Annotated in this window: 106 protein-coding genes, 1 tRNA gene and 1 pseudogene (1 of these 108 running past the window's edge); 37 read left to right on the top strand and 71 right to left on the bottom strand. The window is 41.9% G+C overall.

Features of this window, described 5'->3' with window-relative positions:
• The 4 genes from BM232_RS09300 to BM232_RS09285 form a co-directional block, all read right to left on the bottom strand.
• Positions 1-1,834 carry the 5' portion of a molybdopterin-containing oxidoreductase family protein gene (locus BM232_RS09300; protein ID WP_091713839.1) on the bottom strand. It extends 200 nt beyond the left edge of the window, so 1,834 of the gene's 2,034 nt are visible here — the first part of the coding sequence; its start codon is at positions 1,832-1,834; its stop codon lies beyond the left edge, outside the window.
• A 161-nt stretch (positions 1,835-1,995) separates the two neighbouring features.
• Positions 1,996-2,190: a hypothetical protein gene (locus tag BM232_RS09295; protein WP_091713836.1), complete on the bottom strand. Its 195-nt coding sequence runs from the start codon at positions 2,188-2,190 to the stop codon at positions 1,996-1,998.
• Positions 2,191-2,332: 142 nt separating this feature from the next.
• A complete protein-coding gene (locus BM232_RS09290) occupies positions 2,333-3,361 on the bottom strand; it encodes an AraC family transcriptional regulator (RefSeq protein ID WP_091713834.1) in 1,029 nt (342 codons plus the stop codon).
• 3 nt (positions 3,362-3,364) lie between these two features.
• Complete coding sequence (locus BM232_RS09285) at positions 3,365-4,279, bottom strand: GGDEF domain-containing protein (protein WP_091713831.1); 915 nt, start codon at positions 4,277-4,279, stop codon at positions 3,365-3,367.
• A gap of 371 nt (positions 4,280-4,650) precedes the next feature.
• Between BM232_RS09285 and BM232_RS09280 the strand changes: the two genes are divergently transcribed.
• From BM232_RS09280 to BM232_RS09255, 6 genes are read left to right on the top strand one after another with little or no spacing between them, the layout of a single operon-like run.
• Positions 4,651-7,149 (top strand): TonB-dependent receptor, encoded by a 2,499-nt coding sequence (locus BM232_RS09280; RefSeq protein ID WP_091713829.1) that lies wholly within the window; start codon positions 4,651-4,653, stop codon positions 7,147-7,149.
• A gap of 28 nt (positions 7,150-7,177) precedes the next feature.
• The gene (locus BM232_RS09275; protein WP_091713827.1) at positions 7,178-9,100 is read left to right on the top strand and encodes a phytase; all 1,923 of its coding nucleotides are present in this window, start codon (positions 7,178-7,180) and stop codon (positions 9,098-9,100) included.
• Positions 9,101-9,110: 10 nt separating this feature from the next.
• Positions 9,111-9,812: a protein TolQ gene (tolQ, locus tag BM232_RS09270; protein WP_091713825.1), complete on the top strand. Its 702-nt coding sequence runs from the start codon at positions 9,111-9,113 to the stop codon at positions 9,810-9,812.
• Between the two features lie 7 nt (positions 9,813-9,819).
• Positions 9,820-10,269, top strand: a complete 450-nt coding sequence (locus BM232_RS09265) for an ExbD/TolR family protein (protein ID WP_091713822.1) — start codon at positions 9,820-9,822, stop codon at positions 10,267-10,269.
• Entirely contained in the window at positions 10,262-11,098 is an 837-nt protein-coding gene (locus tag BM232_RS09260) for an energy transducer TonB (protein ID WP_091713820.1), read from the top strand. Before BM232_RS09265 ends, BM232_RS09260 begins: the two co-directional genes overlap by 8 nt.
• A 16-nt stretch (positions 11,099-11,114) precedes the next feature.
• Entirely contained in the window at positions 11,115-13,091 is a 1,977-nt protein-coding gene (locus BM232_RS09255) for a PhoX family protein (RefSeq protein ID WP_091713818.1), read from the top strand.
• A 121-nt stretch (positions 13,092-13,212) separates the two neighbouring features.
• Here the strand turns inward: BM232_RS09255 and BM232_RS09250 are convergent, their stop codons facing one another.
• On the bottom strand, positions 13,213-14,088 hold the full coding sequence (locus tag BM232_RS09250) for an ADP-polyphosphate phosphotransferase (RefSeq protein ID WP_091713816.1): 876 nt from the start codon (positions 14,086-14,088) through the stop codon (positions 13,213-13,215).
• A gap of 545 nt (positions 14,089-14,633) precedes the next feature.
• Here BM232_RS09250 and BM232_RS09245 point away from each other — a divergent pair.
• Positions 14,634-15,680 (top strand): NAD(P)-dependent alcohol dehydrogenase, encoded by a 1,047-nt coding sequence (locus BM232_RS09245; protein WP_091713813.1) that lies wholly within the window; start codon positions 14,634-14,636, stop codon positions 15,678-15,680.
• Between the two features lie 53 nt (positions 15,681-15,733).
• Positions 15,734-16,618 (top strand): AraC family transcriptional regulator, encoded by an 885-nt coding sequence (locus BM232_RS09240; protein ID WP_091713810.1) that lies wholly within the window; start codon positions 15,734-15,736, stop codon positions 16,616-16,618.
• 300 nt (positions 16,619-16,918) lie between these two features.
• Here the strand turns inward: BM232_RS09240 and BM232_RS09235 are convergent, their stop codons facing one another.
• The 3 genes from BM232_RS09235 to BM232_RS09225 all read right to left on the bottom strand — a co-directional run bounded on the left by BM232_RS09235 (position 16,919) and on the right by BM232_RS09225 (position 21,030).
• On the bottom strand, positions 16,919-18,112 hold the full coding sequence (locus tag BM232_RS09235) for a YbfB/YjiJ family MFS transporter (protein ID WP_091713895.1): 1,194 nt from the start codon (positions 18,110-18,112) through the stop codon (positions 16,919-16,921).
• 134 nt (positions 18,113-18,246) lie between these two features.
• Positions 18,247-18,756 (bottom strand): SRPBCC family protein, encoded by a 510-nt coding sequence (locus BM232_RS09230; RefSeq protein WP_091713808.1) that lies wholly within the window; start codon positions 18,754-18,756, stop codon positions 18,247-18,249.
• A gap of 90 nt (positions 18,757-18,846) precedes the next feature.
• On the bottom strand, positions 18,847-21,030 hold the full coding sequence (locus BM232_RS09225) for a CHASE domain-containing protein (RefSeq protein ID WP_091713806.1): 2,184 nt from the start codon (positions 21,028-21,030) through the stop codon (positions 18,847-18,849).
• A 90-nt stretch (positions 21,031-21,120) separates the two neighbouring features.
• On the opposite strand from BM232_RS09225, the gene BM232_RS09220 reads away from it, so the two are divergent.
• Positions 21,121-21,744 carry a response regulator gene (locus tag BM232_RS09220; protein ID WP_091713803.1) on the top strand — a complete coding sequence of 208 codons (624 nt, stop codon included), beginning with the start codon at positions 21,121-21,123 and terminating at the stop codon, positions 21,742-21,744.
• Positions 21,745-21,855: 111 nt separating this feature from the next.
• Here BM232_RS09220 and ccoG read toward each other — a convergent pair whose 3' ends face one another.
• The 7 genes from ccoG to BM232_RS09185 all read right to left on the bottom strand — a co-directional run bounded on the left by ccoG (position 21,856) and on the right by BM232_RS09185 (position 31,118).
• On the bottom strand, positions 21,856-23,274 hold the full coding sequence (gene ccoG, locus BM232_RS09215; protein WP_091713801.1) for a cytochrome c oxidase accessory protein CcoG: 1,419 nt from the start codon (positions 23,272-23,274) through the stop codon (positions 21,856-21,858).
• A gap of 50 nt (positions 23,275-23,324) precedes the next feature.
• Entirely contained in the window at positions 23,325-24,722 is a 1,398-nt protein-coding gene (locus tag BM232_RS09210; RefSeq protein WP_091713799.1) for an aminotransferase-like domain-containing protein, read from the bottom strand.
• A gap of 181 nt (positions 24,723-24,903) precedes the next feature.
• Positions 24,904-25,206 (bottom strand): DUF1840 domain-containing protein, encoded by a 303-nt coding sequence (locus BM232_RS09205; protein ID WP_091713797.1) that lies wholly within the window; start codon positions 25,204-25,206, stop codon positions 24,904-24,906.
• Between the two features lie 104 nt (positions 25,207-25,310).
• The gene (locus BM232_RS09200) at positions 25,311-27,539 is read right to left on the bottom strand and encodes an EAL domain-containing protein (protein ID WP_091713794.1); all 2,229 of its coding nucleotides are present in this window, start codon (positions 27,537-27,539) and stop codon (positions 25,311-25,313) included.
• Positions 27,536-27,874 (bottom strand): type 2 periplasmic-binding domain-containing protein, encoded by a 339-nt coding sequence (locus tag BM232_RS09195; RefSeq protein ID WP_091713791.1) that lies wholly within the window; start codon positions 27,872-27,874, stop codon positions 27,536-27,538. The genes BM232_RS09200 and BM232_RS09195 overlap by 4 nt, the downstream gene beginning before the upstream one ends.
• Positions 27,875-28,279: 405 nt before the next feature.
• Positions 28,280-29,656 carry a Trk system potassium transporter TrkA gene (gene trkA, locus BM232_RS09190; RefSeq protein WP_091713789.1) on the bottom strand — a complete coding sequence of 459 codons (1,377 nt, stop codon included), beginning with the start codon at positions 29,654-29,656 and terminating at the stop codon, positions 28,280-28,282.
• 16 nt (positions 29,657-29,672) lie between these two features.
• Positions 29,673-31,118: a TrkH family potassium uptake protein gene (locus BM232_RS09185; RefSeq protein WP_091713786.1), complete on the bottom strand. Its 1,446-nt coding sequence runs from the start codon at positions 31,116-31,118 to the stop codon at positions 29,673-29,675.
• Positions 31,119-31,276: 158 nt separating this feature from the next.
• On the opposite strand from BM232_RS09185, the gene BM232_RS09180 reads away from it, so the two are divergent.
• The 5 genes from BM232_RS09180 (at position 31,277) to BM232_RS09160 (ending at position 37,185) form a co-directional block, all read left to right on the top strand.
• The gene (locus BM232_RS09180; RefSeq protein ID WP_091713783.1) at positions 31,277-32,758 is read left to right on the top strand and encodes a sensor histidine kinase; all 1,482 of its coding nucleotides are present in this window, start codon (positions 31,277-31,279) and stop codon (positions 32,756-32,758) included.
• On the top strand, positions 32,755-33,444 hold the full coding sequence (locus BM232_RS09175) for a response regulator (RefSeq protein WP_091713781.1): 690 nt from the start codon (positions 32,755-32,757) through the stop codon (positions 33,442-33,444). Before BM232_RS09180 ends, BM232_RS09175 begins: the two co-directional genes overlap by 4 nt.
• A gap of 82 nt (positions 33,445-33,526) precedes the next feature.
• Positions 33,527-34,933, top strand: a complete 1,407-nt coding sequence (gene dacB / locus BM232_RS09170) for a D-alanyl-D-alanine carboxypeptidase/D-alanyl-D-alanine endopeptidase (protein WP_091713779.1) — start codon at positions 33,527-33,529, stop codon at positions 34,931-34,933.
• Between the two features lie 81 nt (positions 34,934-35,014).
• Positions 35,015-36,673: an energy-dependent translational throttle protein EttA gene (ettA, locus tag BM232_RS09165; RefSeq protein WP_091713777.1), complete on the top strand. Its 1,659-nt coding sequence runs from the start codon at positions 35,015-35,017 to the stop codon at positions 36,671-36,673.
• 131 nt (positions 36,674-36,804) lie between these two features.
• The gene (locus tag BM232_RS09160) at positions 36,805-37,185 is read left to right on the top strand and encodes a hypothetical protein (protein ID WP_091713775.1); all 381 of its coding nucleotides are present in this window, start codon (positions 36,805-36,807) and stop codon (positions 37,183-37,185) included.
• On the opposite strand, the gene BM232_RS09155 is transcribed toward BM232_RS09160, so the two are convergent.
• Positions 37,182-37,487 carry a hypothetical protein gene (locus tag BM232_RS09155; protein WP_091713773.1) on the bottom strand — a complete coding sequence of 102 codons (306 nt, stop codon included), beginning with the start codon at positions 37,485-37,487 and terminating at the stop codon, positions 37,182-37,184. The two genes, BM232_RS09160 and BM232_RS09155, sit on opposite strands and share 4 nt — an antisense overlap.
• Positions 37,488-37,612: 125 nt before the next feature.
• Here BM232_RS09155 and BM232_RS09150 point away from each other — a divergent pair, with 125 nt between their 5' ends.
• Both BM232_RS09150 and BM232_RS09145 read left to right on the top strand, forming a co-directional pair.
• The gene (locus BM232_RS09150) at positions 37,613-37,978 is read left to right on the top strand and encodes a sirohydrochlorin chelatase (RefSeq protein ID WP_091713771.1); all 366 of its coding nucleotides are present in this window, start codon (positions 37,613-37,615) and stop codon (positions 37,976-37,978) included.
• A gap of 107 nt (positions 37,979-38,085) precedes the next feature.
• The gene (locus BM232_RS09145) at positions 38,086-38,451 is read left to right on the top strand and encodes an Hpt domain-containing protein (RefSeq protein ID WP_091713769.1); all 366 of its coding nucleotides are present in this window, start codon (positions 38,086-38,088) and stop codon (positions 38,449-38,451) included.
• 132 nt (positions 38,452-38,583) lie between these two features.
• On the opposite strand, the gene BM232_RS09140 is transcribed toward BM232_RS09145, so the two are convergent.
• The 28 genes from BM232_RS09140 to BM232_RS09005 form a co-directional block, all read right to left on the bottom strand.
• The gene (locus BM232_RS09140; protein ID WP_091713893.1) at positions 38,584-39,180 is read right to left on the bottom strand and encodes an arylesterase; all 597 of its coding nucleotides are present in this window, start codon (positions 39,178-39,180) and stop codon (positions 38,584-38,586) included.
• A 15-nt stretch (positions 39,181-39,195) separates the two neighbouring features.
• Positions 39,196-39,969, bottom strand: a complete 774-nt coding sequence (locus BM232_RS09135; RefSeq protein ID WP_091713766.1) for a TatD family hydrolase — start codon at positions 39,967-39,969, stop codon at positions 39,196-39,198.
• Positions 39,970-40,016: 47 nt separating this feature from the next.
• Positions 40,017-40,370, bottom strand: coding sequence for a PilZ domain-containing protein (locus BM232_RS09130; RefSeq protein ID WP_091713764.1), 354 nt, complete (start codon positions 40,368-40,370; stop codon positions 40,017-40,019).
• A gap of 12 nt (positions 40,371-40,382) precedes the next feature.
• On the bottom strand, positions 40,383-41,351 hold the full coding sequence (locus BM232_RS09125; protein WP_091713762.1) for a DNA replication protein: 969 nt from the start codon (positions 41,349-41,351) through the stop codon (positions 40,383-40,385).
• Complete coding sequence (gene tmk / locus BM232_RS09120) at positions 41,348-41,977, bottom strand: dTMP kinase (protein ID WP_091713760.1); 630 nt, start codon at positions 41,975-41,977, stop codon at positions 41,348-41,350. Before tmk ends, BM232_RS09125 begins: the two co-directional genes overlap by 4 nt.
• A complete protein-coding gene (gene mltG / locus BM232_RS09115) occupies positions 41,974-42,984 on the bottom strand; it encodes an endolytic transglycosylase MltG (protein ID WP_091713759.1) in 1,011 nt (336 codons plus the stop codon). The genes tmk and mltG overlap by 4 nt, the downstream gene beginning before the upstream one ends.
• 1 nt (position 42,985) lies before the next feature.
• A complete protein-coding gene (pabC, locus tag BM232_RS09110) occupies positions 42,986-43,804 on the bottom strand; it encodes an aminodeoxychorismate lyase (RefSeq protein WP_091713757.1) in 819 nt (272 codons plus the stop codon).
• A gap of 13 nt (positions 43,805-43,817) precedes the next feature.
• Positions 43,818-45,059, bottom strand: a complete 1,242-nt coding sequence (fabF, locus tag BM232_RS09105; protein WP_091713756.1) for a beta-ketoacyl-ACP synthase II — start codon at positions 45,057-45,059, stop codon at positions 43,818-43,820.
• Between the two features lie 93 nt (positions 45,060-45,152).
• On the bottom strand, positions 45,153-45,389 hold the full coding sequence (gene acpP / locus BM232_RS09100) for an acyl carrier protein (RefSeq protein ID WP_007145140.1): 237 nt from the start codon (positions 45,387-45,389) through the stop codon (positions 45,153-45,155).
• A gap of 141 nt (positions 45,390-45,530) precedes the next feature.
• Positions 45,531-46,274 (bottom strand): 3-oxoacyl-ACP reductase FabG, encoded by a 744-nt coding sequence (gene fabG, locus BM232_RS09095; protein ID WP_091713754.1) that lies wholly within the window; start codon positions 46,272-46,274, stop codon positions 45,531-45,533.
• Between the two features lies 1 nt (position 46,275).
• Positions 46,276-47,211 carry an ACP S-malonyltransferase gene (gene fabD, locus BM232_RS09090; protein ID WP_091713752.1) on the bottom strand — a complete coding sequence of 312 codons (936 nt, stop codon included), beginning with the start codon at positions 47,209-47,211 and terminating at the stop codon, positions 46,276-46,278.
• 18 nt (positions 47,212-47,229) lie between these two features.
• Entirely contained in the window at positions 47,230-48,189 is a 960-nt protein-coding gene (locus BM232_RS09085) for a beta-ketoacyl-ACP synthase III (protein ID WP_091713750.1), read from the bottom strand.
• Positions 48,186-49,205: a phosphate acyltransferase PlsX gene (gene plsX, locus BM232_RS09080; RefSeq protein WP_091713748.1), complete on the bottom strand. Its 1,020-nt coding sequence runs from the start codon at positions 49,203-49,205 to the stop codon at positions 48,186-48,188. The genes BM232_RS09085 and plsX overlap by 4 nt, the downstream gene beginning before the upstream one ends.
• Positions 49,206-49,218: 13 nt before the next feature.
• On the bottom strand, positions 49,219-49,398 hold the full coding sequence (rpmF, locus tag BM232_RS09075; RefSeq protein WP_007145145.1) for a 50S ribosomal protein L32: 180 nt from the start codon (positions 49,396-49,398) through the stop codon (positions 49,219-49,221).
• Positions 49,399-49,434: 36 nt separating this feature from the next.
• Positions 49,435-49,947: a YceD family protein gene (locus BM232_RS09070; RefSeq protein WP_245752867.1), complete on the bottom strand. Its 513-nt coding sequence runs from the start codon at positions 49,945-49,947 to the stop codon at positions 49,435-49,437.
• Between the two features lie 78 nt (positions 49,948-50,025).
• A complete protein-coding gene (gene purF, locus BM232_RS09065) occupies positions 50,026-51,531 on the bottom strand; it encodes an amidophosphoribosyltransferase (protein WP_091713743.1) in 1,506 nt (501 codons plus the stop codon).
• A gap of 19 nt (positions 51,532-51,550) precedes the next feature.
• Positions 51,551-52,042, bottom strand: a complete 492-nt coding sequence (locus tag BM232_RS09060; protein ID WP_091713741.1) for a CvpA family protein — start codon at positions 52,040-52,042, stop codon at positions 51,551-51,553.
• A gap of 108 nt (positions 52,043-52,150) precedes the next feature.
• Positions 52,151-52,780 (bottom strand): SPOR domain-containing protein, encoded by a 630-nt coding sequence (locus BM232_RS09055; protein ID WP_091713739.1) that lies wholly within the window; start codon positions 52,778-52,780, stop codon positions 52,151-52,153.
• A 15-nt stretch (positions 52,781-52,795) separates the two neighbouring features.
• Positions 52,796-55,216 carry an endopeptidase La gene (gene lon, locus BM232_RS09050; RefSeq protein WP_091713737.1) on the bottom strand — a complete coding sequence of 807 codons (2,421 nt, stop codon included), beginning with the start codon at positions 55,214-55,216 and terminating at the stop codon, positions 52,796-52,798.
• 138 nt (positions 55,217-55,354) lie between these two features.
• Positions 55,355-56,626 carry an ATP-dependent protease ATP-binding subunit ClpX gene (clpX, locus tag BM232_RS09045; protein ID WP_091713735.1) on the bottom strand — a complete coding sequence of 424 codons (1,272 nt, stop codon included), beginning with the start codon at positions 56,624-56,626 and terminating at the stop codon, positions 55,355-55,357.
• Between the two features lie 49 nt (positions 56,627-56,675).
• Positions 56,676-57,308, bottom strand: coding sequence for an ATP-dependent Clp endopeptidase proteolytic subunit ClpP (gene clpP, locus BM232_RS09040; RefSeq protein WP_177207301.1), 633 nt, complete (start codon positions 57,306-57,308; stop codon positions 56,676-56,678).
• Between the two features lie 88 nt (positions 57,309-57,396).
• Positions 57,397-58,698, bottom strand: coding sequence for a trigger factor (tig, locus tag BM232_RS09035; protein ID WP_091713733.1), 1,302 nt, complete (start codon positions 58,696-58,698; stop codon positions 57,397-57,399).
• Positions 58,699-58,760: 62 nt separating this feature from the next.
• Positions 58,761-58,845: transfer RNA gene (locus tag BM232_RS09030), tRNA-Leu, on the bottom strand.
• 200 nt (positions 58,846-59,045) lie between these two features.
• Complete coding sequence (locus tag BM232_RS09025) at positions 59,046-59,645, bottom strand: hypothetical protein (RefSeq protein WP_091713731.1); 600 nt, start codon at positions 59,643-59,645, stop codon at positions 59,046-59,048.
• Positions 59,646-60,347: an HDOD domain-containing protein gene (locus BM232_RS09020; RefSeq protein WP_091713728.1), complete on the bottom strand. Its 702-nt coding sequence runs from the start codon at positions 60,345-60,347 to the stop codon at positions 59,646-59,648.
• 6 nt (positions 60,348-60,353) lie between these two features.
• A complete protein-coding gene (locus BM232_RS09015; RefSeq protein ID WP_091713726.1) occupies positions 60,354-61,262 on the bottom strand; it encodes a 5'-nucleotidase in 909 nt (302 codons plus the stop codon).
• On the bottom strand, positions 61,262-61,786 hold the full coding sequence (locus BM232_RS09010; RefSeq protein ID WP_245752864.1) for a nuclease-related domain-containing protein: 525 nt from the start codon (positions 61,784-61,786) through the stop codon (positions 61,262-61,264). The genes BM232_RS09015 and BM232_RS09010 overlap by 1 nt, the downstream gene beginning before the upstream one ends.
• Positions 61,787-61,931: 145 nt before the next feature.
• Positions 61,932-62,825, bottom strand: coding sequence for a cation diffusion facilitator family transporter (locus BM232_RS09005; RefSeq protein WP_143092275.1), 894 nt, complete (start codon positions 62,823-62,825; stop codon positions 61,932-61,934).
• Between the two features lie 81 nt (positions 62,826-62,906).
• Here BM232_RS09005 and BM232_RS09000 point away from each other — a divergent pair, with 81 nt between their 5' ends.
• Complete coding sequence (locus tag BM232_RS09000; RefSeq protein WP_091713720.1) at positions 62,907-64,541, top strand: alpha-D-glucose phosphate-specific phosphoglucomutase; 1,635 nt, start codon at positions 62,907-62,909, stop codon at positions 64,539-64,541.
• A 21-nt stretch (positions 64,542-64,562) separates the two neighbouring features.
• The gene (locus tag BM232_RS08995; protein WP_091713718.1) at positions 64,563-65,153 is read left to right on the top strand and encodes a Maf family protein; all 591 of its coding nucleotides are present in this window, start codon (positions 64,563-64,565) and stop codon (positions 65,151-65,153) included.
• A 6-nt stretch (positions 65,154-65,159) separates the two neighbouring features.
• Here the strand turns inward: BM232_RS08995 and BM232_RS08990 are convergent, their stop codons facing one another.
• Entirely contained in the window at positions 65,160-65,570 is a 411-nt protein-coding gene (locus BM232_RS08990) for a hypothetical protein (RefSeq protein WP_091713716.1), read from the bottom strand.
• Positions 65,571-65,760: 190 nt separating this feature from the next.
• On the opposite strand from BM232_RS08990, the gene BM232_RS08985 reads away from it, so the two are divergent.
• Both BM232_RS08985 and murU read left to right on the top strand, forming a co-directional pair.
• Positions 65,761-66,753 (top strand): aminoglycoside phosphotransferase family protein, encoded by a 993-nt coding sequence (locus BM232_RS08985; protein ID WP_091713714.1) that lies wholly within the window; start codon positions 65,761-65,763, stop codon positions 66,751-66,753.
• Positions 66,750-67,421, top strand: a complete 672-nt coding sequence (gene murU / locus BM232_RS08980) for an N-acetylmuramate alpha-1-phosphate uridylyltransferase MurU (RefSeq protein ID WP_091713712.1) — start codon at positions 66,750-66,752, stop codon at positions 67,419-67,421. The genes BM232_RS08985 and murU overlap by 4 nt, the downstream gene beginning before the upstream one ends.
• A gap of 19 nt (positions 67,422-67,440) precedes the next feature.
• Here murU and argF read toward each other — a convergent pair whose 3' ends face one another.
• From argF to BM232_RS08930, 10 genes are all read right to left on the bottom strand, one after another.
• Complete coding sequence (argF, locus tag BM232_RS08975; RefSeq protein ID WP_091713710.1) at positions 67,441-68,337, bottom strand: ornithine carbamoyltransferase; 897 nt, start codon at positions 68,335-68,337, stop codon at positions 67,441-67,443.
• A gap of 1 nt (position 68,338) precedes the next feature.
• On the bottom strand, positions 68,339-69,538 hold the full coding sequence (locus BM232_RS08970) for an aspartate aminotransferase family protein (RefSeq protein WP_091713708.1): 1,200 nt from the start codon (positions 69,536-69,538) through the stop codon (positions 68,339-68,341).
• A 155-nt stretch (positions 69,539-69,693) separates the two neighbouring features.
• Entirely contained in the window at positions 69,694-70,275 is a 582-nt protein-coding gene (gene sodB / locus BM232_RS08965; protein ID WP_091713706.1) for a superoxide dismutase [Fe], read from the bottom strand.
• 99 nt (positions 70,276-70,374) lie between these two features.
• Positions 70,375-70,845, bottom strand: a complete 471-nt coding sequence (rimI, locus tag BM232_RS08960) for a ribosomal protein S18-alanine N-acetyltransferase (RefSeq protein WP_177207300.1) — start codon at positions 70,843-70,845, stop codon at positions 70,375-70,377.
• Between the two features lie 11 nt (positions 70,846-70,856).
• A complete protein-coding gene (locus tag BM232_RS08955) occupies positions 70,857-71,318 on the bottom strand; it encodes a DNA polymerase III subunit psi (protein WP_091713704.1) in 462 nt (153 codons plus the stop codon).
• Complete coding sequence (locus BM232_RS08950; RefSeq protein ID WP_091713703.1) at positions 71,318-72,850, bottom strand: 2-isopropylmalate synthase; 1,533 nt, start codon at positions 72,848-72,850, stop codon at positions 71,318-71,320. Before BM232_RS08950 ends, BM232_RS08955 begins: the two co-directional genes overlap by 1 nt.
• Positions 72,851-72,887: 37 nt before the next feature.
• Complete coding sequence (gene pssA / locus BM232_RS08945) at positions 72,888-73,637, bottom strand: CDP-diacylglycerol--serine O-phosphatidyltransferase (RefSeq protein WP_091713701.1); 750 nt, start codon at positions 73,635-73,637, stop codon at positions 72,888-72,890.
• Positions 73,638-73,749: 112 nt separating this feature from the next.
• On the bottom strand, positions 73,750-74,763 hold the full coding sequence (gene ilvC, locus BM232_RS08940) for a ketol-acid reductoisomerase (protein ID WP_091713886.1): 1,014 nt from the start codon (positions 74,761-74,763) through the stop codon (positions 73,750-73,752).
• 47 nt (positions 74,764-74,810) lie between these two features.
• The gene (gene ilvN, locus BM232_RS08935) at positions 74,811-75,305 is read right to left on the bottom strand and encodes an acetolactate synthase small subunit (protein WP_007145171.1); all 495 of its coding nucleotides are present in this window, start codon (positions 75,303-75,305) and stop codon (positions 74,811-74,813) included.
• 2 nt (positions 75,306-75,307) lie between these two features.
• Positions 75,308-77,050 carry an acetolactate synthase 3 large subunit gene (locus BM232_RS08930; RefSeq protein WP_091713699.1) on the bottom strand — a complete coding sequence of 581 codons (1,743 nt, stop codon included), beginning with the start codon at positions 77,048-77,050 and terminating at the stop codon, positions 75,308-75,310.
• Positions 77,051-77,214: 164 nt separating this feature from the next.
• Here BM232_RS08930 and pyrC point away from each other — a divergent pair, with 164 nt between their 5' ends.
• A complete protein-coding gene (gene pyrC, locus BM232_RS08925; protein WP_091713697.1) occupies positions 77,215-78,264 on the top strand; it encodes a dihydroorotase in 1,050 nt (349 codons plus the stop codon).
• A 1-nt stretch (position 78,265) separates the two neighbouring features.
• Here the strand turns inward: pyrC and BM232_RS08920 are convergent, their stop codons facing one another.
• From BM232_RS08920 to dapA, 5 genes are all read right to left on the bottom strand, one after another.
• Positions 78,266-79,222, bottom strand: coding sequence for a sensor domain-containing diguanylate cyclase (locus tag BM232_RS08920; protein WP_091713694.1), 957 nt, complete (start codon positions 79,220-79,222; stop codon positions 78,266-78,268).
• A gap of 159 nt (positions 79,223-79,381) precedes the next feature.
• Positions 79,382-80,092 carry a phosphoribosylaminoimidazolesuccinocarboxamide synthase gene (gene purC / locus BM232_RS08915; RefSeq protein WP_091713692.1) on the bottom strand — a complete coding sequence of 237 codons (711 nt, stop codon included), beginning with the start codon at positions 80,090-80,092 and terminating at the stop codon, positions 79,382-79,384.
• Between the two features lie 10 nt (positions 80,093-80,102).
• Complete coding sequence (locus tag BM232_RS08910) at positions 80,103-80,870, bottom strand: MBL fold metallo-hydrolase (RefSeq protein WP_091713689.1); 768 nt, start codon at positions 80,868-80,870, stop codon at positions 80,103-80,105.
• Positions 80,870-81,901, bottom strand: coding sequence for an outer membrane protein assembly factor BamC (bamC, locus tag BM232_RS08905; RefSeq protein WP_091713686.1), 1,032 nt, complete (start codon positions 81,899-81,901; stop codon positions 80,870-80,872). Before bamC ends, BM232_RS08910 begins: the two co-directional genes overlap by 1 nt.
• A gap of 24 nt (positions 81,902-81,925) precedes the next feature.
• On the bottom strand, positions 81,926-82,804 hold the full coding sequence (dapA, locus tag BM232_RS08900; protein WP_091713683.1) for a 4-hydroxy-tetrahydrodipicolinate synthase: 879 nt from the start codon (positions 82,802-82,804) through the stop codon (positions 81,926-81,928).
• Positions 82,805-82,923: 119 nt separating this feature from the next.
• Here dapA and bcp point away from each other — a divergent pair, with 119 nt between their 5' ends.
• From bcp to BM232_RS08865, 7 genes are all read left to right on the top strand, one after another.
• A complete protein-coding gene (gene bcp, locus BM232_RS08895) occupies positions 82,924-83,391 on the top strand; it encodes a thioredoxin-dependent thiol peroxidase (protein WP_091713681.1) in 468 nt (155 codons plus the stop codon).
• 179 nt (positions 83,392-83,570) lie between these two features.
• Positions 83,571-85,718, top strand: a complete 2,148-nt coding sequence (locus BM232_RS08890) for a methyl-accepting chemotaxis protein (RefSeq protein WP_091713678.1) — start codon at positions 83,571-83,573, stop codon at positions 85,716-85,718.
• A gap of 85 nt (positions 85,719-85,803) precedes the next feature.
• Positions 85,804-86,331, top strand: a complete 528-nt coding sequence (locus BM232_RS08885; protein ID WP_091713676.1) for a hypothetical protein — start codon at positions 85,804-85,806, stop codon at positions 86,329-86,331.
• Between the two features lie 351 nt (positions 86,332-86,682).
• Positions 86,683-89,586 (top strand): ribonucleoside-diphosphate reductase subunit alpha, encoded by a 2,904-nt coding sequence (locus BM232_RS08880; protein WP_091713884.1) that lies wholly within the window; start codon positions 86,683-86,685, stop codon positions 89,584-89,586.
• Positions 89,586-90,752 carry a ribonucleotide-diphosphate reductase subunit beta gene (locus BM232_RS08875; protein WP_091713673.1) on the top strand — a complete coding sequence of 389 codons (1,167 nt, stop codon included), beginning with the start codon at positions 89,586-89,588 and terminating at the stop codon, positions 90,750-90,752. Before BM232_RS08880 ends, BM232_RS08875 begins: the two co-directional genes overlap by 1 nt.
• 62 nt (positions 90,753-90,814) lie before the next feature.
• Positions 90,815-92,074: an nSTAND1 domain-containing NTPase gene (locus BM232_RS08870; protein WP_091713670.1), complete on the top strand. Its 1,260-nt coding sequence runs from the start codon at positions 90,815-90,817 to the stop codon at positions 92,072-92,074.
• A gap of 191 nt (positions 92,075-92,265) precedes the next feature.
• A complete protein-coding gene (locus tag BM232_RS08865) occupies positions 92,266-92,799 on the top strand; it encodes an REP-associated tyrosine transposase (protein WP_091713667.1) in 534 nt (177 codons plus the stop codon).
• Positions 92,800-93,109: 310 nt separating this feature from the next.
• On the opposite strand, the gene BM232_RS08860 is transcribed toward BM232_RS08865, so the two are convergent.
• The 5 genes from BM232_RS08860 to BM232_RS08840 all read right to left on the bottom strand — a co-directional run bounded on the left by BM232_RS08860 (position 93,110) and on the right by BM232_RS08840 (position 98,141).
• Positions 93,110-93,805, bottom strand: a complete 696-nt coding sequence (locus tag BM232_RS08860; RefSeq protein WP_091713664.1) for a hypothetical protein — start codon at positions 93,803-93,805, stop codon at positions 93,110-93,112.
• Between the two features lie 239 nt (positions 93,806-94,044).
• Positions 94,045-95,247, bottom strand: a complete 1,203-nt coding sequence (locus BM232_RS08855; RefSeq protein WP_218153323.1) for an MFS transporter — start codon at positions 95,245-95,247, stop codon at positions 94,045-94,047.
• A gap of 19 nt (positions 95,248-95,266) precedes the next feature.
• A complete protein-coding gene (locus tag BM232_RS08850; RefSeq protein ID WP_091713662.1) occupies positions 95,267-96,289 on the bottom strand; it encodes a zinc-binding dehydrogenase in 1,023 nt (340 codons plus the stop codon).
• A 50-nt stretch (positions 96,290-96,339) separates the two neighbouring features.
• Positions 96,340-97,470, bottom strand: a complete 1,131-nt coding sequence (locus tag BM232_RS08845) for a flavin monoamine oxidase family protein (RefSeq protein WP_091713660.1) — start codon at positions 97,468-97,470, stop codon at positions 96,340-96,342.
• Positions 97,471-97,490: 20 nt separating this feature from the next.
• Positions 97,491-98,141: a cupin domain-containing protein gene (locus tag BM232_RS08840; protein WP_091713656.1), complete on the bottom strand. Its 651-nt coding sequence runs from the start codon at positions 98,139-98,141 to the stop codon at positions 97,491-97,493.
• Positions 98,142-98,357: 216 nt separating this feature from the next.
• Here BM232_RS08840 and gcvA point away from each other — a divergent pair, with 216 nt between their 5' ends.
• On the top strand, positions 98,358-99,272 hold the full coding sequence (gene gcvA, locus BM232_RS08835) for a transcriptional regulator GcvA (protein ID WP_091713651.1): 915 nt from the start codon (positions 98,358-98,360) through the stop codon (positions 99,270-99,272).
• Positions 99,273-99,426: 154 nt separating this feature from the next.
• Here gcvA and BM232_RS08830 read toward each other — a convergent pair whose 3' ends face one another.
• From BM232_RS08830 to BM232_RS08815, 4 genes are all read right to left on the bottom strand, one after another.
• Positions 99,427-101,730: an FdhF/YdeP family oxidoreductase gene (locus BM232_RS08830; RefSeq protein ID WP_245752863.1), complete on the bottom strand. Its 2,304-nt coding sequence runs from the start codon at positions 101,728-101,730 to the stop codon at positions 99,427-99,429.
• 191 nt (positions 101,731-101,921) lie between these two features.
• Positions 101,922-102,653, bottom strand: coding sequence for an oxygen-insensitive NADPH nitroreductase (gene nfsA / locus BM232_RS08825; RefSeq protein WP_091713649.1), 732 nt, complete (start codon positions 102,651-102,653; stop codon positions 101,922-101,924).
• 193 nt (positions 102,654-102,846) lie between these two features.
• Positions 102,847-103,866, bottom strand: coding sequence for a class 1 fructose-bisphosphatase (locus tag BM232_RS08820; protein ID WP_091713646.1), 1,020 nt, complete (start codon positions 103,864-103,866; stop codon positions 102,847-102,849).
• 105 nt (positions 103,867-103,971) lie between these two features.
• A complete protein-coding gene (locus tag BM232_RS08815) occupies positions 103,972-104,955 on the bottom strand; it encodes a LacI family DNA-binding transcriptional regulator (protein ID WP_091713644.1) in 984 nt (327 codons plus the stop codon).
• Positions 104,956-105,153: 198 nt separating this feature from the next.
• On the opposite strand from BM232_RS08815, the gene BM232_RS15110 reads away from it, so the two are divergent.
• The 6 genes and pseudogenes from BM232_RS15110 to BM232_RS08790 all read left to right on the top strand — a co-directional run bounded on the left by BM232_RS15110 (position 105,154) and on the right by BM232_RS08790 (position 113,352).
• Positions 105,154-105,783 carry a PTS mannitol transporter subunit IIA gene (locus tag BM232_RS15110; RefSeq protein WP_245752862.1) on the top strand — a complete coding sequence of 210 codons (630 nt, stop codon included), beginning with the start codon at positions 105,154-105,156 and terminating at the stop codon, positions 105,781-105,783.
• Positions 105,708-107,663 (top strand): phosphoenolpyruvate--protein phosphotransferase, encoded by a 1,956-nt coding sequence (gene ptsP, locus BM232_RS08810; RefSeq protein ID WP_245752871.1) that lies wholly within the window; start codon positions 105,708-105,710, stop codon positions 107,661-107,663. Before BM232_RS15110 ends, ptsP begins: the two co-directional genes overlap by 76 nt.
• Positions 107,663-108,613: a 1-phosphofructokinase gene (gene pfkB, locus BM232_RS08805; protein ID WP_091713641.1), complete on the top strand. Its 951-nt coding sequence runs from the start codon at positions 107,663-107,665 to the stop codon at positions 108,611-108,613. Before ptsP ends, pfkB begins: the two co-directional genes overlap by 1 nt.
• A gap of 41 nt (positions 108,614-108,654) precedes the next feature.
• On the top strand, positions 108,655-110,355 hold the full coding sequence (locus BM232_RS15100) for a fructose-specific PTS transporter subunit EIIC (protein ID WP_091713639.1): 1,701 nt from the start codon (positions 108,655-108,657) through the stop codon (positions 110,353-110,355).
• Positions 110,356-110,386: 31 nt separating this feature from the next.
• Positions 110,387-111,670 (top strand): annotated as a pseudogene (locus BM232_RS08795) (carbohydrate porin).
• A 449-nt stretch (positions 111,671-112,119) separates the two neighbouring features.
• Positions 112,120-113,352, top strand: a complete 1,233-nt coding sequence (locus BM232_RS08790; protein WP_245752861.1) for a GGDEF domain-containing protein — start codon at positions 112,120-112,122, stop codon at positions 113,350-113,352.
• Between the two features lie 33 nt (positions 113,353-113,385).
• Here the strand turns inward: BM232_RS08790 and BM232_RS08785 are convergent, their stop codons facing one another.
• Positions 113,386-113,580 (bottom strand): hypothetical protein, encoded by a 195-nt coding sequence (locus BM232_RS08785; RefSeq protein ID WP_091713635.1) that lies wholly within the window; start codon positions 113,578-113,580, stop codon positions 113,386-113,388.
• A gap of 200 nt (positions 113,581-113,780) precedes the next feature.
• Between BM232_RS08785 and BM232_RS08780 the strand changes: the two genes are divergently transcribed.
• Both BM232_RS08780 and BM232_RS08775 read left to right on the top strand, forming a co-directional pair.
• The gene (locus BM232_RS08780) at positions 113,781-114,290 is read left to right on the top strand and encodes a YgjP-like metallopeptidase domain-containing protein (protein WP_218153322.1); all 510 of its coding nucleotides are present in this window, start codon (positions 113,781-113,783) and stop codon (positions 114,288-114,290) included.
• Between the two features lie 112 nt (positions 114,291-114,402).
• Positions 114,403-114,594 (top strand): AraC family transcriptional regulator, encoded by a 192-nt coding sequence (locus BM232_RS08775; protein WP_091713632.1) that lies wholly within the window; start codon positions 114,403-114,405, stop codon positions 114,592-114,594.
• A 452-nt stretch (positions 114,595-115,046) separates the two neighbouring features.
• On the opposite strand, the gene BM232_RS08770 is transcribed toward BM232_RS08775, so the two are convergent.
• Positions 115,047-115,343, bottom strand: a 297-nt coding sequence (locus BM232_RS08770; RefSeq protein ID WP_143092274.1) for an IS1595 family transposase, incomplete at its 5' end; no start/stop codon positions are given.

Genomic DNA, 115,343 nt, shown 5'->3' with positions numbered 1-115,343 from the left:
TCAGAGTGATTTTCTGGCCTGAAACGAGTTGTCTGTCTGCAAGTTCTTGTGGGTGAATGCTAACGGTGGCTTCACCAATTTTCATGGCAATCTTGTCATCATTGCCATAACTGAAATTCATCAGAAAAGGATCGGCTGGTGATAAAAGTCGTAGATAATGGGATTTTGGTGATTGATCTGCAATGGCTGTAGGGCTTCGGCTTAAACCAGCTGCCAGCCAGTTATCTGATGCGACGTCAATTTTGCTACTGGCTGTTGGGAAGACACCATCAGCATAGTGAATAAGCGGTTGTTCAGACCATGGCATACTGCCCTTCTCTCTCAGTTCATCAAAACTGATGGGCATATCAAGTTGTTCGAAGATCTGATCAATCAGGCTTTGGTCGGACTCAAATAATGCTGTATCGGTAAAGCCCATTGCTGCAGCTAAACGGCGAAATATTTCCTGATTAGGTAAGCTCTCAGCGATAGGTTCGATGACTTTATTAATAGCTGAGACGTCATAGTGAAAATAAGGCAACAAGACATCATCAAATTCAAGAAATGAAGATGCTGGCAGGATATAGTCAGCAAAAGCTGTGGTATCGGTATGAAACAGATCAATAGCAATATGGAATAAATCATCACGCCTTAGCGCCTGATGTAATGCTTTCTGCTGAGGGTTAGAGGCAGCAATATTATTATTCCAGGAAAACAAGGCCTTGCTCTTTTCTGGATCGGCCAATGTCTCAGCCAGATCCATATGGCTGATAGCCTCAGCGGGAGCAGCGTTCAAAGCCGCACCACTTAGCCAGTCAAGATTAATCTGACGAGACTCAGAACCATTAATATACAAAAATCCGCTACCGGGCTTGCCGATGTTACCTGTGCCGGCAATCAACAAACTGGCAGAACGCATGATATTTCCTGCGTGAGTTTGCCGCTGTAATGCTTGTCCTAACCACAACATTGACCGTCCGAAGCCAAACCATTCTGCAGCTGTTTCGATATCAGTGACTGACAGGCCAGTAATCGCAGCAGCGACTTCAGGTGTGGTTTTATGAATATCATCAACAATTTCATCCCAACCTAATACCGAGTTGGCAATAAAGTCCTGGTCCAAATTATCGTTACGCGCAAGAACATGCAATAAGGCAAACGCCAGTAGCGCGTCGGTTCCCGGTCTGAGTTGCAGATGTAAATCAGCGAAATCAGCCGTTTCATGGCGAATAGGATCAATCACAATGACTTTGGCATGTTGTTTAACATCCGGTAGCCAACGTTTGTGCACATGAGGTGCACTGGCAGAAGGATTGGCTCCCCAGATAATAAGGCAATCCGTATCCTTTGCTGTGCGGGGATCAAAGCCATTCATTGAGTCACCAAACATCAGGCTCAATGTTTCATGTCCGGCCTTATTACAGACCGTGTCGGGATCCACTTCTGTCGCCCCGAGACGATTAAAAAAACGTAAAGGAAAGTTACCAGCAATAAGCGAGCAGATCCCGGTGTAGTGGGTATGGAAAATTGATTGGACACCAGACTGTTCGATAATTGACTGAAGCCGTTGCGAAATATCACTTAAGGCCTCATCCCAACTCACTTCCTGATATGAATGTGTACCTTTAGGACCTGTACGCCGTAATGGATGGCTTAAGCGTTTTTGGGGATCAATCCAGACACCGTTATAGACAAAGGCACATTTGGCACAAAGTGCACCGTGGGTCATTTCATGATCACTGTCACCAAGAACTCGGTTAATTTTGCCGTCAATAACAATAGCTGAAATGCCACAACTGTCATAACAGTCTCGTGGGCAGGAAGTCTTGATGGTAGTTTTTTCAGAACGACGCATTATCTATTTCTCCGATCACTTGAGTCAGAATTGAAGACGTCGTTGTCGGTGTGCTGTTGAGATAATACAGTAGAAAAATGGATTGTTACTACAAGCCATAAAAAAAACTGTTACCGATGAGGAGTGGTATCGGTAACAGTTACAAGGTCATCATTAGCAAGTTATTTTTTGGTTAACTCTTGATACTTATTGATATCTGTTTGATTCTTCGTCTGTTGTTGGTCATCAACAAGGCTACTGGTAATGCTATCTGCTTTTTTGGATTCAAAGCCTTTGTTGTCGTCGGCAACAGCTACAGCGGCTGAACTGGCTAAACTTAAAGCACTGATTGAGAGAAAAGTATTTAATCTGTTCATAGGATGACTCCTTAAATTGACTGAGCTAATGCTTAGCTACAGTTCTGTTATAAACCTACGAAACTGAATTCTTGCTGAACGAGATTAAGCAAAGCTTAAGTAAGCAAGCAATAAAACAAAATGTGTTAACCACTTCGAATTATTATGCAAATAAATGATAAGGAGAGATACCAGTCCAACGTTTGAAAGCACGGCGAAAATTATTCATATCATTAAAACAAAGATATTCAGCAATTTGCTGACTATTCATTTGTTGCACTTCGTATAAATAAATAGCTGTGTGCTTTCTGACTAAATCCAGTTGTTGCTGAAAACTGGTGTGATGTTTTTTTAGCTTACGTTTCATTGATGCCGGACTGACTCCAAAAGCAAATGACACCTTATCCAGATTAAGCGGTTCATTGATATGCAGTTGAATATATTCATAAAGTTGGTCGAGAAAACTGTATTGACTATATTCCTCTGCTAACTGCTTATCGCTTTCTTTTAAAGCACCGTGAATGCCCAGTTTAAAGGCGTTAGGCCAGGGTTTATCCGGAAATTGTTTCGGTAAACGTAAACGGTTCATCTGCTGCTTAAAGCTAATGTTTTGCCCAAAGTTAACCCAATACTGTTCAATATATTCTGGCTCGTCGTAGCTGAATTCATACTGCCAGGGCATTTTTTCACCGGATAACCATGAGACCATGGAGACAAATGCCGACATAGTGGACTCAATAATAAAAGCATGTTGTTCATGACTACCCGTACTGTCAGTCCAATATAAAAATAGCTCCTCGCCATTTTCATAATATCGCGGCGTATAAAGTGGTGACAGAATAACGTGATAGTCACAAAGAATATCAATTGCCTGACGTAAATTAGTCACTTGTTGCAGCGCTTGACTCACCGCACCATAAAAGCCTGGTAACAAGCGTTGTCCATATAAAAAACTGATGTCATCAGCTTCGGTCAGTTTCTGACAGTTTCTGATTAAGCTGAGGTATTGATCTGGGCTAATCCGTTTATCAGCCGACTCAAAATCATCAAGCTTTAAACGTGTCCCCTTTAATAAGTGGTAGTCAGAAACATCGCGTGAAAGCGTCAACTCAACTAATACCGCAGGCTGATAATGCGGTACTAAGCATGGCGTATCAGTTTCATACCCCAATGTTTTAACAAGTTTTGCCATAATTTAACTAGCAGCAAGCGAACGTTGTTTAAGCTGACTCAACTGTAAATTTAAACGTTTGATAAGTGAATCAGAGTCATCGGTTTTTGCCATAGTGATTGCACTTGTCGCGCTCAGATAAACGCGCTGATGGTGGGTTTTGGTGCGATAGGCAAAACTGGCCACGGCATTTTGCAGATCGAGACTTAACTGCTTTGCTTCTGTTTCATTAGTATTGTGCAGCAAGATAATAAAACGATCTCCTGCCAAACGACAGATTAAATCTTCATCACGAAGATTCAGCAGTAATAACTGGCTAACCAGTTGCAGTATATGATCACCTTCCTCTACCCCATACAAACGATTAATGACGTTAAAGTCGTCCAAATCAATCGCTATTAAAGCCAGTGGTTGCTGCTGTTTTTTGCTTTCACTGAGGGATAATTTGAGCTGCTTTTTAAGATAGGCTGCACCACCGATGGGAATGAGCTTGTCAAATAAACGATGCTCACGGAAATAACGCTCACGTTTTACCATTTGAGCACTAATAGCAATCTCTTCCTGATGCCAGTGATAAATACCAATACTTAACAGAATTAATGCAAAGGGAATCGGCATACTCTCCAGCCAGTTATGCCAGATTAATGTCGAAGGCATATGAATGAATTCGTCTAAGAAATCCATGGACCATGAAAAAACAATCCCACATAAACCCAATGCTAATAACTGTGTGACTCTTCCTGCTGGTCGACTACGTAACAATAATGCCAGCCAGAAGCAGGCCAACAAAACCATACCTCCTTCTGACATAACATCGAGCCAGTTAATTGCCGATATGCTTTTTACCTCTCCCCAGCTTCTCATAATAGTGAAGCCAGTAATAACGGTTAGCAAAAGGCCTGAGAAATACGAGGTGTTTAAAAAGGGTCTTTTTTTCATTGATTTAACCAAGCTCAGACTCATTGAATTAGTCGAATGTCGGCGACACTACGCGAAAAAAATGACAGACTCATGACAATCTGTGCAGTCAAATCAGCTCACAAAAAATGGTTATTTTTTTATTTTTCTAGGCTGTTGTCAGTTATAAAAAAACAGGTATCTCATTGTTTCCATAGGACTTACCTAGTCATAACTCAGTATAGCTCAGCATTGAAAATCTTTATAAACCCTAAGTCATATCAGCTCAACGGCTAACAGAAAGTGTTTATAAGTTATTGATTTCAAACATTTTAAATTTTTACTGTCATCTAACTGTCATTTAGCCTCCATACACTTGCCGCCATCAAACCACTATGACGACAAGGGTAGTTATGAAAACAATAGACAGAAATATTGAGCGACCGAATTTCAAACTCAGTTTGATTGCACTCGGTATCGCCAGTGTTATGAACTCTGCTTATGCAGATGATGATATCAATCTGGAAAAAGTACGCGTCATCGGTCAGGCAGTACAGATTGATGAAGCCCTGAAAGAACAACGTAATTCAAATAGCATTGAAAGTGTTGTACATGCCGATGGCATCGGCCAGTTACCTGATGATAATGCTGCTGAAGCGTTAGAACGTTTGCCAGGTGTCTCAGTTGAGAACGATCAGGGCGAAGGCCGCTTTGTCACAGTTCGTGGTCTGGCTCCTGAGCTTAATGCCGTCAATATCAATGGTACCAATGTGCCGTCCCCCGAAAGTGGCACCCGTGCGGTTGCGCTTGATGTATTGCCCAGTGAATTAATCCAGTCATTGTCTGTGGTCAAAACGCTGACACCAGATATGGACGCGAACTCACTCGGTGGCACCATTAACGTTAAAAGTTTATCGGCATTTGATCATGACGGCTTGTTCTACACCCTCTCAGCTGAAGGCAGCCACGATGACAATATCGATAAAACCAGCCCCAAAGGCTCTGGTGCAGTGAGTAATATCTTTAGCATCGGCGATGGCGTTGATAACTTCGGCGTAGCTGCCGCATTAAGTTGGCAAAAACGTAAGTTTGGTTCAGATAATGTAGAAACAGGTGGTAAATGGAAATTTGATGGTCAGCCACGTCTGGAAGAACTCGAACAACGTGATTATGAAATTGAACGTGAACGCTTAGGTTTAGGGGTTAACTTCGATTATAAAGCTGATATTTACACAAACTATTACTTACGTACTTTATATAGTCGTTTCACCGATACAGAAACTCGTAATGCAGCAGGTATGGAGTTTGATAACCCACAACTGCCAAGTGAATCTGGCAATGGGGCAACCGGATATCGTGAATTAAAAGATCGTAAAGAAACACAAGAAATTCAATCGTATGTTTTTGGTGGTGAAAAAACCATTGGTTTATGGAAGATTGATGGCCAAATTGGTTATAGCCGTGCAAGTGAGGATACACCTGGTCATATAGGTGGAGCCAAATTCGAAGGCGGCTTCGATAATGTCGGATTCACAGGCACATCAAAACCAAAATTATTTGCCGGGGCTGATTATTACGATCCCAGCAGTTTCTCACTGGATAAAATCGAGTGGGAAGAACAAAAAACGACTGATACTGAGAAAAACGTAAAGTTTGATCTTGCACGCGATTTCACTATTCACAACTATGCATCACAAGTGAAGTTTGGTGGCAAATTATCTCGTCGTGAAAAAGATAATGATACCAATGCCTGGAAGTTTAAAAACTTTGGCTCGAACGATACCAGTTTAGCTGCGTTTGCTGGAAGTAATGTCGATTATTCATTAAATAATTATGGGCCTGGTATCAGTAGTTCGGCTGTAAAGAATTTGTTGTCAAAGCTGGATTTTGACAGCAACATCGATAAAGAAGAATCACGCATTAATGACTACGTCATGAATGAAGATATCAATGCAGCCTATGTAATGAATACGCTGGATCTGGATAACTGGACCATTATCGCGGGTATGCGATATGAACAAACGGACTTTAAAGCTAAAGGCACCGGTATTCGCGATGATGTTTTCCAGGAGATATCTAGTAAAAACAGTTACCACAACTGGTTACCAGGCCTCCATGCCCGTTATTACATCGATGATAATACGCAAGTAAGAGCCGCCTGGACCAATAGCGTTGTCAGACCGACATTTGAAGCCCTGGCACCTGGTTTTTCTATCGAAAGTGGTGATAAGGCCAGTTTTGGTGATCCTAGTCTGGATCCAATGACGGCTAAAAACTTTGATTTAGGCATCGAACACTATATGGGCCATGCAGGCGCTATCTCCGCTTATGGTTTCTATAAAGATATTTCTGACTTTGTGTATGAAACGGATATATCAGGCACAGGTGCATTCAAGAATTTCAAAGAAGCCAACACATTCAAAAATGGTGATACCGCAAAAGTCTATGGCTTAGAACTGGCCTACAGCCAAAAATTAAGCTGGTTACCCTCGCCCTGGAACGGTTTATTAGTCGGTGCCAACTTCACCATCAGTCATTCCGAAGCGGATATTGAAGGCCAGAATACAAAACGCAGTATCGATTTACCCGGTCAATCAAAACGAGTGGGTAATGTCATGCTCGGTTGGGAAAATGAAAAAGTCAGCATGCGTTTATCTGCTAATTACAAATCATCTTATCTAAAAGAAGTGGCTGCGGTTAGTGATAAACAACATGATGAGTATGTCGATGATCAGGTCTTTCTTGATTTCAGCAGCAGCTACTTTATTAGCAAAAATGCACAAATCAGCCTGGAAGCGAAAAACCTGACCGATGAACACTACTATGTTTATACCGGTAGCAGTACATACAACAATCAATATGAAGAATACGGTCCAACTATAAAAATTGGATTCACTTTAACAAACTTCTAAAACATATTGATAAACAAAGAAATATAAAATGAAAAACTTAACATTAAAACCGACAATATTAGCGTCATCCCTGATGATGTTTTTACCCCTTTCTGCAATTGCAGATGACATTTTGAAAGCAGTGAATTCAGCAGCTAATTCACATATAGAATCTGCACAGCTAGTTAACAAAACAGGTATTGCTCAGGCTGATCGTCTTGTGTCTTATAAACACAAAGGCATTGCTCTTGAAAACAAACAGGGAAAAATACTCAGCCTGTTAAAAGGTAACTTCGGCAGTCTTGACGAGCGTCAGCTGAAACAAGGCTTACTTGTAGCGACCGTTGATCTGGATCGCCAACAGGCAATGCTGACTTTGTTTAACAACGTCTCTGATAGCTGGACAGCAACCACATATCTGCCAAAACCAGCATTTAAAATTGAAAGTGTTTGCCTGTATCAGGATGAGGCACAAAATGGGTTCTTGTTTCTGGTTGGTGAACAGGGACAAGGAGAGCAATGGCTGGTAGCTGATGCCTCCTCCCCCATTGCTCTCCCTCAATTAATTCGCCATTTGAGCACACCACCTGATAGTGAATACTGTCAGGTGGATGATTCACAATCACGACTGTATATCAATGAAGAAAATGTCGGTATCTGGTCTTATGATGCTCATCCGGAAGCTGATTTGAGCCGCTACCCCATTGCACTTACTAAACCCTTTGGTCAGCTAACAGATAGTGCTGCCGGAATGGCTATCGTACCTGGTGGCTTGTTAGTTCTGGATGCAAAAGCCAACGTTTTACACATATACCTTGATAATAATGGAAAGTGGCAGCATCAATCAGAATTTGCTCTACACAATGTTATCGAACCTGAAGCGCTTAGTGTCAGAGTGGATGGGAAACAGTTAGAGATTGCCATCAAACACGATGCTGGTTTAGCTTTCTACACCTTAGCATGGCCGCATAAATCGCTGGCAGCACCGGCCTCTATTCCTCTGGTTCAACCAGCAATACAAACCGATCCCGTTCCGAGTTTAGGGGATGCCGCTGATGATCCTGCTATTTGGGTTAATAAAGCTCATCCTGAACAAAGTCTGGTTTTAGGCACGGATAAACAAGGCGGTTTAGTTGTTTATGATTTAAAAGGCAAAACCCAGCAGTTTTTGCCGGTTGGACGACTGAATAATGTCGATGTCCGTCATGGTTTTGATTTCAATGGTAAACAGATTGATTTAGCGGTTGCGAGTAACCGTGATCATAACTCACTGCACGTGTTTGCAATTGATCCAGTAAATCAACTTGTCACTGAACTGGGTGAAGTTGCCACTACGGCACAGGATATTTACGGCCTGTGTATGTATAAAAATAAACAGGGTGATATCTACACTATTGTTAATGATAAAGATGGTCGTTTCTTCCAATACCTGATGAAAGAAGACCATGGCCGTATTGCCGGTGAATTGGTACGTGAATTTAAAGTCGCTACGCAACCTGAAGGCTGTGTGGCTGATGATAAACATGATCGACTGTTTATTGGTGAAGAAGACAGAGCGGTATGGGCACTTGATGCCCGGGCCGATCAATCTACGGTAATGACCCAAGTCATGTCGGTTGGCGAGCATCTGAAAGATGATATTGAAGGCATCAGTTTATATCAGAGTGATAAACAGGATTATTTGTTGATATCCAGTCAGGGCAATGACAGCTATGTCATTCTGGACGCCCTACCTCCATTTACCTATCGCGGCGTATTTCGTATTGGCTTTAATACAGCTGCCGGTATTGACGGTGTTTCAGAAACCGACGGTCTGGATGTGAGCAGCGTCAACTTTGGTCAGCCATGGCAACAAGGCATGTTGGTTGTGCAAGATGGCCGTAATCGTATGCCACTGGAAAATCAAAACTTTAAATATGTGCCATGGTCGGTGATTGCTGATCAACTCGGCCTGACTAAGCAGAGTAAATAAGGAGTCAATCATGGAAACTACAATGCATGAAATGACTATTTGGGGATTGGTGAGTGATGCCAGTGTATTAGTCAAAATTGTGATGTTAATTCTGGTCGTAGCATCGATGGTGAGCTGGTATTTGATTCTATGGCGTTCAAATGTACTAAGTCGTCTGGAGAAACAAAACAAACAGTTTCAGCAACAATTCAGACAAACAGCTGATATGGGTGTATTACCAGCTGCAACAACTGATGTGACCTTATATAAAGCGATGCCTGCTATTTTTCAGACCGGTTGGCAGGAGTATGAAAAATATCAGCATGTGTCTTCTATGTCACAAGATGAAAAGGTCGAAAATGTTGAGCGTGCCATGCTGGTCAATATTGGCGAGCAGGAAGCCGAATTAGAAAAAGGATTGTCCTATCTTGCCACGATTGGTTCAGTCAGCCCATATATCGGTTTGTTTGGCACTGTCTGGGGCATTATGAATTCATTTATTGGCTTATCTCAGGTTGAACAGGCCACATTGAATACCGTTGCACCGGGGATTGCTGAGGCTTTGATTGCTACAGCTATTGGCTTGTTTGCGGCTATTCCAGCCGTTGTGGCATACAATCAATTAAGTAAACGCGCAGGTGATATCAGCACCCGTTATTATCATTTCGGTAATGAGTTTATCACTCGCTTACAGCGTGTTTTGCATCGCACGCCACTGGCAAAGGCTGCGTGAGGTTACCATGCTGAGAAAACCTGTTGCCAAACATGCCTTGAAAGCAGAAATGAATGTGGTGCCTTATATCGATGTCATGCTGGTGTTGTTAGTGATTTTTATGGTCACTGCTCCCCTGCTGGTACAAGGCGTGAAACTGGAGTTACCAAAAATCGCGTCAGAAGCGCTACCCACTGATAGTCAAAAGACAATTTTGACCTTATCCGTGGTCGCCGATGGTAGTTATTATTGGAATGTCGGCCCCGAGGTTGATATTCAATCACGTTCTGATCAGGCGGTCTCATTAGATGAGATGATCAATAAAATAGAACAAATCAAGCTGCAACACGAGGCATTATTATTTTTTATCCGTGGTGATAAAAGTACTGATTATGCCTCTGTTGTGAAAGCCATTGCTGCATTACAAAAAGTCGGGATTGCGGATGTCGGTCTGATTACGGAGTCGCCCGATGCCTGAATTAGCAATGCCTGGACAGCAGTATCTGAGTCAGCCATTTTCCTCAGCTAAACTCAATAAATCCGCTTTATTGGAAGTGGGTTTGTTTCATCTGGCCATTGCTGGCTTATTGCTTAGCTCATGGACACCTGCCATTCAACATGAGCCAGCGGTAAAAACAATCAATATTCAAATGTTTGAACTGCCAAAACAACACAACCCTATTGAAGAAAAAGTGCTTGAAAAGACGCCTCCACCGGTTGAGCCCGAACCAGTTATTGAACCCAAGCAGGCAGTTAAAAAGGCGATTGAGAAAAATAACCTTGCCTTCAAGCGAGTTGAGAAACCTATCAAAAAACCGATAGAGAAACCTGTGCCCAAAAAAACGGTTCAAAAGAAGATAGAGAAGGTAACAAAAACCGTTGAAAAAAAACCTGTTAAACCAGTGACTAAAACCGTTAATCAGGAAAAACGGCTAAAGCCCTCCCCTAATAAACAGGCCGTGGCAACGAATAAAAGTGCTAATCAAGCTCAAAAAGTACAAATAAGTTCAAATGAGGTAGAAACTGACACATTTTCTGTAGAACACTATAAACCGATTGAAAAACAGGCACCGGATTATCCTAGAGGTGCTTTACGAAAAGGATTGGAAGGCGATTGCACAGTGCGATATACCGTTAACAAACAAGGTCGGGTTGAGTCAGCTGAAGTATTAGCCGGTTGTCACCCTTTGTTTAAACGACCATCGTTAGCTGCAGCCAAAACTTTTCGTTATTCGCCACGTATCGTTAATGGCAAAGCTGTAGCTGTAACAAATGTTCGTAATACTTTTGAATACCGTATTCACTAATGGAAGATAAACGCTTATGACACACTCAACATCATCAGATTTTCATCAACGTCTGGCGTCATACGATGATGAGGCAATTAATGAGACTCAAGAAAAAAGCCTGAATAACATCGCCATGTCACGTCGCGATGTATTAAAAGGCAGTTTAAATGCGGCTGCTTTAGGTTTTTTAGGTCTGAATCTATCAAGTCGTTTAGCATTTGCCGGTGATAATGCTCTGCCCCCTGCACCATATATTGGTTTTCAACATATTCAGCCACGTACCGATCCTTTATTTGACGAAGTTGTGGTGGCTGATGGCTATCAGGCAAAGGCCTTTTTCTCCTGGGGAGATCCTGTTGAAACCGGTGCGACAAAATGGAAAGCTGATGCCAGTAATAGCTGGCAGGAACAGCTAAAACAGGCTGGCGATAATCATGATGGTATGCATTTTTTTGCTTTCCCTAATGATAATAACCGTGGTCTGATGGTGATCAATCATGAATATATCAATGCGACCCTGCACACAGATGGCCTGAGCTATGATGAACAGGGCAAACGCTTGCTTGATGATGTCAAAAAAGAACAAGCGGCTCACGGCGTCAGCGTTATCGAAGTCAAAAAAGATAGTCAGGGAGAATGGCAACGGGTCTACCCTTCTCTTTATAACCGCCGTATATCAACCTTAACGCCAATGAAAGTTAGTGGCTCATTAACTGGTCATGATTTATTCAAAACCGTTTCGGATCCAAATGCCATTGAGATTATCGGTACCTTGAATAATTGCTCGAATGGTTTCACACCCTGGGGAACCTATCTGGCCTGTGAAGAAAACTGGCATAACTATTTTGTGAATCATGACAAAAAGGATTATCAGTCACGTGTTTCTCATAAGCGTTACGGCATTTCAACTGGCAAACAGGATAATTATTACGGTTGGAGTACCATCGATAAACGCTTTGATGCCACGCCTGACGATTCACTGCCCCATCAAGGCTATGTCAATGAGCCTAACCGTTTTGGCTGGGTAGTTGAGATTGATCCTTTTGACCCACAAAGTAAACCTGTCAAACGTACTGCGTTTGGTCGCTTCTGCCGTGAATGTGTCGCACCTGCTATGGCTGAAAACGGACAACTAGCTTTTTATTCAGGTGATGATACCAAGGGTGAGTATGTCTATAAATTTGTGCCTTCACAACGTTTTGATAAAGCTGATATGCAGAAGAATCGAGACCTACTCGATGAAGGTACTCTGTATGTCGGTCGGTTTAATGATGATGGCACAGGACGCTGGTTACCATTAGTACATGGCAATGAAGGACTCACCGCTGAGAATGGATTCCCAAGTCAGGCCGAAGTGCTGGTTAATGCCCGTGCAGCTGCTGATATATTGGGTGCAACGCCAATGGACCGTCCGGAATGGGCTACAGTCAATCCACATAATCTGGATGTTTATGTGTCACTTACCAACAACAATAAACGTGGTAAAGAGTTTGAGCTCAATGCGGCTAATCCACGTCCCAATAATCGTCACGGCCAGATAATTAAAATCATGGAAGATCAGGCTGATCCGGCAGCAACAACTTTTAACTGGTCATTATTTGTACTGGCTGGTGAAAAAGCGGGTTCTACAGATGCTAAAGGCCAGCCGGTTCCAGCACATTTAGTTGGCGATATTCAAGGAGATATTTTCTCTTCTCCTGATGGCTTAGGTTTTGATCGTGATGGCCGCTTATGGATTCTGACTGACTATGATGATGAAGATCCTGTTATGGTCAATATGGGCTGTAATCAGGTGTTATGTGCCAACCCACAAACACAGGAAATCAAACGCTTTTTGGTTGGCCCGAGGGGGTGCGAATTGACAGGCATAACCTGGAGTCCTGATTACAAAGCGATGTGGGTGAATATTCAGCATCCGGGTTTGAGCTACCCTGCTTCTGATGGACAAACACGCCCCCGCTCGACGACTGTGCTAATCACTAAAAATGATGGCGGTGTTATTGGCACATAGTGGCTGAATAAAGACATACATTTGGCATGACAGGTTTTGAATGACCTGTCATGTCTGTTCTTTTTCTTAGCCAATCGCTTAGCGTTATTCCACAATAACTGTGTTAAAACAGGTAATGGCTTTATTTCTCTTTTAACAATTGTTTTTTACAGGCTTGTAACTCAGCACGATGTTCATTACTGACCTGCGGATATTCCATTTTTAATGATTCAAACGTATCAAGAATGATCTGCGAGGTAATTAATCGTGCATTTTTTTTGTCATCTGCCGGGATCACATACCAAGGCGCTTTCTCACTACTGGTCTCAGTTAAACATTTTTCATAAGCCGTCATATACTCATCCCAATAGCCTCGTTCATTCATATCCGCCGAGGTGAACTTCCAATTTTTTTCTGGCTTATCGATCCGTGCAATAAAACGCTTACGCTGTTCTTCTTTAGACAAGTGCAGGAAAAACTTGATCACTCGTGTGCCGTTTTGAAATAAATGATTTTCCAAGTCATTAATGGAGTTGTAGCGCTGTTGCCATATCGCCTCATCTCTCAATAATTTATCGGGCAGGTTTTGACTATGCAGGATTTCTGGATGCACGCGAACCACTAACACCTCCTCATAATAGGAACGGTTAAATATACCGATACGGCCACGTTCAGGTAAACATTCGTTAGTGCGCCATAAAAAATCATGTTGCAGTTCTGAATAACTGGGATGTTTAAAGCTGAAAACCTGACAGCCCTGAGGATTAATGCCTGACATAATGTGACGAATGGTGCCATCTTTACCGGCTGAGTCCATCGCTTGGAAGATGATTAATAGGGAATAACGGTTGGACGCATAAAGCCGCCGTTGTAATTCACTTAACATTGTCACCTGTGATTTTAATTGTTTTTTGTAGTCTTTTTTAGAGTCATAGATAGCATTGATTTCAGTAGGCCATTTTTTCAAGTTCACCTTATCTCCCGCATGTACTCGAAATGTATCGCTGTCTATTTTCATTGTCGCTATCCCCCGATTAGAGCCAGTGCTATTTGTTAGTCTCAATGTCGTAAAGTGTCTACCTTTGAATGATATCAGACAACGCTGTATCAACATTCTCTAACTTCGAATGTTAAGCACGTTTGTGCAAAACGTGCTCCCAGTGATAATTAATTTGATCAAATAACTTGATCATATTGTCCAGAACACCAGCTTATTTCATCTCGCGATAACGCTATTCACCCTAACAAGATATTCAGCATCCGGGTTTAAACTATCCCGCGTCTGATGGTAAAACACGCCCCGTTCAACCACGGTACACATCACCAAAAATGATGATGGTGTTATAGGTACTTAAAAAGACATAACAGGAACGTTCTGAATATTGTTTAGTCACTACTGATATATGTGAAAAATCATCCCCATTGATAGCGGGGATAGATATTTACTAGCTCAATAACCATGTAGTAATACACATAAAGGTTGTAGAATCAGGCAAGTCTAATATTGCCTTTCCACCTATAGTATTCTCATCTTTAATTCTTTTACTCAAGGGAGTTTCATCTATGAAAACTGTTGCTTATGCCGCTCATTCTTCGGATACCCCACTCGCTCCATTTCACTTCGAACGAAGAGAATTGCTTGATAATGATGTAGCAATGGAAATTCTCTATTGTGGTGTTTGTCACTCTGATCTGCATGTCGCGAGAAATGATTGGGGTGGTTCTTCTTATCCTGTTGTACCCGGTCATGAAATTGTAGGTCGCGTCACGGCTATCGGTAAGAATGTCACTAAATACAAAATTGGTGACAATGTGGCTGTCGGCTGTATGGTAGATAGTTGTCAGGAATGTGATGAATGCCATAATGATCATGAACAGTATTGCCGTAATAGATTCACCTTGACGTATGGATCACCGGATCGCATTACCGGTGAGATGACTCAAGGTGGCTACGCTAAACACATCGTCGTACGTGAAGAGTTTGTATTACGACTCCCTGAAAACCTGGATCTGGCTAAAGCGGCACCTTTATTATGTGCAGGCATCACCACCTATTCTCCTTTAAGAGAATGGAATGTTGGTCCAGGCAGTCGCGTTGGCGTGGTTGGTATGGGTGGTTTGGGCCATATGGCCATCAAACTTGCCGTGGGTTTAGGTGCAGAAGTAACCGTCATAAGTACTTCACCTAAAAAAGAAGCCGATGCCAGAGAGCTAGGTGCACATAACTTTTTGGTCTCAAAAGATGAAGATGCCATGGCTGCCTCAGCTTCTGGCTTCGATGTCATTATTGATACCGTTCCCGTCAACCATGATCTGAATCCCTATATTCCTTTATTAGATAATGATGCGACGCTGGTTATGGTTGGCCAGATTGGGCCAATTGAAGGCCCAAATACAGCACCCATGATTTTTGGCCGTCGTCGTATTGCCGGTTCATTAATTGGTGGCATCAAAGAAACACAGGAAATGCTGGATTTCTGTGGTCGAATGAATATTCTGCCTGAATGTGAAATGATCAAAATGGATGAGATCAATACGGCGTTTGATCGCATGGAACGTTCTGATGTGCGTTACCGCTTTGTTATCGATATGGCCTCATTAGAAGCGTAATAAGTATCTGGGCAGTCAGTTTTGGCTGCCCTTTTCATTTTCTGACAACACATATGAATACAAAACCTCTGGCTGAATTGCTTAGCCGCTATGCCCCACACGATGGCCTGTTTGATTTACCTATTCCCGGTGTCCGCGTTTTTCGTGTATCACACATTGACGAGGTCGCTGTTCGAGGTAATAGCCAGCCTGGTATCTGCGTTATTGCTCAAGGTGCTAAACGCGCCATTATCGGCACTGATGTATATGAGTATGATGATTCCAGAATGGCTGTTTATTCCACAGAAGTGCCCGTCTCTGCCAGGATTATTGAGGCCAGTGAAGATGAACCTTATTTATGTCTGATCATTGATATTGATCAGCAAAAACTGGCTGAAACGGCATTAAAAGTCTTTCCATACGGTCTACCAAAAACGACTGCAAGCAAACCTATTTTCATCGGTCCGGCTAATCCTTACATTATCGAAGCAACTACACGTTTAATTGCTTTGTCAGCACAAACAGGTGTGTCCGAGTTGCTCATACCATTAGTGATGGAAGAAATTTATATTCGCCTGTTACAAAGTCATATCGGCAAATTGGTGGTACAGATTGCAACCACAGATTCCCATCTACAAAAAGTCTCGGCGGCTATTTCCTGGTTGCAGGAAAACTTTACTGAACCGATGAAAGTGGATGAGCTGGCTGAACGCGTCAATATGAGCATCTCATCGTTTCATCATCACTTTAAGGCGATAACCTCGATGAGTCCGTTACAGTTTCAAAAAGAGTTACGTCTTTATGAAGCGAAACATCTTATGCTGTCAAAAATGATGGATGTCAGTACCGCCTGTATGCACGTAGGTTATTCCAGCGTGTCACAATTTAGTCGGGAATATAGCCGCTTTTTTGGTCAGCCACCGAGCAAAGATATTCAGCTTCAATCAATGGCCGTTTAAAACTTAAAGCGCTATTAAGCTGAGTTTCCGACTGAGATTTTGGCTAAGAATAATGGGCGGAAAGCACTCACAAGTGGACGACATAAATATATATAAAAAATTGAATGTACTTTTGTGAGTGCTTTCCATTGCGAATGGCTGAGTGTAGATAAAGATCGTCCAAGTCACAATATGTGATTGTAATTATTATGAATTAGCGCACAAAAAAGAATGTATTATTTCTACTCAGGTATATGATTAAATCTAAGATCTTATTCTCTTGAGCTGCAAAGCCTCTCAGAGACGGCTAATAAAGCCTGCCTAATATACTGTTTCTTTTGTCGTCACAAACTTTTCACTTTTGACTGCGACTAGAAAGACTATTCCCGCAACCATAATCACCGCCGTCAAAATCAAAGCAAGATGATAGTTACCATTATGACTAGCCAGATATCCCGCTGCTGCAGGAGCAATGATTTGTGCTATGCCGTAACAAATGGTTAAACGCGCCATGGCTTTTGCTGGATTTTTGGGAAATTTGTGACCAATAAACGTCAGCATCAAGCTAACGATGCCGGTAAAGGTAACACCAAAGATAGCGGCAGCAATCATATTGGTCAGCAATGAGTCAGAAAAAACGGGAATCAGAATTGCAACAATCTGTAGAACATAGGTCAGTAATAAGGTATTGAGCTCCCCTATCTTATTAGCCACTTTATCCCATAAAAAACAGGCCGGTGTTGCCGCAAGGCCAAGTACTACCCATATCCAGTCGCCTTTGCCAGCTAATTGAGGCATGTCTTCCAGAATTGCCACTATAAAAGTGGCACTGACTACATACCCAACACCAGCACAGGCATAAGCTAAGATAAGTTTTATCATCCAACTACGCGGTGGCTCAGCCAGTGTTTGCGAGGCTTTATGTTGTGTTGAATGTGGTGGCGGTATCCATAGCCAGGCAGGTATAAAAAACACAATGCCAAATAGCCCCATCAGGATCCATTGACTATCCCAGGCATAAAAGTGATTCATCAACACGACAGCTGTTCCCGGTATTGCTATACCAAGGCCAAGCCCCATGAAATGTAAGCCAAGCTCAGGCTTGAATTGATGATGTTTCAGCCAACTTAAGACAAAGCCTGATGACAATATGACGCCAGCAGTTCCACTCACTCCAGCAATAAACCGCAATGCGACCCAGCCATAGAGTTCTGTTGTTATCCCCATTGCAATGGTAGACAGAACAGCAATCACCAAACAACATTGATAAAAACGAAACTTAAACGCGAGATTATTGGTGAATGATACTAATATCACACCGGTCAGGTAGCCTATGTAATTAAACGTTGCCAGCCAGCCACCGTTTACAATCGTTAAGTCTGTCTGACTTAACATGTGTGGCAAAAATGGTGTATAGGAGAAACGTGCAATACCGACCGTTAAGATGACTGCACAGATACCTGCTGTAATAACTTGTATCCGTTGAGTTTGTGTTGCCGTCTGAGGCTGAGTCATGCATGAACCATCTAAGTGTGAATAATCAGTGTGCATGTTATCACTCAGACAGTAAATAATAAGCAAATCTTAAAAAGAAATACGCTGGAAAGCCCCTCTTTCCAGCGTAATCAATTATGCTGTGAAACGTTTATTTATTGAGCAAAATCTTTTTGTAACTGGTTTAAGCCAGCGTTATAAACACCTGTTATTGCATCAATCGCTGCTTGATCATCAACACCGTCGGCGGCATCAAAAGTTGAGCTCCAGCTAACAATTGATTTACCTTTGCCATCATCCGATACAGAGATAGTTGACTCATAGTTTTTTACAGGTAAAGGTGATTCCAGGATGGCATATGAGTAGCTGTTATCAGAATCAGAATAAGCTGTGAGCTGTTCGAGAATTGTCCCGCCATTGCCTAAGGATAAAATACGCTCTGCATCAACCTCATTATTGTTACCTGATTTGAGATCACTACCAACCACAACAGGATGCCAGACATCCAGACCATTAAAATTCCCCACCATTTTCCACACTGTAGCTGGACTGGCATTCACGCTAACCTGTTCGTCAACGGATAAATTACCTGCTGCAAAAGTGGATAAGCTGGTCAACATCAGCGCGGTAGTTAATGCGGTTTTTAAAACTGTGCGTGTTGTCATTGTCTTGTCCTTATTATTTTTTTGAGGAACTATGATTATTTCAGTCCATACGGTTTAAAGCTATTCTCCTGATGGACTAGTCCGATCGGACTAGCTAAGTGTATTGCGTAACCACCGATACAACGATTCTGGCTGAACAGGTTTAATTAACACATCAAGCTTGGCGACTTGCCTGATCGTTTGCTCCAGTTCTACTGAGGCGGTCACCATCAGTGTCGGTATGATTTGTTTATAGAAATCGCAGATCAACTGGCTCAGCTCGAGGCCATTATCTCCAACTAAATGATAATCAGCCAAAATGACATCGGGTTTTAGAGGTGATATTTTTAAATAATCTAACAGTGTGGTTTTATCGGCAAAACTCTGACACTGACAATTCCAGCTTGCCAGCAACTGTTGCATGCCATAACGCGTATCAGCATCATCCTCTATTAACCAGATAGTCAGGTTCAAGTGTTCAAAACTTGCTAAGTGCGTCACGCTAGTATTTATCACTAAAGCAGCATCGGCATATGGAGCATCAATATAAAATAGACTGCCTTTACCTTCAACTGACTGAAAAGCAAAATTTAAGTTGAGGTTTTGAGCAGTTTTATTCACGATCGACAAGCCCAGTCCCAGTCCTTTATCAACCATTTTCCGGGCTTCATCTTCACGATAAAACGCCTGGTAAATATGTTGTTGTGCCTGCTGTTTTATGCCAATACCTGAGTCCAGCACACAGATTCGGACAAAGTCAGAATGACGTCGACAACCAATAATCACTCGCCCTTTTGATGTGTAACGAATCGCATTACTCAACAGATTCCGTAGCATTCGTTCAAGTAAATTAGGATCGGTTTTAATAACCGCTGAGCTATAGATATAGTGAAGTTCAAGCCCCTTCTCTTCTGCCACAATCTCAAATTCAACAAATAACTTATCGAGAATTCGGCTAATCGGGAAAACATCGGCTTGGCTATTGAGTTTACCTGCATCTAACTGACTCAAATCCAGCAAGGCACCAAACATGGTATCCATATTGTCGACGGCAGAATGAATTTTCCCAACCAGTAATTTTTGCTGCTTAGAGTCCTGGCTTTGAGTTAATAGCTCGGTCAATAGGCCGATTGTATGAAGAGGCTGTCTGAGATCATGGCTGGCAGCACGTAATAAGTTAGACTTGGCTTCATTGGCTTCATCAGCCAGTTGTTTTAAATGTTTTTGGGTATCGAGTTGTTGATGGGTGCCTGCAAGGTAGTGACTCATTTCGGCTAATTGTTGTGCTCTTAATAAAGCCAGAAATAAATATACCGACAGTAAACTGGTGATTATGGCCCCTGCAATCAGCCCAATATAAGGTATATAGGAACCAGATGCGCGGTGTTCACTAACATCAGGAAAAATACTGATAAGCCATTGTTTATCAGCGACTTGCAATGGAAACGTCCAGTGCAGATCTATACTTTTCCTTAACTGAATGACGCTGGATAATTCGGTATTTTTGCTATAAAGCAATTGTTGGCTATTAGTACTGCCATCGTATAAAGCCAGCCCGACATCATCGTTATCGAACACATCACCAAATAGTCCATCAAAATCATATAAGCCAACCACATAACCTAACAGATTCTGTTCTTTATCAAATAAGGGATGGAAAGCCTGAAATCCATATAAATGCTGTTGCTGATAAAAAATCGAGACACGATCGGTAATAGCTGTTTTATGTGTATTACTTGCTTTGGTCATCACATGCTCACGTGTTGCCACAGCTGCTAAATTAAGACCATACCTCAGGTCAGTCCCTAAAGGCGGATACACTGCCCGAACAGGAAAGTAGACGGTATGTTCATTCACCGGTTTTGGCATGCCATGACCTGTTACATCATAGACATGATAATTCCTTACCCCCTCAGAACGAACACGTTGCTCAAACTCTGGCAACGCTTGTTCAGTTACCTTTGGTACCCAGGCTAAACCACGGGTGCCGGCATGATAATGTGTTTCAGTATTAAATATACGTTGCAGTTGTTCAGTGCTGATGTCACCTCTGGCTTGGTAGAGGTTGGCGACATTCGTTAATGAATCTAAGGAAATATCAATGTTGGTCTGAATTTGTTCGATATGCGAACGTACATTTTTTTCACTTTCCACAAACAAGCGTTGCTGAGTGATTTTTTGTAATTCAAGAAATCCAAGTAGTGAAAATGACAGGCCGCACACCATAACAACAGCAGCCCAGATCGCAATCGTTTTCGTTCGTTCAGGTAAAAACCACTTTTGCTGTGTATTCATTACGATCAGATTAAGTCATCTCAACAGGACAAGAAAATACGGTCATGCGATACTTTGCCATACAACCTGAAGGAATGATAAATAAACATCATGAAATTGCTGATTGCTGATGACCATGAGCTATATCGTGACGCATTAGTCATGTTGATAATGCAACACTTTACAGACTATAGCTGCACTGAGGCGACGAGTTTTGATGAGTTGATTCAACGAATGCAATCAGAACAAGACTGGTCGGCATTTATTGTGGACTTACATATGCCCGGTCTTGATTTTGTTGATGGCATAAAACAGATAAAGCAACGTTTCCCAGATATACCTCTAATTGTCATCACCTCCTCAGATAATCCAGAAGATACACAGAGTGCCATGGCTGCCGGTGCTTTAGGTTATATCCTTAAATCCATGAAAAACGAGGAAATAATTCAAGCATTATCATTAATACTCAATCATGGTATTTCAATTCATCCCACTTTGCCTAAGAACCCAACACACCAGGAAGCTTTTGATTTCACGCCTCGCCAGCAAGAAGTATTAGCTATGATGTCAAACGGCGCATCGAACAAACGTATTGCTTTAGATATGGGCTTAAGTGAAAGCACCGTTAAAATTCATGTCCGTGCTATTTTGAATACACTTCAGGTATCAAACCGAACGGAAGCCGTGCTTAAAGCCAAACATTATTTAGATACACAAAAAAAGCCCCACCATTAGTGGGGCTCTTTTTTAGCTATCATCACGTATTGAATAACGCCAATGATAACTAGTCTTTTTTATAAAAATCATACTGATACATGATTAACCTTCTGTAATATCTATATCAAATCAAGGCGCGATAAACACTGCTTTATAGCGGTTACTGATGGCTGAACTGCCCTCACTGGTAGCGATAAAGTGGAATTCATGTAAGCCTGATTCTGTAGTATCAGAAGGTAATCTGACCAAAGCGGTGACCGGCACGACTTTACCTGGTTTTATAGTAACGCCCTGCTCTAAACCATCTACGCTAGCTGATGACAGACCTTCAATGTGGTAGTTCACAACAAGTGGCTGATCTGTTTTATTCAGCAGCTTTAAGGTGTATTTATTTTGAATATCACCGTTACTCATTTGGATATATAACGGTCTTCTTTCATGAACCACATTAAATTCGGTTGGGTCAAAATGAGTAAATCCATACCCCACACCGATAATTGAAAAAGCCATGATCAGACTGTAAACAATGACTCTAGGGCGCTTAAATAGGCTGACTTCAGCTTGACCTTGATGTAGCTCTTTATGGGACGCGTAACGAATCAGGCCTCTGGGCTCATTGATTTTATCCATAATGCTGTCACAGGCATCGATGCATAAACCACAGGTGATACACCCCTCTTGCTGACCTTTACGGATATCGATACCCGTCGGGCAGACAGCCACACATAATTTACAGTCGATGCATGAGCCTTTATTGGCATCTTGTGTACCTGAACGAGATAACTTACCTCTTGGTTCGCCACGTACTGCATCATAAGCAGGTAACACAGTTTCCTGGTCATACATCACCCCCTGTAAACGTGCATAGGGACATAACCAGAAACACACTTGTTCACGCATAAAACCAGCGAACCAGTAAGTGAAGAAAGTAAATATGCCCATCGCAACCCAGACTGGTGTGGCGGCTTGAAGAGAAAAAATATCGCCCCATAGCTGATACGCATCAGTAAACCAGGCTGAGAAGCTGATTCCAGTAAGAATGGCGATAGCTAACCAGACAATATGTTTACCTAATTTTCTAATCGCTTTATTCGTGGTCATTGGCGCAGTATTAAATTTACGCTGCTTTTGTGGCGTATTACCTTCAAACTGACTTTCGATAAAGGTAAAGACATCAGTCCATACAGTCTGGAAACAGAAATAACCACAAAATACACGTCCTGCAATGCTGGTCGCTGCAGCTAATAATATAGCGAAGAACAACAGCGTTAGAGACAGCACCCATATATCCTGAGGATATAAGGTCAAACCAAATAAATGAAATTGTTGTTTAGGGATATCAAGCAATACAGCCTGATGACCATCCCAACGTAAATATGGGCCAAGAAAATAGATTAGCCAGACTGACATACTGAAGTTTTTTAATGTTCGATAACGCCCTTTCATTCGTTTAGCAATGACATTCTCCCCCTCACCGGTATGGACTTCCCAGTCGGATAAGGCGTCATAAACTTCAACTTTGATAGGTATTTCTGATAGTTTGCTCATCACAGGATCTCCTCTGTGGCTAAATGCTGAAAACGAGTAGTTTTTTATAGTTATACGATGGTTTTTGAACGGATTAAGCCAGGCCGGTATAGCTCCGACAATAACGTTAACCCTTGTTTTAATGACTCAAAATCGCTGCTGGCCCCAAGTGATATACGTACGGCCTGGCTACGACTCCGCGACATGACAAATGCCGTTGAAGGCACAATAGACACACCTATCCGACTCGCTTGTTCGGAAAAATCCAGTGCTTTATAACCATGAGGCAGTTTTAGCCAAAGATGTGGTGAAGCAGGATGTGACCATATATCGCTTTGCTGAAAAATAGACTTGGCTAATGATTGTCTTATGATGTTTTCAGCCTTAATCGCCTGAGTAATCTCATCAATTTTATTGTGTGTAATCCAATGCGATACAACGGCGGTCATTAATGGTGGTGCCATTAAATGACTGATTCGCATTTCTTCAGTTAGTCCTAATGCATCATTAATATTTGGTGATGCAATATAGGCAACACGTAATGAAGGGCTGAGACATTTAGAGAGCGTGGCGACATGCCAGGTACGATGTCTGGCCAGGTTATACAGTGACGGTAATCTCTCATCAATGAAATGATAATAGGGATCATCTTCAATAATGGTGAGGTTATATTGCTCTGCTACCGCGGTTATTGTCTCTCTGCGTGGAGCAGGCAATGTTGCAGTCGTGGGATTATCAATATTCGGAATCACATATAAAACATCAATGGATTGTTTGGCACATTGCAGTTGTAACTGTTCTGGAATGATTCCCTGTTCATCCATATTGATACCGACGACGTCCAGTTGTAACTGATCGGCCATCGCTCTTAATCCGGGATAAGAAAATTCAGGAGCAGCAATTGTTTTTGCTCCTTTGCGTTTGAGATAACTTAATAGACAAAACAAAGCACTGTGAGCACCGCTTGAAATCAGCAGTTGATCGCTATTTAGCCCCGAAAGTTTGGATGACAACCATTGCTGACCGGCAAGTCGATCATCCGGGTGACCAGCTGTTTCCTGATAACAAAGATGGTGTGAAGCAGAAATACCAGAGAGACTGAGTTCACTGATTGCTTCAGCAATTTTTTTCTCGAGATTCAATCCGCTTGGAATGGGCGGGTTATTCATGCTTAAATCCAGTGTTTTACCTTCAATAAGCTGTGATGAGTTGTAGTGAGAAAAGGTGGTCTGAGCAATAAAGCAGCCATTTCCTCTTTGGGTTTCAACCAAGCCCCTTCTGGCAGCTTCGTTTATGGCTCGTGTGACAGTCGTCAGATCGATAGACAGTGCATCAGCAATTTGCCTCTGTGCAGGCAAACGATCACCGGGTTTTAATAAGCGGTTTTTTATGTCCGCTTCAATGGCTTCCACAATACCGATGTATTTAACCCGGGCATTTGTATCAATTCTTGGTGACCACATAGACATCGTCTACCCCTTTGTCATTAGCCGTACAATTTGGAGTAGATGCTATGCCTTGCTATCTTTGTATGCAATAAAAACATACAAAACAAGTCATTGTATGGATTGTAATTTTTTTAATTACATACAATTAAGTCTTTTTGAAGCCTTATGGATTTTATTGTTGCGCAAAAAGTATATCTGCCGTTTATTCCCACATAACATCAGCCTTAGCATTAGCTGCAGCCTTAAGCAGCTCGATCAATGGCAAAGCACGTGTTGGAACGGAGATTTGTGAGCTTTCTTCATCATCACTGTCATCGCCTTGCCCTTCTTTTGCTTTTGCGTCGTTGACGGCTTGCTCTAAGCGTTGCAGATAGGCTGGTACATCTTCAGCGACAATAGCACTTGGCACAGTACCACTGTGTCCCATTAGTTTTAGTAAATGAATGGCAACATCACCAAACATGGTGATATCGGCGTACGGCTTAGTTTTAAATGTAACAATCATGAGAACTCCCGTCATCTGGTAAACAATAAGCAATATCTTACGTGGAGTTTATAGATAATGTTTAAAAGAATGTAAGGCAGATTTAACCGTGTCTGCCTGCAACTTTATTCATAGATATAACGAATTTCATTGGCCGGCAGAGGCTCACAGAAATAATAGCCTTGTAGCACCACTTCATAGTTATTGTCTTTAAAAAAAGCGAGCTGTTGTTCGGTTTCAACACCTTCCACAACTACTTCTAACTTCAATTGTTTTGCCATCGCAATGATAGCGGTGACAATCGCAGCGTCATTGTCATCGCTCACCAGATCATCAATAAATGATTTATCGATCTTTAAGGCGTGTATCGGGAATTTTTTGATGTAACTGAGTGATGAGTAACCCGTACCGAAATCATCAATAAATATTTTTACACCAATATTTTTGAGCTTTTCTAATATGGAAAAGCTCTCATTTAAATGATGCATCATCAGGTTTTCTGTAATTTCAACCTCAAGGTATTCCGCAGGCAACTGATAACGCTCCAAGGTAGCTTCAATCAGCTCAAAAAGTCTGTTAGGTTTGCCTGTATGCAAAAATTGTCTTGCCGATAAATTCACAGATATGTGAGCAGGAAAACCTGAGTCCAGCCATTGTTTTGCCTGTTCACAGGCCTTATCAATCACCCATTCGCCTATTGAGACAATCAGCCCGCTTTTTTCAGCAATCGGAATAAAGACGGTTGGTGAAACATCACCATGATCAGCACTATGCCAGCGTAATAAAGCTTCAAAACCGACGGTATCTCCAGAAACGATATCGATCTTGGGCTGATAATACAGTTCAAGTTCATTATCAGTGATAGCCCGTCGCAAACGATTTTCCAGTTCAAAGTGATTCTGTACTGAACTATTCATTTCATCACTGAAGAAATGGTACTGATTTTTACCTAAAGCTTTGGCATGTCTTAGCGCATTGTCAGCATCTGAAAGTGCCTGATCCACACTTTCGATACCATCGCTAAAAAAGGCGATACCGATACTGATAGAAATATAAACTTCATGTATACCAATGGTAAAGGGCTCATAAAAACTACTGATTATTGTCTCAGCAATATTCGCTGCGTCGACGGGCTCGTTGATATACGTCATCAATACAACAAACTCATCACCTGCAAATCGGGTGAGTGTATCGTTTTTATTTAAGCTCTCGGGCAGCCGTTTTGCTACTGCTGACAGAAGTGAATCTCCTACCATATGTCCCAAAGAATCATTGACCCGTTTGAAATCATCCAAATCAATAAATAGTAATGCTTGGGCAGTCTTCTTCTGCGAGGCGAGTATGACAGCTTGTTTCAATCTATCCGTCAATAGTGACCGGTTAGGCAGACCAGTCAAAGCATCAAAATGTGCCAGATAATCTAAATCGTATCTGGCTTTTTCGACTTGTTCTATCTTCTGTGCATTATCCAGTGCCAGTGATAATGTATGAGCAAAACTTAACGCAAATAATTCATCATTTTTATCAAACTGCTCGCCTGATATTTTTTCACTCAGCAGTATATAACCGAAGGTATGTAAGTCCCGCCGAATTGGAACAATAAGAATGGGTGAAACCCTAGACTCGCCTTCTTGGCATTCATCGCATAATGAATTTAAGCGTTGCGGAGTCTCGGGTAATTTGTCCATGTGCAAGGTCAGACAATCATGAATAGTCGCTAATTGTTCCTGATTAAAGCCAATACCGTCATAGTGAGTGATAGTATTTTTATTATCAATAAGTTGAATAGAAGCCGAGCGGCATTGCACGATTTCCGCAAGGGCTTTTATACCTTGTTGTTTGACTTCCTGCCCAGCAGAAATAGTAACAAGACACGCCAATAAATCACGCGAGCGATCGTGAAGTTCTTCCAAACGCTTCGACCAGGAAAGCAACTGTTGATACTCATCTTCAATTTGTTCGCGTGAAATATGAGATTCGGTGAGTAGATGCTGTTTTCTATTAACGATACGTTCAAATATTCCACTGCGTGTGACCACGCCAGCAAATCGCTCATGCTCTATAACCGGTAATAATTCCTGGCCATTGATATCCAGCATGGCCAAGCTTTGTTCTATCGGTGTTTCTGGTGTGACAAAAACGTTAGGAGAGGTTTTACATAAATCAGCAAATATCCAGTCAGGATGTTTAGATACTTCTTGAAGAGTGACCAGACCACAAAACTTGCCGTTGCTAGCTGATTCATTAAATACTGCAAAAATCGTGTTTTTATCAATCTTTCTCGGTCGTTCTTCATCAAGTACATACTGAATCAAATCAGTTTGTAGGCAGTCTCTGACAAGTAACGTATTCATTTTATTCTGGATAAATGCACATCAATATTAAGCTCAATATGGAGTACTTCATCTGAACCTAATAACGACTTTGTATGAGTTAAAACAAAATCCATTAACTGCTCACGGCTGATTCTTCTTAACAGTGACTGTCGAATCAAGATATCGCCAATAACCTCATCATCTACTTCAATATGCTCGTAGGGTGTTTTTACTAACAGATCCAAAGCCCTTTTCATTGCTATGCAGCCAATAGGAGCATCTTTGCCCATGACAAGCATATCTTTCAGTGGCGGCATCTTATACTCACTGATTCTGGCAGAAATATAAGAACCTGATTCTGAGCTTACTGACATCCCTTCCTTCTTTAATTAAACTGTTATTAAGTTAAGTAATGACGCGATACGCATACTCTGTGTGTGGCTACGACTTATTAAAAACAGATTTATTTATTAAATGCAAATAATCATAAAAACACAAAATATGCAAACTATATATGCATTTCAAATAAAATTTATAAAACCAATTTAAGCTATTGAAATTCGTTCATTACTGATAGCTTCATTTAGTAATATTTCCAGTGTGGAAGGTAAATCACTGTCATGGGCTTGATGTCATAAACGGCTCAGAGCCGCAGTTTCCGATATTCTCATTGGAGAATTTTGAATCTGAATTCTAACGTTATAATCCGATTATGGAGTTAGGAATTATTCCTATAGTGACTCTATTTGTGAATAAATTGACATTATTTAATATCGTGCCTACATCAAATAATTAAAATCGACCTGGAATAATTTCTCAACAGCCATGATATCGCGTTGGTTGGATATGAAAATGATTAAATGATCATCGGGTGCAATAACTAAGGACTTCTCAGAAAATAATACTTCACCTTTACGCAAAATCGCTGCTACAGAAGCGCTTGCCGGCAGTTTGAGCTGTTCCAAATAGCGGCCAACAACTTTTGAGGTATTGAAATCACCATGAGCGATGACCTCTATAGCTTCAGCTGCCCCCTGTCTAAGAGAGTGGACGGTGACCACATCACCTTTCCGAATATGAGTAAGCAAACTGCCAATCGTGATTTGTGCCGGTGAAATTGCCAAGTCAATACTAGTGCCTCTGACAAGCTCAACGTGGCTGGCTTTACCTATGATCGAGATAACTTTTCTTGCACCCATGCGTTTGGCAAGCATAGCAGACAGAATATTAACCTCATCATCATTGGTTACGGCACAGAATACATCTATCTTGCTGATATTCTCTTCTTTTAACAGATTGGCATCACCCGCATCACCATGAAGTACGACCGTTCTTTTTAAATCCTCAGCGATAAACCTGGCCCGTTTGGGATTGGACTCAACAATTTTAATTTTATGATTAGCTTCAATCCGTTTAGCGAGTTGACGACCAATATTACCGCCACCTGCTATCAGAATACGTTCATAGGTTTTGTATGCATGGCGAAATACTTTCACCAGTTTAGATATATGGTGTGTCAGTGCTAAAAAGAAAATCTCATCACCTGGCTGTAATGCTACTTTACCCGACGTTGGAATAACTTCATTGTTCCTGAAAATGGCAGCGACACGCATTTTTATATCAGGCAACATATCGAGTAATTTACTGATGGGTTGCCCAGACATGGGGCTTTTGTCACTGACTTCTACAGCCACAAGTTGTGCCTTGCCATCAAAAAACTCCACCACCTGTAACACTTCAGGTTGCTCTATTAAACGCTGCAGATACGCTGTAACCAGTTGTTCCGGACTGATAATAACGTCAATAGCAAAGGCTTCAGGTGAAAATAAGGCCGGGTACTCAGCATAGTCAGAAGCACGAATCCGCGCCAGCTTTTTAGGGGTTTTGAATAAGGCATTAGCTACCTGACATGCGACCATATTAATTTCGTCATTCTGAGTGACGGCAATCAGCATGTCGGCGTCTTCAATCCCTGCTGTAATCAATGTTTCCGGTGATGAGGCATGACCATTAACCGCACGGATATCCAAGCGATCCTGAATACGCTCCAGTAAATAACTGTCGGTATCAACGACGGTGACATCATTTCCTTCATTCACCAGACTTTCAGCCGTTGAGCTACCAACCTGCCCCGCACCCAAAATAATAATTTTCATCGTTTTTCCTCTGCTTTTAATGACGCCAATAAGCGGGAATAAATAAAATCAGCAAGGTAAAGATTTCTAACCGTCCTGCCAACATACCGAAGACCCCGAGCCACTTCACCACATCATTCACACTGACAAAGTTAACAGCAACCTCTCCCAGCCCCGGTCCTAATAAATTAATTGTGGCAACTACTGCGCCAAACGCACTTTCCAGATCCAAACCTGCCGCCATCATCGCAACGGTCAGAAAAAGTGATGTCACGATATACAGCACATAAAACCCCCAGACTGAATACAACACTTCTTCAGAAACAGCTCGTTCACCTTGTTTAACCACGACTACAGCACGGGGATGTGCGAGGTGAAATAACTGTCTTAAACCCAGCTTGGCTAATAACATAACTCGCATCACTTTAACGCCGCCCGCTGTAGAGCCGGCACAACCGCCAGTAAATGACAAAATCACCATAATCAATGGAATGTGCAGCGGCCAAGTGGCAAAGGTTGCTGTACCAAATCCGGTACTGGTCAGCACTGAAGCAACCTGAAAAGCCCCATAACGAAGTGACTCTAAAACAGAGCCATAGGCATGTGAGAGGTACAGACTGGCCGCAACAAATAGACTGGCGAATAGAAATACCAAACCATAGGTTCTGACTTCTGGATCTTTAGCATAAGGAGACAGTAATTTTTTTCTGAAAACAATAAAATGCACAGCAAAGTTAACACCACCTGCCAGCATAAAAATAATCGCAATCAGTTCAATAAGTGGGCTGTTATAAAAACCAAGACTGTCATCATGTGTTGAAAAACCACCCGTTGCCACCGTGGTAAAAGCGTGTCCAACTGCATCAAAAGCCGTCATACCAGCAAAGTAATAAGCAATACCACAGAGGCTTGTCAGAATCAGATAGATGATCCATAGGGAACGCGCCGTTTCGGCAATCCTGGGGGTGAGCTTTTCATCTTTTGCCACACCTGATGTTTCTGCTCGATAGAGCTGCATGCCACCGACCCCAAGTAAAGGCATGATAGCGACTGCAAGTACGATAATCCCCATGCCGCCAAGCCATTGAATTTGTTGTCTGTGATACAAGATTGACTGGGGTAATTGATCGAGGCCAGTAATAACTGTAGCCCCGGTTGTGGTAAAGCCAGATATTGACTCAAATACGGCATCGGTCAAATCCAGATGCAAGCCAAAAAGGAACGGTAAAGCACCGACCAGGCCCAATAGAATCCAAAACAGCGTTACCACAAGAAAACCATCTCTAACGGAAAGTTCTTGTCTCTGGTTCCGGTTCAGCACCCACAATACCAGCCCAATGGCAATGACTGATAGCATGGACAACAAGAAGACATTCAGTTCGCCATCCTGGTAATACAGCGATACTATGATGGATGGCACGAAGTTCAGACTATAAAACATCAATAAGATACCAAATAGTCTTAGAATGGCTCGCCAATGCATTGATTAACTATCCTTAATTTGTATGACTGACTGTGAAAACAAACAACAGCAATGAAAAACAAACCTAAATTAACAGCTTTCTACCGGGCATTATGCCTTGCAGAGATAACGACATTGTAAAAATAATATAAAAATCACCTAAACAAGCGATAGATAACGTGTTCAATATAACTAAAACCACTTCTCTTATAACAGGATATTGGCTTGCTACATTAACCGTTATCGTTATCAGTCTTGTCACAGAATTATTAACACCCTGGCTACCGCATACCAGCTTATTACTGCTTTTTATGGCTGGCATTGTATTTATTTCAGCCAAAACAGCACTTGGACCAGCCATCTTTGCCAGCGCCCTGAGTTTTACTGTCTTCAACTTCTTTTTTACAGAACCATTTTTTACTCTTGATATCACCCATCGCCATGATTTTGCGACCTTACTTTTATTTATTTCTGTCAGTTTGATTACCGGAAATCTGGCGTCGAAAATGCGTCAGGCTATTGCTGATTCAAGACAGGCACTTGATCGTCAGCATCGTTTCTTTTCTTTCAGTCAGAAAATGACATCTGCCGCCACAAGTCAGGAGGTAATGAGCAGGTTGAAATATGCTGTTGAACAAACAACATCCACGCCTTTTTGTTTTATTGAAAAACAGCAACAACAATTCATCTGCACACCATCAACATTCTCAGTACCTGACGATGAAATACTGAATAGCATTTGGCAATATGAAAGAGAGGATGAGCTGCCACATATAAAAGGTCAGTTTTTCAGTTTACGATCGGCTGATAAAACACTGGCACTTATCTATCTATCCAAGCGATTGTCTGAATCGCAATCCTCTGCTCTACATACTTTTTCTAATCTGGCAGCATTAGCTTTACAACGGACATTACTGGCTGAAGATTTGGAAAAAACCCGATTGATATCTGAAACTGAGCAGCTACGTTCTGCCCTGTTATCGTCGGTTTCACATGACCTTCGAACTCCGCTTTCCTCCATCATTGGCTCAGCTTCAAGCTTACTCGAATATCATGAAAAACTATCTCAACAGGATCAACAGCAACTGCTAACCACCATTCTGGATGAGTCACAACGACTAGACCGACATATTCAGAATTTATTGGATATGACACGCTTTGGTCAGGGCAAAGTCACACTGAAACGCGACTGGGTTGATATCAAAGATATTACTGCTGGTGCCTTATACCGGCTCCACGATGAATTAGATAAGCGGCACGTTGAGATAGATATTCAGGACAATATGCCTATCATCTGGGTACATGGTCTACTCATTGAGCAAGCGCTGGTCAATATTCTTGATAATGCATCACGTGTGACGCCTGTCGGCGGGCAAATTCATTTAGCTGCCAGACTGACAACTGACTGCATTGAAATTGATATTTCTGATAACGGCCCCGGTATTGCTGATCAAGAAAAAGAAAAGATATTCGATATGTTTTATAGCGTAGCCCATGGCGACTCACAAACCAAAACCGGCACAGGATTAGGTTTAGCCATATCAAAAGGGATGATTGCTGCACATGGCGGTAATATTACGGTTTTAGATAATCCATCTGGTGGCACAATAATGCATGTCACCCTACCCAAACATCCTGTCGTCTATGGTCCGGAAAAATGAACATCGCAGCAAAAACCATCCTTATCATTGAAGATGAAGCACAGATTAGACAGTTTCTCAGAATCAGTCTGGAAGCACAGTCATACACTGTTGTTATCGCAACAAATGCTGCGGAAGGACTTGAGTTAGCAGGCAAGCAGCCTGTTGACCTCATCATTCTTGATTTAGGTTTGCCAGACAGAGATGGTCAACAAGTTATTCAGGAACTGAGAAAACGTTCGCAAATCCCCATTATTGTTTTATCTGTAAGAGCCAGCGAAGATGAAAAAGTCAGGGCACTTGATGCTGGTGCCAATGATTACGTCACCAAACCTTTTGGTATCAGTGAGTTAATGGCAAGGGTTCGGGCACTTATTCGGATTAATGACAATCAACCCAGTACTCAGGCCAAAATACAGTTTGATAATTTAACGATTGATACACAAAGCCATGAAGTCTGGTTAGATAATCAAGCTATACATCTATCACGAAAGGAATTTGAGCTGTTGTATCAGCTAACAGTCACGCCGGGACGGATTCTCACTCATCAGCAATTACTCAAAATTATTTGGGGTGAGCATTTTGTCAGTGAAACGCATTATCTGCGTATTTTAGTAGGTCACCTTCGCCAAAAGCTGAATGATGATCCCATGCAGCCCCGCTTTATTATTACTGTGCAGGGAATTGGCTATCGTTTCAAATATTAAAACAATATTTATTCCCTCTGCCTCTTGAATATCACCATCGACCACGCTCACAATGAGCCCTTAACTCTATCAGGATATCTGCATGCTCAAGCGTCTAGTCAAACTACCTGCCTTACTGGTGCTGTTCAGCAGTTTTAGTCTGTCTGCAGCAACTTTAACGGTGGATGGATTAGCGAATAAGAACACCCCTAAAGCCACGGATGTTGCCTTTCAGTTGATCGATATGAAGACAGGGAAAACACTGGTGGCTCAACGTGCTGATCAATTACAGCCACCGGCCAGCTTGCAAAAATTAGTGACGGCATTAGCAGCCAAGCTTTACCTTAAAGATGATTTCCGCTTTATCACTCGTCTTGAACGCCACAAAGATGATGTGATTATCCGTTTTAGTGGCGATCCTGACTTCAGCTCTGATGATTTAGATGCCTTATTCCAATCACTCCGCTCCAGCCAGTCAGTTATCAAAGGTAATATTTATATTAATGGCTCGACATTTGATGATTATGAGCGAGCTATCGGGCTTCCCTGGGATAATCTAGGTGTTTGTTATAGCGCCCCATCCAGCAGTGTATCTATTGATAAAAACTGTGCAACGGGCAATTTATATATCAAACCCGGTGCTAGCCAACCATCAGTCCTATTGTCAGCAAAAAAACCAATTCATATTGATACATCCACATTAGAAATCATTAAAACTAAAGCCACCAGTGACGATTATTGCCAGATGAAGTTATTAGCTGATGATAAAAACCACTACCAGATAGGTGGCTGTATCCATGAGTCTTCCCTACCTGTTAAATTAAAATTTGCACTGCAAAACACCACCGCTTATGCAAAAGCCAATATTGGAGATGCGTTAAAAAAAGCAGGGATTCAACTCAAGGGAAAGATACTGCGTGATGACCATAAAGTAGGAACGGTAATTACTGAACATCAGTCAGCACCATTAGACACGCTGGTCAGGGAGATGCTTAAACATTCCGATAATCTTATTGCTGACAATGTGTTAAAAATCATTGGTCATGTGTTTTATAAACAGGCAGGCAGCTATGAAAATGGCATAGCCGCTGTACAACATATTCTGAAACAACAAGCGAATATCGATTTAAGTCACGCCATGTTAGTGGATGGCTCAGGTTTATCCCGGAACAACCGACTGTCAGTAGAACAACTAATACAAGTCGTATCATATATTTTCAAACATCCGGAATTAGGCTTAATCAACGATCTTCCGGTATCAGGTGAAAGTGGTACGCTGGCATTTCGCAGCAGTGTTAATAAACCACCATTAAAAGGTCAGATACAAGCCAAAACAGGCACACTGTATGGCACCTATAATCTGGCAGGAAAGATTCGGACAAAAAACAATCATGACCTGTTATTTGTCCAGATTGTGACTAATTTTCATCCTGCCGATGAAAAACAGTCCCGTTGGCCTGTGATGAAATTTGAAAAGTCGTTATATGAGTCGATTTATCAACGTTTCTAACTAAGTACCCTCTCGCAATTTAAGGCTGAAATAGGTAGAATTTTCGGCTTCTTATCACGTCAAATTCTTGGAAAGTTAACCATGGCTCAGTACGTATATAGTATGAATCGGGTGGGCAAAATTGTTCCGCCAAAACGAGAAATACTGAAAGATATTTCTTTATCCTTTTTCCCTGGTGCAAAAATTGGGGTGCTTGGTCTTAATGGCTCTGGTAAATCAAGTTTGCTTCGCATTATGGCTGGCATCGATCAGGATTATATCGGTGAAGCACGACCAATGCCCGATTTGAATATTGGCTACTTGCCTCAAGAACCAGAGCTTGATGACAGCAAAACAGTTCGTGAAGTGGTTGAAGAAGCCGTCTCTGACGTTAAAGGTGCTTTAGATGAGCTTGATGCCATTTACGCCGCCTATGCCGATCCGGATGCTGACTTTGATGCATTAGCTAAGAAACAGGCTGAACTGGAAAACCTAATTCAGGCAAAAGATGGTCATAATCTTGAAAACGCTTTAGAACGAGCGGCCGATGCCTTACGCCTTCCACCATGGGACACGCCTGTTTCGGTCTTATCAGGTGGTGAACGTCGTCGTGTTGCTTTATGCCGCTTATTACTCGACCACCCGGATATGCTTCTGCTTGACGAGCCTACTAACCATTTAGACGCCGAATCTATCGCCTGGATCGAGCGCTTCTTACAAGAATACCCTGGCACCGTTGTTGCTATCACTCATGATCGCTACTTCCTGGATAATGCCGCGGGCTGGATTCTCGAACTGGATCGCGGTCGTGGCATTCCTTATGAAGGTAATTATTCTTCATGGCTTGAACAAAAAGATCAGCGTTTGCAACAGGAAGCCAAAGAAGAAGCGTCTCATCAGAAAGCGATCAAGGCTGAGCTTGAATGGGTAAAACAAGGTGCTAAAGGCCGTCAAACCAAATCAAAAGCTCGTTTAAAATCGTTTGAAGAAATGAATTCACGTGAATTCCAAAAACGTAATGAAACCCAGGAAATTTATATTCCACCTGGTCCACGCCTCGGCGATAAAGTCATTGAGCTCAATAATGTCACTAAGTCATACGGTGAGAAACTATTATTTGAGAACCTGAGCTTATCGATTCCTGCCGGCGCTATTGTCGGTATTATTGGTGCTAACGGTGCTGGTAAATCAACCTTATTCCGTATGATTTCTGGCGAAGAACAACCTGATTCAGGTGAAATAGAAATTGGTAGCACCGTTGAGTTGGCATATGTTAATCAAGCCCGTGAACTCGATGGTAAAAAAACGGTATTTGAAGAAATTTCTGATGGTGCTGACATTATTACGGTTGGTAACTACCAAACACCATCACGTGCTTATTGTGGCCGTTTCAACTTTAAGGGCTCTGATCAGCAAAAATTTGTTAAAGACTTATCGGGTGGTGAACGTAACCGACTGCATATGGCAAAACTGCTTAAGTCGGGTGGCAATGTGTTATTACTTGACGAACCGACCAATGATCTTGATGTAGAAACACTTCGTGCGCTGGAAGAAGCCATTCTGGCCTTCCCCGGTTCTGCTGTAGTGATATCGCATGATCGCTGGTTCCTGGATCGGATCTGTACCCATATCATTGCTTATGAAGGCGATTCATCTGTTGTCTTCTTCGAAGGTAACTACAGTGAATACGCTGAAGATTATGCAAAGCGGTTTGGTAAAGACCATCAACCAGAGCGTATTAAGTATCGTCGGATAGGTTAATAAAAGCTGCTGCCTGTGTTTTTTGCTACACAGGCAGCATTTGACTTGTCTGGACCGTAAAATGACAGAATCTTTTTTCATCATGAGTGTGTCTAATCCATCATAAATAATATAACTGTGATACTCACGCTATGAAAAAAGCTCAACTAGCCCGCTTAAAATTGCGCTGTCCAATTACGCTGGGTCGCCAGCATGAAATCAATATTCCATCAGGCTGGTTTGATCTTGTGTTCACCATGTGTGCTGCCATAGAAGATGAAGCTCAAGCTATCAACAAAAAACATCGCCAGCGTATGTTTTTACCCAGAATTGTGTTTATTGAAGAACATCAGGGAAGAATCATCTGTGATGTCATAAATGGCACTAAAGATATTAATGAGATTATCAAACAGGCACAAATGCGATCGGCAAAATGTTGCATGACCTGTGGCGACGAAGGCAGTCAGTTCCGATTAGGTAGAAATCTTGTCACACGTTGCCATAAACATCGTTCAAGTGAAATGCATTATTAATGCTGTTTGTGCTGTAAACAATTATCATAAACTGCTTGTTCGACCTGCTCTTCTGTTTGTGACTCAGGAAAAGTGAATGCCAGGTTTATAGCCAAATCAATCATTTTGAAAAAGTTTGTATGCATAAATTCAGGCGGTGTAGCTTGTTGCATCTCACCCATGGTTTTACCCTCCAAACGTTGAGCAAAGTAATCACCAGTTAAACTGGAAATTTGCTGGCATTGTTTATCTGGTTCATCGTTGGCATAGGCGGGAAAAGAAAACGATATTGCCAGTAATACAGGCGTGACATAGTGCTTCATAACATCCTCTCTTTAGGACCAGTTGCAACTACCAATAAGACTTAAAAGAAATGAATTAATTTCTTCACGCGAATTTTTAGCGTGATACCTGATAATACCAGGCAAATTAAATACCAAGGATAATAATGAAAGCGTTACTTATCATTGCTCACGGCAGCCGCCGGCAAAAATCAAATGATGAAGTTACACAAATTGCTAAAGAACTCAGCGAACATACAAAACATGACTTTGATCTTGTTGAGTCTGCTTTTCTGGAATTGGCAAGCCCTCTTATTCCTGATGGCATTGAACAATGTATTAAATCGGGTGCTAGAGAAATTATTGTGCTGCCTTACTTTTTAAATTCTGGCAGACATGTCACCGAAGATATCCCACAGATCATTGCAGCACAAAAAGCACGTTATCCGGATACTCAGATTACTTTAAGACCTCACATTGGCGCTTCATCTATTATGCTCGACTTGATTTTACGGATGGCTACGGACAAATAAACCTGGTGAAAAATACAACAACTACTTGACAATATTACATTTAAATCTAATGTTGAAATAAAAATATAAAAACAAATAGCCTCAAACACAATATAAGGTAATAAATAATGGAGAGAGAGAGGTTAGAAGAGATATGGGATCGCGACGGTGCCTGTAATAGGCTGCTTAATGATGAAGACCTATTACAGAAGATGCTGGTAATGTTTTTGCAAACCGCCAAGCAAGCGCTGGCCGATATAGAAGCAGCCACTGCACAACATGATCTGTTTACGGTAAAAGCGCTTGCCCATAAACTCAAAGGAAGTGCATCAGCCGTAGGCGCTTTAAAAATTATTGAGGATGCCCTTAATATCGAAACTGCCGCTGGTAATGATGATATTAATCAGATTGAGATAAATATCGGCCGCTTAAATTCGGATATGGCAGAAGTGCAGTTAGCTATGACCAATTACTTACGTGAAGCCACATCATAGTTTCAGTTGTTTATGATACTTGGATAGCTAGCGCTATGATTTAGCTATTAAAAATTAACCCTAGCTGCGGTCGATATAGCAAGAGCTATGAAACTAAGGATGGCAGGGCCATCAGACAACTACTCTTCTCTACTAATCTATCCAGCTTGCTAATTTTTCTGCAATCTTTTTATAACCAATAGCATTAGGATGGATGGGATCTGACTTCCAGTCTGCTTTTGACTCTACTTCAGCCATAATATCGTTTTCAATGGCAATATCTTTATCTTGAGCGACACGTAAATAAACAGGTGAAGCATTTAGAAGTAAGCCTGGTTTAGGTACCGATACTAAAAGCACCTTTGCCCCACTCTGTTGGATCATATCGATCATCGTGCTTAGATTAGATTCTAGTTGCTCGATATTAAGCTTTCTGAGTAAGTCATTTCCGCCATGACATAAGATTACAAGCTGAGGGTGATGCTTATTTAATACATCAAGTAATCGTTCAAGCCCTTTTTCTGTCACTTCACCGGGTACGCCAGCATTAATTACTGATTTACCTGTCAGTTTGGCAAGCTGAGCAGGATAACTTTGCTCAGGGGCTACACCGGTGCCATAAGTGAGACTATCACCAAATGCCAATATAACCGCAGAGTCAGTAAGATGAATTTTCTCTTTTTCATCAGAACATGACAGTAAAAATAATAGTGTTATAACAAAGAAAAGAAACTTCCATTTTCTATTCATCTGCTGCATCTCTAATTAAGCTGCTACTGAAGGAAATAATTGTCTGAAATTTTGACTGGTAATATTAGCAATATTCTCGACACTATCACCTCTAAGCTCAGCTAAAAACTCAGCTACATGTTTAACAAATACAGGCTTATTGGTTTTACCACGGTGAGGCACTGGTGCAAGGTACGGTGCATCAGTCTCAATCAATACTCTATCGAGAGGAAGTTTCTTTGCCACTTCTTGCAGTTCTTTAGCACTTTTAAAGGTAACAATACCGGATAAGGAAATATAAAAACCAATATCCAATGCACGTTGAGCTGTTTCCCAGTTTTCAGTGAAACAATGAATAATACCGCCGGCATCACGCGCATTCTCATTTTCGAGAATAGTCATGGTATCTTCACGCGCTTCACGTGTATGAATGATTAACGGTTTTTTAGTGTGTTTTGCTGCTTCGATATGGACTCTGAATCGATCGCGTTGCCATTCCAAATCCCCTTCACTTCTGAAGTAATCTAAACCTGTCTCACCGATGGCAATGACTTTGGGATGATTGGCTTCAGCGATTAAGGCATCGACAGTGTATTGCTCGTCGGCCTCAACATTTGGGTGAATTCCTACACTTGCACTGACATTGGGGTAACTTTCAGCGATTTGTTTAACCTCAAGAGTGCTTTTCTTATCTATGGCAATGCACAGAATATGCTCAATACCTTGGCTCTCTGCTTCACTCACCATGGCATCGATGCCACCCTCTTCATCTGCGAGTAAATTAAGGTGGCAATGTGAATCAATATACATAAAACAATAACAACTTAAATATAGGGAAGGAATCGTACAAAGGCTACTTACATGGTGTAAGTGGCTTTATCAGACTTAAGTTTATCGACTAAATAATTCTCAATTTTGCCTCTAACGACAGAAGCACTACCATCAATATCACTGAAATGTACGCCAATACCTGCGGCCTGATTTCCTTGTGCACCACGTGGCGTAATCCAAACAATGGTTCCGGCAACGGGTAGTTTTTCTGATTCATCCATCAGTGATAAGAGGATAAATACCTCTTCGCCCAATTGATAACTCTTTGTTGTCGGAATAAACAGCCCACCATTTTTCACATACGGCATATAAGAATGGTAAAGCATATTTTGATCGGTAATTTTCAGTGACAAAATGCCTTTTCTTGGATTAGAAGCCATTGTATTACCTGTTTATTGCTGATGATGTTGAATCTGACTAGCATGTTGCATAATCGTCACCATCAAATCTTCCATCAGTAAGGTTTTATTTAGATTATTCTGTGAAGATAGTAACTTCATTGTATGGATGATGCAATCGGAAATCCCCCAGTAATGCTTGATTAATGAAGGCTCAGGCTCTTCCTGTTTATCTAATATTGATAACAGTTTGGTTTGTATCATTGCCTGTAGCTGATGCAATACTGACATCAGATCAAAAGATTGCCACTGAGCAGAGAGTTGCACAGGATTAGCCTTGCACCGCATTAATGCCGCCATACCACTAAATACACTCTTACTCTGCTCAATTCCTTCTTGACCAATTTCAAGCGCGGCTAAAGGCGCTCCATGTGCCAGATTAAGTAAAAGTGTTAAATCCTGTTCTGACCAGTCACTGTGTTGTTTGAGCCAGTCTATCGCGATAGTACGCTCAGGCGTTGATACAGAAATTGTCTGGCAGCGGCTTTTAATGGTGATGGGTAACTTTCGCATTGATGCAGCAACGAGAATCAGTGTGGTGTTTTCTTGAGGCTCTTCAAGCAACTTTAACAAACTGTTAAAGGCGTTGGTGTTCATCTGATCTGCGTATTTGATAATAACTGTTTTTGCTGGCGAGATTTTTGCCATCAACGATTGCACGTCTTTCAATTGACGAATTTGATCTACTTTAATTTGTTTACCCGTTTCTTCAGGCTCAACAACACTATGATCAGGATGACTTTCTGCTGCATATAACTGACAGCTATGGCACGTGCCACAGCTCTCAAAGTCCTCAGTCGGACTTAAACACAAAAGACTTTTTGTCAGCTTACCGGCGAGTAAATTATTATCTAATCCATCTATGCCATGAATAAGAATCGCATGTGGAATACGTTTCGCTTGATAAAGTGAAACGATATGCTGCCAGGGTGTTTGATGCCAGGGATAGAGTGATACTGTCATGCTGATTCAAGTAACTTATTTAATGATATAGACACTTGTTGCTGAATATTATCAATTGATTGGCTAGCATCAATGATTTGGATTCGCTTTGGCTCATTCACAGCTCTGTCCAGGTAGCACAGACGAATCTTTTCAAAAAAATCTGTCTTTTCTTGCTCAAAACGATCTTTTTCTAAAAGGCGTTGATTAACCCGCTGCTGTCCGATATGAACAGGTAAATCAAATAATAACGTTAAATCGGTACTCAGACCATTCAGTGTCCAGTCAGACAAAGATGATATACGTTGTGCATCAATACCTCGGCCACCGCCTTGATAAGCAAATGTCGCATCAACAAACCGGTCACAAACAACCCACTTCCCAGCAGCCAGAGCAGGTGAAATTACTTGCTTGATATGTTCAGCCCGTGCAGCAAACATGAGCAATAATTCTGTATCATCACTCATGCCTTCTTTTCTGGGTCTTAATAATAATTCTCGAATTTCTTCACCTAAAGGCGTACCACCCGGCTCACGTGTGACGATAACTGATTTATTGAAATTCTCTAGGTAACTTTTGATGAACTGGATTTGTGTTGATTTTCCTGCACCTTCGATACCTTCAACGCTGATAAATTTACCTGTCATTTTTTTAATTGATACTTTCTTACGGCTTTATTGTGATCGGCCAAATTAGATGAAAAAATATGTCTGCCATCTGTTCCAGTTGCCACGAAATACAAACTGTCTCCGCTTGCTGGATGAAGGGCTGCATTAATCGATTCTCTACTTGGTAAACAAATAGGCGTTGGCGGTAAACCACTGCGAGTATAAGTGTTATAAGGCGTATCTGTTGTCAGATCTTTTTTGCGTAGATTACCATCGAAATTTTTTCTGATACCATAAATCACTGTTGGATCTGTCTGTAAACGCATACCTTTTTGTAGACGACGGACAAACACACCTGCAATTTCAGGTCGTTCCTCTGCTACAGCGGTTTCTTTTTCAATAATTGACGCCATTATCAAGGCTTCATATGGTGATGTGTATGGTAAGTCTTTGGCCCGGTATTGCCATGCTTGATCCAGCACTTCCTGCATTTGTTTATTTGCACGCGCTAAAAACTCAATATCTGTTGTATCGGTAGGGAAATGATACGTTTCAGGAAGAAACCAGCCTTCACCGTCTTTGTCAGCTTGCCCTAATGCTGCCATTACGGCAGCCACATCAGGCTGTTCAAGGGTATGTTTTATTTTAACGTTTGCCTCAACCATATCTACCAGTGATTGTGCTGTTGTTCCTTCTACAATGGTCATTGAATTCATAATAACCTTGCCAGATACTAATCTGTTAAGCACATCAGGTAAGGTATCGCCAGGTAATAGTTGATATTCGCCTGCCTTGATTCTACTCGCTGACTCATTAGCCCTGCCGTATAACTGCAGATAGATAGGAGAAATTGAGGTGATATTGTGCTTATACAAATCTTCACTGATGCGTTTAAGGTTACTGCCAGGTGTAACAATAAAATGAACAGGTTCTGTAATGTTCAATGGTGTTGTCATGAACCGATTGTATTGAATAACAATATATGTGCATATAGCAGCGGCGATAAGCGCTGGGAGCAGCGTTTTGAGTAAAAGATTATTTTTCATATCAGCTTTCAGCAGTATCCAATGCTTTTTGAATTTTTTTTGTTATATCCCCATGAGACCATTTTTTATTGGTGCCATGTAGAGCTATCACTGGCCATATTCTAATAAGACTGTTAGTTACAAACACTTCATCTGCCTGATAGAGATCATCCAGCGTTAATGTGACTATCTCATGCGGTATATCTAAAGTACAGGCTAGTCCCAATACCTGTTGCCGCATTATCCCCTCGATACCACCGTCACTCAGATTGGGTGTTAATAAACAGCCATCACTGACAAGAAATACATTGCTCATTGTTCCCTCAATAAGCTCATCGTCATAGTTCAACATCAATCCTTCAGCTATATCAGCTGAATCCCATTCATTACGGGCAATGACTTGTTCCAGACGGTTTAAATGTTTGATTCCGGCTAATAATGGATTTTTTGCCAAACGAGTCGAACATAATTGCAAAGTGATGCCAGATTGATGAGTAATAGGATAATCTGGCAGAGGATGGAAACTAATAATGCGTTGAGGTATTGAGTCTTTAGGTGGTTTATAACCTCTTCCACCAGAGCCGCGGGTGAGTATGATTTTAATAACACCATCACCAGAGACTTGCTTGCAAACAATATCAAGCTCTCGCTGTAACGCTGCCATCTCATTAAAGTCTATCTGCAGACGTTCACAGCCACGTAACAAACGCTCTTTATGTTCTGTTAAGTATTCAAGATGACCATGTCGAAATGGTATCGTTTCGAACAGACCGTCGCCATACTGAAGGCCACGGTCTGCTACTTGTAGCATTGTTTCCGGTTGACCATTTATCAGAATCACCGGTTTACTCTGCTTAACTTAACTTTTTAAATATGACAGTACCGTTAGTGCCGCCAAATCCAAATGAATTAGACATCGCTACGTCAACTTTCATTTGTCTCGCGGTATTGGGTACATAATCAAGATCACAGTTTTCATCCTGGTTATCAAGATTGATAGTAGGAGGAGCCACCTGATCACGAATGGCAAGTAGGCTAAATACGGCCTCTACACCACCTGCCGCACCTAATAAATGACCAATCATTGATTTGGTTGAGCTTATTGCGACATCGTTAGCAGAATGTCCTAACGCTGTTTTAATAGCCTGAGTCTCAGCTGCATCACCAGCAGGTGTAGACGTACCATGTGCATTGATGTAGTCAATATCTTCAGGATTAAGTCCAGCATCTTTAAGTGCATTCACCATACAACGAGCAGCGCCTTCACCACCTTCAGATGGAGAAGTCATATGATATGCATCACTGCTCATGCCAGAACCGACTAACTCAGCATAAATAGTGGCGCCACGTTTGACAGCATGCTCATACTCTTCCAGGACAATGACACCAGCACCATCACCAAGCACAAAACCATCACGGTCTTTATCCCATGGTCGACTGGCAGCAGCCGGATCATCATTTCGGGTAGATAAAGCGCGTGCAGCAGCAAAACCACCCAACCCTGTTTTAGATGTGGCCATTTCAGCACCACCGGCGATCATCACATCCGCATCACCATACTGAATCATCCGGCCTGCAGATGAAATACAGTGTGTACCTGTCGAACAGGCCGTTACGATAGCTGTATTAGGCCCTTTCATACCGTACATGATCGACAAATTGCCTGAAATCATGTTGATAATATTGCTTGGTACGAAAAATGGAGAAATCTTGCGAGGTCCACCATTTAAATAACTGTCGTAACCAGACTCAATGCCAGGTAAGCCACCGATACCAGAACCAATCGCTACACCGATTCGTTCAGCATTCTCATCGGTCACCACTAAACCAGAATCTTCAATAGCTTCTTTAGCTGCGGCAATACCATAATGGATAAAGGTATCCATTTTTTTAGCATCTTTTTTAGGGATCACTGTAGTCACATCAAAGTCTTTGACGCTAGCACCAAAGCGAACACTAAACTCTGATACGTCAAACAAGGTTAGTGGTGCGACACCACTTTTACCCGCAACAATATTTTCCCAACTTTCTTTTACCGTTACCCCAACAGGAGTAACAGCACCAAGACCAGTAACGACAACGCGTCTTTTAGACATCAGGTTTTCCCCTCAAACCTACAGGTATACATGACATAGCCGCCTAGCATGCTTTCACACACTAGACGGCTATCATAAGCGCTTTTAATTATATTAAGACTGATGTGCGTTAATATAAGAAACGGCTTCTTTAACTGTAGTGATTTTCTCAGCTTCTTCGTCTGGGATTTCACATTCGAAAGCTTCTTCCAAAGCCATAACCAACTCTACTGTATCCAGAGAGTCTGCGCCCAGGTCGTCGATGAATGAAGCATCCGCAGTTACTTCATCAGCGTTGACACCTAATTGTTCAACAACAATTTCTTTTACGCGAGCTTCGATATCACTCATAACTAATATTTCCTTTGGTGGTTAATACATCAAACAATGTGCAGGCATTTTATAGTGCCAGCACCATTGAGACAAGCTAAATGGCACTCATCCAACTTGACTCATTAATAAAATACTTAATTAATAGTCACTTAGTGACTATTAGCTCATATACATGCCACCATTGACATGTAATGTTTCTCCCGTCACATATCCTGCATTTACGCTAGCAAGATAACTGACTGCCGCAGCAATTTCCTCTGGTTCGCCTAGTCTTTTTACCGGCACATGTTCAAGCATCGCCGTTTTATGTGCTTCAGGTAAAGAACTAGTCATATCCGTATCAATAAATCCAGGTGCGACAGTATTGACAGTAATGCCTCTGGCGCCAACTTCGCGAGCCAGTGACTTACTAAATCCAATCACACCAGCCTTAGCTGCAGCATAATTAGTTTGCCCTGCATTACCCATGGCACCAACGACAGAAGTGATTGTGATGATTCGGCCCCATCTTGCTTTTGTCATTGCTCTTAGGCAACGCTTGCTCAGCTTAAATATTGGTGTCAGATTGGTATTGATGATGTCATCCCACTCTTCATCTTTCATACGCATCAATAAATTATCACGGGTAATACCAGCATTATTGACCAGAATTTCTGGTGCGCCGAATTCATTTTCTATTGTGGAAACAACATTATCAATAGCATCAGCATCTGTCACATTAAGAACGATACCCCGTCCTTTAATGTTGGCCTCTTTAAGAAAATCGGTAATCGTCGTAGCGCCATTTTCTGAAGTTGCTGTACCAATCACTGTGGCACCTTGCTCACCTAAACTAAGAGCAATAGCTTTACCAATACCACGTGTAGCTCCAGTAACCAGAGCAATTTTTCCATCTAAGCTCATTCTATTCTCCTAATGCTTGCTGAGTTTTTTCAAGCGTCGCTAAATCAAATAAAGGTAATGCAGTAAGAGACTTATCAATACGTTTAGTCAAACCAGCTAAAACTTTACCTGGTCCACACTCCACAATGTGATTTACATCTTGTGCGGCAAGCCACTGAATAGTTTCGACCCAGCGAACCGGACTATATAATTGTTGCGCCAATAATGACTTAATCGTGTCTACATCAACAGCAGATGTCACGCTCGCATTATGAATAACAGGTGTCGTAGGTAGTCGTATTTCTATCTCATTGAGTTTATTAGCTAATTGCTCTGCAGCAGGCTGCATAAGGGCACAATGGGATGGAACACTGACTGGCAGAATCAGAGCACGTTTAGCACCTTTATCAGATGCGATTTCAGTTGCTCTTTTGACAGCATCGGCAGAGCCAGCAATAACAACCTGACCAGGCGAATTAAAGTTCACTGCTTCGACAACCCCGATGGCTGATGCTTCATTACAAACATCACGCACCACATCATCATCCAAACCAAGGATTGCAGCCATAGCCCCTTCACCAGCAGGCACAGCCTGTTGCATAAATTGACCACGTAATTCAACCAGTTTGACAGCATCACTAAAGCCGATGGCTTCTGCAGCAACAAGTGCCGTATATTCACCAAGGCTGTGACCAGCAAAATAATCTGGTCGGATATCAGAAACTGATTGCCAGACACGCCACATCGCTATACCAGCTGTCAACATAGCTGGTTGAGTACGATCGGTTTGATTTAAGAGTTCGTCAGGACCATTAGAGACCAGATTCCAGACGTCATAGCCTAAGGCGTCTGAAGCTTCTTGGAATGTTTGTTTCACTAGGCTGTATTCTGCTGCAATCTCAGAGAGCATACCTACAGATTGAGATCCCTGACCGGGAAAGACAAAAGCTGATTTCATTCATTACCCCTGAATATATCAGTACTGAATAAGCGCTGAACCCCATGTAAATCCGCCACCAAAGGCTTCAAACAATAAAGTTTTACCGCGTTTTATACGACCGTCACGAACAGCAACGTCGAGGGCTAAAGGAATCGATGCTGCTGAGGTATTACCATGTTTATCTACAGTCACAACAACGCGATCCATAGGCATCTGTAATTTCCGCGCTGTAGCAGCAATAATTCGGATATTAGCTTGATGTGGGATTAACCAATCAATAGCACTTTTATCCATTTGATTGGCCTCAAGTGTTTCATCGACAATGCTACTTAATGTTTTAACGGCAACCTTGAATACTTCATTGCCCTGCATATCGACATAGGGAGATTCATCAGTTACCGCCGAACCAGGACCGGTTGGTACTTGTAATAAGTGACTGAAACCACCATCAGAATGAATATGTGTTGAGATGATACCTGGCTGTTCTGAGGCCTGAAGTACTACAGCACCAGCACCATCTCCGAATAAGACACAGGTATTTCTATCTTTCCAATCAATGATGCGTGAAATTGTTTCAGCACCAACGACTAGTACATTCTTGATACCACCAGATTTAATAAACTTATCTGCTATGGTCAATGCATAGACAAAACCAGTACACACAGCCTGAACATCAAAAGCCGGACAACCTGCGATATTAAGCTTCGCTTGTAATAATGAGGCTGTACTTGGAAATATTTGAGTAGGTGTTGTGGTGGCAACGATAATCAGATCAATCTCATTATTCGTGATGCCTGCAGCTTCGATAGCTTTAAGGGATGCTTGGTAGGCAAGATCCGTCGTTGTTTCATTCTCTGCTGCGATATGACGTTCTTTTATTCCCGTCCGTTCAGTAATCCATTGGTCGCTAGTTTCAACCATAGACTCCAGATCATGATTACTGAGTACTTTTTCTGGCAGATAGCTGCCGGTACCCACGATACGAGAATACATCACAATACTTGTCCTTCCAGTAACACTTCCAGGTGTTTAGTTATATTTTTTGGTACGTCCTTGGCAGCTTCAATAATCGCTATGTTAATCGCATTAGCAAAAGCAAACTCATCGGCTCCACCATGACTTTTAATCACAATACCTTGCAAACCGATAAGATTTGCACCGTTGTAGGCGCGAGGATCTAACTCATTACGAAAGTGTTTTAATACTGGTGAAGCAATTAAACCAGCTAATTTAGTCAGCCAGTTACGAGAAAATGATTGTCGTAAATAGTGACGAATCATATGAACGACGCCTTCACTGGTTTTAAGAGCAACATTCCCGACAAAACCGTCACAAACAAGGACGTCTACTTCACCATGGTATAAGCCATCACCTTCAACATAACCGATGTAGTTAAGATCGGTCTGCTCTAATAATCGTGATGCTTCTTTTACCCGTTCATTACCTTTTATCTCTTCTGAACCGATATTGAGTAAGCCCACTTTTGGTTTATCTTTACCATCGACAAGTTCAGCGAGAACAGAGCCCATCAAGGCAAACTGGACTAAATGTGCAGCGCTTGAGTCAACATTCGCGCCCAAGTCCAGTACATAGGTATGCCCTTTCATTGTCGGTAATGCTGAAACGATAGCGGGTCTTTCAATACCCGGCAGCGTTTTTAATACAAATCTTGCTGTCGCCATCAGTGCACCGGTATTACCTGCACTTACGCAAGCAGCTGCGCGCCCCTCTTTAACTAAGTTAATCGCCACTCGCATAGAAGAATCTTTCTTTCCTCGTAATGCTTGCGATGGCAATTCATCCATCTCTACCTGCTGTGAAGCATGATGGACAATTAAGCGGGGTTCATTGTTGACATTGTTTTTTTGCAGGTGCGAATGAATTGTTTGTTCATCACCAACAAGAATTAATGTGACATCCGGATGTTTTTTTAATGCTGATATGGCAGCGGGGATCACGACTTGAGGTCCGTGATCCCCGCCCATTGCATCAATTGATATCGTCAGGCTCAATTGTTTTTATGCCTTATTCGCTTTTATCCGCTACAACTTTACGACCACGGTAATAGCCATCAGCTGACACATGATGACGACGGTGCAATTCACCTGAAGTTGAATCAACAGATAATGTTGTTTCGGTTAAGGCATCATGTGAACGACGCATTCCACGACGTGATGCACTTTTTTTGTTTTGTTGAACAGCCATGACTAAAAACTCCTAAAGCCTTTTAAAAATTCAAAATTATTTTTTTGATTTCAATGCAGATAAAACTGCGAACGGAGAAGCCTGTTTTTCAGGTTTCTCCTCTATCTCTTTGTCCCCAGATTGCCATACCTCTTTCGGTAAACAATCAAAATCATGTTTAGGCACTAGGGGAAGTGCCAAAATTAACTCATCTTCCACAACATCAGCAGGATTCACAAACTCTGAGTCGTCAATTACCCAAGGCTCATATTGCTCAGATAACTTACTGACTAAGCGTTCATGCTTTACCAGTCCTAACAATGTTTCTATTGTCACTGGATAGAGCAACTCTCCCAAGCAACGTTCACATGTCAACGACAAGTCGGCGACAAACTGCCCTTGCATATAGGGAGTCCCGGTCTGATCAATATCAAAACGCATCTTGACCTTAACCGTCCCCGTTTCATTGAATAGAGAAGGTTTTAAACGTGACAAAGATGTCAGTTCAATCTCCCCTTCAAGTTCTCGCCCATTATGGGCGAAACGAAACGGATCTATTTCTTTTGGCAATTGCTGGTGCATAATCGACGGGATTATATAAGAAATATCGAAAAACAGCAAAACGGATACGTATATGGCTTCATAACATTAATTATTATGTAGCTCAATTACAGCATTGCTTTTATCAGATGTCTGTTTACTGAGGTCATTTCGCATCGCATCGATGTAGTATAAATAATTGGCATCAATGTCACCTGTGATGTACTCCCCATCGAAACATGAGGTATCAAAACGCTCAACATCACTCTTTTTATTAATAGCTGAGACCAGATCAGGCAGGTCCTGATATACAAGCCAATCTACACCAAGCTCCCTTGAAATTTCTTCTACACTTCTGTCGTGAGCAACAAACTCATTTGCAGACGGCATATCAATGCCATAGACATTCGGGAATCGAACCGGTGGTGCAGCTGAAGCCAAATAGACTTTGTTAGCACCCGCATCTCTTGCCATCTGAACGATTTGCTGTGAAGTCGTGCCTCTTACAATAGAGTCATCAACTAAGAGGACATTTTTGCCTCTAAACTCCAGATCAATAGCATTTAATTTCTGACGAACAGATTTCTTACGCATTGTCTGGCCAGGCATGATAAATGTTCGGCCAATATAGCGATTTTTAATAAACCCTTCTCTATAGACCACACCTAGATCATATGATAATTGTAATGCTGCACTACGACTGGTATCTGGAATCGGAATAACAACATCAATATCATGGTCCGGAAACTCACGTTTAATTTTCTGAGCAAGTTTCGTCCCCATACGCATCCGGCTTTTATGAACAGAGATACCATCCATCATAGAGTCAGGTCTGGCAAAATAAACATATTCAAAAATGCATGGTGATTTGATGGGATTCTCAGCACACTGCTGAGAATAAAAGTTGCCTTTGGTATCGATAAAGACACACTCACCCGGTGCAATATCGCGGACTAATTCATAATCTAGAATATCAACAGCGACACTTTCAGATGCCACAACATACTCAGTCCCATTCTCTGTTTCACGTTTTCCAATAACCGCTGGGCGAATACCATATGGATCACGGAATGCCATGACACCAACACCAGAAATCATCGCAACAGCGGCATAAGCGCCTTTACAACGACGGTGCACTTGAGCGACGGCTTTAAAGATATCATCAGGCTGTGGGGTAAGTTTTGAGCTGTTTTGTAACTCATGTGCAAGCACATTGAGTAACACTTCAGAATCAGAATCAGTATTAAGGTGACGACGATCTGTCTGGAACAACTCGTCTTTCAGTACTTTTGTATTGGTTAAATTGCCGTTGTGTGCCAGGGCAATACCAAATGGTGAGTTCACATAAAACGGCTGTGATTCAGCAGAGGTTGAACAGCCAGCAGTGGGATAGCGAATATGACCAATCCCCATCTTACCTTTAAGACGAATCATATGACGGGTATGAAACACATCTTTGACTAGCCCATTATCCTTACGTAGGAAAAACTTGCCATCATCATCGCAAGTCATAATTCCAGCAGCATCCTGTCCTCGATGTTGCAGTACGGTCAATCCATCATATAAGGCCTGGTTAACCTCAGAGTGACCCACAATACCAATAATTCCGCACATAGTTTGCCCTGTCAGGAAGTTAATTGTAGTTGATATGTTGAGCGATATCTGTTGGTAACAGATCACGCACCCAAACAGCTAGTTTGATGAAATGCTCTAGCAAGATAGAGTTTTGCCACCAACTGTCTGCTGGCATTGGCGTCGCACCAGCAGCTAGAACCAAGATAGTGACAATGGCGACACCTCGTATCATGCCAAAGATAATCCCTAAAGCCCGGTCAGTACCTGTAAGTCCGGTTTTTTCAACAACTTGAGATATTAAGTGATTGACCATAGCGCCAAGAATCAATGTCACTGCAAATAAGACAAAAAAAGCCAGAAATAATCGTATGGATGGTGTCGATATATAGTCAGCTAATAAGGTAGATAGATTTGAGTAAAAAAGTATGGCTACCCAGAAAGCTAAAATCCAACTAGCTAATGAAAGCACCTCTTTCATAAAGCCCCGGACGATACTGATAGTGGCCGACAAAAAAATAAGACCTATTATCAGATAGTCAACCCAAACCATAGTTACCCCGCAATGAGCTGCGATCTAAACCGTGAATTTTAACAGATTAACCAACAACAACCCAGTATTTTTACAGTTATATTTCATTGTCAGTTATAGATGCCAGCACTAGGGCTGATATTGCAAAATTTGCGTAGATAACTTGAGCTTTTCACTCAGCATTTTTGCTGTTTTTTCTAATTTATTCCGATCGGCCACTGGTTGTAAACGCACACGATAAATCGGTTTTTTATCTGTTTTAACAATTTCAATTAGTGGGTTATAGCCCATGGACTCAAGTTCTTTTGATAATGCATCAGCATTATTCCGGACACCAAAGCTGGCTAATTGTAAAACCCATAAAGTCTCATTTTTTTGTTCTGCAGACTTTTCTTTTTCTGGAGCTGGAGCTGGAGCTGGAGCTGGAGCTGGAGCTGGAGCTGGAGCTGGAGCTGGAGCTGGAGCTGGAGCTGGAGCTGGAGCAGTGTGTTCGTTTTCGGTCAGTTTTTCACTGTCTTTATTTACTGGCGGATTATCTAACTGATTAGATGGTGCAACCTCCTGCTCTGGCACAGAAGATTCAACACGTTCTGGTTCATCGTCTAAAGGTTCAATAATAGAATCAAAAGGTATTGGTTTATCAACGATATCGTCAATGTCATTTTTTGCCACCGAAGCTAATAGTAGCCAAGCAATAACACCGATAACAAAGAGTAATAAGGCAGCCCCTATCAAGCGCTGTTTTTGTACCAGTGTCATTGCCTGCTCCAGTGATTAGTGATGATTAGGTGAGTTTACCTCATGATACTTATTTTTATCAGAGGCAATAACTCCTGTTTCATTATTAGCTGACGGCATATGCTGTAAAGCTACATCAAGCACTTCATAAATCCATTTAACAGGAATAATGGTTAGACCCTGTTTAACGTTTTCAGGAATTTCCTTTAAATCCTTAACGTTATCGTGAGGTATTAATACTGTATCTATCCCCCCACGATGAGCTGCTAACAGTTTTTCTTTTAAACCACCAATAGCTAATACTTCACCACGCAAGGTAATTTCACCCGTCATGGCTACATTCGCTTTTACAGGAATTCCAGTGATTGCCGAAACTAATGCGGTACACATACCGACACCGGCACTTGGACCATCTTTCGGTGTAGCACCTTCCGGCACGTGGATATGAAGATCATGTGTTTGAAGAAAATCTTCACTAATGCCCCACTCCGTTGAACGAGAACGAACAACCGTGGTAGCTGCCTGGATAGATTCCTGCATAACATCACCTAATTTACCGGTATAAGCAGATTTGCCTTTACCTGGCATAATGGCAGACTCAATCGTTAATAGCTCGCCACCCACTTCGGTCCATGCTAGTCCTGTTACCTGACCAACACGATCACTTTCTTCAGCCACACCGTATTGATAATGATAGACACCTAAATAGGTTTCGATATTGTCAGCTGTCACGATCACTTTTTCTTTTGGCTGCTCGGTAATAATTTGTTTAACTAATTTACGGCAGATTTTTGAAATTTCACGTTGTAAATTCCGTACGCCAGCCTCACGGGTATAGCGACGAATAATTTCCATGACGGCATCTTCCTGAATATCAATTTCCTTAGCTTTAAGACCATTGTCTTTAATCGCTTTTGGTAACAGATATTTCATAGCGATATTGAGTTTTTCATCTTCTGTATAGCCAGCAAGACGAATAATTTCCATACGATCACGTAATGCATCTGGAATATTCAATGTATTAGCCGTACAGACAAACATGACGTCCGACAAATCATATTCAACTTCCAAATAATGATCGGCAAACGTTGAGTTTTGTTCAGGATCAAGTACTTCCAATAACGCTGATGCAGGATCACCGCGGAAGTCTTGCGCCATTTTGTCTATTTCATCAAGCAGAAATAAAGGATTTTTTACTTCTGTTTTACAAATATTCTGTATGACTTTACCTGGCATAGAGCCTATGTAGGTACGACGATGCCCGCGAATTTCAGCCTCATCTCTTACACCACCTAAGGCCATTCTGGTGAACTTACGATTCGTTGCACGTGCAATGGATTGTGCAATCGATGTTTTACCTACCCCAGGAGGACCAACCAAGCAAAGAATTGGACCTTTTGATTTTTTCACACGTTTCTGAACAGCGAGGTATTCAACAATACGTTCTTTTACTTTTTCAAGACCGTAATGATCTTCATCTAAAACCTCTTCGGCCTTATGTAAATCCAACGTTACTCTTGAACGTTTCTTCCAAGGCACTTCCAGTAACGATTCAATATAATTTCTGACCACAGTGGCTTCTGCCGACATTGGCGACATCATACGAAGCTTTTTAAGTTCAGATTCAGCCTTCTCACGTGCTTCTGCAGGCATGCCTGCTTTTTCAATATTAGCTGCAAGCTCATCCGTTTCATTTGCAGATTCGTCTATTTCGCCTAACTCTTTCTGAACGGCTTTAAGTTGTTCATTTAGATAGTATTCGCGCTGGCTTTTTTCCATTTGCTTTTTAACACGGTTGCGAATACGTTTTTCAATCTGCTGAATATCAATCTCACCTTCGAGGAAAGCCATTAACTTTTCAACGCGTGCTTTTACGTCACTCATTTCAAGTAACATCTGCTTATCTTCAAGCTTGAGTGTCATATGAGCAGCAACGGTATCAGACATGCGAGACACATCTTCGATACTCGAAAGCGATGAAATCACTTCAGGTGGAATTTTTTTATTTAATTTGACGTATTGTTCGAATTGACCCAGCAACGTTCGCATTAAAACATCGGCTTCACGGTCATCTTCTATATCATCAATAAATGGCGCTACTTCGGCTTCTGTGTGAGTATCGTGATTATGGAAATAAATCACATTTGCACGTTGCACACCTTCCACCAGTACTTTCACTGTACCGTCAGGTAGCTTGAGTAATTGTAAGATATTTGCCAAAGTACCTGTTTCATACAAACCGTCAGTATCTGGCGTATCTTCTGATGAGTCTTTTTGTGCAACCAGCAGGACTTGTTTACTTTCATCCGTTGCCAGCTCAAGGGCTTTGATAGATTTATCTCTACCGACAAAAAGTGGTATCACCATATAGGGATACACGACAACGTCACGTAAAGGTAAAACAGGAACAACCTTTATGTTGTTATCGTTTGAAGTGGTAGTTAATTCATTTTCCATTAAGGCAAACCTCTTACATGTGTCTGTCGACACCCAATTTAGGACATGAATTCAATATGGGGACAGACAATAAAAAATCAAGCATACAGAAATCGTATGCTTGATTTAGTGTGCAGATACAACGGTGTAGTTAACTGATTATTTATCGCCAGAGGCCATATCCGTACTTTGATCTTCATAAATCAAAATAGGTGAATTCTCACCAGCAATCACGCTTTCATCAATTACGACCTTGGATACATTATCTGCTGAGGGTAACTCAAACATAGTATCAAGCAAGACATTTTCAATAATAGATCGCAGGCCACGGGCACCTGTTTTTCTTTCCATGGCTTTTCTGGCGATAGCTCTTAATGCATCGTCTCTGAACTCAAGTTCAGCATTTTCCATATTAAATAATTGTTGATACTGCTTAGTCAGTGCATTTTTAGGTTCGGTCAGAATCTGAACCAATGCTTTTTCATCCAACTCATCAAGTGTAGCAACTACAGGAAGACGACCAACAAACTCTGGGATAAGACCATATTGAATAAGATCTTCTGGTTCCACTGTCCGTAATGACTCGCTTAATGGCTTATTGTCATCAACACTTTTCACTTCAGCAGAGAAGCCAATACCGCCTTTTTGGGTGCGATTTCTGATAACTTTATCCAAGCCAGCAAAGGCACCACCACAAATAAATAAAATCTTACTTGTATCTACCTGTAAGAACTCTTGCTGAGGATGTTTACGACCACCTTGAGGTGGAACTGAGGCAATCGTTCCTTCAATTAATTTCAGCAATGCTTGTTGTACGCCTTCACCACTAACATCGCGAGTTATTGATGGATTGTCTGATTTACGAGAAATTTTATCTATCTCATCAATATATACAATGCCGGTTTCTGCTTTATCAACGTCGTAATCACATTTTTGCAACAGCTTCTGGATGATATTTTCAACGTCTTCACCCACGTAACCCGCTTCAGTAAGCGTCGTTGCATCAGCCATAGTAAAAGGTACATTCAACTGTCTGGCTAATGTCTCTGCCAATAGCGTTTTACCACTACCGGTAGGTCCGATAAGAAGAATATTGCTTTTAGACAGTTCGACATCGTTATCTTTATTAGCCGTACGAAGTCGTTTGTAATGGTTATAAACCGCGACAGAAAGGTAACGTTTAGCCCGTTCCTGTCCGATAACATAATTATCTAATGCGTCATTAATTTCGCGAGGTGTAGGTAATTTACTTTCGGCTTCTTCAGTCGCCATTTCCTGCATTTCTTCACGAATAATGTCATTGCATAGATCGACGCATTCGTCACAAACAAATACAGATGGACCAGCGATTAATTTTTTTACTTCATGCTGACTTTTTCCACAAAAAGAGCAATAAAGTAATTTATCATCGTTATTTTTGTCGTCGCTCATATTTTTACTACCTTACGCGTCATCTATAAATTTTATCGGCCGATATAGCTTATTCTGTAGGTCGGCTTGTTAATACTGAATCAATTAAACCATATTCGACAGCTTGTTCACCGTTCATGAAGTTATCACGATCGGTATCTTTACGAATAGCTTCTATATCTTGACCAGTATGCTTAGCAAGAATTCCGTTTAAACGATCACGAATACTCAGAATTTCTTTTGCATGAATATCAAAATCAGAGGCTTGGCCCTGGAAACCACCTAATGGTTGATGCACCATAATGCGTGAATTAGGCAGACAATAACGTTTGCCTTCAGCGCCACCGGCTAAAAGCACAGCGCCCATACTTGCGGCCTGACCGATACATAATGTGCTTACATTAGGTTTAATAAACTGCATAGTGTCGTAAATGGCTAAACCAGCAGTTACTGCCCCGCCGGGTGAATTGATATATAGATGAATATCTTTATCAGGATTTTCTGATTCAAGGAATAACAACTGGGCAACCACAAGGTTAGCCATTTGATCTTCTACAGGGCCCACTAAAAAGATGACACGTTCTTTTAATAAACGAGAAAAAATGTCATACGAGCGTTCACCACGAGATGTTTGCTCAACGACAATAGGCACCAGTGCATTTTGAATCATACTGCTTTCTTCACCAGAAAATTTATTTGTCATAACCATCCTAATTTCAAGGTCCCAATAAAAAAACAGCCCATACCCATTTCACATGAGTACGGGCTGCATTCAATATCAGCGTTGTTAATTAATTAGATACTGCATTAACGACGTCTGAGAATGTTGATGTACTCTCTTCTACTTTAACATGGTCGTAAATCCATTCAACAACCATATCTTCAACAACTGTCATCTGAATTTCAGACAGTCTTTCTTGATTATTCATGTAGAAAGTGACAACTTCTTCTGGATCTTCGTAGCTAGCAGCAATTGCGTCAATAGCTTCTTTTACGCGATCCTCATCAGGACGAATTTCATTATCTGAAATAATCTTACCAATCAAAAGACTTAACTTAACACGCTTTTCAGCATTATCTTTAAAATTATCTGGATTGAAAGGCAAGCCTTCAACATTAACGCCTTGATTGCGGAGATTGTTCTTTGCTTGTTCAACAAGATATTCAGCTTCACGCTGTACTGGCGCTGAAGGTAGAGCAACTTCATTGTTTTCCGCGATAGAATCCATTGCTTTACGCTTATTCAGTGTTTTTAAAGCTGAACTCAGCTCACGTTCCATATTGGCACGCACTTCTTTTTTCAAAGCGGCAATGCCTTCTTCAACACCACATAATGCAGCAAACTCTTTATCAAGCTTTGGTAATTTTTTCTTAGCGACTTGTTTGACGGTAACAGCAAACTTAGCTTCTTTACCTTGAAGGTGCTCAGCACGATAATCTTCTGGGAAAGTTAATGTAATCTCAACTTCCTGGTCAGCTTTTTTACCAATGAGTTGTTCTTCAAATTCAGGCAGCATACGACCTTCGCCTAGCTCCAAAAGAACATCCTGACCTTTACCACCTTGGAATTCTTCGCCATCAATCGTGCCGACAAAATCAATAGTGACGCCGTCACCTTCTTTTGCACCACGTTTTAATGGTTCCCATGACATACGCTGTTCACGTAAGGTTTCCAGCATACGGTCTACATCTTCATCAGTCACTTCAGCAACTGTTTTTTCCAGGGTAATGTCATCAAGTTTGACATTTTCTACTTCAGGGAAGACTTCGTAGTTGAGGGTATAGACGAAGTTACTGCCTTTTTCATCCATACTATCGATATGTGGAGGGCTTGCTGGGTTAACACCTTCTTGAGTGAAGGCTTCACGCATGCTTTCCTGAACAAGAGAGTCGATCACTTCACGACGTGCTGATGGGCCATGTGTTTTAACGACCATGTTCATCGGTACTTTGCCGGGACGGAAACCGGCCATTTTCACATTAGGTCTAATTGACTTAAGGCGTTCCTGTACTGCTTGTTCGATATTGGCATCTTCGACTGTGACGGTCATACGGCGACCAAGTTCGCTCACGTTTTCTACAGTAACTTGCATTCTCTAACCTCAAACATGGGGATTTAGGCATGGCGGTTTCGCCATCCGCCTATTTGTAGTAATGGTACGAGAGGAGAGACTCGAACTCTCACAGGTTACCCTACTGGAACCTAAATCCAGCGCGTCTACCAATTCCGCCACTCTCGCATATTCATTTATCAGACATGCCTGATGCCTGAAAGAAGTCGGCTATTATAGCGATAACGTTTCGAGAAAACTAGCCTTGAAGTGCTAAAAAACTAATTCCCATGTTCGTTTGCTGGCAAAACTGCTGAAATGCAATGAATTCTTGCTGGGAAATATCTCGTTTGCTTGAGCTACGATCCGCCATAAACAGACCAATGACTTTATTTTTTAACACCACTGGCATGAGCAAATAAGCTGAGCCGTCTATTATTGCTCTGATTTGTTTGAAAGTAGTCTTTATCATTTTTCATCAGCAATAATGGCTGACGCTGCTCAACTACATTCTTGAATGCCTGATTGGTGGCCAAATCAATGATTAACTGTTGCTTGAGTTCATCGACTTGTTTTCCTAGGCCTGATTTGCAGGTTAATTTTGTTCGCGTTTCGTTCAGCAGCATAAATATAGCGCGATCCATACCCAAACCGCGTGTAAGTCCTTCCAGTGTCATTTCCAAAACAATACTAATAGAGGGTGGTGGTAGTTCTTGTACTACCTGGGCCATCTCTTGTGACACTTTCATCAGATAATCAAAATCTGGCTCAGCAAAATCATCCACAAGGTTCGGGATATCAAGCTGTGGTAAATCTTCATCGTCATCAATATGGTCAGGCAACAGAATTGCTCTGCTGATTTGCTCACTGCCATAAAGCAGTGTCAGTTCTTTAGATTTATTGACGTTGAACAAAACTAAGTTTTTCGCTTTTTCAACAGATACATCGCAAATTTGAGCCACTCGCTTTGATAACGTTTCGAGCTCCACCTACTTCCAGCCTTGCTGTGCTGTTGTTGCAATATCAACAGCCAGAGAAATAACCTTAGTGTTTTTTGCTGACAAGCGATTATTTAAATATTCATTAAGCAACTCACCTAATGACCAGTCGTGGCACAAGGTTTTTGTTAAGTCGGTTAGTCTGAAACCCAGCACTTTCAACTCTGCCTGAGCCGGTTCTTTCCCTTCATGCATTTCGCTAAGCAGCGCCTGACTTTCTTCGCCAGCAAACGCCCAAAATGCCATATAACCAAGATGTGAAAGTAATGTGGCTACAAAAATATCTTCGGCATCGTCTAACTTCAACTGTTTTGCAAACTCTTGAGCCTGAGTAGCAGCATGAAATGCAAAAGCCATTTCTTGAATCAACTGAGCACGCTGCTCCCCTATTCTCAGATTATCGATGAGTGCCATTGAGAGAGTAATGACTTTTATTTGATCAAAGCCCATTACCATTACGGCTCGAGACACGGTACTAATACTATGTCTGGAAGGATTAAAATGTACGGTGTTTACCGCTTTTAGAACACGGCTCGTTAAAGAGGCATCCTGAAGGATAATATTAGCCACATCGGAAGCTGAACTTTTGCCACTGTTTAATGCTTTTGTGACATTGGCTACTGTCCCAGAAAAGATTGGCATATCCTCTTCACTGAGTTGTTTTAACCAATCAGATATCGACGCATTGACCATTGGGGGTTAATCCTGCTGTTTTTTTTGATTTGCTACACCATGAGGAACATGTCCGGTAGCAACATGTTCTACAGCTGATTGACAATGCTTTTCCTGGTCATCAAAAAAGATATCAGCGCCGAATGACTTCAAAAAAGGACCTTTATCCATTCCGCCGAGGAAGATGGCTTCGTCGATTCGGATATCCCAAGCTCTTAATGTACGAATGACACGTTCATGTGCCGGCGCAGAACGTGCCGTCACTAAGGCTGTTCTGATAGGTGATTCATTCTCGCTGTATTCCGTCTGAATCTGATTTAGTGCCATCAGGAAAGCTTTGAATGGGCCACCAGGTAATGGTTCATGTGCTGTCTGTTGCTCATTTTCGGTAAACGCTTTCAAGCCTTTTTCTTTAAAAATACGCTCAGAATCATCGGAAAAAAGAACAGCATCACCATCAAATGCAATCCTCAGCTGATCACTATCATTATTATTTCTGATATGAGACGGCAGAATAGTCGCGGCGGCAATACCTGCTTCCAGAGCCATACCAACGTCTTCAGAGCTCGTTGATAAAAATAGATGCGCATTAAACGGCGCTACATATCTGTACGGACTACTTCCGGATGTAAATACCGCACGAGTAATCGCGAGTTTATGATGTTGTATGGAATTAAACACACGTAAGCCAGTATCTGCAGAATTACGTGATAAAAGAATGATTTCAACTTTTGGCGTATTTGGATTGTTATCGTTTAATGCCAGTAATTTTCGCACTAAACTAAAAGCGCCACCGGGCGACAAAGGCACATCCTCATTTTCGATTTGATATTGACAATAAGCCTCTGTGCCTTGTTCTTCATAGATTCTATGGCTTTCATCCAAGTCAAATAAAGCCCTGGAAGAAATAGCAAGAACAAGTGGTTTGGTTTCCATTATATTTTGACATCCCTCAACAATGTTTGGCCGTCAGTACGAGCGATTCTAATAATCCGCTCCCATGCAATCTCTCCAAGTTGGTTGATACTTGGCTCTTTAGAAAGCCCCTGCAAATCTTCATCTAATGTTTTGATAACAGAGACTTCACTCGGTTTGCCTTTAGGAAAGTTACTATTCTCTGAAAACACAATACGGCAAAAGATAGGGACTTTGGGTGCTAATAATTGTAAAGCGTGTTTAGTGTTATAGATTCTATGTAATGGATTGGTGAATTTGAAGCTCCTACCATCGATAATTTGTGTCCATTGATCTATGTGATCTGCACCAAATAAATGTCCTGACATCGGGTATGTTTCAATAATCAGTAATCCTTGCTCAATCAGGAGTAAGCGTTCAATTTCTATCGCCCCACCTAAACCATCAGGAATAATAATAGATTTCGCTTCTTGCTTTTTTATTGACTGTAATGAACGTTCCAGCTTTCTTGTATAACGTGAACGTTTTCTATTGCGTTTAACCACAAACAGTAAACAGAGTAGAACACAAACTGCGACAGCAATGGCTATTTGGGTGGATAAATCGAAGGTAATAATTGTACTGGCCTCAATATTGTTGTGTGCTAATTATACGAAATAGTGATTGTATTGTATTCACTTTATATTAAGGCTACAGAGGTAAATGCGTGATGGGATCTTCATGGATAATCACCTCAGCATCATCAAATAAGTTAGCTATCTGATGCTCAAGCTTATCGGCAATCTCATGTGCCTCTCTTAAAGTGAGTGTTTCATCCAGTTCCAAATGAAGCTGTACAAAAACAGTGGTACCAGAACGACGAGTCCGCAAATCATGTAAACCTCGTGCTTGCGGATGCTGCAAAACCAATGCACTAATTTTTTCCCGTTCTTCATCCGGTAATTCATGATCCATAAGTAGATCAATTGACTCTTTAACAATTCCCCATGCGCTATGCAGAATAAACAACGCTATGGCGATAGCAATAATCGGGTCAGACAAATGCCAGCCATTCAAACTAAGCACAAGAGCCAAAATGACACCACCATTGACTAATAAATCTGTTTTGTAATGAAGGGCATCCGCTTTAATCGCCGTTGAATCTGTTTTTCTGATGACATAATTCTGAAAAGTCATTAATGCTAATGTCGCTACAATCGAAAATATCATCACAGCGAGACTCACAGTCAGCCCCTGCTCCATTGCTTCAGGCTTAAACAGGCGATTAATCGCCTGAAGTAAAAGAATACCCGCAGAGCCTGCGATAAACATTGATTGACCAAGTCCAGCTAATGATTCGGCTTTGCCATGACCAAAACGATGTTCTCTATCCGCTGGTTGTAATGCGTGATGGACGGCAATCATATTCAAAATAGATGCCAGAACATCCAAGCTGGAATCCACTAATGTGGCTAATACACTCACCGAGTCACTTAAGAACCAGGCAAATAACTTGGCTATTATCAAGGTGATAGCAGTGACCACCGAAGCGTAGGTGGCCATCCGCATCAAATGCGCTTTATCAATGTGTTGAGGCTTATTCATGGACTTAGTATAGTGGATTAAATTCAAATAACGTGAGTCTAGCAATAATGCTGCTCAAATGTTTCATTCAGGAAAGTTTTTATGCCAATTTCGACAGTTAATACCTCAGCTTTTGAAGGTCAAAAACCAGGCACTTCTGGTTTACGCAAGAAAGTGGGTGTATTTAAACAACCCCATTATCTGGAAAACTTTATTCAATCGACTTTTAACGCTCTGGGTGACTGTGAAGGTAAAACACTCGTTGTCGGTGGTGATGGTCGTTATTATAACCAGACAGCAATACAGATAATCTTGAAAATGGCAGCTGCCAATGGTTTTTCTCATATCTGGGTCGGACAGAATGGTATTCTCTCAACCCCTGCCGCATCATGTGTAATTAGAAAATACCAAGCTTTTGGTGGTTTGATTTTGTCTGCTAGTCATAACCCAGCAGGTATTGATGGTGATTTCGGTATAAAGTTTAATACCAGCAATGGTGGCCCGGCACCAGAATCCATTACCAATCAAATCTATCAGCAAACAACTGAAATCAGCCAATACAGAATATCCAATGCCGCAGATATTGCCCTTCATAAATTAGGCCTGCAAAATTTAGGTGATATGACTGTTGAGGTAATCGACTCGGTAGTCGATTACACAGAACTAATGGCATCTATTTTTGATTTCCCCGCCATAAAAGCACTGCTGACTTCCGGTGACTTTTCCATGCGCTTTGATGCCATGCATGCAGTCACAGGTCCGTATGCAATTGAGATTTTAGAAAAACGTTTAGGCGCTCCTGCCGGCACAGTCATAAACGGTATTCCGTTACCTGACTTTGGTGGTGGTCACCCTGATCCTAATCTGACCTATGCTGAACAACTCGTTACAGAATTATTTTCTGATGATGCGCCTGACTTTGGTGCCGCTTCGGATGGCGACGGTGATCGTAATATGATTCTGGGTAAGCAATTTTTTGTAACACCGTCTGATAGCTTGGCAATACTTGCTGCCAATGCACAGCATATCCCTGCTTATAAATCCGGTATTACAGGCATAGCTCGCTCAATGCCAACCAGTCAAGCGGCCGATCGCGTTGCTGAGAAATTAGGTATTGAAGCGCATGAAACACCGACTGGCTGGAAGTTCTTTGGTAACTTATTGGACGCGAATCGCGTCACACTGTGCGGTGAAGAAAGCTTTGGCACGGGTTCAAATCATATTCGCGAAAAAGATGGCTTATGGGCAGTCCTTTTCTGGCTGAATATTTTAGCGGTGAAACAGCAGTCTGTTGCTGAGTTAGTAAACCTGCACTGGCAACAATTTGGCCGCAATTATTACACTCGACATGATTATGAAGGCGTGCCTACTGAACAGGCAGAAGCCTTAATTCAACATCTGCAGACTCAGCTCTCTACGTTGCCAAAAAAACAGTTTGCAGAACGAACTGTGAGTTATGCAGATAACTTTAGCTACCATGATCCAATAGATAACAGCGTCTCTGAAAAACAAGGTATTCGTATTGGTTTTGAAGGTGGTGACAGGATTATTTATAGATTGTCTGGCACAGGAACTGAAGGCGCAACATTACGTGTATATATCGAGTCATACGAAGACAGACCCGCTCGGCTTAATCAGGATACACAAACAGCCTTATCCGAGCTTATCGATCTGGCAAATCAATTAGCCAAGATAGTTGAACTTACGGGTAGAACCGCCCCAACAGTGATCACCTAAACCTTGTAAAGCCCAACTATCATGCAAACATTAATTCTGGGTTCCAGCTCACCATATAGAGCTGAGTTACTTAAAAAGCTGGCTATTAATTTTATACAGTACTCACCTGATATAGATGAGTCAGTATCTGAGGGCGAAACAGCAACATCACTGGTTGAACGCCTGGCACAGGAAAAAGCATTAGCCATTGCAAAAGATTACCCTCAAGCACTTATTATTGGTTCTGATCAGGTTGCTGTTATAGAGGGAAAAATCTTAGGTAAACCGGGTGATCATGAAACAGCTGTAAAACAACTTATGTCTGCTTCAGGTCAGGCTGTTACTTTCTATACTGGTTTAGCCTTATACAATGCTAAAACCCATACCATGCAGCATTTGGTCGAGCCTTTTGTTGTTCATTTCAGACATTTAACTGAAAAGCAGATTCGTTATTATCTTGAACGAGAACAACCTTATCAATGTGCTGGCAGTTTTAAATCTGAAGGATTAGGTATTAGCTTATTTGCTAAGTTAGAGGGCGATGATCCAAATAGTCTAATTGGTTTACCGCTGATAAAACTCATTGAGTTGTTGAACAATGAAGGCGTTGATGTTCTCCAACCCAATGAGTAAAAAAATTTATTCGTTTGCTGACTGCTCTTTCTGTTTTTCAGCATTGGCCATCGCCGCTGCTTGTGCTGCATAATTATTCATTGTTTTTGTCATAAGCTGACGAGCGGCTTTTGAACGCATTGTCTTAGCCATACCTTCGACCAGACTTTTTTCGACACCATTAGAAATTAAATGCGCTTTCAATTCATCAAGGTGGCTTTCACAACTTTGCATAATGTCTTCAGCCATTTTTTGTGGGCTTTCAGCTGTATGACTAAATTTTAGATGTCCTTGCATCATACATTTATTGTAATCCGTAAGGATAGAAAACATTTTCGTTTGAGCTTCTTCTGACATATCACCAGGTGTGACATACTCTTGGGCAATAACAACTGACGATGCACTTAATAAAAGTGCCGATATTAAAAATTTTTTCATTGCGACTCCATTGTAGCTAAAGCATTATTTAACACCCATCAGATGGACTAATGAGTTAGGAAATAATTCCCGATAATACGCCAGATACAAATAATATTCACACCCCTATTTTCATATAAGCAGGGTGATGTCATCACAAGCTAAATTTATAACTAAAGAACCAACACATAGATTTTGAGTAACCAATTACATGAACAACGTGACTAATGATGCCAGATTCGAGCAACTTAAATCCTGGGTAGAGAAACTATTTCCTGATGATCGTTTAACGATAACCGTTGCTTCTAGCGACGCTAGTTTCAGAAGATATTTTCGTTTGAAACAAAATGACAACTCATACATCGTCATGGATGCGCCACCAGAACATGAAGATATAAGCAGCTTTATCAACGTTGATGAGTTTCTTTCACAATATGATGTAGCGGTGCCACATCTCTATGCCAAAGATGAAGATAATGGCTATTTACTACTCAGTGATTTTGGCGATACTTCCTTTTTAAAATCATTAACATCAGTCAATGCAGATGAGCTATACCGTAAAGCCATTGACGAGCTTGTCGCAATGCAAAAGACAAATACGATAAACACAACTTTGCCTGATTATGATGAAGCAAAATTACGTGAAGAAATGTCACTGTTTCCTGACTGGTTTCTGACTCGACATTTATCCTTGCAAGCACCGAAAACGCTAACAGCTGTCTATGACTTTCTTATTGATGAAATAAAAAAACAACCAAGCTGCTTCGTTCACCGAGATTATCACAGCCGAAATCTGATGATGTGTGCTGACAACACACTTGGCATTATCGATTTTCAAGATGCAGTAATAGGCCCTATTACCTATGATTTGGTGTCATTACTAAAAGATTGTTACATTCAGTGGCCAGCTGAACAGCAGCAAAAATGGTTAAATTACTACAAAGAACAAGCCATCAATAACAAACTGATTACGACGTCCCAGGGTAACGATTTACAACGTTGGTTTGATTTGACCGGATTGCAGCGACACCTTAAAGTGCTCGGCATCTTCTGTCGTCTCAATTATCGCGATGGTAAAGCGAATTACCTTAATGATTTACCTCTTACTCTTCACTATGTATTGGAAGTCTGTGAAAGATACAAAGAGCTTGAAACGCTCTATGAGTTTCTTACCAGTACACCTGAAATTATGGCAATAAAATGAAAGCAATGATTCTAGCTGCAGGCCGTGGTGAAAGGTTGCGACCATTAACTGATCACACGCCAAAACCACTTGTTTATGCAGGAAAGAAAAGACTGATTGAATACCTTATTGAGAGTTTGGTATCTGCAGGTATCCGTGAAATCGTGATTAATTATGCCCACCTGGGTGAGCAGTTTCCTGCTGTTCTTGGCAATGGTGACAATTACGGTTGTCGCATCATTTATTCGCCCGAAACTTCAGGCAGTCTGGAAACAGCAGGTGGCATAACTCAAGCATTAAGTTTGCTGGGTGATGAACCATTTATCGTGGTTAACGGTGATATCTGGACTGACTATGACTTTTCTGCACTGAGCAGACGTACGCTGGAAGCTGATACTGACTGCCATCTGATTATAGTAAACAATCCTGATCATAATCCTGATGGCGACTTTGCTATAGAAGCGGATAGTTTAGTCAGCCTTGAGGGTAAGAATAAATTTACCTTCAGTGGCATTGGTCTCTACCATCCACGACTGTTCCAACATATGAAAGTCGAACGCAAAGCACTCAGACCATTATTTGAAGAAACGATAAAAAATAAGAGGATGACCGCAGAGTTATATGATGGTCGTTGGTCTGATATCGGCACGCTTGAGCGCCTTGAATCATTAGAGCAAGAGCTTAGTTAAACAAGCTCTTGCTCTAAGCTTAGGCACATAAAAATTCTAATAATGCCTTTTGTGCATGTAGACGATTTTCAGCTTCATCCCAGACAACACTTTGTTTACCATCAATTACATCAGCGGTAACTTCTTCACCACGGTGTGCCGGTAAACAATGCATAAATAAAGCATCTTTTGCCGCTAGTTTCATAATGTCATTATTGACCTGAAACTCAGCAAAAGCTTCTTCACGTTTACGTTGTTCTTCTTCCTGGCCCATGCTGGCCCATACATCAGTAACAACAAGATCAGCATCTTTTGCCGCATCTGCTGGATTATTGAATAACTCAACAGTGGCATCGACAGATGACACAATATCCGCTTTCGGCTCGTAACCAATGGGAGTAGCGATATGCAGCTCAAAACCAAATTGTTGCGCGGCATTGATATATGAATGACACATATTATTGCCATCCCCTATCCAAACCACTTTCTTACCTTTAATCGAGCCACGATGCTCTTGATAGGTTTGCATATCTGCCAATAACTGGCATGGATGAAAATCATCCGTCAACGCATTAATCACCGGTACAGATGAGTATTTTGCAAATGTTTCAATCTTGGCATGTTCAAAGGTGCGGATCATTACCGCATCAACCATGGAAGAAATTACTCTGGCGGAATCTTCCACAGGCTCACCGCGGCCAAGCTGGGTATCATCCGGTGATAAAAATATTGAGCCACCACCAAACTGTATCATTGCTGATTCAAATGAAACTCGGGTACGTGTAGATGATTTTTCAAAAATCATCGCCAGTACTTTATTCTTCAAAGGCTGGTAGATTTCGCCTTTATGCTGCATTTCTTTAAGCTCAGATGCACGATTAATTAACGCTTCTAACTCATCAGCAGCCAAGTCTTTTAAAGTTAAAAAATGTCTCATATTAGGCTACGCTCTCAACCTGTTGCGAAGATAGAAACTCGATCACGAGTTTACTTACCTTATCTACGATAATTTGGGCTTCCTCAACATTGAGGATTAACGGCGGTAATAAACGAATAACGGATTCTGCTGTTACATTAATCAGCAAGCCATCTGCTAGTGCTTTTTTAACTAACTCAACACAAGGCACTGATAACTCAATACCAAACATCAAGCCATGAGCACGTACATCTTTCACACCCGCTTTACCCAGAAGTTTCTGTTGAAAGCCATCAAGCATTTGTTTACTAAGCGCATTAACATGGCCAATTATGCCGTCTTCTTCAATTGTGTTTAAAACACTTAACGCCGCACTACAGGCTAGTGGATTGCCACCAAAAGTCGAGCCATGATTACCTGCTTGTAAAATACCAATAGCATTACCAGCGACAAGACAAGCACCGATAGGCACACCATTGCCCAGCCCTTTCGCCAATGTCATCACATCAGGTATGAGTTCAGCATTATGTTGATAAGCAAACCATTTACCCGTCCTGGCAATACCTGTCTGGACTTCATCCAGCATCATCAACAACTTGCGTTGTGTGCAGATTGCCCGAACACCAGCTAAATACTCACTGTCTGGTATTTTAATGCCACCCTCACCCTGTACAGGCTCAAGTAACACGGCAACAGCTTCAGGCCAATGACCGATCGCCATGCGCAGCGCATCAAGATCATTGTATGGCACACGAACGAAACCTGGCACTAAAGGATCAAAGCCCACCTGAACTTTTGCATTTCCTGTGGCAGTCAACGTCGCCATTGTACGTCCATGGAAACTGCCGTCCATGACAATCACAACTGGCTTATCAATGCCTTTGCTGTGACCATACTTACGTGCAATCTTAATTGCGGCTTCATTAGCTTCTGCACCGGAGTTGCAGAAAAACACTTGGTCCATGCCAGACAAGCTGGTCAGTTTATCGGCCAGTTTTTCCTGCAGAGCGATATGGTACATATTGGATGTATGCACTAAGGTTTCAGCCTGATGCTGAATCGCTCGCGTCACCGCAGGATGGCAATGCCCCAAATTACATACAGCAATACCGCTCAACGCATCTAAATAGCGTTTTCCATCTGTATCAGTTAACCAAGCGCCTTTACCTTCACTAAAAGTGACGTCTAGACGTCCGTATGTGGGCATGACCGATTCTGTCATGGCTTGTACTCCTTGCCCTGACGGCATTAAATAAACGGCTTTTTAGGGCCAATAAACGAAAAATGGCAGTTTCATAAGAAACTGCCATTTATCAAAAATCGTGTATTTTATAATGTTATAAAGTAATTAACAAATTTACTCTATATCACGACTTCTTAGCTTGCGAAGTTTTCTGCGACGAAGTCCCAGTTAACCAAGCCCCAGAATGCTTCCAGGTATTTAGGACGCGCATTGCGGAAATCAATGTAATAAGCATGTTCCCAAACATCAACAGTCAGCAATGGTTTTTCACCATCAGTTAATGGGCAACCTGCATTACTGGTATTAACAATAGCAATACTGCCATCAGCTTTTTTCACTAACCAAGTCCAACCTGAACCAAAGTTAGTAGCAGCTGATTTGCTGAATGCTTCTTTAAATTCGTCAAAAGAACCAAAAGTGCTATCAATAGCTGCAGCTAAATCACCTGCAGGTGCACCTTTAGCATCTGGCGTCATGCAGTTCCAGTAAAAAGTGTGGTTCCAGATTTGTGCTGCATTGTTGAAGATACCACCAGAAGCTTTTGTAATAATTTCTTCTAATGACTTACCTTCAAATTCAGTACCCGGCACCAAGTTATTCAAGTTAGTCACATAAGTTTGGTGATGTTTACCATAGTGATACTCAAGTGTTTCCGCAGAAATTGTTGGTTCTAATGCATCCATAGCATACGGAAGTGGTGGCAATTCATAAGCCATATTTTTATCTCCTAATATGTGAAAAATAACCGAGTAATTGAGTCAATTATTCTAAAAGAGCACTCAAATGATATCAAGTGCTATAGCTCTTGAGTTTACTTATATATCACCGAAAATCGATAACATAGATAAATCCAGGCCCATTAATATTGCATTCTCTCTACCATTCTCAGCTGGGTAATAAGCTCTGCGGACAGACATTTCATTAAAACCCAGCTGTTCATAAAGATTTTGTGCTTTTTTATTTGACTCTCTAACTTCTAAAACCACAATCGAAGCAGATCGTGCTTTAGAAAAATCAATGATATGTTCCAGTATAAATCGACCATATCCTTGTCTTTGCATATCTGGTCTGACACAAAGATTAAGAAGATGTGCTTCATCCAGGACTAACTGCACAATGGCATAGCCCAAAACCACATCATAAGCATCAGAATAGACCCATGCATAATGTCCGGCATCAAGACTATCGGAAAAGTTCTTAAGCGTCCACGGAAACTGATTTGCAGAGCATTCAATATTATGAACTAGTTGCAAGTCCTTATTCGTCATCACTCTCGGGGAAACCATATTTTTGTCCGTTAATTAAAAGCGTGGCGATAGCGTTTTAATTGTTGCCAGGCAATCGCTTTTAAAGAGGTTTGCTTTACCATGGCAGCTAAAGATGGTAACTGAACACACTCGATACCCTCAGGTAAACTGTATTCAGCCTCAGTCATAGTAATAATTGTCTTACTATGGAAATCATCTTCGCTCACTTGTCTTAAGTCCTGTGATTCAATCAAGAACTGTCGTCTGTTATCTAAGCTAACAGCCTTGAGAATACTGCTTAATAAACGCTGTTCAACAGTAGCAAGTTGAGTCGTTTCAACAATAATAAGCAATTGGACATCATTAGGAATTTGCAGAGTGTTACTCTGCAAATTATCCAATGGTTGCGATTCAGTCGCCGTTATTATTTCAGTAGTTTTACTCTGTCGTTGCGTCCAGACAGGTATGCCCATTTCAGACAATACTGAATATTGATATTCAGATAATGCCATCAGACTTGTGGGTGGGCTCGGTCAACCGGGCTTAATATTTTATTAAGCGCATTGAGATAAGCTTTTGCTGATGCAATAACGATATCTGTATCAGCACCTTGGCCGCTCACAATTCGTCCGCCTTTCTCAAGACGAACACTAACCTCACCCTGCGCATCCGTTCCCGTTGTGATGCTGTTAACTGAATACAATTGAAGCTCTGTTTGACTTTGTACAATAGATTCAATGGCTTTATAAGCTGCATCAACAGGTCCACCGCCACTCATTTGTGTCTGAACTTCTCTACCATCGACTGACAATGTCACTGTAGCAAAAGGTGTCTCGCCTGTTTCACTGCAAACCTTCATTGATATTAGACTTACCCGTTCATCAGCAGTGGCGACAGTATCACTTACCAAGGCCTGAATATCTTCATCAAAGACTTCATGTTTTTTATCAGCCAATTCTTTAAAGCGTGTAAATGCGGCATTCAAGTCTGTCTCAGAAGCTAATTCAATACCTAATTCCTGAAGACGGCTACGGAAAGCATTTCGACCAGAATGTTTGCCAAGCACCATTCTGTTGGTATTCCAGCCGACATCTTCTGCACGCATAATTTCATAGGTTTCACGATTTTTCAGAACACCATCCTGATGTATGCCCGACTCATGCGCAAAGGCATTGGCACCAACAATAGCCTTATTAGGCTGAACGACAAAGCCTGTGATACCAGACACTAGTCGTGATGCAGATAAGATATATTGCGTATCAATATTGGTATCACAAGGAAACATATCCTGACGCGTTCTGACGGCCATAACCACTTCTTCAAGAGCAGCGTTACCAGCACGTTCGCCGAGACCATTAATGGTGCATTCAACTTGTCTTGCTCCATTCATAACTGCCGATAAGGAGTTGGCAACAGCCAACCCCAGATCGTTATGGCAATGTACAGAAAATATTGCTTTGTCAGCGTTAGGAATACGCTCACGTAATGTCGATATTAATGAACCAAACTGATGAGGTAAGTTATAACCGACCGTGTCAGGAATGTTTAAAGTCGTAGCGCCAGCGTCGATGACCGCCTCAAGGATTCGACACAGAAAATCGGTTTCACTGCGACCAGCATCTTCAGGAGAAAACTCGACGTCATCTGTATATTGTCGGGCACGTTTTACCGCGCGGACAGCATTCTCAATGACTTGATCTGGCTCCATACGTAGTTTCATCTTCATATGGATAGGTGAAGTAGCTATAAAGGTGTGTATGCGTGACGCATTAGCTAACTTAAGTGCTTCACCAGCCCTGTCGATATCTGTATCTAAAGCTCTGGACAGACCGCAAATTCGACTATCTTTTACAGCTTTGGCTACAGCTTGAACGGCTTCAAAGTCGCCGGTGCTGGCGATTGGAAATCCGGCCTCAATAACATCTACACGCATGCGCTCAAGCGCTTTAGCAATGCGGACTTTTTCATCTTTTGTCATTGATGCGCCCGGACTTTGCTCACCGTCGCGTAAGGTTGTATCAAAAATTATTAGCTTGTCAGTCATAAATGTGTGAACCAGATTATCAAGAGTATTGTTTATTTTATTCTTCTTTTGCCTGTGCGCGTTCTGAGCGATGCTGACGCAGCTTTAATAGGGTAAAAACCGGGCCGGATAAGCCATAGATTAAGAATACGCTAAACAGAATTGTCGGTGGATCAATAGCGACCAGCGCAAAAATCAGTACAAGTACCAACATCACCACAAAAGGTACCCGATTTCGTAAATCGAGCTCTTTAAAGCTATGGTAACGCATCGAACTGACCATAAGTATGGCAGCACCAAAAGTAATAGGAATGGTGAAAATATCAATCATATTTCCGCTAAAGTCATTACTTGTACCAGCCCATACCCAACCAGCGATAATTGCTGCGGCCGCAGGACTTGGTAAACCCTGAAAATAACGTTTGTCTTGTGTCCCTATCTGGGTATTAAACCTGGCCAGTCGTAATGCACCACAGGCAGCATAGATAAATGCAACCATCCATCCAAACTTACCCATACCATGCAACGACCACTGAAAAATAACCAATGCCGGCGCCATACCAAAAGAAACCATGTCAGCTAAGCTGTCATATTCTGCACCAAAAGCACTTTGGGTATTGGTCATACGTGCAATTCGGCCGTCTAACCCATCCATAATCATCGCAATAAAAATGGCAATAGATGCGGTTTCAAAGTCACCTCGAATACCTGCGACAATGGCGTAAAACCCAGCAAACAGACCAGCTGTTGTAAATAAATTCGGTAGTAAATAGATACCGCGATTTTGAGGCTTTTCGCTATTAATCATAAAAACCAGGCTCCTGTTGATTAGTGCTTACATTATGACAGTTCACGCGCACAAACAAAACGGGGGCGATTGTTTTCACAACCGCCCCCGTCTATTTTCAAGCTATTATTGATTAGTTTTTAGACTTATCAACAATTTTTTGAATCCAAGGCATCATTGAACGCAGTTTCGTACCTGTTTGCTCAATAGGATGCTCAGCATTGATTCGACGCATTGCTGTCATTTCAGGGTAACCAGTTTGGCCTTCCTGAATGAATTGCTTAGCGTATTTACCTTCCTGAATATTCTTCAGTGCTTCACGCATTGCCCAACGGCTTTCTTCATTGATAACACGAGGACCAGTGACGTATTCACCATATTCTGCATTATTCGAGATCGAATAATTCATATTGGCGATACCACCTTCATACATAAGGTCAACAATCAGTTTTAACTCATGCAGACATTCGAAGTATGCCATTTCAGGTGCATAACCCGCTTCAGTTAAAGTTTCAAAACCGGCTTTAACCAATTCAACAGCACCACCACATAAAACAGCTTGTTCACCAAACAAATCAGTTTCAGTTTCATCGCGGAATGTAGTTTCGATGATACCTGTACGGCCACCGCCTACACCTGAAGCGTAAGATAAAGCGATATCTTTTGCTCTACCTGAAGCATCTTGTTCAACAGCGATTAAATCAGGAATACCGCCACCTTTAACAAATTCACTACGTACTGTATGGCCTGGTGCTTTAGGCGCAATCATGATGACGTCTAAATCTTCACGCGGCAGGATTTGGTTATATAAAATCGCAAAACCATGAGCAAAGGCTAAAACAGCACCTTTTTTCAGGTTAGGTTCGATTTCTTGTTTATATAACTGAGATTGGAACTCATCAGGTGTCAGAATCATCACCAGATCAGCACCTTTCACTGCTTCACCGACATTATCAGACACAGTCAGGCCAGCGCCTTGTGCTTTTACAATAGATGAAGAACCAGCACGTAAAGCAACTGTGACATCGACACCTGAATCTTTCAGGTTGCATGCGTGGGCATGGCCTTGAGAACCATAACCAACGATGGTGACTTTCATCCCTTGGATGATAGACAAGTCACAATCTTTATCGTAATAAATGTTCAAACTCATGATTGAATTCCTTAGATTTTCTTGAACGAATTAAATTCAGTTTACAGGTGCAAGCTTTTCTCGCCGCGAGCAATACCTGTGACACCTGAACGGACAGTTTCAATAATTTTATGTTCAGCAAGGGCTTCGATAAAAGAATCCAACTTGCTGACAGCCCCTGTCAATTCAATGGTATACGTTGATGAGGTCACATCAATGATATGTCCCCGGAAAATATCACAAAGACGTTTAACGTCTTCTCTTTGAGCCATGGTTGCTGCTTTAACTTTAATCAGCATCATTTCACGCTCAATATGTGGCCCTTCAGTCAAATCCATTAGTTTCACAACATCGATCAGTTTGTTTAGTTGTTTCACAATCTGTTCGATAATACGGTCTGTCCCATTAGTCACAATTGTCATACGTGACAGTGATGGATCTTCCGTAGGTGCAACAGTGAGTGACTCAATATTGTATGCACGTGCTGAAAAAAGTCCGGCCACACGCGACAAAGCCCCTGCTTCGTTTTCGATCAGGATAGAAATAATATGGCGCATGGTTACGACAGCTCCCTTTCAGAATCTTGTGCAGGTGCACTGTATGGTGACATATGCATGTCATTATGTGCCTTGCCTTGAGCAATCATCGGATAAACATTTTCTGTTTGATCTGTCACGATATCAAAGAAAACTAAACGATCTTTCATCGCAAAACCACGTTCAAGTTCTGCTCTGAGATCTTCAGGTTTTTCAATTCGAATACCGACATGACCATAACTTTCCGTTAACTTCACAAAGTCTGGTAATGATTCCATATAAGAATGCGAATACCGGTTCTCATAGAAAAATTCTTGCCACTGACGAACCATACCTAAGTAACGGTTGTTCAAAGCAACAATTTTGATTGGCAATCCATATTGCAGACAGGTTGATAACTCCTGAATACACATTTGGATACTACCTTCACCAGTCACACAAACAACCGTATCTTCCGGATATGCTAATTGAACACCCATGGCTGCAGGTAAACCAAAGCCCATGGTTCCCAGGCCACCAGAATTAATCCAGCGATTTGGTTCATCAAAACCGTAATACTGAGCCGCCCACATTTGGTGTTGACCAACATCGGAGGTCACATACGCATTACCATTAGTAATTTCGTGAACCATTTCGATAACCGATTGTGGCTTAATTTTGTCACTGTTACGGTCATAGCTCATGCATAGCTTAGAGCGCCAGCCATCAATAATTTTCCACCATTCTTCCAGGGCTTTCTTTTGTGGCTTTTTACTGCTGTTTGCCAACAAATGATTCATTTCCTGAAGTACATCAGGAACACTACCCACGATCGGTATATCCACTGTGATCGTCTTAGAGATAGAAGATGGATCAATATCGATATGTACGATTTGTGCATGTGGGCAAAACTCGGCAATTTTGCCTGTAACCCGGTCATCAAAGCGGGCGCCAATAGCAATCAGCACATCGCAGTCATGCATTGCCATATTCGCTTCATAAGTACCATGCATCCCAAGCATACCCAGGAACTGTTTATCCGTTGCAGGATAAGCACCTAAGCCCATTAATGTGCTGGTAATAGGAAATCCCAGATGACGAACAAATTTCCGCAACTCATCTGAACCTTTACCCAATACAACACCACCACCGGTATAAACCATTGGTTTTTTGGCGGATAACATCAGATCAACAGCACGTTTGATTTGACCACTGTGGCCTTTCACTGTTGGCTGATAAGAACGCATCGCCACTTTATCTGGGTAGTGATAAGGGATTTTAATAGACGGATCAGTGATATCTTTAGGCACATCAACAACAACAGGACCCGGCCGACCAGTAGAAGCAACGTAAAATGCTTTTTTAACTGTCTCAGCGAGATCGTTGATGTCTTTAACTAAAAAGTTGTGCTTAACACATGGACGAGTGATCCCAACCGCATCAACTTCCTGGAAAGCATCACTACCAATAACGGCAGTGCTAACCTGACCAGTGATAACCACCATTGGGATGGAATCCATATATGCTGTTGCAATACCAGTGACAGCATTTGTAGCACCAGGACCAGATGTGACTAAGACCACACCAGGTTTACCTGTAGCCCGAGCGTAGCCATCTGCAGCATGTGTTGCAGCTTGCTCATGTCGAACTAGAATGTGTTTGACATCTTCCTGATTGTATAGCGCATCATAGATATGCAGCACTGCACCACCAGGATACCCGAAAAGGTATTCAACACCTTCGTCTTTGAGACATTGAACTAATATCTCGGCACCACTTAATTCCACGTGTTCCCCTTATATGTATGCCGTTCTTTTTAGTGAGCTAAAAAATTGTAAACGTGTAAAGTTACTTGTAATGCACGATAAGGTCAAGAATAAGGTCTGTCGCCTTTCTGCGTATAAAAGAACTATTTATGCTTAATGCATTTGCTGTGGCATAATTCGCCGCTATGACACAATCAAATCAAACTCAAATAACATTAAGCCGCCCAGACGACTGGCACTTACACTTGCGCGATGATCTGGCTCTGGAAAGGACTGTTTCTGATACAGCCAGCGTATTTGGACGTGCCATCGTCATGCCAAATCTTCGTCCACCTGTGACCAGTACTGCCTTGGCACTCGACTATAAAAACAGAATAGTTAAAAACATACCTGCTAATAGTCAGTTTGAACCTTTAATGACATTGTATCTCACTGATAACACCTCTGCCGATGAAATTTATCGCGCCAAAGAAAGTGGCATTGTTCATGCCGTAAAACTCTATCCAGCTGGTGCAACAACTAATTCAGATGCCGGTGTCACCGATCTAAAACACTGTTATCAGACATTAGAGGCTATGCAAAAAATAGGAATGCATTTACTTGTTCATGGTGAGGTCACTGCCGCTGACATTGATGTCTTTGACCGTGAAAAAGTATTCATTGATCAGGTATTAATTCCACTGATGAATGACTTTCCTGAATTAAGAATCGTGTTTGAACATATCACAACGTCAAATGCAGCGGAATTTGTTAGCAGTGCGTCCGATAATATTGCTGCGACCATCACACCGCATCATCTTTTGTTAAACAGAAATGATCTCTTAGTAGGTGGTATTCATCCACATCATTATTGTTTACCTGTCTTGAAGAGAAATACCCATCAACAGGCCTTAATCAAAGCAGCCACCAGTGGCAGTAAAAAATTCTTTTTAGGCACCGATAGTGCACCCCATCCTCGTGCTGGTAAAGAAGCCAGCTGTGGTTGTGCAGGAATATATAGTGCTCACGCGGCAATCGAGTTATATGCTGAAGCATTTGAAGCTGCAAATGCACTGGATAAATTAGAAAGTTTTGCTAGTTTTAACGGGCCAGACTTTTATCGCCTGCCAAGAAATGAAGATAAGATAACCTTAGTAAAAGAAAGTTGGGATGTACCTGAAACATTAACTTTTGCAGACAGTTCACTGGTACCGATGCGTGCAGGAAATCAAATACACTGGAAAGTCGTTAGTTAATCTAACGACTTTTCTTGCGCTGATACATCAGCGCATCCCCTTCAGATAACAATTCATCTATTGTTGCGTGTTTTTCAGGTTCAAAGAGTACGATTCCGTAAGAAAAGGTGATGTGATAGCCCAACGCTTGCTGCTCATTACACCGTTGAATTTGTTGTGAAAATCGTTTCATAACCTCATCAACGGCATTTTTATCAGCATCAACTAATAAAATGACAAACTCATCTCCGCCCATTCTTGCCACAATATCTGAATCTCTGCCAACGTCATCTAGTATGCTTGCAAACTGCTGGAGCGCTTTATCTCCTTCAGCATGACCAAACTTATCATTGATTGGTTTAAATTCATTAAGGTCGAGAAAAACAAGAGCAACGGGAAGCGCACCACGTTTACAGATATTCAATGATTTTTCTGCCGACATATTAAAACCACGCCGGTTTAATATCCCTGTAAGCTCATCCATCGTAGCCAATTCAACAGCTTGAATTTCATGCTCAACAATTGTCGCCAGATCTTTAAGTAGTTGTCGATCATCCTCCCTGAACTGTCTCGGCTTCACATCTTTGATACATAAGGTACCTAACTTACTGCCATCAAGATAACGAATGGGATAACCAGCATAAAAACGTATATGCTTTTGACCTATTAATAACGGGTTATCGATGAAACGTTCATCGTTATGGGCATCCTCCACAACAAAGGCACCTTCTCCCAAAATAGCATGCCCGCAGAAGGATATATCCCGAGGAGTTTCAGTGATATCCAATCCCTGGCATGATTTGAACCATTGGCGATTTTTATCAACAAGACTGACAAGTGCAACTGGCACATCAAACAATTTAGTGGCGATTCTTGTTAGACGATCAAAGCGTTCATCTGGAGCAGAATCAAGAATAGTCAGCGATTTTAGTGTCGATAATCTTTCTTGTTCATTTTGAGGTAAATCTGGTGTTTTCATATAAAACTCCAGTTTTATTAAATAAGACAATCATATGTCACACAATTATTTTGTGCACATGATTTAGTCTCATCTCATCGAAATAAATTCAATACTTATGTTTATACAATAAAAATTAAGGTTCATTTTGAGTAAAAATGAACCTTTGATAACGTGAATTTATAGCTTAACACCGATACGTTGAGCGACTTCTTCGTAGGCTTCGATCACACCACCTAGCCCTTGTCTGAAACGATCTTTATCCAGCTTTTTACGTGTTTCTGCATCCCAAAGGCGACAGCCATCCGGACTAAACTCATCACCCAAAAATATCTGGCCTTTGAACAGACCAAATTCCAGCTTATAGTCCACTAAAATCATGCCGGCATCAGCAAATAGCTTCTGTAAATATTCATTAACTTTAAACGTTAACTCTTTCATTTTGCTTATATCTTCGGCTTTTGCCCAGCCGAATGTTTCAATGTGATACTCATTGATCATTGGATCATGTAATGCATCATTTTTAAGAAAAAATTCAAACACGGGTGGATTGAGCTCAAGTCCATCTTCAACCCCAAGGCGACGAACAAGGCTACCGGAAGCCACATTACGTACAACACATTCCACCGGCACCATTTTCATGTTTTTAACTAATGATTCGGTGTCGTTCAACAGCTCTTCAAAGTGAGTTGGAATGCCTTTATCAGCCAGATATTGCATGATGAAAGCATTAAACTTGTTATTGACCATGCCTTTGCGGTTTAACTGTTCAACTTTTTCACCATCGAATGCAGACGTATCATCACGAAAGCTCAGGACGACATAATCTTCATTATCTGTAGCAAAAACACTTTTGGCTTTACCAGAATACAATTCTTGTTTCTTTTGCATCAGCTATCTCTTAGCGGTTAGTTATTTCACGCCAGTCAAAACCGGCCTCTTGGTCTGCAATGCCAATCCAGTCATGTTCACATGCCAGTGCATCAGCAAGCAATGGCACAACAATTGACGGACAATTATTTTTTTCAGAAATATGCATTGCCATAATATGCTGCAAGTTTGTGGTGTCAATTTTCTCAAGTAATGAGGCGGATTGCACGTTATTTAAATGCCCTAGTCTGCCACCTACACGGCGCTTAAGATGTTCAGGATATTCGCCCTGCTCCAGCATCATCATATCGTGATTGGCTTCTAACAATAATGCATGACAGCCAGATAATGTTTCTTCAATCAACGGTGTGATTGAGCCTACATCAGTCAACAAACCTAAACGGTGCTGGCCGTTACCAAAAACAAACTGGCTAGGCTCTCTTGCATCATGCGGAACAGGAAAAGGTTCAACTTCCAGATCGTTAATGCTGAAGGTTTCGTGACAATTAAACGTTTTAATGTAAGGTGCAACATCCTCAGGTAAACACCCTGCCGTTCCTGGCGTTGTGAACACCGGTAAGCGATATTTACGCGCCATTACCCGGATGCCAGCCATATGATCCGCATGCTCATGGGTAACTAACAAAGCTGACAGTTGCTGTGGATCTACGCCCAACATACGTAAACGTTTTTCAGCCTCACGAGCAGAAAAACCACAGTCAATCATGACCGTGGTTTTTCCTGATGTTACGAGTGTCGCATTTCCGCGACTACCACTTCCGAGGGAAGCAAAACGCATTATGGTGCAAGTTGTTCCTGAATCAGATCTAACAAACGTTTAGCCGATTCATCAGAAGTACGGACTTCATTTGAATCCAATACCATTACACGTGTTTGATTAGCATCCGACAACAACTTAATGTAGTAGTATTCGTCTGGTTTTTTCTCGACATCATCACGCCAGAAAGCCAGCTTATCAAGCATACCTTCATCTTCTTGTTCAGCTTTCTTGAAGGGATCAATATAACGAACGAAGTACTGGCCTTTGCTACGGTCACGATCCTCTACAGAGAAACCTTTACTATCAAGGACACGTCCGACACGGCCCCAAACTGTTTGGAAATCCTGTTCAATCAATAAGCTTTGCTGACCATTGCTATCATCCATAAGTAAGACACGTGCTGTTTCTTCTGGTGGTGGTGCCGGTGTAGCTAATTTAAACTGTTCCATATCCTGTTGATAAAGCGTACCTAAATAATCAGCCAGTTGACGAAGCATTGCTTCATCTTTTTGCTTATTGGCTTTCTCATCATCAGGATTACCTAAATAGACATTTGTCATTTTAGACGTATCACCGCGCTCCATTCTGATTCGGTAGACATAACCATCTGCATCAGCAGTAGTGTCCATCAAGCCAATACGGTCGTCAGCACGAGCAATCCCTAAATCTTTTGTTGCCCAGAAATCGATAATACGTTGCCAGGTGACTTCACGATCACCAGGTACAACCAGATGGCGATCTTTACCTTCACCAGCAAGTGCAGGTTTTGATTCAGGAGTAACATTGTATTTTGCAGCCAGAGGGTTGGTTGCTGCTTCTTCAAACTCAGAGTAAGTCGCTGTATTAGTTTGATTACCGGAAATATCATCTTTAATACGGCTTGTGCTTAGATCCGGTGGTACATCAAGAGGTGGCATAGTTTCAGCTTTACGGTATTTCTGAGTATTATCAGGAACCACCTCATCCAATGATGAAAAAGCGCCACAAGCAGTTAGAGCAGTCGTCATCATGACAACCAGCGATGTTTGTTTAAATAATTTTACGTTCATTTAATACAGTTCACTCACTTGAATTTAGTTTAGAACACCGGCAGTGTTCAATGCATCACGCACAGATTGATGATAATGTTCAGACAATACCGTCATTGGCAAACGAATGCCACTAGAAATAAGTCTCATTTCGCTCAAAGCCCACTTAACGGGTATGGGATTTGACTCTACAAATAAGAATTGGTGCAGCGCGACTAATTTTAAATTAATTTCGCGTGCCAGCGTCTCATCTCCGACAAGAGCGGCTTCACACATTTCATGCATTAGTTTTGGTGCGACATTTGCGGTGACAGAAATGACGCCCTGACCTCCTGCCAGAATAAAATCGACAGTATTGGCATCTTCACCTGTGTAAAGTTCAAATCCTTCTCGTGATAATTGTTTAATTTGTTGAACACGAGAGACATCACCAGTGGCTTCTTTAATACCGATGATATTAGACAGCTCGGAAAGCCTTCCCACTGTTTCGGGTAATAAATCAGACGCAGTACGACCAGGTACATTATAGAGAATTTGCGGAATATTAACGGCTTCAGCAATCGCTTTGAAATGCAGATACATGCCCTGCTGAGTCGGTTTATTGTAATAAGGTGCGACCAGTAAAACGGCATCTACACCCAAGTCTTTTGCAGACTGAGTCAGTTCGATTGCTTCCGAGGTGGAGTTAGCGCCTGTACCTGCAATAACAGGAATACGACCATTAACTTGCTCTACTACCAGACGAATGACGTCACAGTGTTCTTCTACGCTCAAGGTTGCAGATTCACCGGTCGTACCGACAGCGACAATGGCATCTGTGCCCTGGCTGATATGAAACTCGACCAGCTTACGCAGGCTGTCAACATCCAACGCACCATCTGCCTGCATGGGTGTGACAAGAGCTACCATACTGCCGCTAAACATATTTAAATGACTCCGAAAAAATAACAGGCATGGTACTTTGCCTGCCTGTTGATGACAAGATCCGACTGAATTGTGTAAGGTACTTTGCTTTCTAAATCTTTTCAAACAGGACGATTCAGATGACACAAGTACAAGTAGGCGAAGCTGTCCCAGACTTTACACTGCCAAGCACGGGCGAAAAAACATTCCAACTTTCAGCACTTAAAGGTAAACGCGTTTTAATTTATTTTTATCCCAAAGATAATACGCCAGGTTGTACATTAGAAGGACAAAATTTCCGCGACAATATCGACTTTTTTAACGAGCATAACACGGTTATTTTTGGTATTTCACGTGACAGTCTTCGTATGCATGAAAATTTCAAAACGAAACAATCTTTTCCTTTTGATTTGTTATCTGACGCTGATGAAGAAGCCTGCAAACTATTTGACGTTATCAAACTTAAAAAGCTCTACGGCAAGGAATATATGGGAATTGTCAGAAGCACATTTTTAATCGATGAAAATGGCATTCTTCAACAAGAATGGCGAAATGTGAAAGTCAAAGAACATCTGGATCAAGTTAAAGAAGCCATACTGAATCTTTAAATGCTGTTTGCTTAATTTTTGCTGTTAGCGAGTCCATATTGGCGCAGCAACAAATTTCGTTCGCACCCATTTTGTGCACTTTTTATCAATACTACTTTGTAGGTACACCTAAATAGGTAACTTTCGCTTTTGGTCTGCTTTTTGCCTCGCATAAATGAATCACACTGTTAGGGGTAACAATGAATCAATTGCGAAGTACATCCATGAACTTAAGCCACAAAGAAAAAACGTGGCTGCCTTGGTTTGGCCCGACCGGGAAACTGGCAATGTCCTGGTCATGCCATCTCAATCGACATAATTATGCTGCTGTAGAAAAGACTTTTGAGGGAATAGCTGCCACGCGTGTAAAGATTCTTCAACAATGGGTAGAAAACCATTGGAATCAGATGACATTTTTAGCTGAACAATTAGCGGGATGTTATCCAGATCTACCAAAATCTTTATTAGAAGACCGGCTACATGCGGCACCTGACTTCTCAGAAGTCTTTATCATCAATACTCATGGAACGGTGACACAATCAACTTACTCTTCACACATTAATAAAGCCGACTTATCTCACAAAGCCGTACAACATGGCCTTTCAAGCCCTTTTCTACATGGCCCCTATATCGATAAATTAACTCTCGATATTGGCCCTTCAAGTTCTAAGTTTCATGACGAAGTTACACTTATGTTTTACCAGCCAATTATCATCGATAGTGAAACTGTCGGTGCTGTGTGTGCTCGTGTGCCCAATGATGTCTTAGGTGACCTTATTCAGCGCGAAGCAGGACATATTTATACCGAGTCAGGTGACAATTACATCTTTATGGTGGAATCAAAGTTCGACTCTGGCTTGCAACAAGGCATTGCTCTCTCTCGCTCTCGGTTTGAGGATGATACCTTTTCCCATGGTGAAAACCTGAAAAGTGGTATTCACACAAGCTTTGGTACGGTAAAGATTCAACGGCATACAGAATTTGAAATTCGCTTTACCGATCCCGCAACTAATAAACTTCACCCAGGCGTTCGCGAAACTATACGTAATGGCGAAAATCTATTTGTCACTTATCCCGGTTATTCAGATTACCGACATATCCCTGTTATCGGTAAAGGTGTCACCTTCCAATTAAAAGGTTCACCAGATCGTTGGGGAATGATGTGTGAAGGTGACCTTGAAGAAGTCTACAGACGTCGTTCAGTCAACGTGAATTTGATGAAAGGGTTCATCCTGTCAATGTCTGTATTACTTGGAACCAATATGGCTTTACATGCGTTCACCAGTTTGCCTGTTATCGGAGTAAATGCAATATCAATAGTCATGATTGCTGTGATTGCTGTTATGTACAAAAAGCTGACAACCAATCCCCTCGCTGACCGTCTCGAAGAAATGACTAACGTTATTCAAACCATTGCTGAAGGTGAAGGAAATCTTGCTCAAAGATTAGATAACAAGAAATTTATTAACGATGAAACAGGCGATATGGGCCGATGGATAAATAGCTTTATAGATAATCTAGATGGCATTGTTGGCCAGGTCATTAAAACAAGTACCAATGTTAGTCATACGAATGAAGCTATGCTCGAAACCAATCGAGAAGCTTTCCACGCATCCAACGAAGTGGCTACTGCTATAGAAAAAATGTTGCAACTGCTAGAAGATCAAATCCGTGATATCGGTAATGCATCCACCACAGCTGAAGCAATGAAACAAGCCATGGATGAAGTGGTTCAAGAAGCGAGATTGCAATATGAATCCGTAAGAAGTGGTACGCAGGAAATACGTGATGTAGTGGAAACATCTGCTAAAGCAGTACAGTCGCTCCATAGTCGAACAGCTGAAATCGGCAATATTATTGGTGTCATTACTGAAATCACTAATCAAACCAACTTGCTTGCCCTGAATGCTGCTATTGAAGCTGCGCGGGCTGGTGAGCATGGACGTGGTTTTTCTGTTGTTGCTGATGAAGTGCGTAACCTGGCACAGAGAACAGCAACATCAGCAGATGAAATTCAACAAATGATTGAAAACATCCAGTCCGAAACATTGGAAGCCTATAAATTCATGGAGTCTGGTGTCGAAAATGTGGATCGCAGCTTAAAGAAAACAGAAGAAGCCTCATCTGAAAATACACAACTCCATCAACTTGTTGAGCAAATGTTCTCAACCATTAAACAACTTGATCAAAATAGTCAGTTACATGGTGACACCGCTAGGAATGTCGGACAGTCAGCCAGCCTGATGACACAAGCCGTTAATGCACTGCAACATCGCTCAGTTATGGTAAAAAATACCGCACAAAAACTCAGTCAACTGGTTGGTGTTTTCAGCGTCAGTACACGATAAATTCTAGAAATTTTAAGCAGATAGGGATATCTGCTCTATTTCTACTGTCACCTATATTGTGTTTACCACAAAAGGAGATTGCTTTATGGATATGCAAATCAACCCAGAAAGTAAACCAAGTAAGCTGGCCGCCGTGTTTGATAACGAGCAGAAAGCGGTCGAGGCCAAGCAAAAACTTGTCAATGTAGGTCACTTTAATCAGCAAGATATTGAGGTGATTCAACCTAAAGACAAAAATACCAGTAAGAAGATTGAACCAGAATCTAAAGCCATTGCCCGCTTTATTACACGTTCTCACCTGATATTAGGTGGTGTAGGTTTGTTAGTTGGTCTGGCTATTGCCAGTGCGCTGGTCGCTTCTGGCCCAATGATGACTCAATCCAGCCCACTCTATACTTATATAGCACTGGCTGTTGTGGGCACTTTTATTGGACTGCTGTTTGCCGGATTACTCTCACTACGCCCCGATCATGATCCGCTAATCAATGAAACGGTCTCCGCAAAGCGTCATAATTTATGGACACTGATTGTGCAGACAGACGGGCGCAAAAATTTGAAAACAGCACATCAATTAATGCATCCGACAGCTGTATCTGTCACAGAAACATTCTAGTTCTTAATTGCTTAGCGAAAAGTCTTCTGGTGCTGGTTGAACAAAACAATCAGCACCAGTATGATGCCCGTCCCGCTGGGACCAGACACAACTAAATCTGCGTTTTTTTCTGTAATAAAAAAAGTTTTTTGCAGCACCAAAAAGTCACAAAAGCTGTGATCCCGCATAGGAGCTGACTTAGCTCTAAGCACGCAGTAAGTTATCCACAAAAAGTGCACAATTTATGTGCAAAATCTCCACTTGCCAAGCCTTCAAAAACACACTATCTTGTGGTTCAATCATTTCAAAACCACAACTTCTAGTGGTTTTATGTTTTTTGATTATTTAAACATTATTGCAGGGATTTTCATTATGGCGAGCGAAACAGCACAACCCGTTTATACCTCATCAGCATCTGAAAGTGGATACAGCGTTATCCGTCGCAACGGTAAAGTCACCGAGTTTGATAGCAGCAAAATTGCTGTCGCTATCACCAAAGCTTTTTTAGCAGTTGAGGGTGATTCAGCACAAGACAGTCGTCGAATTCATGACACTGTGGCAAAACTGACCAAACAAGTTACTGATAACCTTTTACGACGTATTGATGATGGTGGCACTGTTCACATCGAAGATATTCAGGATCAAGTTGAACTGGCTCTTATGCGTGAAGGTGAATACAAAGTCGCTCGCTCTTACGTTGTATATCGTGAAAAACAATCAGAAAAACGTGCTGAAGAAGAAAAGAAACATCCGCAGCCTGCTAACGAATCTCCCCTGCACGTCACAGCAGCTGATGGCACTCGTCACCCTCTCGACATTGACCGTTTACACAATCTGATTACAGAAGCCTGTGAAGGTTTAGCAGAAGTTAACCGTGATGCGATTTTGCGTGACACTCAACGTAACCTGTTTGACGGCGTTAAAGAAGCTGACGTTGAAAAAGCATTGGTCATGTCAGCACGTACCTTTATCGAAAAAGATCCTGCCTACAGCACACTGGCTGCTCGCCTGCTGATGGATGGTATTCGTCGTGAAGCCCTGACTTTTGTCTACAAAACACCAAAACAAGCCTCTCAACAAGAAATGGGCGCGTTATATAACGACTATTTCAAAACCTACATCTCAACAGCCATTGAAAAAGAACTGATTGACTCTGAATTAGGTTTGTTTGATTTAGATCGTCTGGGTAATGCACTTAAGCCAGAACTGGACTTTGAGTTCACTTATCTGGGTCTGCAAACCTTATATGACCGTTACTTCATTCACTTTGACGGTACACGTTTCGAATTACCACAAGCCTTCTATATGCGTGTCGCTATGGGCTTGGCTATCAATGAATTAAACCGTGAAGAACGCGCTATCGAGTTCTATAACCTGCTATCCAGCTTCGACTTTATGAGTTCAACGCCTACCCTGTTTAACTCAGGCACATTGCGTCCGCAATTATCTTCTTGCTACCTGACAACGGTACCTGATGATCTAAGTGGTATTTATAACGCGATGCGTGATAACGCCTTATTATCAAAATATGCCGGTGGCCTGGGTAATGACTGGACACGTGTTCGTGGTCTGGGTGCTCATATCAAGGGTACTAACGGTAAATCACAAGGTGTTGTACCGTTCCTGAAAGTCGCTAACGATACTGCCGTTGCTGTTAACCAAGGCGGTAAACGTAAAGGTGCTGTTTGTGCTTACTTAGAAACATGGCACATCGACGTTGAAGAATTCCTCGATTTACGTAAAAACACCGGTGATGACCGTCGTCGCACACACGATATGAATACAGCTAACTGGATTCCAGACTTATTCATGAAACGTGTAGCTGAAGAAGGTCAATGGACTTTATTCTCACCAGAAGAAGTGGATGACTTACACGACTTAACCGGTCTTGATTTTGAAAGAGCCTATAAAGCTTACGAAGAAAAAGCCGCTCGTGGCGAAATTCGTAACTTCAAACAACTGCCTGCGACTGACTTATGGCGCAAAATGTTAGGCATGCTGTTCGAAACAGGCCATCCTTGGATTACCTTTAAAGATCCATGTAACCTGCGTAGCCCACAACAGCACGTTGGTGTCGTTCATAGCTCAAACCTGTGTACAGAAATCACTCTGAATACATCAGATAAAGAAATTGCTGTCTGTAACTTAGGTAGTGTCAATATGGTGAAACATATTGATGAAAACGGTAAGCTCGACAAAGAAAAACTGCAAAAAACCGTTCGTACTGCGATGCGTATGTTAGATAACGTTATTGAGTACAACTACTACAGCGTACCGCAAGCACGCCACTCAAACTTACAGCATCGTCCTGTTGGTTTAGGTCTGATGGGCTTCCAGGATGCACTGTACAAACTGCGTATTCCTTACAGCTCTGACGAAGCCGTTCAATTCGCTGATGAATCAATGGAAGCAATCAGCTACTACGCTATCGATGCTTCATCTGATTTAGCTGCAGAACGTGGTAAATACCAAACTTACGAAGGCAGCTTGTGGAGCAAAGGTATTCTGCCAATCGATTCAATCAAAATTTTGAAAGAAGCGCGTGGCGAATATCTGCAACAAGACGAAAGCAAAACCATGGACTGGGACATGCTGCGTGACAAGATCAAACGTCAAGGCATGCGTAACTCAAACACGATGGCGATCGCACCAACAGCGACAATTTCAAACATCTGCGGTGTCAGCCAGTCTATTGAGCCGACCTATCAGAACCTGTTTGTGAAATCGAATCTGTCAGGTGAGTTCACTGTTATCAACCCATACATGGTTGAAGACTTGAAAGCACGTAATCTGTGGGATGACGTGATGATTAACGATCTGAAATACTTCGATGGTAGCCTGCAAAGCATCGACCGTATTCCAGCCGAGTTGAAATCACTCTACACCACGGCATTTGAAATGGATGCACGCTGGTTAATTGAAGCCGCATCACGCCGCCAAAAATGGCTGGACCAAGCTCAAAGCCTTAACTTATATATGGCTGAACCATCAGGTAAGAAGATGGACAACCTCTATAAACTGGCTTGGGTTCGTGGCTTGAAAACCACTTATTACCTCCGTTCTATGGGGGCAACAGGTGCAGAGAAAACCAGCACAGCACCAACCACAGCAACTGAAGCGCCTGCACCAAGCAAGCCTACAGCAGTTGCCACCGCGAGCACGCCAGCGCCGGTTGCCAGCGCGTCATCAAGTATTGACGATTTAGTTCTAGGTGAAGGTATGGAAGCGCCAAAAGCGTGTTCAATTTTAGAACCAGATTGTGAGGCATGTCAGTAATGTTGAATTGGGACGATCCATTCTCAGCGCCGATAGCCGGTACTGCGGAAGCAAAAAAACAAACCGAAGAAAAAGCAGCAGCACAGTCTGCTGCGCCAGCGGCTAACGATCTCAGCGAAGCCCCGTCTTCTGCTGAGATCAAAAAAATGCCATTAATGAACGCCAAACCCGTCAATGCTGACGACAAACGCGTGATTAATGGTGAAGCTGATATTAATCAATTAGCACCGTTCAAATATCCTTGGGCATGGAATTACTTCCTCAATGCCAACAAGAATCACTGGACACCGCTGGATATCAACATGGCGCAAGACGTTCATGACTACCGTCATAAACTGACGCTGGAAGAACGTCATGTCTATGAAAACGTGCTGTCATACCTGACCACCTCAGACATCTTAGCGATGCGTAATATCGGTCTGGCGGTCATGGAAAAAATGACAGCGCCAGAACTGCAAATCTATCAAGCACGCCAAGTGTATGAAGAAGCATTGCACACATGGACATACCAGCACTGTATCGAAACCATTGGTCTTGATCAGTCAGAAATCTACAACCGCTACCGCGTGGTGCCAGAGATTTACCAAAAAATTAAATTGGCCAATGACCGTTTAAACACTGTTATGCGTAGTGATATCGATCTACATGACCGTGATGAACTAGAAAACTTTGTCATGTCCTATGCCTTCTTCGCCGGCATCTTCGAAGGTTCATGGTTCTACAACGGCTTCAGCCCGATCTTTGCTTTGCAACGTCGTGGTCTAATGAAAGGTACTGCTGAACAGCTGCAATACATCATGCGTGATGAAGTCATGCACGCCTCTTTCGGTATTCGCGTCTGTAAGCAAATCATGAAAGAAGAAAACATCACGCTGGACCCGAAAAAAGTCCAACAGATGTTTGAAGAAGCTGATGCTGCTGAAGAAACCTATGCGGGCTACATTCTGCGTGACCCAATTTTAGGTTACTCAAAAGAAGTGCATCACGGCCAGTTCCGTTACACGGCTAACCGTCGTGCCAAACAGCTAGGTTTTGAAGAACCGTTCCCAGGTGCCGAAGCCACCCTGCCCTGGCTTGATGAACAAGCTAACATGCGGAAGGAGAAAAACTTCTTCGAAACCAAAGTCACCGAGTATCAAACTGGTGGTGGTTTGAAATGGGATTGATGATTTAATGGAAAAGCCGACTTTTATGTCGGCTTTTTTTAAATTAAAAAAAGGACTTATCTATGCTCAACCCATTCACCCCCTCTGAAATTGCCAGCCTACCTGAAGACTTTTTCGGAAGAGAACGAGAAATAGACCTATTAGCACGTGCAATTAACCAAGGCTCCGTTTGTATTGAGGGGTCATTTGGCATTGGGAAATCATCTTTCATGTCACGTACATTACTTCATATGGATGGATTCGCTTCAGATGAAAATTGTATTTTTGTTATGGGTGTGGGCCATAGTGATATCAAGACAGTTGATGATGCGGCACTGCTTATTCTTGAAAAGTTAGTTACTGTTGATTCAAATCAACAAAAACTCACAATCGGCATACCGAAACTTGTTACATATGAATCAACCGAAGCGTTCTCTTTTTTTAATTCTGGTAGACATTTAGCTGCATTAACTAGAATTGTCGCTGATCAAACATTTAGTGCCCAAATCAACAATGCAAAGAAATTCATAATTGCTATTGATGAATGTGAAAAGTGTGCTCCTGCGATTGCCAGGTTAATGCGAACTTTGTGTACTGAGGTACAACATCAAGGAATAAAGAATCTAAGGTTTGTTCTTTCTGGTGTTAGCCCTTTCTACCAACATATGGCAGAAGAGGATCGTGGTGTAACAAGATTTATATACAAGACTTTCCATCTACAACCTTTCGACTCTGACACCTCGGCATCACTTCTAGAAGATAAGTTTAGGCAAGTTGTCGAAAATGCTGAGTCTGGTGATGAGAATATCAAAATCAATCCAGATGTAATAGATAGAATAGCTGCAATCTCTGGAGGCCATCCTCATCTATTACAACTTCTTGGCTCACATGTAATTGAGCATGAATATGAAGATCCAGATGGATGTATTGACACGTTAGATCTTGTTGGGTCGCTCAGAAAGATTTGTTATGAATCACGTGGCCGAGATTACGATTTAATGATTAACTCTATGAAGAGTGAATCGAAATTTTCAGACTATTGTACTTTCATAGAACTTACAGGCGGCTCATTTCCAAGCATAGTAGAAAGGAATAATGTCATAAATAATATTGGAACGGAATCACTCAACTGGTTAGTTGAGCGAAATTTCTTGAGTATCAATCATGATGAAACATACTCCGTAGTTGATGAGTTTTTGAGGATTCGAGTTATCCTAGAACTAAATGAAGATCAGGCTGAAAGCATTGAATCAGACATACTTTACAGTGGTTCGCTTCCCTTACCTGGCGAATCATATTCAATGCTCTATGAAAATACAGGCAGAGACGAACAGTACGAATAATAAATCAAAATAGCCCCTTGCACATAAAGCACATCAAGGAGTCAGCCCGTAGGTTGGGTTGAAGCATGAAACCCAACAAACAACACCTCAAATAACAAAACACCTCTCAAAACATCAAAATGTTGGGTTTCGTTATCACTCTACCCAACCTACAATAATGGTTACTTTTTGTTTCACATGGATGGTGAACAATGCAATATCGACAAGCCTTTGTGCCTGGTGGCACCTTTTTCTTTACGATCACTTTATTGGAGCGCCATAAAACGTTATTAACGGATAATATCATTCTGTTAAAACAATCTTTCCACCACGTTAAACAATCTCATCCATTTCACATCGATGCGATTGTTATCTTGCCCGATCATTTACATACCATTTGGACTTTACCTGAAACTGATGCCGATTTTGCGATGCGTTGGGGATTAATTAAATCGACATTTTCGAGAGGCTTCCCCAAGGATGAACATATCAACAAAACTCGTCACTCGAAAAATGAACGCGGTATCTGGCAACGTCGATATTGGGAACATTTAATTCGTGACGAAAAAGATTATAGAAATCATGTTAACTATATTCATTACAATCCGGTTAAACATGGATATGTCGATAAAGCCATCGATTGGCCTTATTCCAGCATTCATAAATTTGTTCGTGATGGAATAATTGATCAAAACTGGGGATATGATGAGAATGTTGATATGAAAACATTTGGTGAGAGGAATTGAGTTTTATACCGTCCTGGACATGTTGGGTTTCGTTATCACTCTACCCAACCTACAAACAAACATTGATATCTTTCGTAGGTTGGGTTGAAGCATGAAACCCAACAAATGCCCCCTCAAATAACAACAAATCACTTAAATCATAAATTGTTGGGTTTCGCTATCGCTCTACCCAACCTACAAACAAGCATTGATGCCCCTCGTAGGTTGGGTTGAAGCATAAAACCCAACAGATGTCCCTTCAAATAACAACAAATCACTTAAATTATAAATTGTTGGGTTTCGCTATCGCTCTACCCAACCTACGAGTACGTTATTTATCTTTTCTAATTAGATAACTATCTAATAAAGGCCAGACTTCTACTTTGTTGTTATATAGAGCGACTTTCTTATCATTGGCTGAGATAAGAATGCCTTTTGCTATCACTTGATTATTTTTAGTGGTATCGAGCAAATACGTGCAGCGGCCAACTTTTTCTTCACTCTGGCATCCCGCGTTTGTATATATTTCCATTTGTTTCTCAGCATCATATTGACCTCTTAGATAAGCACCACCTAAAAGCGATACGATTAAAGAAATGATTAGTATTGGATAAGCTATCCATGATGAAATCGTTCCAATCATCTCACTCAGTAGACACCAATGCCACTGAGTAATACCTAATATTTTTCTACCTTGATTTTCTTTAGTAATTTCTTCAAATATCCAGTCTTTACCATTTTCTCTAGCATGTCTTAGAAAGAAAAAAACAGCTAGAACAAATAAAACATAAAAAAGGAAAACACCAAGTAAAAACGGCCATTTAGAAAGTAACCACCCTGCTCCTAAAATACCGATGTACCAACTTTCTACCAGAACATCGGACATATCTTTATTAATAAGCTCGTGACTCAAACCAAAGGTAAAAATATGACCAATATGGTAACTGAAGCCTGTTAACAAAATACATGGCACGAGTAGTGCCACTGCTGTTGCAGCTAACTTTAATAATCCCTCAAACTTTTCCATATACATCCTTGTTCAGCTCAACACTCTTTTACATATTTGCTAGAAAGCCAAGGATAATAAATACAACACCTTTTTGCATATTTAAAACTGCATAATTCAAAGTTCGTAGGTTGGGTTGAAGTATGAAACCCAACAAACAGGCTCAAATATCACCCCCACTCAAATCATCAAAATGTTGGATTTCGTTATGGCTATGATTCTACCGGCTAGGTGATTAATTATGCTGTTCTATAAATCTGCTACAGAACATTATTCAATACTTTTTTTCGATTCCCGATTACCCATAGCTGGGTAGCAAAAATGACAAAAAAGACGGGTGAAAGCATTAATAAATTTAATGATTCCCACCCTAGTGTAAATAATAGCTTCCCAGCCATTAAAGAACCGATAGCAACCAGAGTGAAGATAATGAGATCATTACTCCCCTGCACTTTGCCTCGCTCTGATTCTGTATGCATTGTTGCTAATAAAGTGCTGCCACCAATAAATAAGAAATTCCAGCCAACGCCCAGTAAGACAAGTGATATTTCAAAATGCGTCAAGGTCTGACCGGTATTGGCTGTCAGTGCAGAGCCTATAAGTAAGAGACTGCCAGTATGGAGTATTGTCGCTGTGCCAAATCGTTTAATTAAGCTCCCGGTAAAGAATGAAGGCAGGAACATTCCCAACACATGCCATTGCATAACGTGGGCTATTACCGTCATATCAAACCCTACATTTTTCATCGCTAATGGTGTTGCAGACATCACCAGAATCATTATCGCGTAGCCGATTGCAGCCGCTATCATTGCCACTTTGACACTGGGTAACTTCACTATTGTCTTTAATGGGCGTGCATAACTGCCAGGCTCCGGCTCACCTGAAGGAGGCACTCTGAGTAGAGAGAGTAAAAAAATGGCTAAAACTGATTGAATCGCCAGTATCAGGTATGGCCCTGCGTAAGGAGTTGCTTCTATTAAGTTAATTAATGCACTCGCATTCCAGGGGCCGAGGTAAGCAGCAATAACACCACCGACCATGACGAGAGAAAGTGCACGACTTTTAAAACCGGGACTTGCTACATCGATAGCAGCAAATCGGTAGTACATGGCAAAACCTTGATAGACACCTAATAAGAAATTGCCCAGACAAAAAAGCCAGAACGCATTATGTGATATACCCAGAACGGATAAATACGCACCACCAACACCGCCGAATAAAGCCCCTGTAATGAATCCAACGCGCCTACCCACTTTGGCCATATACAATGACGCAGGCAGTGTTGAAATCACCGTTCCAATCATCATAAGTGCGATAGGTAACGTGGCATAGGTAGGATTTGGACTCATTTTATAGCCAACCACACCACTCAATGTCATCACCGTGATCGCCGCTATAATGAAGAGTGATTGGCAAATAACTAATATGAGGACATTGGCTTTTTCTCTGGTGAATAAAGGCACTTTAAAATCCTACGATATGTTAATTTTTCATAGTTAAAACCATACGAAACTCAGCCTTACCTGCTTTCATTTTTTGATATGCTTCATTTGCCTTTTCAAGAGGTAATGTCTCAATCTTTGGTCTCGCATTGGTTAAAACACTAAACTTCAGTGCTTTCTCATTTTCATTAGGTGTGCCTGTAATAGAGCCAAACAAACTTCGCTGCCCTCCGACCAACATACCTGGCTTGATACTCAAAGGTTCTTTTCCTAAGCCCAGAAGGACCAGACGACCATCTGGACTCAAACCGGTTAGAAACGTTGATGTGAACTCTGCATTATCAACAGTACTAATGATAGCTTTGACGCCACCGAATTGCTGCAACTGTTTTTCATAATCTTTGATATTGGTGTCGATGTAGTCATGCGCACCTAATTTTATGGCCATATCAGCAATATCATTGCCTCGACCTACGGCGACAGTTCTATATCCCATTTTACTGGCATACTGAATAGCCATATGCCCCAAGCCACCTATTCCCAGAATAACAACGGTGTCTCCAGCTTCTGCCCCACATTTTTTTAGTGCATTAAATGTGGCAATACCTGCACATAAGATAGGAGCGGCTTCCTCAGAACTTAATTCAGCGGGTATAGAAACAAGTGCTGTAGAACGTGCAATCATCATTTCTGCATAGCCACCATCACACGATGAGCCAATAATGGGCTGATTTTGGCAGAGATTAAACTTTCCCTGAGCACACATTTCGCAGTAATGACAATGACCACCTAAGCGACCAACACCGACACGCATACCCAGCTTCCAAATAGGTGGTGTCCCGTCACCGACCGCTATGATTTTGCCAACAACCTCGTGTCCAGGCACTCTCGGGGAATCATGAGCAGAGACTACTTTTTCTATATCATTCTTGTCGGCGCCACAAATACCACAGGCTTCAACTTCGATGAGTACATGCCCAGCTTCTGGTAGCTGAAGCTCATGCTCAACCAGCTCTAAAGTCCCTGCGCTAGCTACTTGCATCGCTCGATATGTCTTTTTCATCTATCTTTCCCGGTTCAGAAAATACAAACAGAACGTGAATGGAAATGTACTTACATCACCAGACTCGTATGAATGATTCTATTCACACCTTTAGATGCAGCTTCAATAGCACCCGCCAAATAACCGGGATATATCGTTGCCCACTCACTCGCAATCCCGTTTAGTTTTCCTTCCCACGGGCCATTCGATACGGCTGTTTCTGGAGCAGGACTGTGGCCATTATGACTTTGTATATCTAAATCTGTTGCTACAAACGGGTCTTGTGCCCAGTCTTTAATAAAATCAGCCTTGGGTGATGCCCCTTCTGGCCCAAATAAATTCACTATCTGGGTTCGACAATATGATTTTAGCTCTTCATTGGAGAGACTATTTCTATATGCTGGAGGGACTCTCAAAAATCCAAACAAGGCACCAACATCATCTGACGCACTTGCATCATGTATTTCACCCATGACTCCTATGAGGCTTGCCGCATGACCTGAAAATCCCTGATTTCTCCAAAACGGCTTTTCATAGACAGCGACATATTTAGCCTGCCCCGCCATCCATGTTCCACTTGAACGCCATTGATGTTTTGTTTTCTCTGGTAGCGACGGTATAAATTCAATCGCGTTTTCAGTGAGTCGAGGTGGTAGTGCGAGTAGGATCTTATTCACTGAGTAGGTCACGTCATTTTGATTTTTGTCCACAGCAAGCAGTTCAATACTCTCCCCTTTGATGCTTAACCTTTTAACCTGACAATTAGTCACAATGTTGTCTTTATTAAGTTTTGCTGAGAGTGCATCAATAAGTGACGACATACCGCCAACTAAGCGATTAGCAATAGGACTGTGTACATAGCCAGGCATTCTCGATACAGGGCGGTTACTCTCTCTTTCGATAAGCATGTCACCGTCATCATACTGTTCAAATGTCTCCAGCTTTAGTTCACTGATTAATTCCGCCAACTGAGGTTGTATTTGAGGCCAGAACCATGTTGGACCGAGATCAAATCTATTAAGTGATGCAGTATTATCAAGTGCATTGGCCTCACTTATGGACGGCGTAGCCAAAATACGTCCACCCAGGTATTCCTTAGCTTCTAATAAAACATAATCATCAAAGCCAGCTTGCTCCAGTAGGTAAGCAGCATAAACGCCACTCAATCCGCCGCCAATAATGGCTACTTTCTTATTTTTCATTTTCAGATCACTCTACGCGTTTATGCGAGTTCATAGTGTTTAACAAAGAGCTTTGCCCCTTGTTGCCCGATACAAATCTTTAGCGATGAGTCAGCAGGAAATCGAATCCAGCTTCCTTCATCATAATGTTCACCTTCGATGCTGATATCGCCACTCAGCACTAATAACTCTGTCAGCCGCTCTAATTCACAATGCCATACGTTATTTGCAGGGAAACGTTGAAGGTAAACATCCTCGTAATGGTTGGAGAATAACGGGCAACGTTGAGTCCCTTGTGTCTCGATCCAGTTAGCGTGGTTTTGGGTATTCACTCTAATAATGGATTTGTCGTCTGAATGCATTTGCCTCAGCTTTACAAAAATAAGCGCACCTGTTCGACTAGACGGCTGATGCTCCGAACCAGGCGGGTTTCGTAGATAGTAGCCAGCAGGATAATCTTTATCACCTTCTGAGAAGGTACCGGAGAGTACGAATATTTCTTCTCCGCCGTCATGTGTGTGTCGTGGTTGGATTGAATCTGCTGCAAATCTAACCAGACTTGTTGCTCTGGCGACTTCTTCACCTATCCTGTCCAAATAGACTCTTTCTATCCCTACTTGCGGCGATGAATGCCATTGGTACTCATTGTTTTTCACAACGGCAAGTTCAGTGAAATCATTGTTAATCAGCATGTTTCCTCATCAGCTCATTTTTTGTGAGCGTTTAAACCTTATCTATCTGACCTATTTAATAGTTAAAACTTTTTCTTTCTCACTAAATTTAACCAGGCCTCTAGTGCTTTGTATTGCCTATTACTAACAAGCCGATTTTGATGCTATTCTTCGTTTTAAACCTAATTCGTGCAAACGACTTTTTCTGATATAGATTAAAAGATTTTCTTTACCACTATGACATTACCAATTCATCTCAATGCACTACGTGCTTTTGAAGCAAGCGCCCGGCATAAGAGCTTTTCTGCTGCAGCCAATGAGCTTAATGTGACTCCTGCTGCGGTAGGTCAATTAGTTCGTACATTAGAAAGCTGGCTGGGTGTTGCCTTATTCGAAAGAGTTAATAAGGGCCGTTTCCGTCTGATTCCGACTCAAGCAGCTGAGCTTGCACTGCCTGATATTCGAGCTGGCTTTGAGCAAATCACAGCTGGATTAGAAAAACTGAAAGTGGACCCTGCTGAAAAGGCATTGACTGTGACGGTAAGTCCGGCCTTCGCAGCTAAATGGCTGTTACCTCGTATACATCGGTTCCAAAGTAAATGGCCAGAGATGGATGTTCGTCTGGAAACACACCTTAGACCTGTGGATTTTGTTGCATTGCGAGTAGATATAGGTGTGCGTTATGGTTCGGGAAGCTGGCCAGGACTTATTGCAGAAAAACTCATGGATGAAAGCGTATTTCCAGTGTGCTCGCCAACATTTCTTATGGAGAACCCGACTTTAACCTGTCCAAGTGAGTTGACGGGTAAAACTCTCATCCACGATGACTCTATGGAAAAACAAACTAATTTTCCGAATTGGGACGCCTGGTTTAAAAGTGTCAATGTTGAGTTTGATAGTGCAAGGCATGGATTGAGAATCAATAATTCGGCTGCGGTGATTCAGGCCGCTATGGATGATCGAGGGATAGCTTTAGCCAGAAGCGTTATGGTTGAAGATGACCTTAAATCAGGACGTTTGATTAGATTATTTCCTGAAATAAGCTACTCGTCTTCGATGGCATATTTTATTGTCTATCGAGCCGAAAGCGCCACGCTCAATAAACTTAGTGCTTTTAGAGATTGGTTAGTGAGTGAAGTCACTACTCGCTAAATCATGTTCCCCAGAAGATTTGGCAAGGCCTGAGAATAAAAGACGCATTTTTAAGGTAAAAAATGTCGTCTAATAAACCAGACCTTACTATCTCCGTAACGACATGAATACTTATTGTTCCATGTTTAATTTAATCTAAGCTATAACAACATCATTATTGCCTTATTTCCACAGGCACGCCTTTGTATGCTGGCGTCAGCGAATTTTTTTCGTGATACGACAGTGGAACCAGTGGATTCAGTTCAGGATAATATCCGGCTACCGTGCCATCAGGCAGATCGTAAGGAGTCACTTTCAGGCCGTCGATCTGACGCACATTGCCATCTTCTACCTGACTAAACAGGCTAACTATTTGTCCTTCCTGCAAGCCAAGTCGCGCCATTTCTTCACGATTGATCAGCACGATTTCACGACTTCCTTCCAAACCACGGAGCCGGTCAGAAAAGCCGTAAATGGTGGTGTTGAATTGATCATTGGAACGTAATGTAATTAGCGTGAAAGCTTTATCACCGCTGGGATGCTGACCAAGTGAAGACAGTTTTGTTGGTGCTGTAAATTGTGCTTTACCACTCTCCGTCTTCCATTCTCTTTCGCGAGCCGGATTACCACGATAGAAACCACCGGGCTGCATCATTCTGTTATTGAAGTCACTAAAATCATGAGGGAATGTTTCAGCAATCAAATCACGAATCAAATCGTAGTTGGCAGCCCAGTCATCCCAACGCAGCCTAGGATTGGCTGGTAATGTTGCTTTCGCTATAGCAGCCACAATCGCTGTCTCGGAGCGGACTTGATCACTGGGTGGCTCTGCTGTACCAATCGAGCCATAAATATGGCTAAAGGTATCTTCCATAGAAATAGCCTGCGGGCCATTTTGCTGCTGGTCGATATCGGTACGACCAAGACAAGGAAGAATATAGCTGACTTTACCTGGGGCCAGATGAGAACGATTAAGTTTGGTGGCGATATGAACTGTCAGATCCAGATTTGACCAGCCTTTTTCCAGACGTTCATTATCAGGTAAAGCTCGTAACAGATTCCCGCCTAGTGAGAGCATGGCTTTGATGCTGCCATCCAACACGCCTTGACTGGCTTGCACAATATTCTTGCCGTTTTCTGCAGGTGCATCTATGCCGAATAATTCATGTAATTTGTCAGCCGGCATATGGGAAGATTTTTCACCAATGCCAACCGTACGCTGTCCCTGCACATTGGAATGCCCACGTACGGGCGAAATGCCTGCACCAAGGCGACCGATATTGCCACGCATCAGTAGCAGATTGCAGTACATCCCCAGATTGAGCCAACCGTCGACATGTTGTGTCAGCCCCATGCCATAAATACCGATGACATTTTTTGCCTGAATATAGATTTCTGCAGCTTCTTCAATCATGGTACGGCTGAGGCCAGACTCTGCTTCAATATCATCCCAATCGAAAGCATTGACCTTTTCAACGGTTTCTTCAAAGCCAGTTGTTTCAGCAGCAATAAAGTCCTGATCCAGTATGGCACCTGGAGCCATCTCTTCACGTGCCAGCAAATACTTCATCATGCCAGCAATAACGGCAATATCGCCGCCTGGTTTCACCTGATAATATTTATTGGAAATCTCGGTGGGGTTGTTGGTTATCATCTGCATGATGTTCTGTGGATCGACGAATTCAATCAGGCCACGTTCGCGTATCGGGTTGAAAGTAACAATTTTGCAGCCTCGTTTAACGGCCGCTTTCAGTGTATGCAGGAAACGTGGTGAGTTAGTACCCGTATTCTGTCCAAAGAAGAAAATGGCATCACAATGTTCAAAATCTTCCAGTGTACAAGTGCCAACGGGGGTGCCGACAAAGGTCTTCAGATTCACACTGGTTGTTTCATGACACATATTGGATGACTGGGGCAAGTTCTGATGTCCCATTGCTCTTGCAAAAAGTGCATAGAGATAAGAGGCTTCCAATCCGGCATGCCCACTGGAGTAAAATACCGCTTCCTTAGGATCCATTGCTGCAAGCTTGGCACCAATCTCCTGTATAGCTACATCCCAACTGACGGGTACATATCTATCGCGTTCTGCATCATAACGAAGTGGCTCGGACAACCTCCCAGCTTTTTCCAGATCATGGTCATGCCACGTTTTTAATTCAGTAATGCTGTGCTGTTCGAAGAAGTTAGCATCTGCCCGCTTCTCGTCCAATTCCCACAAAGTGGCTTTGGCACCATTTTCACAAAACTCGAACTTAGATGGATTGGCCGGTTTAGCCCAAGCGCATGAGCTGCACATAACGCCACCGGGCTTATTAAGCGTAGATAGAATTTTCGCTGCTACGGTAGAACCGTGAACTTCGCCAAAAATTTCCGACACACCTCGAAGCGATCCCCAGCCACCGGCGGGCCCTTTATCGTATGGTGTATTGGGATCCTGGCCCATAGAGGAATGGTCATTTTTATTGTTCGAGTTTGTCATGCTTCCTCCTGACTTGTATTGCAATAAGAATATTATTCAGCAAGCTGGGAGCTACTTTCGCATGTAAAAAAGCATGATCACCAGACACCAGAAAACCTGCTTCCATCATTGGATAGTTGTTTGGTTCTTTTGTCGGTTGATAGTTCCAGCTGAGCACAAGAGAGATGGCACAGACTGTTTTGCCCGAAAGTTTATTTAAACTTAAAGCCCTTTTTCTGCAGAAATTCCCTCATATGAGCTCGCATTGGCTTACTCATCATCGTCGCTATTTGATGAGTCCATGTTTCATCACGGGAACCACTGGAACGGTTTTGATAGTAGGCTTTGCACGTTTCGTTGTACTGTTCCAGTTCTGATACGTCCTGCTGATATGTTTCTTCTTTCAAAACCACATCGACTGGCAGTCTTGGCTTTTGCTCAGGTTCTGCTGCCGGATAACCAAGACACATACCAAAGACTGGATAAACCTGATCAGGAAGCTCAAGTAATTCAGACACTTCTTCTGGATTATTACGGATGCCACCGATAAAGACACCACCGAGACCTAATGATTCTGCAGCAATCATCGCATTCTGTGCAGCCAGACTCACATCCACTGTCGCAATAATGAACTGTTCGGTGTAACCGGATACCATCTCCATGTTTTCATAAGCACAAGCAGCTTGATTTCGTTTAAGGTCGGCACAAAAAACCAGAAATACCGGGCTGTTTTCTACCCAGCTCTGCGAACCTGCCAACTCTGCAATCTGCTGGCGTGTTTGTGGGTTTCTGACACGAATAACCGTGTATGCCTGAACAAAATTAGACGTGGCTGACCAACCTGCTGCATCAATAATCTCACGCACTAATTCATCACTTACCGGTTCCGGTGTGAATTCTCGAATTGAACGATGATTTTTCAGTAATGCGATAGTTTCGTTCATATAAAAGATTTCTCCTAAAGCGTATTTATCAATTTATCGGCGATGGCATTATCGGTAAAAGCTCAAAATATGATGGCACGAAGCTCCTGGTTGAGAGAAATGGTGTTTTATTCCATCCAACTCATCTTCAGTTTCGCTACTCACTCTAAGCAATCTATATGTCAGTGAGTTGATGCATTTCTTTTTGAATGACTCAGCTCAATTTTTCTTCTTTGTGATAGCGTATTATTCGCTCCACCTCATTTTTGGACCCCAATATAACTGGCACACGTTGATGTAGCGCTGTTGGTTTTATGTCCATAATTCGTTGATACCCTGTTGTGCTGAGCCCACCGGCTTGTTCAACAATAAAACTCATCGGGTTGGCTTCATACATCAGGCGTAGTTTGCCACTTGAGTTCGCCGGTTTAGTCTCGAGTGGATAGAGAAAAATACCACCACGAATCAGTATTCGATAAACATCTGACACCATGGACGCGACCCAACGCATATTGAAATTCTTTTCTCTGTCACCATCAACGCCTTGAATACATTCATCAATATAGCGTTGAACAGATGTTTCCCAGAACCGTTTATTCGAAATATTAACCGCAAATTCAGCGGTATCTTCTGGGATGGTCATATCAGGATGAGTCAAAACAAACTCATCAATATCACTATCCAGCGTAAAACCGTTTACACCATGACCAGTCGTGAGAATCATCATGGTCGTGGGACCATACACACAAAAACCAGCACAGATTTGTTCTGTACCTGCTTGCAAAAAGTCGTCTGACCATACATCGCTGCTGGTATCAGTACAACGTAATATTGAAAAGATAGTGCCCACAGAGATATTAATATCAATATTGGATGAACCATCCAGTGGATCAAAAGCAATAAGATATTTCCCCTTGGGAAGATGTTCGGGAATCTGAATAATGTCTTCGATTTCCTCAGATAGCATAGCTGCCAGGTGCCCATGATGATTAAGGTGTTCAACCATGACATCATTAGTGATGATATCGAGTTTTTTCTGGACTTCGCCTTGTACATTTTCAGACGTGCTCACACCACCTATTCCTGTGATGGCACTGCGATTGACCAGATGAGCAATCTTTTTACAGGCACTCGCTATATCAGCAATAAGACCTGATAAGTCATCGGTGTTTGAGCCAGTCTCATTCTGCTGCTCACTCATAAATTGATTTATCGATTTTCCAATAGATGACATAAAAGTCTCCTGTCAATTTGGCTTATATTGAGTCGAAGTGAATATTCGATTATTTATATGCTGGTGATCAGGCCACATCACTCATACGCATTTTTATTGATGACGCTACCGCTTCCGACTTGAACCTCTAATCACACACTCACCTGACAGCATAAGCCGACGTAGAGGAGCATTCGGTGATTCAATACGTTGAATAACCGCTGAAACAGCTTCTTTCCCCATCATTTCAACGGGTTGACGAATAACAGTAATACCCGGATCAACTAATGATGACCATGGCTCATCATCAAAACCGGCAATGGCAATATCATCGGGAATTTGCAATCCTGTTGCTCTGGCAGCCATCAAGGCTGAACGGGTAAAAAGACTGTTACTGAGAATAATGGCATCTGGTCTGTCAGCTGATGAAAACCATGCTTCAAGTTCTTTTTGAGCAACAATAGCAGTGGATGGCAGACTCTTGATTTCAGGCTTAAGACCGAGAGAACGGATAGCCTCTATATACCCTTCTTTTCGTTGCTCGCCGGTAATACTTGTCGCACCAAATAAGCCACCAATACGCTGATATCCCTGGCTGTGAAGATGAGTAACAAGCTCTCTAGCCGCCGTGTGATTATTCATAACAATCACATCGAATTTTTCTTTATCTCTAGCACGGTCAATCAGCACTAATGGGAAGTCAAAACTCCATTTGCTCAGCGACTTCAAGCCTTGCGCTGTGGGTGCGACAATCAAGCCGGAAACGCGTTCCTCTTGCATAAATCTGAGATACATTTCTTCACGTTCAGGATCTTCACCCGTGTTACAAAACATAACTCGCATGCCTGCCTTATAGGCGGCAGATTCTACTGCTTGAGTGATTGCTGTAAAAAAAGGATTGACCAGATCAGCTACGATCAACCCAATTGTCTCTGTACGGTTTGAACGTAACCGTCTCGCTGCCATATTAGGACGATATCCCGTGGCCTTTACAGCGTTTAGTACTTTCTCTCGTACTTTATCACTAACAGAACCTCCTCCTAATACCCTAGAAACTGAAGCTGGTGAAACACCAGCTATTTTCGCTACATCTTTAATTCCGACAGCCATATAAGAAAACGTTTCCAATTTAGTTAAAACAAAAAAAACCAATAGATATCAATGTTTGATTAAGACATTATCATATATTCAAATGCTATTCCATCAAATAATTTGACATTTAATATGAAAACGTTTTCAATGCAACAAAACAGAAATATCTGTTCACGTAGACATGAAAAGCGTGGCGTAAATAGAGAGGAGAAAACGATGCTTGTAATGAAGCAAACGAATGGCGAGCTAGATCTTGTACAAATAGTACAGCTCAACGTCAGCGCATCTAACAAAGAAACCGTTATCGAACAAGCAACACAGCTACTAGTGGAGAATAACTGTGTTGATCCCGCTTTTGCACAAAGTATGAAAGAGCGTGAAACACGCGCCAATACCTTTCTTGGCAGAGGTATCGCTATTCCACATGGTATTGCTGAAGATCGGCATCTGATAAAACAAGATGCAGTCGCAATACTTCAAATTCCTCAAGGTGTGGAATGGAACCCAGGTCAGATAGCCTATATGGTGGTTGCTATTGCGGCTCAAACTGATGGGCATATTACATTGCTCCAAACGTTAACAGGCCTATTACAAAACGACGAACAACTTCAACAATTGTTTAAAACTGATGACGAGCAGCTAATCGTCACTTCACTCAATAACTCAAGTGAAGAAACTGAAGAGAACGAAGTCTTGCCGGACTTTGCAAAAAAATCGAATGGACGCTGGATTATCCCAATGGCTTACACGCTCGCCCAGCCACAAAATGGATTGAAACTGCCAGACAATTCCATTCGTCAATTCGCATACGTCATGCAGATAAAACCGCTGATGCAAAAAATTTAATTGCCTTACTTCGCTTGGGAGTACGTGAAGGTTCCTCACTTATTGTATCTGCTGAGGGAGCTGATGCTGATAAAGCATTGTCAGTAATGCATACACTTATGCAAAGCCTCTCCGCTCAAGAAAAAGCGGATGCAGAACTGGCATTAAAACGACAAAAATCCAGTCCCTCCTGGCAAGCAAGAGAAGATTTAGCTGCCATCATTGGTGCCTCAGCAGCCCCCGGCATGGTGGTCGGACAAGTTTACCGAAAAATAACACACACACTCGACGTACCTGATGAAACCGGATCACTGTCTGATAATGCATCAAGACTTCATAAAGCTCTGAGAGAAACAAAAGCACAGCTACAAGCTCTTTCGCAAGAGACAGAGCAACAACTCGGAAAGCAAGAAGCTAAAATATTCCTGGCACATATCGAGTTATTAAACGATACCGATCTCATTACGCTTGTCTGTCAGATAATGGCTGATGGTCATGGTGTTGCCTGGGCCTGGAATACCGGTATTGAGCGTATGGCAAACCGTCTGTCAGCACTTGGTAACCCTGTTTTAGCTGCAAGAGCGACTGATCTGAGAGATGTTGGCAACAGAGTCTTATTTCACATCGCCCCTGAGCTATCAAATACCACCGAGACAGCTTGTCCCGATCATCCATACATACTCATTAGTGATGATCTCACCCCTTCAGATACAGCTGCTCTGGACACCACTAAAGTGATTGGTTTAGCGACGTCAGAGGGCGGACCCACCTCTCATACCGCTATCTTAGCAAGAACATTAGGCTTACCCGCTTTAGTTGGTGGCGGTCAGGGCTTACTGGATATCGCTAATGGCTCGCAGCTTATTCTTGATGGTACAGCAGGACGTATTTATATCGATCCGAACGAGGATGATATAAGTTCAGCACAAGAGTGGATAACAAAGCTTCAAGCTCAACAGGCAAAAGAAGCTGAATCCCGCCAACTACCTGCAAAAACCACAGATGGTACTCAAATTCTCATCGGTGCCAATATTAATCTACCCGATCAAGTAGCAGAAGCAATATCTGAAGGCGCTGAAGGTGTTGGCTTGATGCGAACTGAGTTTTTATATCTTGAACGAAATGATGAGCCTTCTGAAGACGAGCAGTACGAAACTTACCTTGCCATGAGCAAGAATTTAGAAGGACGTGATCTGATTGTTCGTACGCTTGATATTGGTGGTGATAAACAAGCGCCACAACTCGCCTTACCTGAAGAAGAGAACCCGTTTTTAGGTGTGCGGGGTTCTCGACTACTGCTTCGGCGTGCTGATCTGCTCCAGCCACAACTCCGTGCGCTTTATCGTGCACTGAAAGATGGGGCTAAATTATCCATCATGTTCCCAATGGTCACTTCAGTGGGTGAGTTTTTAAAGCTACGGGCAATCTGTGAAGATGTACGAGAATCAATGGCAGCGCCAAGCTGCCCGATAGGTGTCATGATTGAAGTGCCAGCCGCCGCACTCGAAGCCAAGGTATTGGCAAAACATGCTGACTTCTTCTCTATTGGTACCAATGATTTAACCCAATATTGTCTCGCAATGGATCGACAAAATCCGACATTGGCTGCTGAAGCAGATAGCCTGCACCCTGCCGTTCTCAAACTTATCAAGCTAACAGTTGATGGAGCAAAGGATCACAATTGCTGGGTTGGTGCCTGTGGCGGTATTGCAGGGGATCCGCATGGTGCGGCCATCCTGTCCGGACTGGGTGTCACTGAGTTATCCATGTCACCCCTTGATATTCCCGCTGTCAAAGCCCGCCTTCGCCAAAATTCAATGGATGAACTTAAAGCATTAGCCCAGAAAGCACTCGAAGCCGAAACCTCGGAAGCGGTTCGTCAGCTTAAGGAGGCGGAATAATGATACACCCGGTAACCACTGTGACGCTTAATCCTGCTATCGATCAAACCTTGGAAGTCGACCACTTGACTGTTGATCAGGTTAATCGTGTAGATAGCGCTTGTTCTAATGCGGGAGGTAAAGGTATCAACGTTGCCTCATGCCTGGCTGATTGGGGTATTTATGTTTGTGCCTCCGGCCTGCTTGGCAATGATAATCCAGAACTTTTCACCAGGCTTTTTAAACAGAAAAAAATTCGAGATAACTTTGTTCGTTTTGACGGAGAAACCAGAACAAACATCAAGATCGTCAATAAGAGCAGCGGTGGAACGACAGATCTGAATATGTCTGGTCAGAACATATCCAAAGTCTATCTGGACAGACTTTTACAAAGACTGAGTGCCCTCGAAAATGGTTCTACTCTGGTGTTATCAGGAAGCCTGCCCCCAGGTTGCCCCGAGGATTTTTACACACATTTAATGCAAGAACTGGCTCCGAAGAATTTACGTATTATTGTTGATACCAGTGGCCCAGCACTGTCTTCTATTCTGACAGGTCATGCCTCTGCTCCTTTTATGATTAAACCTAACTTACACGAGCTTGAAACCTTTGTGGGTAGGGACTTAAAAGAAACAAGCGACATCATTCAAGCAGCTCAAGAACTCACTAATCGTGGTATAGAAAATGTCATTGTCTCCTTAGGTTCTGAGGGATCATTATTTTTCTCTAATAAAGAAGCGCTTCATGCTCGCCCCCCCAAAATAACCAGTGCAAGCTCTGTAGGTGCTGGTGATGCAATGGTCGCCGGCCTGGTTGCTGCCGCATTGGATAATCTTAATTTAGAAGAAATGGCAAAACTAGCAACGGCTTTCGCTGTAGGAAAATTAGAGCTGCATGGACCCAACCTACCATCGAAAGAGCGCATTAACTCTTTGGCAAAATCCGTTACAACAAGCCATATAAACAATTAAATCAGAGCCTTACACCAAAAAAGGTTACAGGAGAGATGAAGATGTCAAAACTACTCATCATTGTCGATGATAAACATAAAGAAACACACGCGCTTCTTGCCGCTGAAGTGTTAAGAAAAGCGGCTTCAGAACTTAAGCATTCATTTTGTATTGAAGTGCGTACCCCTCAAGGCGTGATTACCGACATAACGCCAGCAATGATCAATGATGCAGAATCTCTGCTTCTGGTGGGCGATGTTGAAATAGATGACCCAACTCTTGCTAATCTGCCAACGATCACAGCGAGTATTAATGAGGTACTGGATACCCCATCTGAGGTACTGGAGCGCTTATCAGCAAGCTCTGATAGCTCGCCCAAAAAAGTGAAAAAAATTGTTGCCATCACCTCTTGTCCAACGGGTATCGCTCATACATTCATGGCTGCCGAGGGCTTACAGCTGGGCGCCAAAAATCTGGGTTATGAGATAAAGGTCGAAACACAAGGCTCTGTAGGTGCCAGGAATGAATTAACTGCTGAAGAAATAGCCTCGGCTGACTTAGTTATTATCGCAGCAGATACGACTGTAGACACGTCGAGATTTCAAGGAAAACCACTTTTCAAATCAGGTACCAAGCCCGCTATTGCTGATGGTGCCAAGCTTATAGAAAAAGCCTTTAACGAAGCTTCCGCCAGTAGCACAGCAGAAGTCACTAAAAATGAAACTGCGGCAAAACAGGATAAGAAAAAAGGAGTTGCAGGTGCATATAAGCACTTGATGACAGGGGTGTCTTTCATGCTTCCTTTTGTTGTGGCAGGCGGAATACTCATCGCTATCTCGTTTGCCTTAGGCGGTATCTATGCCTATCAAGAGGATAATGCCGGTACCCTATCTTATGCGCTATACCAAATTGGAGCAAAAGGCGCTTTTGTGCTTATGGTGCCAGCTATTGCCGGTTACATATCATTTTCAATTGCAGACCGGCCAGGACTCACTCCCGGTATGGTCGGTGGTTTGCTAGCCGCTAATCTTGGCGCCGGTTTTCTCGGTGGCATTGTCGCCGGTTATATGGCTGGCTATATCACTGTCGCCCTTAATAAAGGAATCCAACTACCCAAAAGCCTTGATGGCTTAAAACCGGTACTCATACTGCCCGTTCTGACAACCATGATCACAGGGCTTTTGATGTATTTCGTTATTGCCGCACCGGTGGCTGAAATCATGTCTAGCTTGAAAGATTGGCTGCAGGGTATGCAAGCTGGCAGTGCTGTATTTTTAGGATTGTTATTGGGTGGAATGATGGCATTTGATATGGGCGGGCCTGTTAACAAAGCTGCTTATGCCTTTGCCACAGGCCTTGTAACCAGCGATGTATTTGCACCTATGGCTGCCGTGATGGCCGATGGAATGACACCACCACTTGGCTTGGCATTAGCAACAAAGTTATTTCCTAAGAAATTTAATAAAGAGGAACACGAAGCTGGCAACGCAGCGGCTGTGCTCGGCGTAGCCTTCGTCACCGAAGGTGCGATTCCTTATGCTGCTCGCGATCCTTTCCGTGTTATCCCTGCTTTGATTCTCGGTTCTGCAATTGCAGGGGCCATTTCTATGGCTGTAGGCGTAGAGCTTAAAGTGCCACACGGCGGCATTTTTGTATTAGGTATTCCGAATGCGGTCACCCATGTAGGGATGTATGCATTAGCAATAGTTGTTGGCAGCGTTATTACGGCTCTTAGCCTATTTCTTACGAAAAAAAATATCTGAATGATGTAAAACACAGGAAGGCTCATCTCTCATGCGTATTTATACAGCCCTTATTTCACTCATCTATTTCTGTCTTGTAAGTCCTGTAATGGCAGAGTCATTCGATACTAATTTAGTAAAATGGAGCGCATCTTATACTGGCGAAGCTGCCAGCAATATCAATGGTGGTAAAAAAGAAAAAAGTGCTTACGCTGGCCAACTTTATCTAGGTGCCGATATTAACCTTGATAAAGCCTTTGGCTGGACAGACACCACGCTGCATTTAGCGGCAACCAATCGACATGGTAATAATCTTGCTGAAAAAGCGCTCGGTAACAGCACCTCTGTTCAGGAAATTTATGGCGGTCAGGGATCTCGTCTGGTTTTATTCTCACTGGAAAAACATTTATTAGATGGCAAACTTGAACTTGAGGCTGGCCGGATGGTGGCCAATATTAACTTCTTAGGGTCTGAACTTTGTCAGTTTTTTCAAAATAATGCCGCTTGTGGCAATCCAACCTTTGTTTTTCGTACCAGTAGTTTTACTTGGTGGCCAGTATCCAGTTGGGCTGCTCGATCCAAATATTGGATCACGCCAAACGTATACGCCCATATCGGTGTGTATGAAGACAATAGCGGGCATCAAGATGACAGTGATCATGGCGTGGTATGGAATACACATGAATCAAACGGCTTTATCGTTCCATTCACTTTGGGATACAAAACCAGCTGGGACACTGATCGCTACCCTCGTACCTATGAATTAGGCGGCTGGTATGACAAAACAGATTACTCAGATCCTCTAAAAGATAGTGCGGGTAATAATGCGGTCGAGACAGGCAATCCATACGCAGAATTAAACGGACGTTCCGGTATATTTGCTCGCTTTGAACAAGTCGTTTATCGCCCGGATCCTGACTCAAAACGTAGCTTAACCTTATTCGGAGCCGCATTAACAAAGGGCTCTGGAGAGTTAGCAGTAGATTATCAATTACAAGGTGGCTTCGTTAAGCGTGGCACTTTTGATAGTTGAGACGAAGATACGGTCGCTTTTGTCGTATCCCAACAACACTATAGTCAGGAAGCGATTAAAGACTTAACACTGGCAAGAAAACTAAATGGTGGATCAGGGACGCCAGCAAATAATCAGGTCATGATGGAACTGAGCTATGGTTATCAATTAACATCACAAATTCGCGTTCAGCCAAATATTCAATACATCATCAATCCCGATCAATTCTCTGAGCCTGGACGTAAAAAAGACTTAGATAATATTTTTATTTTGGGTCTACGCTTCGATGTTAATCTTGCCGATATCGTTAAGTCACTGAAATAAAAAACTTGGCTTAGATCGGCTTTTATTCAGAAGCCGATCTAAGCCATCTACACTTTTTTTGCACAAATAATTGTGCTTCACCTGATACCTTCCGCAAAACACAGCCAACTTTTTATTCACTCTAACAAGCTGATTCTGTACGTTTTTCGGCATCACTAGCCGCTCCTGCCTCAATAAAATCAGCGAGCTCTTTTTAGTTATCCCTGATTGCTTATCAATAATCTAAATATATGGCGTCTTAGGATGTATTTTTACCTTGTACTGCACTCAAGACTGGATTCACCATTTTTCTTGACGAAATTTAGATGTCTGCATATGCGATAATGCCGCTAACACTTTACTAGCATGCAAACAATCAACTTACTCCATCCATGACCGCTGATTACAGTCACCTTACACATATTAAAAGTTTAGATGAGCTCGCTCTTTATGAGCTGATTCCTACTATAGTGTGGATTTTTGATCTTGATAGACATGGTTGGTGGTGGGGTAATGAAGCAGCGCTCACTTTTTGGGGATTGAACTCAGTTGATGAGCTGGTAAATAAAGATCTATCGGGTGACACACAAGGCGCCCGCGACAGGATGCTTCAAACCTTTGAATTAGCAGCTAAAAACGGAATCAGCATTGACCCTTGGACCACCTATCCAAACGGTAAAGCCAAAACACTTTATATGTTGCATAAAGCTGTTTTAATTGGTCCTGAACGGCATCGTGCCATCATTGCTTATGTGAATGAACAGGTAGAACTGGGGGAAACACCTGAGAATTTATTACTGGTAGAAGCTATGCGCTATACCACTGTGTTGGTCAGCACTTTTACCTTCTCTGGTGAGATTGTTATTGAAAACCCGGCAGCAACCGAAGCTTATAAACACATCATTCCACAACAACTTAGTGATGATAAAAATGCCTTTACTGCTCGCTTTGAACATCCCGAAGAAGGGATTAAACGTCTAAAAGAAGCTACTGAAAAGCGCGTTGGGCGTTGGACTCATATGATGAGAACCAGTGCAGGCTTACGTCAGCATACACTTGATATTCGTATAACTCGTCATCCATTAACGGCTGAATTTTTAATCTTAGTCACCGAATATGATGTCAGTGAGCTTCATCAAGCCTTAGATGCAGCCAATCATGCTCAAATCGAATTGAAAAAACAGGCACATTTCGATGCAATTACCGGCCTGCCCTCACTACATTATTTACAACAGCATGCCGGTGACTATTTAGCTAAAGCGAAGCGACAAAATCAACAAATTGCCATTATGTTTTTAGACTTGGATGGCTTTAAATCAGTCAATGACTCTTGGGGTCACGATGCTGGCGATCAGGTACTGCAACAAGTAGCACAAAGGTTTACTCATATATTGCGCCAATCAGATCAATTAGCACGTATTGGTGGCGATGAGTTCGTCATCATGATTGATGATCTAAAAGATCGTGCTGACGTGGAAACCATTGCTCAAAAACTGATTGATGAACTGAAAGCACCCATTGACTTCACTTTTTCAAACAATGAAACCAAGCAAGTTAAAATTGGTGTCAGTATCGGTATTTCCTTTTTCCCTGACCATGGCAGTACGCTTGATGACCTGGTCAAAGTTGCAGATAGAGCGATGTATGATGTTAAACGTCAGGGCAAAAACAATTATTCTTTGGCGAAGTTCGTTTTGTTGTGACCGCTTGATTAACGTAAATAACGTTATATCCGTTTATCTCTTCTTGCCTTTCTTAGCTGACTGGATAGCGGAATAAATCTGATAAATCACATAGGGCAGCAAACCCAATATCAGTGCATCGATACCACTCAGTTTCTCGCCTGCCAGTATAAGCACAATGATGAGCAATAATCCTACAGCACCAAGCTTAAGAAACTTCATTGATTCTTTCGCTAAACCCTTCTGCATTTTGCTTCCTTTTTTCAACAGAAATTGTATTCCAGTAACACAGCTATTCAGTAAAAAATATGTTCATTTATGGCTTTTCAAGATTAAATAGTCAAGGAATAAGATCGCTTTAAAAAGAGCTATGATATTCAAGTGTCACTCCCCCATTGCCATTTGTTTTACAATTCACTTCACAAAACCTACCAATTGAATCAATTTGCATGAGTATGTCGTCACTAAAATATTTATCAGGCTACCCTGCCTCTGTTCTGGATCAAGTCAGTGCCGCCATTTCAGCAAAAACACTCGGGCAGTTTCTGTTAAAGAAATACCCGGATACACATAACATTAAAACCAATAAAGCCTTGTATGCGTATGTGATGGAAGTAAAGAACCAGAACCTGCGTCAATCCAGTCCGCTCAGTAAAGTGGTCTATGATGACAAGCTGGATGTACTTCATAATGCCCTGGGATTACACAGTTATGTCTCACGAGTCCAGGGCAGTAAATTAAAAGCCAAAAATGAAATGCGAATTGGCTCGGTGTTTAAAACCGCGCCTATCGCATTTTTGAATATGATTGTGGTACATGAACTGGCACATTTAAAAGAGAAAGACCATAACAAAGCGTTTTATAAACTTTGCACACATATGGAACCGGACTATCACCAACTCGAATTTGATGTCCGGCTTTATCTCACGCATTTAGACTTGTTTGGTGACTTGTATTGAGTCTTAAATCTATACAAAACCTAATCAACTATCGGTAGAAAACGTCAGTTTCTCTCATTTATCACGTTGCTGAGCCTGTTCAGTCAGTTTCGCTTTGACCATGCAGAAACAAATGGGAAAAGAGGGAAAAGCCATTCAGCTTATTCATCATGCCTATAAAGATCATATTACTATTCAACAACTGGCCAATGCAGCAGGAATGAGCACTGCTGCCCTTTATTATTTCAAAGCGATCACATCTGAATCCCCAATACAGTATTTGAAATCGGTCAGATTGCATCAGGCGAGATTATTTATGGTTTGAAGAGGAATGACAGCCGCTAAAGCCAGTCATAATTTAATCGTGAATTCAAAAGGCTATTTAATCGAACACCCGCTCAGGAAGCAAAGTATTTAAGAGAAAACTTTTCTCTACCTCCAGAGCATGCTTCTTCAATATACGTCTCTTCACATTGATATTTATCAACACAGGTAAAGTGAAAATTTACGATCTCAACTTATTTCTCGTTTTCGATTATTCTTACAAATTTAAACCTAACTAAAGCCACTTTTTTCTGCTAAATTTCCAGAGTTAAAATTTGTTGACAACCTCTCTACTTGTATGGTTATTTATCAATAATAAAAGTATGTGAATTATGTCTAAAAAGACAATTTATCAACTAGCACATTGAGGGATAAATAGTGCTGAGCCATAGCCAAACACTCACCAAGAAGTTCTTTATTTATTTTATTAAATTTAGGGGCTGATCCAGATAACTAGCCCATATTCGCTTTAACCCATTGAGTTAATTGTTTTAATTGACTCTTTGGGTCACTGTTATTAAATCGCCACTCACACTCTTTCAAAAACAAGTGAAAATGCTCCTTTGGAATACCGTTAAATCGCCGTAAGTGGCGCTTAGCTTGATTCCAAAAATTCTCAATACCATTGATATGATTTTGCTTATCGGAAAAAAGCTTACTATGGTTAATACGATAGTGTTTAAATTCGCTTACATCTAACGCATTATAACTGCGCCAAGTATCGGTATAGACAATACTGTCAGGTTTCAC

The organism is Methylophaga sulfidovorans (genome assembly GCF_900114205.1).
Classification (GTDB): Bacteria; Pseudomonadota; Gammaproteobacteria; order Nitrosococcales; family Methylophagaceae; genus Methylophaga; species Methylophaga sulfidovorans.
Note: the sequence above shows the minus strand (reverse complement) of the source record. Positions and strands in the feature narration are given on the sequence as shown.

Bases quoted from the DNA above. Each gene is read 5' to 3' on its own strand.
- BM232_RS09295 (WP_091713836.1), bottom strand. From the start codon at position 2,190: ATGAACAGATTAAATACTTTTCTCTCAATCAGTGCTTTAAGTTTAGCC.
- BM232_RS09290 (WP_091713834.1), bottom strand. From the start codon at position 3,361: ATGGCAAAACTTGTTAAAACATTGGGGTATGAAACTGATACGCCATGC.
- BM232_RS09285 (WP_091713831.1), bottom strand. From the start codon at position 4,279: ATGAAAAAAAGACCCTTTTTAAACACCTCGTATTTCTCAGGCCTTTTG.
- BM232_RS09280 (WP_091713829.1), top strand. From the start codon at position 4,651: ATGAAAACAATAGACAGAAATATTGAGCGACCGAATTTCAAACTCAGT.
- BM232_RS09275 (WP_091713827.1), top strand. From the start codon at position 7,178: ATGAAAAACTTAACATTAAAACCGACAATATTAGCGTCATCCCTGATG.
- tolQ (WP_091713825.1), top strand. From the start codon at position 9,111: ATGGAAACTACAATGCATGAAATGACTATTTGGGGATTGGTGAGTGAT.
- BM232_RS09265 (WP_091713822.1), top strand. From the start codon at position 9,820: ATGCTGAGAAAACCTGTTGCCAAACATGCCTTGAAAGCAGAAATGAAT.
- BM232_RS09260 (WP_091713820.1), top strand. From the start codon at position 10,262: ATGCCTGAATTAGCAATGCCTGGACAGCAGTATCTGAGTCAGCCATTT.
- BM232_RS09255 (WP_091713818.1), top strand. From the start codon at position 11,115: ATGACACACTCAACATCATCAGATTTTCATCAACGTCTGGCGTCATAC.
- BM232_RS09250 (WP_091713816.1), bottom strand. From the start codon at position 14,088: ATGAAAATAGACAGCGATACATTTCGAGTACATGCGGGAGATAAGGTG.
- BM232_RS09245 (WP_091713813.1), top strand. From the start codon at position 14,634: ATGAAAACTGTTGCTTATGCCGCTCATTCTTCGGATACCCCACTCGCT.
- BM232_RS09240 (WP_091713810.1), top strand. From the start codon at position 15,734: ATGAATACAAAACCTCTGGCTGAATTGCTTAGCCGCTATGCCCCACAC.
- BM232_RS09235 (WP_091713895.1), bottom strand. From the start codon at position 18,112: ATGACTCAGCCTCAGACGGCAACACAAACTCAACGGATACAAGTTATT.
- BM232_RS09230 (WP_091713808.1), bottom strand. From the start codon at position 18,756: ATGACAACACGCACAGTTTTAAAAACCGCATTAACTACCGCGCTGATG.
- BM232_RS09225 (WP_091713806.1), bottom strand. From the start codon at position 21,030: ATGAATACACAGCAAAAGTGGTTTTTACCTGAACGAACGAAAACGATT.
- BM232_RS09220 (WP_091713803.1), top strand. From the start codon at position 21,121: ATGAAATTGCTGATTGCTGATGACCATGAGCTATATCGTGACGCATTA.
- ccoG (WP_091713801.1), bottom strand. From the start codon at position 23,274: ATGAGCAAACTATCAGAAATACCTATCAAAGTTGAAGTTTATGACGCC.
- BM232_RS09210 (WP_091713799.1), bottom strand. From the start codon at position 24,722: ATGTCTATGTGGTCACCAAGAATTGATACAAATGCCCGGGTTAAATAC.
- BM232_RS09205 (WP_091713797.1), bottom strand. From the start codon at position 25,206: ATGATTGTTACATTTAAAACTAAGCCGTACGCCGATATCACCATGTTT.
- BM232_RS09200 (WP_091713794.1), bottom strand. From the start codon at position 27,539: ATGAATACGTTACTTGTCAGAGACTGCCTACAAACTGATTTGATTCAG.
- BM232_RS09195 (WP_091713791.1), bottom strand. From the start codon at position 27,874: ATGTCAGTAAGCTCAGAATCAGGTTCTTATATTTCTGCCAGAATCAGT.
- trkA (WP_091713789.1), bottom strand. From the start codon at position 29,656: ATGAAAATTATTATTTTGGGTGCGGGGCAGGTTGGTAGCTCAACGGCT.
- BM232_RS09185 (WP_091713786.1), bottom strand. From the start codon at position 31,118: ATGCATTGGCGAGCCATTCTAAGACTATTTGGTATCTTATTGATGTTT.
- BM232_RS09175 (WP_091713781.1), top strand. From the start codon at position 32,755: ATGAACATCGCAGCAAAAACCATCCTTATCATTGAAGATGAAGCACAG.
- dacB (WP_091713779.1), top strand. From the start codon at position 33,527: ATGCTCAAGCGTCTAGTCAAACTACCTGCCTTACTGGTGCTGTTCAGC.
- ettA (WP_091713777.1), top strand. From the start codon at position 35,015: ATGGCTCAGTACGTATATAGTATGAATCGGGTGGGCAAAATTGTTCCG.
- BM232_RS09160 (WP_091713775.1), top strand. From the start codon at position 36,805: ATGAAAAAAGCTCAACTAGCCCGCTTAAAATTGCGCTGTCCAATTACG.
- BM232_RS09155 (WP_091713773.1), bottom strand. From the start codon at position 37,487: ATGAAGCACTATGTCACGCCTGTATTACTGGCAATATCGTTTTCTTTT.
- BM232_RS09150 (WP_091713771.1), top strand. From the start codon at position 37,613: ATGAAAGCGTTACTTATCATTGCTCACGGCAGCCGCCGGCAAAAATCA.
- BM232_RS09145 (WP_091713769.1), top strand. From the start codon at position 38,086: ATGGAGAGAGAGAGGTTAGAAGAGATATGGGATCGCGACGGTGCCTGT.
- BM232_RS09140 (WP_091713893.1), bottom strand. From the start codon at position 39,180: ATGAATAGAAAATGGAAGTTTCTTTTCTTTGTTATAACACTATTATTT.
- BM232_RS09135 (WP_091713766.1), bottom strand. From the start codon at position 39,969: ATGTATATTGATTCACATTGCCACCTTAATTTACTCGCAGATGAAGAG.
- BM232_RS09130 (WP_091713764.1), bottom strand. From the start codon at position 40,370: ATGGCTTCTAATCCAAGAAAAGGCATTTTGTCACTGAAAATTACCGAT.
- BM232_RS09125 (WP_091713762.1), bottom strand. From the start codon at position 41,351: ATGACAGTATCACTCTATCCCTGGCATCAAACACCCTGGCAGCATATC.
- tmk (WP_091713760.1), bottom strand. From the start codon at position 41,977: ATGACAGGTAAATTTATCAGCGTTGAAGGTATCGAAGGTGCAGGAAAA.
- mltG (WP_091713759.1), bottom strand. From the start codon at position 42,984: ATGAAAAATAATCTTTTACTCAAAACGCTGCTCCCAGCGCTTATCGCC.
- fabF (WP_091713756.1), bottom strand. From the start codon at position 45,059: ATGTCTAAAAGACGCGTTGTCGTTACTGGTCTTGGTGCTGTTACTCCT.
- acpP (WP_007145140.1), bottom strand. From the start codon at position 45,389: ATGAGTGATATCGAAGCTCGCGTAAAAGAAATTGTTGTTGAACAATTA.
- fabG (WP_091713754.1), bottom strand. From the start codon at position 46,274: ATGAGCTTAGATGGAAAAATTGCTCTGGTTACTGGAGCTACACGTGGT.
- fabD (WP_091713752.1), bottom strand. From the start codon at position 47,211: ATGAAATCAGCTTTTGTCTTTCCCGGTCAGGGATCTCAATCTGTAGGT.
- rpmF (WP_007145145.1), bottom strand. From the start codon at position 49,398: ATGGCTGTTCAACAAAACAAAAAAAGTGCATCACGTCGTGGAATGCGT.
- purF (WP_091713743.1), bottom strand. From the start codon at position 51,531: ATGTGCGGAATTATTGGTATTGTGGGTCACTCTGAGGTTAACCAGGCC.
- BM232_RS09060 (WP_091713741.1), bottom strand. From the start codon at position 52,042: ATGGTTTGGGTTGACTATCTGATAATAGGTCTTATTTTTTTGTCGGCC.
- BM232_RS09055 (WP_091713739.1), bottom strand. From the start codon at position 52,780: ATGACACTGGTACAAAAACAGCGCTTGATAGGGGCTGCCTTATTACTC.
- lon (WP_091713737.1), bottom strand. From the start codon at position 55,216: ATGGAAAATGAATTAACTACCACTTCAAACGATAACAACATAAAGGTT.
- clpX (WP_091713735.1), bottom strand. From the start codon at position 56,626: ATGAGCGACGACAAAAATAACGATGATAAATTACTTTATTGCTCTTTT.
- clpP (WP_177207301.1), bottom strand. From the start codon at position 57,308: ATGACAAATAAATTTTCTGGTGAAGAAAGCAGTATGATTCAAAATGCA.
- tig (WP_091713733.1), bottom strand. From the start codon at position 58,698: ATGCAAGTTACTGTAGAAAACGTGAGCGAACTTGGTCGCCGTATGACC.
- BM232_RS09020 (WP_091713728.1), bottom strand. From the start codon at position 60,347: ATGGTCAATGCGTCGATATCTGATTGGTTAAAACAACTCAGTGAAGAG.
- BM232_RS09015 (WP_091713726.1), bottom strand. From the start codon at position 61,262: ATGGAAACCAAACCACTTGTTCTTGCTATTTCTTCCAGGGCTTTATTT.
- BM232_RS09005 (WP_143092275.1), bottom strand. From the start codon at position 62,825: ATGAATAAGCCTCAACACATTGATAAAGCGCATTTGATGCGGATGGCC.
- BM232_RS09000 (WP_091713720.1), top strand. From the start codon at position 62,907: ATGCCAATTTCGACAGTTAATACCTCAGCTTTTGAAGGTCAAAAACCA.
- BM232_RS08995 (WP_091713718.1), top strand. From the start codon at position 64,563: ATGCAAACATTAATTCTGGGTTCCAGCTCACCATATAGAGCTGAGTTA.
- BM232_RS08990 (WP_091713716.1), bottom strand. From the start codon at position 65,570: ATGAAAAAATTTTTAATATCGGCACTTTTATTAAGTGCATCGTCAGTT.
- BM232_RS08985 (WP_091713714.1), top strand. From the start codon at position 65,761: ATGAACAACGTGACTAATGATGCCAGATTCGAGCAACTTAAATCCTGG.
- murU (WP_091713712.1), top strand. From the start codon at position 66,750: ATGAAAGCAATGATTCTAGCTGCAGGCCGTGGTGAAAGGTTGCGACCA.
- argF (WP_091713710.1), bottom strand. From the start codon at position 68,337: ATGAGACATTTTTTAACTTTAAAAGACTTGGCTGCTGATGAGTTAGAA.
- BM232_RS08970 (WP_091713708.1), bottom strand. From the start codon at position 69,538: ATGACAGAATCGGTCATGCCCACATACGGACGTCTAGACGTCACTTTT.
- sodB (WP_091713706.1), bottom strand. From the start codon at position 70,275: ATGGCTTATGAATTGCCACCACTTCCGTATGCTATGGATGCATTAGAA.
- rimI (WP_177207300.1), bottom strand. From the start codon at position 70,845: ATGGTTTCCCCGAGAGTGATGACGAATAAGGACTTGCAACTAGTTCAT.
- BM232_RS08955 (WP_091713704.1), bottom strand. From the start codon at position 71,318: ATGGCATTATCTGAATATCAATATTCAGTATTGTCTGAAATGGGCATA.
- BM232_RS08950 (WP_091713703.1), bottom strand. From the start codon at position 72,850: ATGACTGACAAGCTAATAATTTTTGATACAACCTTACGCGACGGTGAG.
- pssA (WP_091713701.1), bottom strand. From the start codon at position 73,637: ATGATTAATAGCGAAAAGCCTCAAAATCGCGGTATCTATTTACTACCG.
- ilvN (WP_007145171.1), bottom strand. From the start codon at position 75,305: ATGCGCCATATTATTTCTATCCTGATCGAAAACGAAGCAGGGGCTTTG.
- pyrC (WP_091713697.1), top strand. From the start codon at position 77,215: ATGACACAATCAAATCAAACTCAAATAACATTAAGCCGCCCAGACGAC.
- BM232_RS08920 (WP_091713694.1), bottom strand. From the start codon at position 79,222: ATGAAAACACCAGATTTACCTCAAAATGAACAAGAAAGATTATCGACA.
- purC (WP_091713692.1), bottom strand. From the start codon at position 80,092: ATGCAAAAGAAACAAGAATTGTATTCTGGTAAAGCCAAAAGTGTTTTT.
- BM232_RS08910 (WP_091713689.1), bottom strand. From the start codon at position 80,870: ATGCGTTTTGCTTCCCTCGGAAGTGGTAGTCGCGGAAATGCGACACTC.
- bamC (WP_091713686.1), bottom strand. From the start codon at position 81,901: ATGAACGTAAAATTATTTAAACAAACATCGCTGGTTGTCATGATGACG.
- dapA (WP_091713683.1), bottom strand. From the start codon at position 82,804: ATGTTTAGCGGCAGTATGGTAGCTCTTGTCACACCCATGCAGGCAGAT.
- bcp (WP_091713681.1), top strand. From the start codon at position 82,924: ATGACACAAGTACAAGTAGGCGAAGCTGTCCCAGACTTTACACTGCCA.
- BM232_RS08890 (WP_091713678.1), top strand. From the start codon at position 83,571: ATGAATCAATTGCGAAGTACATCCATGAACTTAAGCCACAAAGAAAAA.
- BM232_RS08885 (WP_091713676.1), top strand. From the start codon at position 85,804: ATGGATATGCAAATCAACCCAGAAAGTAAACCAAGTAAGCTGGCCGCC.
- BM232_RS08880 (WP_091713884.1), top strand. From the start codon at position 86,683: ATGGCGAGCGAAACAGCACAACCCGTTTATACCTCATCAGCATCTGAA.
- BM232_RS08875 (WP_091713673.1), top strand. From the start codon at position 89,586: ATGTTGAATTGGGACGATCCATTCTCAGCGCCGATAGCCGGTACTGCG.
- BM232_RS08870 (WP_091713670.1), top strand. From the start codon at position 90,815: ATGCTCAACCCATTCACCCCCTCTGAAATTGCCAGCCTACCTGAAGAC.
- BM232_RS08865 (WP_091713667.1), top strand. From the start codon at position 92,266: ATGCAATATCGACAAGCCTTTGTGCCTGGTGGCACCTTTTTCTTTACG.
- BM232_RS08860 (WP_091713664.1), bottom strand. From the start codon at position 93,805: ATGGAAAAGTTTGAGGGATTATTAAAGTTAGCTGCAACAGCAGTGGCA.
- BM232_RS08850 (WP_091713662.1), bottom strand. From the start codon at position 96,289: ATGAAAAAGACATATCGAGCGATGCAAGTAGCTAGCGCAGGGACTTTA.
- BM232_RS08845 (WP_091713660.1), bottom strand. From the start codon at position 97,470: ATGAAAAATAAGAAAGTAGCCATTATTGGCGGCGGATTGAGTGGCGTT.
- BM232_RS08840 (WP_091713656.1), bottom strand. From the start codon at position 98,141: ATGCTGATTAACAATGATTTCACTGAACTTGCCGTTGTGAAAAACAAT.
- gcvA (WP_091713651.1), top strand. From the start codon at position 98,358: ATGACATTACCAATTCATCTCAATGCACTACGTGCTTTTGAAGCAAGC.
- BM232_RS08830 (WP_245752863.1), bottom strand. From the start codon at position 101,730: ATGACAAACTCGAACAATAAAAATGACCATTCCTCTATGGGCCAGGAT.
- nfsA (WP_091713649.1), bottom strand. From the start codon at position 102,653: ATGAACGAAACTATCGCATTACTGAAAAATCATCGTTCAATTCGAGAA.
- BM232_RS08820 (WP_091713646.1), bottom strand. From the start codon at position 103,866: ATGTCATCTATTGGAAAATCGATAAATCAATTTATGAGTGAGCAGCAG.
- BM232_RS08815 (WP_091713644.1), bottom strand. From the start codon at position 104,955: ATGGCTGTCGGAATTAAAGATGTAGCGAAAATAGCTGGTGTTTCACCA.
- BM232_RS15110 (WP_245752862.1), top strand. From the start codon at position 105,154: ATGCTTGTAATGAAGCAAACGAATGGCGAGCTAGATCTTGTACAAATA.
- pfkB (WP_091713641.1), top strand. From the start codon at position 107,663: ATGATACACCCGGTAACCACTGTGACGCTTAATCCTGCTATCGATCAA.
- BM232_RS15100 (WP_091713639.1), top strand. From the start codon at position 108,655: ATGTCAAAACTACTCATCATTGTCGATGATAAACATAAAGAAACACAC.
- BM232_RS08785 (WP_091713635.1), bottom strand. From the start codon at position 113,580: ATGCAGAAGGGTTTAGCGAAAGAATCAATGAAGTTTCTTAAGCTTGGT.
- BM232_RS08780 (WP_218153322.1), top strand. From the start codon at position 113,781: ATGAGTATGTCGTCACTAAAATATTTATCAGGCTACCCTGCCTCTGTT.
- BM232_RS08775 (WP_091713632.1), top strand. From the start codon at position 114,403: ATGGGAAAAGAGGGAAAAGCCATTCAGCTTATTCATCATGCCTATAAA.